The organism is bacterium (genome assembly GCA_037143175.1).
Classification (GTDB): Bacteria; Verrucomicrobiota; Kiritimatiellia; order CAIKKV01; family CAITUY01; genus JAABPW01.
This window is the reverse complement of the sequence record JBAWZF010000005.1, coordinates 1-115343: the sequence shown is the minus strand read 5'-3', so window position 1 is coordinate 115343 and position 115343 is coordinate 1. Positions and strand designations below refer to the sequence as shown.

Here is a 115343-nt window from a genome sequence, read left to right as displayed (position 1 = left end):
CTTCCGCGGAGACCGTCGAGAGTCGCAAGCATTACATGCGGATGGAAGGCAAGGAAATCTTCAAACATGCAGTGCGCGCCATGGGGGAATCAGCCCGGCGTGCCCTGGAGAAAAGCGGGTTAACCATGGCGGATATCGCCTGCGTGGTGCCGCATCAGGCCAATATGCGTATCGTGGAGGCCATCCGTTCGCGTTTGGAGGTTGGCCCGGAGAAGTTTTTCATCAACCTCGATAAATATGGAAATATGTCCTCGGCCTCGATCCCGGTGGCGCTGGATGAAGCGCTGCAGTGCGGGCGGATTAAGAAGGGTGACAATGTGGTTCTGGTCGCCTTTGGTGGTGGGCTCACCTGGGGCGCCATGGTTGTGAAGATGTAAGACGTGAGACGTGAGACGTGAGATGTGAGATGTGAAGGCGTGAGACGCGAACAAGGGAGATGAAGATGAAAACAAGAGCGGTAGTATTTGCAGGACAGGGTGCTCAGTTTGTCGGCATGGGTAAGGATCTGGCAGCGGCCTATCCCGAGTGCAAAGACCTTTTCGATCGCGCGAGCGCCGTGCTCGGCTATGATCTCGCCAAGCTTTGCGCAGAAGGCCCGATTGAAGAAATCACCAAGTCGGATAAATGTCAGCCGGCAATCTTTGTGACCAGTGCCGCCTGTTTCACCGCCCTCAAGAAGCTTTATCCTGAACTCCAGGTGGCCGGTACAGCCGGGCTCAGTCTGGGCGAGTGGACCGCGCTTTGGGCTGCGGGTGTGGTTACTTTTGAAGAGGCTGTCAAAATTCTTCAGGTTCGCGGAAAAGCCATGCAGGAAGCCTGCACCGAACGTCCCGGCGGCATGGTGAGCGTGATGGGCCTCCCCATGGCGGAACTGGCCAAGGTTTGTGAGGCGGTCGGCGTGCAGATGGCGAACATCAATTCGACTGAGCAAATTGTGTTGTCTGGCGATAAGGATAAAATCGCTGAAGCCGAGAAGCTGGCTCAGGCAGCTGGAGCGAAAAAGACGGTCGTTCTGCCGGTGGCGGGGGCCTTCCATTCGCCCTTGATGGCCTCGGCGGTCGGTAAATTGGAGCAGGTATTGGGCGGGATGGCACTCCAGGTCCCCACGATTCCGGTCCTTTCCAATGTCACGGGCAAGCCCCACGGCGGCCCGGCAGAAATCAAAGCCCGGATGCTTCAGCAGGTGACCTCTTCGGTTCAGTGGGTCGCCAGTATTGAGACCTTCAAGGCGATGGGCGTGACCGAATATATCGAATGTGGCCCCGGTAAGGTTCTGGCCGGGCTGATCAAACGGATTGATAAGGATGCGTCCTCTGTGAGCATTCAGGATGTGCCGACATTGGAAAAGGCCGTGGCGGTGTTGAAAGCGTAAGATTATAAGCCCTCTTCCTTAGAGGGTGTTCAGGAGCATGACTATGGCGACTATGACAGGTAAAGTGGCGTTAGTGACCGGCGCGGCACGTGGGATCGGGCAGGCGATTGCGAAGAAATTGGCCGGGGAGGGGTGCGATGTTGCCCTTTGTGACCTCAAGGCTGAATGGTTGACCGAAACCGTCGGTTTGATCGAGGCGATGGGCCGTAAAGTGAAATGTTTTGAGGTTGATGTGGGTAATGCGGCCGCCGTGGATGCCGCTGTGAACGGGGCTGTGAAGGAATTCGGCAAGATCGACATTCTCGTCAACAACGCCGGGATTACCAAGGATACCCTGATGATCCGCATGTCGGAGCAGGACTGGGATGCCGTTCTCACCGTCAATTTGAAGGGGACATTTTTGTTTACCAAGGCGGTTGCCCGTCCCATGATGAAGCAGCGCACGGGGGCGATTGTCAACGTGGCCTCAATTATTGGCTTGATTGGCAATGCGGGGCAGTGTAATTACGCAGCCTCAAAAGCTGGAGTGATTGCCCTGACCAAGTCGGCGGCAAAAGAACTGGCGGCTAGGAATGTGCGGGTTAATGCGGTTGCGCCCGGGTTCATCGAGACAAAGATGACCGAAGCGTTGCCAGAAGAAGTCCGGACGAAAATGTTGGGGGCCATCCCGATGGGACGGTTTGGTCAGCCGGAGGATGTGGCGAACGTGGTTCTGTTCCTGGCGAGCGATATGTCCTCGTACATGACAGGGCAGGTTCTTCCGATCTGCGGTGGAATGGTGATGCAGTAAGTAAATAAAGTAAGGAGAATGAACATGGCACTTGAAGATAAAGTCAAAGATATCATCGTTGAACAGTTGGGCGTGAATGCCGAGCAAGTCACACCCGAAGCATCATTTATTGAAGATTTGGGTGCGGATTCCCTTGATACAGTCGAACTCGTGATGGCGTTCGAAGAGGAATTCGGCGCTGAAATCCCGGATGAGGATGCCGAGAAGTTGACCACCGTTGGCGGTGTCATTGAGTACTTGAAGAGCAAGGGCATCACGGCCTAAGTTCTGACGTTACGAAGAATCGGGGAGATGGCAACATCTCCCCGTTTTTGTCTTGAATTTTGAGGCGGAAGGAATTTTTAAAGGAGTAGGCTATGGAAAAAAGAAGAGTGGTTATTACGGGTTTGGGTATGGTGTCGCCGTTGGGGTCAGACCTCAATGTCTTTTGGCAGAGGCTGATTGAAGGGGCTTCTGGCATTCGCCGCATCACGAAATTCGACGCTTCTGCCATGGCTACTCAGATCGCTGGTGAAGTTGTTGACTTCGAAATTGACAAGTTCATTCCTAAAAAAGAACAGCGCCGCATGGACCCCTTCTGTCATTATGCCGTGGCGGCCGCCAAGATGGCCGTTGATGATTCCGGCATTCAGTTTGCTTCCGAAGATCTCTATCGGGCCGGTTGTATGGTGGGTTCGGGGGTAGGGGGCTTGATCACCATGGAAGACCAGCACAACGTGTTGCTGACCCGAGGTCCGGATCGCAGTTCTCCCTTTATGATCCCGATGATGATTGTGAATATGGCCTCAGGGTTGGTTGCGATTGAACATGGCCTGAAAGGTCCGAATTTCTGTGTAGTATCCGCTTGCGCCAGCGGCACCCACTCGATTGGTGAAGCCGCGCGTCAAATCCAGTACGGTGATGCGGATATCATGCTGGCCGGTGGTACCGAAGCCGTTGTTTGTCCGCTGGGTATTGCCGGTTTCTCGGCGATGCGCGCCATGAGCACGCGGAACGATGACCCGACGCATGCGAGCCGGCCGTTTGACAAGGATCGCGATGGGTTCGTCATGGGCGAAGGCGCCGGTATTGTTGTTTTGGAAGAATATGAGCACGCCAAGAAGCGTGGGGCCAAGATTTACGCCGAAGTCGGCGGTTATGGTGCCACCTGCGATGCCAATCATATCACCGCCCCCTCTCCGGGTGGCGAAGGTGGAGCCAGGGCGATGGTGAAGGCCATGAATGAAGCCGGTCTGACTCCCGATATGATCGATTATATCAATGCGCACGGTACCAGTACTCCTGTGGGTGATAAGAGTGAGACGGATGCGGTGAAGGTGGCGTTCGGTGAGGCGTCCAAGAAGGTCATGGTCAGTTCCACAAAATCTGTGACCGGTCATTTACTCGGTGCGGCAGGCGGGCTGGAAACCATTATCTGCGCTTTGGCCATTCAAAAGGGTGTGGTGCCGCCGACCATGAATTACACAACACCGGATCCCGAGCTGGATCTGGACTACGTCCCGAACCAGGCACGTGACTTCAAGATTCGCGCCTGCTTGAACAACTCCCTCGGCTTTGGCGGACATAACGCCTCATTGCTGCTGAAGCGGGTCTAATCACGGGCCAATAGATAAGACATGTAAAAGGCGTGGTACGTAAGCGTGCCACGCCTTTTTTTGTTACGCCGCCTTGACTTCGATCTGCCCTGCTTCACTCTTGCCTCTTTTGAGCAAATCGGCGAAACTATGAGACTTATGACAAACACGCGAAATAAGCTATATGTGGGGCTGGGCCCGTTGTTGGGGATTCTGGCGTTGGTGTTATATGTCATCACGTTGAGCCGGGGGGCATATCCAGGAGAATCCGCCAGTCTGATGGTAATAGAATTGGGGCTTAATCCTCTGGGAAATTCCTCGCATCTGATCTGGAGTTGGGTGGTCAATCTGGTTGCGGGTCTGCCATTTGGTTCTCTTATCTTCCGTCTGAACCTTTTGAGTGCCGTTTGTGCGGCGGGTGTCATTGCTCTCTTTTTCCGGGTTGTGGCGGATGCCGTGTGGGCTGTCATTCCGGTCACCGATCAGAATGTGGGGGTTGCCAACCGCGCCTCCCTTTGGGCGGGAGTGGTGGCAAGTGTGGCGCTGATGGGCGCGATGCCCTTCTGGTATGTTGCCAATCGCTTCCATCCGGGTGCGTTTGACTTGCTTTTGCTCATGGTGCTGGCAAAGCTCCTGATGACCTTTTCACGTCGTTCCGCTCAGTGGGCGGGCGTGTTGTTTGTCTTTTTATACGGGGCCTTTGCCGTGGAGTTTGCGACGCTGATCGTGTTCGCGCCTCTGGTTCTGGCCGCCATTCTCTTTATCCTTTGGATGAACGGTGAGCTCCGGTGGAGCCGAGTGCTCGTGCTTGCCGGTTGTGTGCTGTTGGGGCTGCTGATGTATATTCCGGCGGCATGGACTATGCGGAATAGCGATGTCTTTCAGTTGAGCCAGGGCCATGGCTTCTGGCAGGCGCTCTACTATGTTCTGAAAAGCCAATATCAATTGATCTCCTCCAGCTTGCCCCAAATCGGTTGGCTCCTGGTCATTATTGTGGGCATTGTGCCGTGGCTGGCGGTATTGCTGGTCGCGCGGCGCGGGTTGAACGAGGAGCGGGACTGGGGCTTGTATTGGCTGCACCTGATTCTCACCGCCGTGGTGATTGCGGTCATGTTTAATGTCCCCTTTTCGCCCTGGCGTATTTTGGGATCCTGGCGGGTGTTAGTGACGCCCTATGTTCTGTTGGCCTTCTGCTATGGGTATCTTGCCGCCTATTGGATTCAGTTTCCGCGTTTGTTCTTTCAGAATGCAGAGGAGGACGAGCGGGGCAAACTGTGGTTCCGGGAATATGGCGGAATTGTTCCGGGCGCCCTGCTTCTGTCCGTGGCGATTGGTGCGGGAGTCCTGAATTTTCCCAACGCAGACGCCCGCCCGGCCGGAGTCCTGAATCAGTACGCCCATGCGGTGGTCAAGGCGATGACGACGCGGACCTGGCTGGTGACCGATGGAATTCTCGATAGTAATATTCAATTGGCGGCCAAGGAGCAGGGGCTTCCCCTGCAGCTGCTGAATCTCCAGCAGGGGAGCAGCGCGTTGTATATGCGGCATGTGGCCCGATCCTTTGATAACGTGCGGCTGAAAAGTCTGGCCGAAGTGGATGGGCTGGCCTTCATCCGGGAATGGATGGACTCTGAAACTAATTTTGCCCGGCAGGTCTCGTTCATGAGTTTCCCGGACCTGTGGCTTGCGGCGTCCCTGCAGCCGGTTCCCGACTGTGTTCTTTTCAACGGCGTGCACGCGATGACGGAAGTCGATGCGGAAGCGCTGTGGAAGCGGCATCAGGAATTCTGGAGTCAGCCCTTCATCAAAGAACTGGCGGGGCTAACTCAAAAAGATCCCCTGCTGGCCTATCCTGCGGCGAATGTGCTGCGGCATCTCAGTATGGTGGCCAATAACCTGGGCGTGGTGCTGGAAGATCTCGGGCAGCGCAAGCAGGCCTATGAATCCTATGTCAAAGCCCGGGAGCTTGATGAGGGGAATATCAGTGCCCTGTTGAATCAAATGACTATGCTGGATCGGGGTTATGCGGCAGCGGATGCGGACAAGGTCAGGGCGGAGTTCAAGGTGTTCCTTAAAAACCTTAAGCAGAAATTCCAGATCTGGTCCCTCTCCCGGATTTACGGATATGTGCGGATGCCAGAGGCCTATGCAAATCTGGGGATGAGCTGGGCCTTTTCCGGACAGCCCGGCATGGCGGTCGCCGGATATAAACGGGCGATTGAATTGGCCCCGGACCGCAAGGATCAATTGAGCCAGGGGTTGGCCATGGCGTATCTGGCGCAGGATCAGTCGGCGGAGGGTGAGGAAATTCTGCGGCAACTGATCGATAAGGATCCTAACAATAAAGGGGTTCTGCTTTCGTTGGCGCGCATGGCGGCGCAGAAGAGCAGGTTTGATGAGGCGGGGATGCTGTTGGATCGGGCGCAAAAGGCGGGAGTCCCCAAGGATCGGATCGCGATGGAATATGCCGTGATGCATCTGGCGGCGGGCGAACCCGGTAAAGCCCGGATTATTCTGCAGGAGTTGGTGGACTTGAATCCCAATCTGACTTCGGCCTGGGCCTTGCTGGCCGGGGTATTTATGATGGAGAACGATGAGAAGGGGCTGGATGAATGTGAGCGCAAGCTCACCCGGGCAAAGGGGCAGGATTTCATCACCACGGTTGTGCTGGCCCAGATCGCCCTGCGTCGTTCACGCATTGTCGAGGCCCGGACCTATTTGGATCAGGCACTGGCCATCCGGCCCAGCACGCCTCTCTTGCTGGATCTGCTGTTGCGGCTGGATGTTCAGGAGGGACGTCGTGATTGGGCGGGCGGCCATATCCGATCCCTGTTGCTGTTGGATCCCGGCCATCCTTTCGCCAATCAGGTTCTGGCCTCCATGCAGCTTGAACGCAAGGAATACACACAAGCGGAGAACTCATTGCGGAAAAGTCTGGCCCGCAAGAGTGATCCCGGGACGATGAATGATCTGGCCTGGGTTCTGCAGGAAAAGGGACAGTTGGATGAGGCGGAAGCCCTGGTTCGCGCGGCCCTGAAGGCGAATGAGAAAATGGGGACGGCCTGGGATACGCTGGGGGTGGTTCTGATGAAGCGCGGAAAGTTAGCGGAAGCGGAAGAGATGTTCAGGAAAGCTCTGGCCTTGACACCTGAAGCCCTGTCGGCGCAATACCATATGGCTGTCACGTATGAGAAAAAGGGCGAGTCCCGCAAGGCTGCGGAATTGGCGGATAATCTGTTGGTGCGGCCGGAGGGGTTGACGCCCGAGGAGCAGGCGGAGTTACGACAAATCAGCCGCCGTTACAGTCAAAAATGAGTCGAGTGTAAAATTTGATTAAGCATCAGGAGGATAAATGATCTATCAGGAAGCAGGGCAGGTTTTGGACCAATACGGGCAGGGGCATGTACTGAAGTTCTGGGAGCGGTTGAATGAGGCTCAGCAGAAGTCATTATTGAGCCAGATTGAGGCGTTGGATTTCAAGACCATTGTCCGTATTCAGGGGCTTTTGAAAGCGGGCGGGGAAGCGGCGGCTACGACGGGCGATACCCTGCCTGCGCCGGTGGTTTCGCTCAAACCGGACCAGGTGGCTGCGCCCCGTACTGTGGGTGAGAAAGCCCTCCAGGCTGGACAGGTCGGGGTCATTCTGGTGGCGGGCGGGCAAGGAACCCGTTTGGGCTATGATGGTCCGAAGGGGACCTATCGCCTGGCACCGTTGACGCAGGCTTCGCTGTTCGAGATTCACTCCCGTAAAATTCTTGCCTTGGAGCAGCATTATCAGGCCGCGATTCCCTTTTACATCATGACGAGCGAAGGGAATGATGAGGATACCCGGGTCTTTTTTGAGGCCAATCGATATTTCGGACTGAACCCCGAGCGGGTGAAGTTTTTTATCCAGGGCACCCTTCCTGCATTTCTCCCGAACGGTCAAATCGTGCTGGAGGCGCCGGATAAGCTGTTTGCGGCGCCGGATGGGCATGGCGGAATACTGTCGGCCCTGGAACGGCGGGGCATGCTGGCCGACATGAAGGCGCGCAAGCTGACAACACTCTATTATTTCCAGGTGGATAATCCGCTGGTGGATATTGCGGATCCGGTTTTTGTGGGTCTACACATTCAACGCAAGGCGGACATGTCCCTGAAGGTATGTGCCAAGCGTGATGCGGGCGAAGGGTTGGGGGTTACGGTCATCCGTAACGGGGTTTGTTCAGTGGTGGAATATATCGAGTTGACCGAGGGCCAGAAAAACGCCCGGCAGCCCGACGGGGAGCTGGTGTTGAAATTCGGCAGTGTGGCCATCCATATTTTCTCCCTGGACTTCCTTGTGCGCGAGACCTCTGCGGGGCTTCCGCTACATCAGGCCCATAAGAAGGTGGCCTTCTGCGACGAGGCGGGCAGCACGGTTAAGCCGGAGAAGCCCAATGCGTACAAGTTTGAAAAGTTCATCTTCGATGCGCTCCCCGACGCGAAAGAGTCGTTGATATTGGAGTTTCTGCGGCAAGACGAGTTTGCTCCCGTGAAAAACGCCGAAGGGAATGACTCCCCGGAATCGTCCCGGGCGGCCATGATTGAAAAATTTGCCGGCTGGCTGACCCGTTGCGGGGTGAAGGTTCCGCGTGATGCTGCAGGGCGCGTGACTGTAAAAATTGAGATTGATCCGGTATATGCCTATAATGCCGAAACCCTGGCGGCACGGCTGCCTAAGGGATTTGATATCAAGGGCGATGTGCTGTTGAAATAAGATTCAGGGCAAACGATATGCGTCCGGTTCTGCTGATAATCTTGACGATGGTGATCCTGGGCGGTGCTCTGTGGGCGGCTCAGGGGTACCGTCTTTTGCAGGTGGCAAGAGGGCAGATGCGGGACGCCTGGCTGGAGTTCAGGGAGGCGCTGTTGGCAAGACGGGAAATGATTCCCTATATTGTCGCGGCCATTCCAACGAGTGTCGCTCCGGTGTTGGATGTGCTGGGAAACGCCTGTGATTTGGCGGCCAATGTGGAGGGGGTTCCGGAGTGTTCGCAGGCGGAGGCCAGGCTATCCGCCGCCATTGGGCGGGTCTTTGCGCAACTTGATACGGAGGCCTCGGCCGAGACGCTCGGTATGCTGGCGGCATTGCGTGATCAGATTAAGGTCCAGGACATGCGGATTGAGTTGCTGAAAGGGATTTATAACCGGCAGGTGGAATTATTTAATGCGCTCCAGCGCCGTGGCGCCGGCCGGATGCTGGCGTCATTGGGTGTGGTCAAGTTTGCGGAGTTGTTTTGAGGCATGAGTAATTGGGAGTATACAGAAGGAACCCTGCCCTGGACGAAGACCTGTTTTGTTTGCGGGGAGGATAATCCGCATGGGTTGCGCGGGCATTCCTGTGTTGAGGGCGATCGTGTCGTGCTGACCCATGTGACCCGCGCGGCGGATCTGGGGTATCGGCACCTGGTCCATGGCGGCATCTCGATGACGCTGCTGGATGAGGTGATGACGTGGGCCGCTATATTGACTTTTAAGCGGGCTTGTGTGGCAGCGGAACTGACTGTGCGTTTACAACAACCGATTCTGGTGGGGCAATCCATTCGTGTGGAAGGCTGGATTACCAGGGCCAAGGCGCGACTGGTCGAGGCGGGCGGACGGATTGTGGATTCCCGCCAGGTCGTGCTGGCGACGGCTGTAGGGAAATATGTCCCCATGTCGGGTGAAGGACTCCGCCTGTGTTTAAAAGATTTTGTCGAAAGTCCCGGGGCAATCTATCTGCCTTTTTTGCAGGACAAAGAATGACGAGGGAATATGAAGAATAGCATCATGATCATGTTGTCCATGGCCGCCTTGACGGCTGCTGTTGCGATGGTTTCCGGCGAGACCAATGCGGTGCCAACCAATGCGGTGGTCGTCGCTACGGCATCCACCAACAACCTGACGGTAACCACCAATACCTTGGTGGCGACCAATATGGCAGCCTCTGAGGCGCTCGTCCCTGATCCGCAGGTGGGGAAAGTGTTGATGGGGATGGCGGCCTATCTGCAGGGCGCAAAATCATTCAAATGTTCGGTTTCGCTCCAGGTCAATACGGAGATGGAGGGGATGAAGCAGGAGATTTCCGCCGTGTATGAGCTTGCCGCTGAAAAGCCCAACCGGCTTGCGTTACGTTATGTCAAGGGGATGACCGGCAATACGGTGGTGTGTAACGGGAAAAAGCTGTATATTTATGCGTTGAGTTTGAACCGGTTTGAGGAACGGGAGGCGCCCAAACTTGTCGAGCAGTTAGCTGAAGGGGTTGGCCCGATGGCGGGCAATATGCTGTTTGTGGATAATCTGCTGGTGAACGACATCTACGCCGCCATCATGGATGGAGTGTCCTCGGCCACCTATGTCGGCAAAGAACGCGTTGACGGGGTGGATTGTGAGCATGTGCGGTTCGTGCAGGAGCAATTTGACTGGGATTTATGGGTGAGTTCCGGGCCCAAGCCCGTCGTGATTCAGGTGCTGAGTGATATGGCAAAGAGTTTTTCCGGAATGAGTGGTGAGGTATCTCCCCCCAAGGGAATGAAAATGGTGGTGTTGAACAGGTTTACCGGCTGGGTGGTGGATGGGGTGTTGCCGGCTGACACCTTTGAATTTGTGCCACCCCCGGGGGCGCACAAGATCGATTCGCTTTTTGAAGGGGAAGACGAAAAGGGCGTAGAGATGCCGGCACCGTCTGTTATGAAAGAAAAAAATGACCCCAAGGTCGTTGAGAAGATTGAAAGCAGGGAGTGATAGTCATGTCGGAACATGTTGATAATGAGTTTGTCGAGCAGAGAAAATTAAATATGGGGGCTTTGGTTGGCAAGGGGATTGCACCCTTTGGCCGGGCCTTTAAGCGTACAGGCCGGCTTGCGGAAATCCGCGCCGGATTCGAGGAGAATAAGCAGGTTGCCATCGCCGGACGCATCACTACCTTTCGTGATATGGGAAAAAGCATTTTCGCGGATCTTCGGGATGGGTCTGATCGCTTTCAGATTTATGCGCAAAAAAACACGATCGGGGATGACGCCTTTGACGCGTTTAAATTGCTGGATCTCGGGGATCATGTAGGGGTGGAGGGTTCCTTGTTCACCACCCGTACAGGTGAGCCGACCCTTAAAATTGCGAACTGGACCATGTTATCCAAGGCCTTGTTGCCACTCCCTGAAAAATGGCATGGCTTGAAAGATACTGACCAGCGTTATCGCCAACGGTATCTCGACTTGATCGCGAACCCCGGCGTGCGCGAAGTTTTCAACAAACGTATTCAGATTGTCCGTGAAATCCGGAACCAGCTGTGTGCGCGCCAATTTCAGGAGGTGGAAACACCCATGATGCAGCCGCAGCCCGGGGGGGCGACGGCCAAGCCCTTCGCCACGCACTATGATGCCTTGGATTGCAAAATGTATCTGCGTATCGCGCCCGAGCTCTATCTCAAGCGGCTGCTGGTGGGCGGCTTCGACAAGGTGTTTGAGCTCAATCGCAATTTCCGGAATGAGGGACTGTCCCGGACCCACAATCCCGAATTTACGATGATGGAGGTTTATGAGGCCTATTCCGACATGCGGGGCATGAAGGACCTGGTTGAGGAGCTGATTACGCAAGTCGCCCAGACGGTGATGGGTACCCTGATCGTGGGGAGTGCCGAAGCGCCCATCGATCTTGTACGCCCCTGGCGCGAGGTGCCGTATCGTGATCTCGTGATGGAGCGTATGGGGGCTGATTGGTTCTCGCTGGATAAACAGGCCATGCGGCTCAAGGCCGAGGAACATGCCTTGTATGTGGATCCGGCCTGGGGCGTCGATGAGATTACCCAGGAAGTCTATTCCAAGCTGATCGAGAAAACCCTGCAGAATCCCACCTTTGTGACCCGCCTCCCCGCGGAGTTGGTGCCCCTTGCCAAGCGCTGTGAGGATGACCCCTCGGTTGTGGATGTGTTTGAATTGGTGATTGGCGGCAAGGAGATTGCGCCGGGGTACTCGGAGTTGAACGATCCCCTCGAGCAGCGACGCCGCTTCGAGGCGCAGGCCGGGGAAGACGCCCAGAAAGTGGATGAAGATTTCCTTGCAGCGCTGGAGCATGGAATGCCGCCCGCCGGCGGGATGGGCATCGGGATAGATCGCCTGGTCATGACGTTGACGGGAAGTGAAGCGATTCGTGATGTGATTCTATTCCCCCAGTTGAAGCCCAAAGAAGATTTGAAATCTGAAATATGAGATTTGAGATTTCAGTATGATGCCCTTTTCCCTATTTCTAGCACTCAAGTACCTGAAGCCGAAGCGGACCTATTTCTCGGTGGTCACGATCATTTCGGTCTTGGGGGTATTGCTCGGGGTGGCTGTCCTGATTATTGTGTTATCCGTGATGACCGGGTTTGATGACATGTGGCGCGAGAAAATCCTCGGGTTCAATGCCCATCTGACCGTGACGGCCCAGGGTGGCGTGACCGAGGAAGAGGATGTGATGAAGCAGCTGGCCCGTCTGGAAGGCGTCGCCGGGGTGGCTCCCTCCACGGAGGGGCAGGTGGTGGTTCAGCATGGGCGCAGCATCTACACGCCCGTATTGCGCGGTATTGATCCCGCCCGTGAAGGTGCCGTCAGTCAGATTCCCGCCAGTGTCACCCAGGGACTGTTCAGTGTGAAGGGGCAGGATGTGGTGATCGGAATTGATCTCGCCCGGCGCATCGGGGTGGGGGTGGGCGATAAACTGCTGATTAATTCCCCCGCCAGTTTCGTCAACAAGGATGAAATCACCCTGCCTGAAGAGTTCCGGGTGGCCGGAATCTTTAGTGTGGGGATGTGGGAGTATGATTCCGGGTTTGTGTTCTGCTCAACCGAGAAGGCGCGGACCCTGTTCGGGTATGAAAGCGGGGTCGGGGCCGTACGGCTGATGGCGAAGGATCCCTATCGCGCCCAGGAAGTGGCCCGGCAGATTCGCAGCCAGTTGGGGCCGGACTATTATGTGACCACCTGGATGGAGCAAAACCGGCAGATCTTCAGTGCGCTCCGGGTTGAGAAAAACATGATGTTCTTCCTGTTGATTTTCATCACCATTGTGGCGGCATTCGGGATTACCAATACGCTGATCACCGTGACGGTTCAGAAGACCCGCGAGATCGGCTTGCTCAAGGCGATAGGTTTTCCCTCGGGCAGCATTATGCGGATATTCTTCTGGCAGGGCTGGATCGAAGGCATGGTGGGAACCTTATCCGGAGTGGGGGCGGCCCTGTTGATCCTGCATTACCGGAATGATTTGCTCCGGTGGTTGTCCGATACTTTCAATCTGGAGTTGTTTCCCAAAGAACTCTACCGCCTGAGTGAAATTCCTGCGCGGACCGCGCCGTTGGACGTCATTGTGGTGGCGGGTTCAGTGGTATTGATTTGTACCCTGGCGGGCCTGATTCCAGCGTGGCGGGCGGCGCGGCTTGATCCTGTTGAGGCATTGCGGCATGAATGAGCAACCCATAGTCAAAACGGATGCGATCACCAAGACCTACCTCATGGGCGGACGACCCCTGACGGTGTTGAAGAAGGTCTCGGTGTCGGTACAGCCCGGCGAAACGGTCGCCATCATCGGTCCGAGCGGCGCTGGAAAAAGTACGCTGCTGCACGCCCTGGGCGGATTGGATCAACCCACGGAGGGGACGGTTTGGTTTAAAGAGCAGACGTTGTACGGGATGACTCCACGTGAAAGAACGTTGATCCGGGCCCGGCATATCGGGTTTGTATTTCAATCCTACCACCTGCTGCCGGAATTGGATGTGCTTGAAAATGTGCTGCTACCCACCATGGCGTTCTGGAAGATGCGACGACAGCGTGCCGCACACCGGCAACGTGCCGAGGCCTTGTTGGAGACGGTGGGACTCTCCGACCGGATGGGGCATACGCCGTTGGAGCTTTCCGGGGGCGAGCAGCAGCGTGTGGCGCTGGCCCGGGCGTTGATGAATGAGCCGGAATTGGTGCTGGCCGATGAGCCTACCGGGAATTTGGACAGCGTGACGGGTGAATCGATTTTGAAATGCCTGTTCGCCATGACGCAGGAGCGGCGGCATACTTTGATTTTGGTGACGCATAATGATGAGGTTGCAAAGCGATGCGATCGTATCATTCATATGAAAGATGGTTGTGTGGTGGATGTTAAGGAGACAGGTGTTTCATGACGATAAAACGTGGAGTAGCAGTTGTTGGGGGAGTGATCATGCTCAGTTTGGCGGGCCTGGTGGGCTGGGTGTGGTGGTATGCCATACCGGCTTGTGCGGCTTCGAAACTCATGGAACCGGGCGTGCAGGCGGCGGAGGTGGCGAAATCCTTTGAAAAGGTGATGCCCCAGTTGCATTTATCCCATCAGCCGCTGGATATCGGCATTGCGACCAATGCCATGACGCTGTATCTCGCCATGCTGGATTATGATCGCACCTTTTTTCTGGCATCTGATATTGAGGAATTTACAAAGGAAGCGGCGTCACAAGTCGAACGCCTGCACCAGGGCGATGTCTCGTTGGCGTTCAGGATTTTTGAGCGGTTCAAGGAGCGTGTGCGCAACCGGGTGGAATACGCCGATTCGCTTATCGGGAAAGGCTTTGATTGCACCACCCGGGAAACCTATACCTGGAAACGGAAGGATGTTCCCTGGCCGGCGGATGAAGCAGCGTGGAATGAACTCTGGCGCAAAAAAGTAAAAAATGAGTATGTGGCGCGTCTGGTCGCCAAGGAGTTGGCGGACAGCGAGAAGACGAATGCGGTGGCCAAGGCGGATTCCGGCACGGCCAAGGGCGAGGTGCTGGCAACCAATGGGGCGGCTGTGGCCCGGGCCTCGGATGCGGATGCGCAGTTGAGCCCCGAAGTCTTCTTCAGGAAACGTTACAAGCAGTTCCTGATGGTGCTCGAGGACAGCGATGCGGAGTTTGTGCTCCAGCGCTACTTTACATCCTTTACGCAAGCCTACGATCCGCATTCGGAATACATGACGCCGAGTTCCAGTGATGATTTTGAAATTGGGATGAAGTTGTCGTTGGGTGGCATCGGGGCTTTGCTGCAGAGTGAGGATGGTGCGGCGAAAATCGAGAAGGTGATCCCCGGTGGCCCGGCAGCCCGTGATGGCCGCCTCAAACCTGGTGATAAGATCATTGGGGTGGCCCAGGATAAGGGGGAGACCCAGGATATCCTGCACTGGCCCCTGTACAAGGCGGTGGGAATTATTCGCGGTAAGAAGGGGAGTAAGGTGACGCTGACGGTCATTCCCGCATCGGATATCACCGGGGCCAGAACCACAAAGATTACCCTGGTGCGCGATGAGGTGAAGTTGGAAGACCAGGAAGCCAAGGGAGAGATGGTCACGGTCATTGGCGATGAGGGTTCGACGAATCTGGTCGGGGTGATCCGGTTACCGGCGTTTTATGCCGACATGAAGAACCGGGTCAGCGGGGGGGCTGAATTTAAAAGTTCCACCCGTGATATCGCGCGCATCATTACCGATATGAAGGCCAAAAATATCGATGGGCTCGTGTTGGATTTGCGTAATAATGGTGGCGGCTCATTGGCCGAGGCTGTTGAGATGACGGGATTATTCTTTACTTCCGGTCCCGTTGTCCAGGTTCGGGAAAGTCGGGGAGTACAGGTGCTTCAGGACCCTGATCCGGATGTGTTGTACCGCGGGCCCCTGGTGGTGTTGGTGAACCGCCGGAGTGCCTCGGCGTCCGAGATTCTGGCGGCGGCCCTGCAGGATTACGGACGTGCCGTTATTGTCGGTGACTCGAAGACGCATGGGAAGGGGACGGTTCAATCGTGGCAGCCCCTGGAAGAACGTAAAGCGGCACTTGGCTCGATTAAGGTGACGACTCATTCCTTCTACCGGGTGGCGGGTGGTTCAACCCAGTTAAAAGGGGTTGTGCCTGATATTCATATTCCTTCCGTGCTGGATGTTCTGGAGGTGGGTGAAGAATATCTACCCCATGCGATGCCCTGGACGGTGATCAGTATGGCGCGCTACAATCCGGTGACTGATCTTTCGGAGATTATTCCGAAACTGCGGCTGGCCTCTGAGACACGGCGCAGCAAGGACCACCGGTTTGCGGCCCAGCATGATGTGATCGAGCGAATTAAGAATCATCAGTTGATTTCGGGGATCTCGTTAAACCTCAAGGATCGTGTGGCTTTGGCCCAGGAAGAGAAAAATTTGGACAAGGCTCAGGACGAGGCGCTGGGGGAGAATGAATCGGATGGCGAAGGGGTGGTCGCCAAGGGGGCGGACAAAGATCTGGTGCTGAGGGAGTCCTCAAAAATACTGACAGACCTGATGGGCGTATGGAAAGAGAGGAAGTTTAAAAATGAAGATTCCGTTCTGGAAAATGCATGGAGCTGGAAATGATTTTGTTCTGATTGATGATCGCAAGCTGACGGCTCCGACAACAAATGGAACTTGGCTTGCATCCATTGGAACGCGACGTACGGGAGTGGGTTGTGAAGGGATCATTCTGATTCAGCCTTCGAAGAAAGCTGACTTCACCATGCGGTTTTTCAATCCCGATGGGAGTGAAGTGGATATGTGTGGCAACGGGGCGCGCTGTGTGGCCCGGTTGGCTTATGATCTTAAGGTGGCGTCGTCGTCCATGTCATTTGAAACCGGTGCAGGGGTCATTTTTGCCAAGATGGTAGGGGATCAAGTCCGGTTGGGGATGACCATACCCAGAGATTGGCGCTTGAACCAGGTGCTGGATATTGACGGGGTAAAGCGGCCCTATGGTTTTGTGAATAGCGGCGTGCCCCATGTGGTGATGCCGTTGGAGGATCTGGATAAGGAAGATGTTGCCAGGACTGGGGCCGCCATCCGCTATCATCAGGATTTTGCGCCCAAGGGGACCAATGCGAATTTTATTCATGTGACGGGTCCCGATGCGTTGCGCATCCGAACCTATGAGCGTGGCGTGGAGGCAGAGACTTTGGCGTGTGGGACCGGCATCGTGGCTTCCGGCCTGATTGCCGGGCGTATGGGGTGGGTGAAGCCGCCGGTGAAGATCACGTGTGCCGGGGGTGATGTGCTGGAAGTGAATTATACACTGACCGCTGATGGCGCTCAGGAGGTCACACTTCTGGGGCCTGCTGTCTATGTGTTTGCGGGCGAACTCGAAACTCCGTCGGTATGAACATTCCCTTCGAATGGACTCTCGGGCTCCGGTTTATCGTGGCGCTGGCCATGGGCTTTCTGGTCGGGTTGGAGCGTGAGACCGGTCGCAAAGAGCATACCCCGTTTTTCTTTGGTGGGGTTCGGACGTTCCCGATAGTCAGTCTGTTCGGGTTTGCCTGTGCCTGGTTTTTTTCCAATGGACTTCCGTTCATGCTGCCAGCGGGCCTCATCGCCGTCACGACGTTGGCGGTGGTGGCGTATATCCAGAAGATTAAAGCGGGTCGGTTTGGGGCGACCAGTGAAGTCTCTGTATTGGTGACTTACATGATCGGGGCGCTTTCCCTGTTGGCCGATGTCAGGTTCCCGATTGCGTTAGGGGTCGTGAACACCATCCTGCTTTCTGAGAAGTCCGCCCTGGAAAGCTATGTGGCCCGCTTGAATCGGAACGAGTTCCTGGCCACCTTGAAATTTCTGCTTCTGGCATTGGTGATTTACCCGGCCCTGCCGAATGAAGACTACACGCGATATCACCTTAATCCGGCCCGTATCTGGCAGATTGTCGTCATGGTATCGGCAATCGGATTTGCGGGGTACATTCTTTCGAAAAAATGGGGAGCGCGGCTGGGGTTACCCCTCTCCGGGTTACTGGGCGGGATTGCCTCCAGTACGGCGGTAAGCGTGGCGACGGGGCGCTTGGCACGCGAGGTGCCGGCATTTGCGGGGGCGGCACTCCAGGCGAGTTTGCTGGCGAGTAGTGTCATGTATTTGCGCTTGCTGGTGCTGATCGCCGTTTTTGGCAGTGGATTTTCATTGCGGCTGGATTGGCGGATGGAGGTCTTGTGTGTTGTGGGGTTGCTATTGGCCCTGACGGTGCGTAAGGGAACCACGGGGGGAGAGGCGCCGGGTGAGTTCCCGTCCATTCAGAATCCCGTTGAGATCCGGGTGGCTGTCGGTTTCGCGTTGATGTTTGTGGTGATCAAGGTGGGCGTGGCCCTCGCAAAAGAGTATTTTGGACAGGCGGGGGTACTGGGGTTGGGCGTCTTTTCCGGGGTTGTGGATGTGGATCCCTTCGTTTTGTCTCTGGTCCAGGGAACCTTGTCCGGGCGCCTGATGATACAGGCGTTGTTATTGGCGGTCATGGTGAATACCCTGGCCAAGGGGATCTATTTCACCGTGTTGAGCCGGGGGAACCGGTTCCAGTCCATGTGGCGGTATATGGTTTGGGCCGCCTGTCATGTGCCCTTGATGTGGTTATGGTAGCGAGTCAGCATAGAAAGGCAGGACGTGATTATATGAAACTCAGGATCAGTATCTTGTCAGCGATGGGCCTTATGGTGTTGGTGTCGGGATGTGTCAGCACGCCCGCGAGCCGGATTAAAAAAGAGCCCCAAACGTTTGCGGCCTTTGCGCCGGAAATTCAGGTGAAGATTCAGAAGGGTGAAATTGGAATCGGGTTCAGCAGGGATATGGTCCGCTTGGCGCTCGGTCTCCCCCGACAGGTAACGATACGAACCGTGGAATCCGGTGAAGCCGAAATCTGGACTTACACGGGCTCCCGATATATCAGCAGCTATGAACCCTTGAATACCGGTTACTGGTACCGCGATCGCGCAGGACGGTTGAACCGTTCCTATGACACCATGTGGGTCAATCGGGGTTGGTATGAGGATTATCCTGTGCTAAAACTGGAGTTTGTGGGGGACAAACTCAAAGCCGTTGAACGCATAAAGCGTTGATTTATCGCGCCGTGATTTTGAGGATTACGGTGCGGTTTTTCTGCTTGTTCGCCGCCGTTGTGTTGGGGTAGGGGGGATTGGATTCACCCGCCGATGACGTGGTGACCATGGACGCGAGGAGCCCGCATGAGCCGGTCAGATATCCGGCGACCGCTTTTGCCCTTGCCAGGCCGACTGCATGGTTGTCATGGCCATACGCTTTCGCCTTGCTGACCTTGGTGGAATCTGTGTGGCCTTCGACTTCAATCCGGAACGATTTCCCCTTGAGATTTGAGGCGATGGCTTTCAGATCCTGCTGAGCCGTGTTTGAGAGATCGACGCCATGGGAAAAAGTCCCATAATGAAAAACCACCTTCAGTTCGTTCGGCGAGGTAGTGGTGCTCCATCGACTTCCTGAAAGGGATGGCCAGATGGTTTTCTTCTCAGGGGCGCGAACGATTGGTTTCGGTGGGCGGGGCGTAACGGGCACCTCCGGTTCTATGGGTGCAATGATAAGGGGCGGGGCAGGCGGCGGGGGGGGAATTGGTTCTGAGTTGTTGGGTTGTTGGTTGTCGATGGCGGGTTCCGGATGGGGTTCAAAGACTTTAGGTGTGGGCACATTTTCGGCGATTGCCGGAGGGGGTGCGGACTGTCTGGATCCAATCAGATACGCAAAAATGACGGCGACAATTGCGGTAATCACGGTCCCGGTGAACAGAGATTTTGATACCCGTTTCCGGAATACTTCATCACGCGTATCTTCGACTTCGTCAAGCATATGGCGGAGCTGGTTCAATTTTTCCGTCCACTGTTTTTCGGCTTCTGCAAAACGGACTTCTGTTTGGCTGCGAAGCTGATTGGCCCGGGAATTTTGTTCCTGAGCGGCTGCAAGCTCAACTGCAAGCGCAGAGAGGCGGGTTTTTAGAGTCTGGAGTTCCAGGGGGGCTTTGGTTTCGGGGGGCTCGCCCACGATGGTTTCAAGCAGCCGTTCCTCAGCTGTGGAAGGGGCGGCGACTGGCTCAGCGCTCTCCCTATCTGAGTCATCCGGGGCAGGAGGAAGTGGATTAAAAAACGGATCAGATTCAAAGACATCGGCGGCAGGGACGGTCAACAGAGGTAACGGGAGTGTCCCATCAGGGCTGGATTCAATAGGTTTCATGGGAGGAGTAGGGGGCTGGACAGCAGTCAGGAAATCCAATTGGAGTGGATCCTGAATATCTTTACGAGTTTTGGCAGAAAATGGTTTCACTTGGCACCAGATCTAAGAACACTAACAAATAGCCGGAAGATAGCAAACAGCCTTTTCCCTTGCAGGGTAAAGGTTTGTCGGGTAATGATTAATAGGTATTGAGGTCGTTATGAGGAAGGTTAATAAGCTGTTCATTAATTGCAATCACTTATGAATCAACGAATCACCAAGTTCCTTGCTGTCGGGGCCATTCTTTGGATTTTTCAGTTAACGGATGGGGGGGCTGCGACGCGAGGTCCGGCACCGACGTTCGAGCGCATCAAAGAGATGGCAAGAGATCTCGCTTTGGCACCCTATAAAGATACGCGCGTGCCGCTCTCCAAAACCCTTGAGACGCTTTCCTATGACCAGACGCGTGACATCCGCTTTAATGTAAAAGAATCTGTATGGCGGCGGGAACATCTTCCTTTCCAGCTTCAGTTCTTCCATCCTGGTGGAGGACAGAAAGATCAGATTGACATGCATCTGGTGGACGGGGAAAACGTTAAGGATTTCCCGTTTGATCGCGACCTGTTTGATTATGGGAAGAACGACCTGAGTTGGTTTGATCTGAGGGGTATCAAGTATTCGGGGTTCCGCATTCATTATCCACTCAATACAACTGAATATCTGGATGAGTTGATTGTTTTTCAAGGAGCCACGTATTTTCGGGCCTTGCCCAAGGGGTTGATCTACGGGCTCTCGGCGCGGACGGTGGTGATTAACTGCGCCTCGGACCGGCCGGAAGAGTTTCCGCGTTTCCAGGATTTCTGGGTTGTCCGCCCTGATAAGGAAGGGCGTTCCATTCAGCTCTTTGGTCTGCTAGATGGTCCCAGCGTGGCCGGTGCCGTATCATTCCTGATTGAACCCGGAGTTGAGACGATCATTCACATGCGTGTCGCCCTGTTTGCCCGCACCAATCTGGTTAACTATGGGATTGCTCCCCTGACGAGTATGTACTGGTTTGGCAAAAACAATGCCCGGCGGTTTGATGAGTTCCGTCCGGAAGTGCATGATTCGGATGGACTGTCGATCCTGACGGGAAAAAACGAGTGGTTATGGCGGACGCTTGAGAATACGGGGCCACTGCGGTTGAGTGCGTTTACAGACACTAATCCAAAAGGGTTCGGGCTCATTCAGCGGGAACGGAATTTTGCCTGCTACGAGGATTTGGAGACGATGTACCATCGCCGTCCGTCCGCCTGGGTCAAGCCGGTGGGCGCATGGGGTGAAGGTGCTGTACGCCTGGTGGAAATCGGAACCTGGTCGGAGTTCCATGATAACATTGTTGCATATTGGCAGCCCGCCAAGGCGTTAAAGCCGGGGGAATCGGCCGAATTCGCCTATGATTTGACCTGGTATGAGGAGAATCAGAATATCCCCGCGCTGGGTCGCCTTGTGTCAATGCGCTCCGGTCTCACCTTAAACCAGTCCAATGCGCGCAAGTTTGTCCTAGATTTTGTGTGGCCGTCATTGGCCCGGGATGGCGCGTCGGTAAAGCCCGAAGTCGTAGTGAATGCAGGAGGGGGGCAGCTCTCGGGGGTCTCGGATGAGTTTAACCCCTATGACCGGACGTGGCGTGTGGCGTTTGATGTTACGCCTGAAAAGGCATCTGCGCCGGTGGAACTCCGTGCAGTGATTCGAAAGGATGGAGCCCCTTGCACCGAAACATGGACTTATCTCTGGATGCCATAACCTTACCGGCGTGGAATCCCGATGATGCGCTGGCATGGGATGAAGCATTCGGAAAAGTTGAGAACTATCTGCGTGCCTGTCGCGTGGCCAGCCGGTTGCATCGGGCCCGTCTGACGGCACTCATATTGCAACGGGCGTTAAATCGGCGATCAAGCAATCTCGATATTCCGTTGGCCACATTGGCGATTGATGAGGCGCGTGATTTGATTAATCGCTGGATGACCGGGTTGCTTCCTCCTCGTGAAAATGAAAGGCCCTATTCGATGGCTGAGGGGTTTTTGTCCCTTTATCTGTGTGATGCTCCGATGCGATGGCCCAATGCCTTTTTGAACCCGCAGCAGGAACCCCCGGGTTTTGCCGACACCCTGCACGCCCGATTAGTGAAGACCGGGCCTGAGTTGGAGGTCAGCAGTATGGTGCCGCGAGCGATGGATCGTGGGTTGATTCAAGGATGGGCGGGTTCGGCGATGGATACCTTTGATCGGCTTCCCATGTTGCGGACCTTGTTTCTGTGGACTGTATTTGCCATTTTTTTGGTGGTGCTTTTCTGGTATACCCGGAGTTAATTGATAAAACTAATGAGTGAATCCACTTCCATGCCAATCCCTGGGTTACGTCGTTCCGGTTTGCGTCAGGCGTTTTTCTTTACCACCGTGGTGGTGTTGACGGGTATTGCGACCTGGGTGCTGGCTGATATTCTCTGGCGGGGCGGCTTGAGCGGCATCGAGATGGCGGTGCTGTTTTTCTTTGTGCCGCTGTTTGGAATGGTGACGCTGGGATTCGTGCAGGCCGTTTATGGGTTTTTCATTCTGCTGGGAAAAAAAGATCCCTTTAGTATTTCGCGAACCATTCCTGATGCCATGCCCCGGCCTGATGAAATGCCAGCGACTGCGATTGCGATCCCCATCTACAACGAAGATGTCAGTCGGGTCTATGAGGGGTTGCGAACCATTTATCTGGATCTGGTCCGGTCCGGGTATATCAGCCGCTTTGACATCTTTATTTTGAGCGATTCCAATAATCCCAACAAGTGGATTGAGGAAGAAGTCGCCTGGATAGATCTATGTAAGCAGGTGAAGGGTTTTGGTCGCATTTTCTATCGCAAGCGGCGGCTTGGATTGAATCGAAAAAGTGGAAATATCAGTGACTTTTTGCGGCGCTGGGGGCGGAAGTACCGGTATATGGTGGTGCTGGATGCCGATAGCCTGATGGAAGCCAATACCCTGGCCCGGCTGGTTCAATTGATGGAGGTGAATCCGCAGGCTGGCATTATTCAGACGGTGCCCGCGCCCATTCAGGGGCGAACCTTTTTTGCGCGGCTCATGCAGTTTGCCGGGACGCTTTATGGTCCGATTTTTCAGGCGGGTTTGAATTACTGGCAGGCGGGCTGCGGCAATTTCTGGGGGCATAACGCCATTATCCGGGTGGCGCCTTTTATGGAGCATTGCGCCCTTCCCATGTTGACGGCGGGTGCTAATACCCGCTTTATGAGTCACGATTACGTAGAGGCCGCCCTGATGCGGCGGGCCAACTATGAAGTCTGGATGGATTATGAGGTTGGGGGCAGTTTTGAAAATCTGCCGCCGACGCCATTGGATCATGCCAGCCGCGACCGGAGGTGGTGTCGAGGTAACTTGCAGCACGCATGGTTGATCACCGCCAAGGGGTTGCATCCCATCAACCGCCTGCATTTATTCCTCGGCATCCTCTCGTATGTGGCCTCTCCGTTGTGGTTGATTTTTCTTATTTTGGGCTCTTTCTCGGCGTGGGTGTTTTGGGCAGGGGGGACCATTATCACTTTTGATTCCGATGTCGGCTTCTCATCGTTTTTGGATATTGGTGGCGGGCGCTTGGCCTTATTGCTGTTCTTTGTGACGCTGGGGATGCTGACAGTTCCGAAAATGCTGGCCGTCTTGTTGGTCTTTAAGAACAAGGAGAGTCGCGAGAAGTTCGGGGGCGGTTGGCGGATTGTGCTGGGGTTCCTGACGGAACACACGCTTTCGGCGCTGATGGCACCCGTTCAGATGATGTTCAATTCCCGGTTTGTGGTTGAGATTCTCAGCGGGCGCGATGTTCCTTGGAATCCTCAGTCCCGGGATGCCTCAGCCGGCATTGACTGGGAGGCTATTATCACGGCGCATATGGGACATACAGTGATCGGGGTGACGTGGGCTTTGATAGCCTTTTTAATCAATCCGATTTTCTTCTGGTGGCTAAGTCCGGTGACCTTTGGCCTGATGGGTTCGATTCCGATTTCCGCGATGTTGAGTGCACCCGGATTGGGGAAACGGTTACGCCAGATGAAGTTATTTACGATTCCGATCGAAACAAAACCATCGGCAGTGGTGCGCCATCTGGATAAAAATTTAAGAGCCATCCGACACAGGATGGATCCGCCAGACTGGCTGGCCCCGCATTATGGAATTATGCAGGTGGTGCTCGACCCCTATTTGAATGCCGCGCACAGTTCCCTGCTGCGTCATAAGCCCAAGGTGGGGCAGTATGTCACGCGTGATCTTCATGAACTTCAAGTCCGTCTGCTGGCTAAAGGGCCGGCGGCCTTGAATCGCCGTGAGCAGATGGCGGTGTTAATGAATGTGCAGGCTGTGGCCGATTTGCATGATCACGTGTGGCGGATGCCTGAGTCGAGTCTTTCGCCTTGGTGGCGTTTGGCCATGCGGCATTATAATACCCTGACTGATCGCCCGCAAACGGCCCTATACCGGTAATGCATTCCTCCGTGAAGTGGCGAAATAGAATGAATATCATTTTGCCTTTTGCTTTACTCTTTGTTCATAAGTTGTATAGTCGCAATGTAAACGCGCAGTTTGTTTCGCTGTGAATAAGCGGCAGATTTTTGAAGGGAAGCTTATGCCGGATAACATTAAAAAGTGTGACCAAGATCCTGCTTCCTTGTTGAGGTTGCTTATCGTCGAGGATTCGGCGGAAGATGCCGAGATGATTGTGCGGGAATTACGTCGCGCGGGATATGCCCTGGTTTATGAACGGGTGGACACTTTGGAGTCCATGCGTGCGTTGCTGCACTGGGAATGGGATCTTATCCTGGTCGACTATAAAATGCCCCGGTTTAGCGGGCTTGATGCCTTGGCGGAATTCAAAACCTGGAAGCAGGATGTCCCCTTTATTATTGTGTCAGGGGCCATTGGTGAGGAATGCGCGGTTGAGACGTTGAAGGCTGGCGCGCAGGATTATGTTTTAAAGGATCGGCTGGCGCGCCTGGTGCCGGTAGTCCAGCGCGCCCTGAAGGATGCGGTGAATCGGCGTGAGTACCGGCGAGTCCAGCGCGACCGCGACCGTGCCGACGAAGCACTCCGGGTAAGTGAGGCCCGGTTGCGGGTCATTCTGGAGTCTGTCCAAACCGGAGTCATGATTGTTGATCCGGAAAGTCACATCATCCTGGAGGTCAATAGCGAACTGGCCCGGATGGTGGGGTTGCCGGCCCATCAGATTGTGGGTAGTCTGTGCCATAATTTTGTCTGCCCAGCGGTCAAGGGGCAGTGCCCCATTACGGATTTTGGACAATTGATTGATCATTCGGAACACCATTTGCTCAGGGCGGACGGTACGCAGATTCCGGTTCTCAAGACTGTGCGGCAGGTGGCAATTAATGGGCGCCAGCAGTTAATCGAGAGCGTGGTGGATATCAGTGAGCATAAGCGCCTTCAGGAACAGGTGATTCTGTCGCAGAAAATGGAGGCAATTGGCCAGTTGGCTGGTGGGGTGGCTCATGACTTTAATAATATTCTGCAGGTGATTATCGGGTATGCCGAAGTGATCATGCGTAATAGCTCTAATCCTGAATTCGTTACCGAGGGGGTTGAGAATGTCTATCAGGCCGCCCAACGGGCCGCCATGTTAACACGTCAATTGCTGGTGTTCAGCCGGAGGCAGATGGCGTTGCCCGCTATTTTGGGGATGAATAGTGTGATTGAAAATGTGCACGCCCTGATCAAGCATCTGTTGGGCGAAGATGTCAGTCTGAGCATTCAGTGTCCTGCGCAACTCCCTTCAGTCTATGCCGACGCCAGTCAGTTGGAGCAGCTAATTTTGAACCTGGTTGTTAATGCGAGAGATGCCATGCCGTCGGGCGGGCGCCTCGCCATCATAGCGGATGAGGTGACGTTGATGGCGGCACAGGCGGCTGCAATGCCCGGGGCGCGACCGGGGAATTTTGTTTGCGTTTCAGTGGCGGATACCGGGATGGGAATGGATAGTGAAATTCTGCAGCATGTTTTTGAGCCGTTTTTCAGCACGAAAGGTGTCGGCCATGGGAGTGGCCTTGGCCTTTCGGTAGCCTACGGGATTGCCAAGCAGCATGATGGCTGGATGACTGTTAAAAGCCAAGTGGGGAAGGGATCAACCTTTACCTTTTATCTACCGGTTCGGGAAGGAGACAAGTTGATATCGAGTGTGGACGCGCCTGTCAGTGTGACGGGAAAAGGTGAACGTATTTTGTTGATCGAGGATGAGCCTGAAGTGCGTGTGCTTACGTCACGCGTCCTTTTGTCGGCGGGATATCAGGTGGTCGCGGTGGGCACCTTCGCGGATGGGGACGCTGCGCTTCGTCAGGATGGGTCTTCTTTTGACCTGGTGTTCAGTGATGTTGTGCTGCCGGATGGGAACGGTGTTGAATTGATTGAGAGTGCGCTGGAACGTAATCCAAAGTTGGGCGTGCTGATCACCAGCGGCTATACCGATGAGCGTTCGCGCTGGCAGACGATTCAAGATCGGGGATTTCCCTTCCTTCCAAAACCGCACTCGCCTTCGCGGTTATTGAGTGTGATTCGTGAGGTATTGGCCTCGGCAAAGGTGGCGTAGCGGGGAAGATGTAAATGTCTCTTGATAAAATTCGAATCCGAGATCTTCGTGTACGGAGCAGGGTGGGGGTGACGTCGCTGGAACGTCGCCTGCCTCAGGAGCTTCTGATTACGGTGACCCTTCATGTCGACTTGCGGCGGGCTGGCCGGACGGATGATTTGCGGCACACCGTGGATTACAGTATTTTGAAAAAGGCCATTCTGGCGGAAAGTGAATCAAAATCCTTTAAGCTCATCGAGCGGCTGGCGCAACGGATAGCCGAACTGTCCCAGCAATCGCCCCTGGTGCAGCAAGTGGACGTCCTGATTCAAAAGCTGGGGGCGCTCCGGTTTGCGCACTGTAGTGAAGTGGAGATTACGCGGGTAAGGAATGAAAATGAAGGACTGTCATGAATAAGAAACGTGTGGCGAGTTTGATCAAGGAGTTGTTGAAGGAGATTGGTGAAGATCCCACTCGGGAAGGCTTGATCAAGACCCCGGAACGTGTGGCGTCATCCTATGAATTTCTGACGTCCGGGTACAGGATGTCTGTTAAACATATTGTTAATGGTGCCGTTTTCACGGTTGAGGCCAACAATATGGTGTTGCTCAAAAACATCGAGGTTTACAGTCTCTGTGAGCATCATATGCTGCCTTTTTTCGGGCGGTGCCACATTGGCTATATCCCCCGTAAGAAGGTGTTGGGGGTCAGTAAGTTGGCGCGTATCGTAGATTGCCATGCACGCCGCTTGCAGATCCAGGAACGGCTGACCGCGCAAATTGCCGAGGATATTATGGATTATATTAAGCCGGAGGGGGTCGGGGTGGTCATGGAATGCCGCCATCTCTGCATGATTATGAGGGGAGTCGAGAAACAGGATTCTGTTATGACGACTTCTTCCGTGCTGGGTAGTTTCCACAACGATTCATCGACCCGTTCTGAATTCCTTAGCCTGCTGCGGTAATTATGAGTAAAGGGAAGACGATTATTTTTCTAGGTGACGGCATGGCTGATGAACCGATGGCGGAGTTGGGTGGAAAAACTCCTTTGCAGGTCGCCCACACGCCGGGTATGGATCGCATTGCGAGGGAGGGGCGCTCGGGCACTCTCTTGACCTTACCGGAAGGGTTTCCCACCAGTAGTGAAGTCGCCAACATGTCGGTCATGGGGTGTGATCTGCCCACGGAATATTGCGGTCGTGGTGCTTTGGAGGCGGCGGGGCGGGGGATTCCCCTGGTGCCCAGTGATGTCGCATTCCGTGTTAATCTGACCACTGTGGAGGAGGGGGTGCTTCGCGACTTTTCAGGGGGGCGCATAGGTTCTCCCGACGCTGCCCTGCTCATCCAGGCCCTGAATGAGCAATTGGGTAGCAGTAAGATCCGATTTTATACGGGGCTGAGCTATCGCAACATTTTGATTTGCTCTGGCTCTGAGTTCAGCGCACAGGTTAAAACGGATAAGCCGGATGATAATCACGGGCAGCGGATTGCTGAACATTTGCCGCGCGCTTTGAGCGCGGAAGGTGAGGTCACGGCAGAGGTGTTAAGACGACTGATGCAGGAGGCCACGGCGGTGTTGACCAATCATCCCATCAATCAGCGACAGCTGACTGCAGGTCTGGCGATGGCCAATGGCATATGGCCTTGGAGCGGTGGGCGTGCGGGGGCTCTGAAATCGCTTAAGGACAAATACGGGATCACGGGAGCTGTGATTTCGGCGGTGGATGTGATCACCGGCCTAGGGCGCTGCTTGGGGTTGGACGTGGTGCCGGTTCCGGGCGCGACGGGGTATATTGATACCAATTATGAGGGAAAAGCGGCGGCGGCGGTGGAAGCCATCAAGACCCATGATTTTGTATACCTGCATCTTGAGGCGATTGATGAAGTGTCTCATGAACAGAACCTGGCGCTTAAGATTAAGGCCATAGAGGATTTTGACGCTCGAATCATTTGCCCGGTGATGGCGGCTGTGGGGCCGGAGGCCAATTACGCCGTCTTGCCGGATCATCCGGTGCCAATCTGTCTGGGAAAGCATACCCGTACTCCAGTTCCTGTCTCGGTGCTCAGTCCTGGCGTGCCCCCTGATGGTGTCACGGAGTTCAATGAGGTGGATTGCCTGCGCGGCAAACTTGGAGCGATGCAGGGGGACGCGTTGATGAGAGTTCTGTTTGGCTAAATCAAAAGAGTCTGATCGCGTCGTGGTATGGCTGCTCATAATCAATTATCGAAGACGATGCGGATTGATATTCCGTCTGCAGGTCATGCCGGCCGGCAGACGCGTGGCGTCCCCAGGACTCAGGTCGCGGATAGCCCCCGACAGCGAATGACGTTCGGGGAGATTGCTGTTCGGAATTCGGATCTCAGTGAGCTGTTTCAGAATGTCTATGATTCGGCCTTCATCACGGAGCTTAACGGGAAAATTGTGGATGCGAATGTCCGGGCGACGCAATCGTTCTATTATTCGCAAGATCAGTTCAAGCAGGGGATGATCACGGATATTGTGCAGGGGATGACCGAAGAGGTTCTTGCAACCATTGGCGAGAATCTGCAGAACGACCGGTTCACCCTCATTCAGGCTGAATGTGTACGACAGGACGGAACGGTGATCCCGTCTGAAATCTCCACGTGTAAGATCAATCTTTCCGGAAAGGCATATTTATGCTTTTTCATCAGGGATATAAGTGCTCGTAAGGAGGCGGAAGATGCCTTGCAAGCGGCGCATGACTCCCTGGCGGAGGAGGTGCGTAAACGTACCCGGATCAATGAAGAACTGAGCCTTGAGATTGCCGAAAGAACGCGTATTGCAGCAGAGTTGAATCTCGCCATCGAACAACTGCAAAAACATGACCGGGCGAAATCGCAGTTTGTTTCAAATGTGTCGCATGAGCTGAAAACCCCGCTTTCTTCCATTAACTATATGGCGGGCAATATGTTCAAAGGTATTGCCGGGCCGATGTCAGAGCAGGGCAAGGGCTATCTGAACATGATTCGGGAGGATTGCCAGCGGTTACAGAGAACCGTTGATGATATTCTGGACATGAGCCGTATCGAATCGAATACACTTCGCTTGAATCTGGTAAAGGTGAATTTCAGCCGTTTCCTGACCCGAACTGTCGAAGCGCTGCGAATGCAGATCGAGGAGCAGGGGTTGAGTCTGGAAGTGAGGGCGGAGGGAACCGGGTTTGCCGCATGTGATCCCCAGAAAATGGAGCGGGTCATTTTTAATGTCGTAAAAAATGCCATAAAATACAATACGACCAACGGCTTTATCAAAGTGCAACTTTGCTCCGATGGAAAAGAAGGGGGGCAGCACGTTGTTGAGGTGATTGACAGCGGCATCGGCATTGAGGCGAAGTATCTTCCCCGTATCACCGAGCGTTTTTTCCGAGTGGGGGAGTATGTGAGTGGCGCGGGATTAGGCTTGGCCATCTGTCAGGATCTGCTTGTGCGGCATGGGGGGATGATTGATGTGACCAGTCCGCCTGTGGGGTATGGTAAAGGGACCCAAGTGTCCCTGTTCCTCCCCGTGGTACCTGCCCCTTCGGCCATACTGGCCTATGAAGATGATGCCATGATGGGCTCGGTCACGGCGTGGTTGGAGGAGTATGGTTATTGTGTGACGGCTGGCAAACTTTCTGATGGTTCGCTGGCTTCAGCGTTGAAGGGAGAGCGGCCGGATCTTATTATCCTGGAATGGATGCATGGGGGTATGGACGGGGGCGTAGTGATATCGATGGTGAAGGGCAACGAGGCATTGGCACGTGTTCCCGTTTTTTCAATAACGGATGAGGAACCTCCGGTTGTGAAAAGGGAAATATTGGACGGATTTGAAATTCCACGACTCACCCCCACCGTCAGCAAAGAGGAATTGTGGATGTGTGTGGAAGAGTTGGTGGTGGGACGGAAACGGTTGGATTTTTGAAATACAAGGAGCAGATCGAAATGACTAAAACAGCGCAGCGAATTCTATTGGTTGATGATGAGCCTCATTTATTGATCTCCCTTGCGGACTATCTTGTCAGTGAGCGCTTTGATGTTGTCACGGCAAGTAGCGGTGAAGACGCCCTCAGGAAACTGGAGGAGACCCGGCCGGATCTGATTGTGCTGGATATCAGTATGCCCGGGATGGGGGGGCTCGGTTTTCTCCGGCAGATTACCTCGGGCGAAGGTAAGCCCCTCTATCCGGTACTGGTGCTGACGGCCCGTTCGATGCTTGAAAACTTTTTTGACTCTGTAGCCGTGGCGGGTTTTCTCACGAAGCCTTGTGATGAAAACAAGTTGTTGCGCACCATCCGTAAAATATTGGCGACTCACCAAAAGCAGCCCGCCCGCAGCTCCGGGCAGAAGCTTACGGTGCTTTTGGCAGAGGATGAGCCCTTGTTGGCGCAGGGCATGACGGATGTATTTGTTGCGGCGGGTTATAATGTAGTGAATGTGGAAAACGGACCGGATGTTTTGGATAAGGCGGTGACGCTTACACCGGATGTCGTGGTGATGAAGGATGTGCTTCCCCGGCTTAACGGTTCTGCCGTTGCGCGACTCATTGACGTGATGCCCAGTCTGAGTGGCCTTTCAGTTGTTCTTTATGGCGCCAAGGTGGAGGGCGTGAATCCGGTCGTTGCCAAATGTGTGAAGCTGCATTTGTCCACCAATCATCCCAAGGATCTTTTAAAGGCCCTGCAATCCGTGCTTTATTGATTGCGTAAGGCGCTTAGCAGGGGGGCGCGAAGTGCTAGTCGGGTTGCCAGCAAGATCCATAAGATCTGGAAGAGAAGCATTCCGCAGATAAGAAGTGTCAGGGTTCCCCAGGGAGGGTGAACCCCCGGCGCCCGGAGTGCCGGCCACATTGCCATCAATGAGGCCGCAATACCTGCTGTAAGGCCTATTCCTAGAATGAACGCCTGTTCCACCAGCACAACCATGAGGATCTGCCCATAGGAATATCCTGTGGCGGATAACAAGGCTAGTTCATTACGGCGTTCTTGAATATTGCGTAGAATAACAATCGTTATTCCCGCACTCCCCAAAAGCATGCCCAGTCCCCCAAGTACCAGAAACACGGCCATATAGGCCGATTCCACGGCGTAAAAAGATTTCAGTCGGTCGGTGGTCGAGGTAATATTCATCCCCCATTTCCCCAATGTGCTTGAGAGCGCGTTTCTGGCTTGAGATTCATGGCCACGGGGAGTGTCAATCAAGAACAGGCGGGTTCCACTTTCGGAGGGGAAGTGTGTGGCAAAAGCCTGGGCGGAAATCAGGATGGAGCCTTGAAAGACCGATAGGCGCATGGGCAGAGTGCCGATAAGTTTGACGCGGAATGTTTCTCCGCGTTCATCACGAAAAGTCAGGATATCGCCGTTTGTCCCCGTTTTCTTTTTTAAACCCCACTCAGCAGTATTGGTATCGCCCACCAATCCGGGAATGGTGCCGTTGGTGTCGGGCATATCCAGGAGAGTCCAAAAACTGCTTTCCGTATCCAGGGATTGAAACGCTTTCCGTTTTGTAAATTCGCCCGGCTCAACGCCGATCAGCGTTGGGATTTGGGCGCGGTTGAGATTCAGGCAACTGGCATCATCGCCTTCCCGGACTTTCATGGAGACAATCTGGGTGGTTTTTAAATCAGGATGCTGGTCGAGTTTAAACTTTTTTCGCCCTTCCGGGGTGTTCAGGTCGGCTTGAATCGGAAATGTCGAATCGCCGAATAGTGCAAAGCCCCCCGTTCCGGAGTCACGGTGTATGGCGTCGTGTCCGATGTCCTCCTGCATGGCGGTTATGGCAATGACCAAAAAGGAGCCACAGGCCAGCAGGCTGGCGACCGTCAGGCTGCGTGCGGGCTGACGTCCCGCATTGCGTATACCCAGCATCAGGGGAGTGAGGCGGCCTCCGGCCTTCGCCAGCCGGACCAGGAGGAGGCGGGCAAGTCCAAGGATTGAAAACAGGAGCATACATCCTGAAGCGAAAAAATATGCGGCCAGGTTCTGGGTATCACCCAAGGCTCCATGCCCGACGAGTCCCAAGGCAATGGCGAGGCTGACACAAGGGATCCATTTCCGACTGGGGGCCTGTTGGTCGTCTGAGGGGGCCTCCCCTGAAAGCAGTTCTGCCGCTGATTTATGGGTTTGTCGTCGAATAGCAAAGATGAGTGACCCCATGGCAAAGATGAAACTCATTAAGGCTCCAATGGCTGTGGTCGCAGGAGTGGCATGGTACTGGATTTCTGCCTGCGCCACGGCTCCCTGCCAGAAGTGGCTCAGGCCCCAGATCATCACCCGGGTATAATAGGTCCCAAGTAAAGCCCCTGCCATCGTTCCTGTGGCGGCAATCAGGGTGCATTCCTGGATCCATAATTTACGAATTTGTCTTGGCTGAAAACCAACGGCCAGCATGAGCCCGGTTTCCTCAGCGCGCTGCTGGATCCCAAATGCAAATAACAGCCCTGTCAGCATCAGGCTGGCGACAATCAGGAAAAAACTCATTCCCAGGAATAGTTGCCCGAAATCCATGGACTCGTCCGCCGCCTTAAGTGCGGTTTGGCGGACGGGTAGAAAAGCGAGGCCCAGATCCGAAGGGTTTAGGTGCTTTAAAACAGTCTCTGCAATGGCCTTGCCTCCATCACGATGGGCATGGAAGCGAGCCGCTGTAAGGTTGCCAAAGTGGTTAGCCCACATTTCCTGGCCTGCTTTTAAGGTAATCAATGCTTTCGGGGTGGCACGAAATTCGTTCCAATAAGTTTCGTTTGCGGGGTCCTCCATCTTATCCTTTTGAAGCGGCATCCCGATATCCCAGTCAGTACATTTTCCGGCATCGGTCAGTCCCGGAAAATCAGGACTTAGCTCTTTTTCTTCTTGTAAGTCACGCATCTCAACTACGCGGCAAATCTTGAACGGCCGGTTTGTTTCGATGAATTTGTTTCCGGCATCCAGTTCGTAATAAGATAACTTTACAAAATCACCGGGTTGAACGGTCAATTGATCGGCGAGCCAGCGGTTGATGATGATCTCATCATCTTTCATTTCAGGCGGCACCAGCCCAAGTGATGGATCTGCGGAAGGAGAAAGGGCAATCACGAAAGAGTAAGGGGTTGCCCGGAGGGGGACATCCGTACGGGCGATGGAGTTGACGAGATACGTCAAGGCGCCGACCGTATTACTAAGACTCGCCAATGCAAGGCCGATGGGCGGATCCATAAGCACCCGGTTACATTCGAGCTGAATCACACCTTCGCCAGCGGTGGTTTTTAGTGTTAAGCCGGCATCTGTAAGCTGCCAGACTTTACGTATGGCCCGGTTCAGAGTCTTTCCATTCGGGGGCATGCCAGATGTGGCGTGGCTATCCGGACTCCCTGCCAGCAAGAGATTGGCCTGATGATTCAAGCCTGCGGTTTGTTGAAGCCATGGCAGGCTGACGAAAGCAGTGCAGGGAACTTGCTGATTTGCGGCAAGATTAAAACGGCCCATTTGACTGTTGCTGACAATGACTTCAACGGTAAAGGTTGCCCGGAGGGTGTCATTCTTTTCCTGGGATGAGAGCGGGGCGTCTTTGGACATCAGGGACGGTTTGCTGAAGCGGATGGAAATTTGGTCTCCGCACTGGACTTGAAGGGCGGCAGCCAGCGTTTCATTGATCGCAATCACATCCTTCGTAAGGGTGGGTTTTGGGCCTATGGCGAAGGTCCAGAATGACTCCTGCACCCCCAGTAATTGAATGTTATTAATTTGCAGCGGCTCAGTTCCGGTACCTTTTGAGCTCAGGGCGATTCCACGGAAGAGTAATGCGGGAGCGACTCTGGCACCGGTTTCGTGTTGTATGCGGGGCGCGAGGGCGTCCGAGAAGAAGCGGCCTCGACTTTCCAGTGCCCACTGAATATTGCCAAGGCGGAGCAGGGCCGACTGTGTGAGACTGAATTTAATCGAGTCGCCAATGAGCAGGGATCCGACAAAGATGGCGGACGCAAGAAGGGTGCCCGCCAGTACCAGGGCATGCGCTCGATGGTAGAAGATCGTACTGCGCAAAGTGAGTTTGAAAAGCGTCATGTTATTTTGCTACCAGTTGGCCGTCGAGAAGTTCATAAACCTTATCCATCCGGTTGGCCAGAGACAGGGAGTGGGTGACGACGATAAGGGCCGTGCCCTCCTGCTGGTTCAAGGTGAGCATCAGATCTGCGAGATGTTCGGCGCCGGAATGGTTGAGTGAGCCTGTGGGTTCATCCGCCAGAAGCAGGTGCGGCCGATTGATCATGGCTCTTGCCACTGCGACCCTGAGTTGCTCGCCGACGGACAATTGGCCGGGCCGGTGAGTGAGACGATGGGACAAGCCGACCTTGTCCAGAAGACTTCGAGCCCGTTGCTCCGCTCCCGCCGGATGGGGGTTCACCAGCGCCGGGATCAGGACATTTTCCAACACATGGCACTGCTTCAGCAGATGGTGCATCTGGAAGATCATTCCGATTTTTTCATTTCGGATCCTTGCCTGCCCCCGGATGGGGAGGGAATTGAGTTCGATACCTTCTAACCGTACATGGCCTGAAGTGGGGGTGTCCAGTGTGCCGATGATGTTCAGTAGGGTGCTTTTCCCGGAGCCGGAGGGACCAATAATAGCGATGGTTTCTCCCGCTATTACAGTCAGGTTAATGTCTCTGAGCACCTGCAGTCCCCCCTCGGCTGGCGAAGGATAGGTTTTATTGATTTTCTCGAGGGTCAAGAGCGGGTGTGGCGTATTCATTTTGGTTGATAGAGGATAATGTACCCATCATCGGTCCCGACAATAATTTTATTGGCTGATATTGCCGGAGAGGTCAGGACGTCGCAGGGTTTGTCTGACCATAAAGTTTTGCCATCTTCCAGATTCAACAATGACAGCAGGCCGTCTGAGGTTACGATGACGGTATTGCCAGCGACTACAGGAGAAGTGGGATTTCCGGGAGTGAGCGTGCTCCAGACTTTTGCGCCATCTTCCCGGTTGAGGCAATACATGAAGCCATCACTGGAGCCGGCCAGGATCCGATTGGGTGTGACGGCGGGGGTTGTGAATATTTCGTTACTTGCCACCTGTCTGGTCCAAAGAGGCGTGAAGGTGGTGGTATTGACGCAAAAGACAGAGCCGTCACGCGCCCCGGTATAGGCCCGAATCCCCTCCAAGGCCGTTCCGCCTGCCATGGGGCCGTGTTCCGTGAATTCCGTTTTGGCCAGTGTTGTGCCTGTTGAGACAGAGATGAAGTGCAGGGCGGAATCACAGGCGCCAAACACAATAATGCCATGACCAACAGCGGGTGAGCAATCGGAGCGGCCGGCAGGCTTGGAGGACCATATCATCCGCCCTGTTGCCAAATCCAGACGGAGCAGGCTGCCAGTATTGCGTGAGAGCGCCAATACGGAGACGCTATTGGATCCTTCTGGTTCCAGCCAGTTGAGCGCTCCATAAAGGTCCTCGCCGATTTTTGTTTTCCATTTTTGAGAACCGGTTGCGGCCTCAAACGCATAAAGGGCTCCTTTGTCTGTCCCTGCGAGAACGATGTTTTCGACACAGAGCGGGGGCGTTGAAAAAGACTCCTGCTGAGATGTTTGGGGCAGGCTGGCTGTCCAGCGCTTCACGCCATCCAGGCCCAGGGCGATCAGTTCGCCGCGGGAGGAGACTGCGTAGATGGCTCCATTGTAGATGGTGGGGGGCTGGGTCACAGGTGCGCCGATCTTAAATCGCCAGCCGATGGTTAGCGGGGGCAGAATGGAGGTTGAGGAGATCCCTTGCAGGCTAGCCTCACCGTGGTAGGTCGGCCAGTTGGAGGTCACCGGCAAGTCTGCTGCCCGGCAGGCTAGGTTGGCTAGCAACAGGACTATTGGTGTTATTGAATACATTTATGATACACGGCCAGGATCCGGGTGGCCATTCCTTTGATATTAAATTCCTTGCGAACATTATCGCATCCATTACGCCCCAGTCGTTGTGCTGCCTTGGGATCCTGGAGCAGGCTTTTTAGTGCCATGGTCAATCCGGTCGGATCAGCGGGGTCGTAACAGAGGCCGCCCCCTGTTGCCGTAATAATTTCCGGGAAGGCTCCGATTCGAGGTTGAACCACGGGAACGGCGCAAGCCAGTGCTTCCAGTATAAACATGCCGAACGCCTCGGGGTGCGGCATGGGGACTGACAGCACAGAAAGCGATTGGAGAAATTCAAGACGGCGCTCTCTGGTTAGTCCCTCACAAAACTCCACATCGCCCAGCATTCCCTGGGCGTTGAGTTTATGGCGCAAGCGTTGAAGGAACGGAGTGTCATCAGGTGTCTGGCCGCCCATAATTTTAAACTTGAGAGTCCTCAGGGCGGGCTCCCTTTTGAGTTCGATATAGGCGTCTACCAGGACATCCAGGCCCAGTGACTCTGTCATTTTGGAAAGGAAGCCGATGGTCGGATTTTGCGGGGGAGTGAGTGCCGGCCCGTATTCGTCCGGGGAGATTCCAATAGGAATCTGGTGGAAGCGGTCGGACGGTACTCCCTTCAGGCGTGTTTGCATGAGGTGGTTGTAGTAACTGCTGACGGGAATGAAGGCGGCAATATCACGGGCTTTTTCTGACATGATTTGCCAGGCTTCGGCAGCGGCGCCTGGTTCCATGGAATCGATCCAGGAATCCTCGTCCTGAAGGGTGCAAATCACGGGAATACCCAGTTCCCGTTTAATACGGCCCGCCAAGCCCAGCAGGAGGGCATTGGATAGGTGCACGATGTCCGGCTTGGCGTGATGGAGCAGCCAGGACATCAGGTGATCCAGTTCCGCCTTCTGACCGCCTTTTTCCCCGCGTAAGACAGATAGGGTCATGGTTTCGAGTCCGCTGGCGCGGGTGGTGGCGGATTTTTTAGCCACCCATCTGAGCAATTGGCGTGAATCCAGCAGGTCTTTCAGCCAGCGCGGGGCGTTGTTCAGGGTCGGAAAATGCTGGGCGAGATAGACGCCAACGGCGCCGTAAAAGATGGGTACTTCAGCGGAGCCCAATGCTTCGCCTTCGGAGAAAAGAGGCAGATACATTGGAACCAGAACAACCTCATGCCCCAGGGCTCTGAGCTCCAGGATCAGTTCCTTGTCACGCATGCAATTCTGGCAATAGAACACATCGGCTGTACCGGGGATTATATGCACCACCTTCATGGGTAAGAGTGTAGGGGAAAGCCTGCCGGCAGTCAAAGTCCTGAAAGAGCTTTTCATTTCGAAAAGACTCGCCATAATCCGGGCTGATTCTGAGAGATTGAGTAATTCATTAAAGGAGTCGTAAGAATGGAAAATATTCCGGTTCTCCATGTGTCTGGGAAATCCCTGGCTGAAGCCTATGAAAAGGCCTTGTGTGCGTTGAATGAGGGCGGAACACGGTTCCGCACCCAGTACGATAAACCGGGGGACCCTGCCAGCCTCGACTCCACCATGAACATCACGGTGCTTGATCCCTTAGCCGACCCCATGATCCACAAGGCTTTCCCCGGGGGGATTGAGGATTTGCGGGAATACGTCATGGAATTGCAGGGGGCCAAGGATCATTGGGTGAAAAACATGAATGATGCGGCCGATACGCGCTGGGAGTACACCTACCATGGACGCCTGGCAAATTACGGCGCCATCAAGGAATTACGGAGTTATGAATCGGTAGAGGCCGGTTTCTTTAAAATCAATCAGATTGATGCTGTTGTGAATAAGCTGGTGAAGCAGCCGTTCACCCGGCAGGCCCAGATGATTACCTGGATGCCGCATGTGGATTTGGACTGCTATGATCCGCCTTGTTTGCAGTCGCTCTGGTATCGAATACTTGAGGACAAGGACGGGGTCTGGTGGCTGAATTGCAACATCCGGTTCAGGAGTAATGACGCCTGGGGCGCCAACTTCATGAACATGTTCGGCTTGACCCTGTTTAACAGGGACGTCATTGCCGCCGAAATTTCGCGCCGGGCCGGGAAGACGGTGAAGTTGGGTCGGCTCAACTGGCAGGCGGATTCATTCCATATTTACGGCAAGGATATTGATGTCGCCCGCCAACGTCTGTTTGATCGCATCAAGACCACCGCTTTTGAAGATCGCGTCTATTGCTTTCATGATTCCATGATTCAGGAAATCTATAACGAGGCGGAAGCCACTGTGCGGGAGAAGATTCGCGAATTTGACGCGCGCTGAGGTTATGAGAATATTAGTCACAGCAGGGCCGACCCGTGAGTTCATGGATCCGGTGCGATATATCAGCAATCGATCCTCCGGGAAAATGGGCTACGCGATTGCCGCGGCGGCTTGTGCGCGCGGTCATGAGGTGGTCCTGATCAGTGGGCCGGTAGCGCTAACGGCCCCTGCGGGTGTTAAGGTGGTGCCTGTTGTGTCGGCGGCAGACATGTTACCTGCCGTTGAAAGTCATTTTGAGGCATGTGATGCGCTCATTATGGCGGCGGCTGTTTCAGATTGGCGGCCCGCTGTTGTGAGTCAGCAGAAGATGAAGAAGCAGAATGCCCGGATGGAGCTGATGCTTGAGCCGACGGCGGATATCCTGCTGACGATCAGGCCGCGAAAAGGGGGCCGGGTAGTGGTCGGGTTTGCTGCCGAAACCACAGAGGTTGAATCCGAGGCGCGTCGAAAGTTGGCGGCCAAGGGGCTTGATCTGATTGTGGCCAATGACGTGACCCAGTCGGATGCCGGATTTGATGTGGAAACGAATCGAGTCGTATTGATCACGACAACGGATCGCCTGCCGCTGCCACTGATGACGAAGCGGGAGGTGGGCGAGCGGATTGTCGAATGGGTGGAATCGCGGGCTGGCATGTCCCGGGAAATGCATAAGTAGAAAGCCTGAGTTATGACTGAGAAGGTGGATCAACTTTTGTTTGTGGGGGGATCTGATGCCAGTTGTGGCGCCATGGCGGCGGCCTTTGCCAATGCAATTTGTCGGAAAAATGTTGTTGCCCGTTATGCCGGTGTGCTTTCCGGTACGGTCGACCCGTTGGTGTGGCGGGTTTTGTCAGAGGTACATCTTTCGGGTGACGGTTCGGTTGGCATGCGGGTGGCTGATCTGGGTAATTGTGCTTTTGATGTGATGGTGGCTTTATCTGAAGAGGCCGCTGAAGCAGGTCGGATGTTGCCGGGAAATCCCCAGAAACTGCTTTGGAATATCCCGGAGCCAGCCTCCTTGAAGGGGGATGTGGAATGGCGCTTGCAGGCATTCCGTGAGACGCGTGATATGATCAAGCGCTTGGTAGACGATTTTTATGCGAGGGGATATCTGTCGGCCTTTCTTGCCTCAAAACATGAATATGATCTGATATTGGATAATATCTCCGAGGGTGTGATTGCTCATGATTTGAATCGGCGGATATTTTATTTCAATGCGGCAGCAGAGCGGATCACCGGGTATAAGCGTGAAGACTTGTTGAATCGTGACTGTCACGAAGCCTTGCCCAGTGGGTTATGCGGCGCGAAGTGTTCGTTTTGTGAGGGGAACGCTCTGCCGGAATATCCCGCCAGCAAAGATCTCGAGATCGTTACCCGTACAGGTGAACGACGGCGGATTCATATGAATCTTAATGTCATGAAGAATGATCAAGGCCATCCGTTGGGATTATTAGCTTGTTTTCGGGATTTAACACTTGAGGTGCAGTTGGCCCGTCGTTTGGGTGAGATTGAACAGTTTAGCGGCATTATCGGGCGTGACCCCAAGATGCAGGCGCTCTACGATATCATACCCGAGTTAGCGGAATCCTCGGCACCGATTCTTGTGCAGGGCGAAAGTGGGACGGGTAAGGAACTGATTGCGGTCGCGCTTCACAATGAAGGGCCTCGTGCGAATAAAATGTTTGTACCCGTGAATTGCGGGGCCTTGCCGGAAGGCTTGCTTGAAAGCGAGTTGTTCGGGCATGTAAAGGGCGCTTTCACAGGGGCTATTCGCGATAAGAAAGGGCGTTTTGAGCTGGCGGACGGGGGCACCATTTTCCTCGATGAAATTGGTGATATTTCGCCCGCCATGCAGGTTAAGTTGCTCCGGGTGCTGCAAGAAGGCCGCTTTGAACAGGTCGGGAGCGAGAAGACCATCAAGGTCAATGTCAGGGTTATTAGTGCCACTCATCGCGACCTGATTCAAGAAATGGCTGCAGGCAAGTTTCGTGAAGATTTATTCTACCGGCTCAGCGTCGTTCCGCTTACGTTGCCGCCGTTGAGAGAGCGGCGAACCGACATCCCCCTGCTGGCCAATCATTTTTTGAAGCTGTATGCAGGTGGCAAGCCAATCACGTTTTCGCCTGATGCCTTGGATTTCATGTTGGGCTACAACTGGCCCGGCAATGTACGTGAACTCCAGAATTGGATTCAGTTTGCCCTGATCAAATGTAAGGGCGGTACAATTTTGCAAGAGCATTTGCCGCCCATTGCACTTAAGGCGCAGCCGACGCATGGGGTGGCAGCCGCTCTGGCTCCCCCTTCCAAAGGGAAACAACGCCTGACTCAGCAGATCGTTCGTGAGACTCTTGAGCGGGTGGGGGGCAACAAAGTTGAAGCCGCCAAGGCTCTGGGAGTGTCTCGTGCGACACTGTATCGTTTCATGGAAGAATCTATCACGCCTGAGGCGTGAGACATTCTTTACATGTGATTTGAGACACATCCTTCAATTGTTGCGCTGTTGCCTCATGGCTGTAACGTATTCACTACGAATACGTTAATAACAATTCGATCAAAAGCTCCGCACTGGGCACGCATCCTGCATCAGTAATCATCAAGAAATTTATTGGAGAAGAATGCATGGATGACTACAATGAAAACATCAGGGCGTTAATTCAGGTCGCAACGGAATTGATAATTGTTGCTGATAAGGGGCAAGCTGAATGTACTGATGAAAATTGCATGTCTTTATATGGGTTAACAAAAGACTGTGGATATAGGATAAGGACTGCAGCGCGGCGTGAGTTTGAGGCGCACGAGGTAAAGCGTGGAGTGGGTTAAAACTGGTGAGTAACATGAAAGGTGACAGGATGAAAATTAAATTAAGTTTAGTGGTATTGATGTATTTGTCGGGGATCGTCGGATATTCGGCTGAGGTGCCGAAGAGTGAAGGAAGCGCGGTCGTGAAAGCTGTTGTTCTCGAAAAAGCGGTGTGGCTAACCTCACTTTCAGAGGCGAAAGCAGAAGCGGCCAGGCGGAATGTTCCGATTCTTGCGGATTTTTCCGGATCTGACTGGTGCGGCTGGTGCATAAAACTTGATAAAGAGGTTTTTTCTACAGATGTTTTCAAGAAATATGCCGCAGAAAATCTAGTGTTACTGCTGGTTGATTTCCCTCGAAGCAAGCCGCAGTCGGATGAGCTTAAAAAACAAAACAATGATTTGTCTGAAAAGTACGGGATTCAGGGATTCCCCACGATTCTGCTGCTTGATGCAGAGGGAAAATTACTGGAACGGACCAGTTATTTGGCCGGTGGGGGCGAGAATTATGTTACGCATTTGAGAAAACTGTTGAAGAATAAAAGAAACAAATAAGGAGCAGGGATGACGTATATATGTAATGTGTGTGGTTATGTTTATGACCCCGCTAAAGGTGATCCTGATCACGGAGTCGCGCCGGGTACAAGTTTCGCGGATATTCCCGCTGGTTGGCTGTGTCCGGATTGTGGAGTTGGTAAGGATGAATTTTCCCCACAGGGTTGATGGGTTTATTTATTAGGAGAATTATATGACGAAACGTTCAGAAGTTTACAAATGCGAGTTATGCGGAAATATTGTCGAGATGGTTCATGCTTCTGCCGGACAATTGGTTTGCTGCGGGCAGGAAATGAAATTACGGGCTGAGAATACGGTAGATGCTTCTAAAGAGAAGCATATTCCCGTGATTGAGCATGTAGCCGGCGGGATCAAGGTGACGGTAGGGAGCGTGGCTCATCCCATGGAAGAGAAGCATTACATTGAGTGGATTGAGCTTCTTGTGGGCGACACCCTACTTCGGCAGTATCTCAAGCCTGGCGTTCCGCCTATCGCCATATTCGAGGGTGTGACGGCGACCAATATCGTTGCGCGTGAGTTTTGTAATCTTCATGGATTGTGGAAGGGCTGATTATGATATCAAAACAGATGGCCAAGGCGATTAACGATCAGGTTAACAAGGAGATTTTTTCCTCGTACCTGTATCTTGCCATGTCGGCAAATGCGATCTCTCTTGGATTTAAAGGAGCCGGTACGTGGTTCAAGGTTCAGTTTCAGGAGGAGTTGGAGCATGCCCTGAAATTCTACAATTATCTCCTGAGCCAGGGTGAGGTTGTTGAGTTTGGAGCGATCGATAAGCCGACCGTTGGGTACAAGGCCCTGCTGGACATGTATGTCGACACGCTGAAACATGAAAAACTGGTCACGAAGTCGCTTAACGCCCTGATGGATCTCGCGGTCTCGGAGAAGGATTATGCGACTCAGGCTTTGTTGCAGTGGTACATTACGGAGCAGATCGAGGAAGAGGCTAATGATGCAGATATCATTGCCATGATCAAGATGGCCGGGACTTCCACGGGCACCTTGTTTATGGTGGACAAGCAGCTCGGAAAGCGTGGGGCTAAGGCAGGGTGAGCGAGCCTGCTGGCTGTTAGACTATTTTTCTCTCGGGAAAGATAGTCTAACAGTTTTGCCCTTTTTCATGCTTGATACAGAAAAAAGATGTGATGTTTAAAAAATGTACATGTTGTGGCCATCATTGGGGCAGCCGTGAGGAATTCTTGTCCGATCCTCAGGTTAAGCTGATTGGCTATCAGGTTAACTTCGACAAACTTGATACGGGTTATTTCCTGTTTAATCACCTGAACCAGCGTTGTTTGACAACGCTGGCGATGCAAACAGGCTTTTTCAGGGATTTGTATCAGGGAGAAGAGTATCATGAGCGATTGACAGGAACGTTGAAATGTCCTGGTCATTGTTTGCATAACGATAATTTAAAATCTTGCCCCGTAAAATGCGACTGTAGTTTCGTGCGGGAAGTTATGCAAATTGTCCTGAAGTGGCCCAAAGGAGAGGCTGCGTGAAGGAATCCATATTGAAAAGTATCCTCTCGATATGGGTTTTGATTCTGAGCGCATCCCCATGGGTTTATGCAGCCGATCCTTTTGGAGTTGATTTGTCGAGGGAAGGAAATGGCTCCAATCTGACTGTCACCCTGCGTATAACGATCCCTCCGAATCACCACATTTATGCTGATCAAGTGCGGGTGGAGTCTGGGTCAGGCGCTCTTTTTAGTCTTGTCGGAGGTGATCAACCGGTAACTTTGCGTGATAGTTTTTCAGACGGGGCACGTCTATCATATACTAATAATGTTTTGTTGCTGTTCCGTTCGGGGACTGCTGTGGCGTCAGATGAAGCTTTGAAGGTTTCATATCAGGGGTGCAGCGAAGAGCAATGCTTTTTTCCCAAAACAAGAATATTCGCAGTCAGTTCTTCCTCGAAGCAATCTGGAGACACCCTGGCGGATAAATCAGTGGCGAAGGCGGAAGGGATTGCAGGTTGGAATCAGGCCCTGGTGGGGAGGGTCACAGCATCAGGGTATTTGAACACAAAGGAATTTCTGTCTTTTCTGAATAAGGCTGAAGGGCATGCGGATATTGCCGCAAAGTCTGAAAGTATTACGGCTAGACTGAAAGCAGCTTCCCTGCTTTTCAGCGCCAATCCTTTAGAGTTTTTCAAGATTCACGGGGTGTGGTGGACGGTCATGATAATCCTTGCCGGTGGCCTCCTGTTGAATTTGACGCCCTGTGTTCTTCCCATGATCCCCATCAATTTGGCTATCATTGGGGTGGGGGCTCAAAATGGTACCAAGGCCAAAGGGTTTTTCCTGGGCGGAGCGTATGGAGTGGGAATTGCCTTGGTATATGGGGTGTTGGGGGTGGTTGTGGTGTTGACTGGGTCGCAATTCGGGGTTTTGAATTCCATGCCATGGTTCAACGTGGTCATAGCCTCGGTGTTTGTCCTTCTGGCACTCGCCATGTTTGATGTGTTTTCCATTGATATGACCCGATTCCAGAGGGCGGGAACCGGTAGCGATGGGAATCAGGGGAAAGTGGTGACAGCAATGTTCATGGGGGGGATTTCCGCTTTGCTTGCTGGTGCCTGCGTTGCGCCTGTCGTGATCGCCGTGTTGCTTTTGTCCAGTAATCTCTATGCGCAGGGGGCCAGTATCGGGTTGATGCTTCCCTTTATTCTGGGGGCTGGTATGGCATTGCCGTGGCCCTTTGCGGGCTCAGGGTTATCGTTTCTTCCCAAGCCGGGTGCCTGGATGACATGGGTGAAAACCGGGTTTGGCGTATTGATCCTTTTGTTTGCCGTGTATTACTTCTCCCTTGCCTATCAAGGGTGGTGGGGTAAGAAGGTGGTGGCGCAGGCTGAGTCAGGGGTCTATCAGATTACGGGCTCGGATCCGGCCGCATGGCAAGCGGTTGTCGCGGACTCCGCTAAAACCGGTAAGCCTGTTTTTATCGATTTTTGGGCAACCTGGTGCAAGAATTGCGAAGCGATGGAGCTAACTACATTCCGCGCGCAGGAAGTGAAGCAGCGTTTGGCGGGATATATTGTTGTGAAATTCCAGGCGGAAAATCTGGCCGACAAGGGAACCCGTGAGTTTGCCAATTTCTTCGGCGTGAAAGGGTTGCCTACCTATGTGGTGCTCAAGGCGGGGAGCACCTTGCAATGAGTTGCAAAAGAGGGTGCGGGCCTAAGAAGTCCTCCACCCGCGCAAAAAAGCACCCCTGTCCGGAATGCAAAATGTGTAACTGGTGTTCCGATTCCCGTTGTGCAATGTGTAAGGGTTGGCTTGTAAAAAAAACTGCCACCGTTAAATCAAAATGAGTGAACCCCAAAGACTTGGAATAGTGGTGGTGGGCGCCTCTGGCGATCTGGCCCAAACCAAAGTAATCCCGGCGCTGTTTGCGTTGTACTGCCAGCATTTTCTACCCGATGATTTTCATGTCTATGGTTTGGCTCGAACCGAAATGGATCATGCGGCGTTCCGGAAGAAAGTGGCGGAGAATCTGACCTGTCGTTATGTGCCGGGGGAGGCTTGCGCTGATCGCACCGAAGAGTTTCTGCAGCGGTGTTATTATTGTCAGGGACAATATTCTTCCACTGACTCTTTTTTGGATCTATTTCAGTTGATGCGTGAAGTCGAGGGAGTAGGGCCCATCAATCGGATTTTTTACATGGCCATTCCTCCCTCCGTATTTCAGGACGTGGCCAGAGCACTGGGGAATTCCGGGCTAGTGGCTTGCGATGATTCGGAGGGCTGGTCTCGAATTGTTGTAGAGAAGCCTTTTGGTCGCGACCGGGATTCCTCTGATCGGCTTGTTAAAGAAATGCAGACGGTTTTTACCGAGGAAATGACCTATCGGATTGATCACTATCTGGGAAAAGAAATTGTACAGAACCTGATGGTCCTCAGATTTGCCAATCTGATCTTTGAGCCACTCTGGAACAAGGCCTACATTGAAAGCGTGAGTATCAAGTGGGCGGAGCCGATAGGTGTTGGTCAGCGGGGGGGGTATTTTGATGGATTTGGGATCATCCGCGACGTGATGCAGAATCACCTGCTTCAGATCCTTGCCCTATTAGCGATGGAGTGCCCGCGTGAATACAGTGCTTCGGCTGTGCGAAATGCGAAGGTGGCGTTGCTCCGGGATATCTCCCCGATCACGCTGGATCGGCTTGTGGTGGGGCAATATGGCACCTCAACGACGGGCCAGCAAAGGGCCTATGTTGCGGCCCCCAATGTGCCGCCCGATTCATTAACGCCGACGTATGCAGCAGCGGTGCTCCAGATCCATAATCCGCGCTGGGAGGGCGTTCCTTTTCTGATTGAAGCCGGAAAGGCGCTGGATCAAAAAATTAATGAAGTACGGATCCGATTCCGCAAAATTCCGGCCGGCCTATTTGGGAAGACAGGGGCGGTGCTTCACTCGAATGAACTCATCATGCGAATCCAGCCGGATGAAAGCATCGTATTGAGGATTATGAATAAATTGCCGGGCCTGGGCCTCGATTTAGCTCCTACGGAGTTGAATCTCCGTTATCAAGCGGCCTTTTCGGCGTTGATTCCGGAAGCCTATGAATGCCTGCTTCTGGATGTGGTCAAGGGGGACCGTAGTTTATTTATCCGGGCTGATGAACTTGAAGCTGCCTGGGATGTTTTTACTCCGGTACTTCAACAGTTGGAGTCCCAGCACATGGCTCCTGACATTTATCCGTATGGAAGTTCTGGGCCAAAGGCTGGATGGGCTCTGGCCCAGCGCTGGGGTGTTTAGGGCACCCTGGAGCGCGGGCCTGCGAGGGGGAGTTCAAACCAGAATACATTGCTGGCATCAGGTGCATGCTCGATGCCCACCCTACCCCCATGCGCCTCGACCGCGAGTTTGCAGAACGGGAGGCCCAGCCCTGGAGCGTAACGTCCCTTTCCGCTGAGAGCGGAGTTGGCCTGGGCGTACTTTTCGAAAATATCAGAATGCTCCTCGACTGTGATCGGGCGACCGTTGTCTGTAATGTTAATGCGGATGAAGTCATTTATGGTGGTGGCACTCAGGGTGATTTGTCCGTCTTCGTTCCGGGTAGCCCGAATGGCATTGGCGATCAGGTTGGTGAGGACGCGACGTATTAGTCCAATGTCGATCATGGCATGGATTGGCGAGAACCCGGTGGCCATCCGTAGGGAGCGCGACTGCCTGATAGGCTCCATGCTTGTGATAACCTGCCCGCACAAATCAACCAGGTCGCAGGGCATCAGATTAAGTATCAACGTGCCATTTTCCATCCGGTTGATATCCAGAATGGAGTTGATCATGTCAACCATATTGCGTGTGTGGGCTTGAGTCTCGGAGAGGTAGTTGGCGACTTTGGGCGAGAACGAGACCACTTTCTCGGATTTAATGAGTTCAAGATAACCATCGATCACCCCGAGGGGATTCCGGAGATCATGAACAATCATGTGGATGAGGTTGTCTCGTAACGCCTCCAATGTCTGCATGCGCTTCATGGTGGCCCGCAACTGTTCCCGCTGTTTTCGCAGGTCAAGATGGATCGAAACTCTTGAAAGCACCTCATCAATCTGAAAGGGCCGGGTGACGAAATCAACGCCTCCCGATGAGAAGGCTTTAATCTTATGAAGGGCTTTGTGTTCCCCGCTTACAAAAATAACAGGGATATCGGAAAAGGCCGGGTTGGCTTTGATACGCCGGCAGACCTCGATTCCATCAATATCCGGCATGTGTACATCCAGCAGAATGAGGTCTGGCGGCTGGGTTTGAATAGCCAGAAGAGCAAGTTCACCGTTCAGGGCGGCTCGCGTTTTGTACCCTTTCATTTTGAGCAGGGCCGCTAGAAATTGAAGATTTGCGGGGGTGTCATCCACAATGAGGATGTCCGCTGCGCCATGACTTTCTTGATCCGTTTCCATCTGTGAAAGTAAGGTAACACAAAAATATGAACTTCCAATTCTTTTGGTGCATTTACTGTTTATCCCTGGCCGGTCGCTGTGCTAGCATCACCGTCTATGAATAAGGATCTTGAAGAAGTTTTGGTTGTGGATCGGGCTTTGGTCGAGCGGTTGGGTATGTTTCAAGGGCTGACGCTGGATACAGCCCGATATCTGCCGGAATTGTTGAGTCCGGAAAATTATCGTTTTGTCCCGCGCCATAAAGCCGAGCAAGATGACACCCTGAAGCAGTTGATTCCGTACTTTCTGATCTGCCATGAGGATCAGATCTGGTGTTATGTCCGGGGGAAAAAATCCGGTGAGGAACGGCTGGTGGCGAAGGCCTCCCTGGGTATCGGCGGACACATGAACAATCAGGATCTGGATTTGTTTGATAATATCTATGACCGGGCGGCCATGAGAGAGTTGGAGGAGGAAGTCGTGCTTCCTGCTGGCTACACACATAAAGTGGTGGCCCTGCTAAATGACGACCTGACGCCGGTTGGGCGCGTTCATCTTGGCGTCATTCATATTTTGCGCTCCCCCTCCTCAGAAGTGCGGAAGCGTGAGGGTGTGATTACGGAATCAGGTTTCCGGACGGTCGCTGAACTGAAAGCCATGTACGACCGCATGGAAACCTGGTCTCAAATCTGTCTGGACCAGATTGATGGTTTGCTGGCCCGCGGGTAAGGGCTCTACTTCAAGCAACCGGCCCGCCTCAGATTATTGGCGATACGGGCCGCCACAGGTTCATCTGTGACGTTGAATTTCAGGCCCGTGACCTGCTCGTAAGCTTGAATATACCGTTTGGCGGCTTCGACGCGGACTTCTTCGGTTAACTCCGGAGGAGTGCCATCGCCGCGGAATCCCTGCGATACCAGCCATTCCCGGATATATTCCTTATCAATCTTGCGCTGTTCCTTACCTGCCTTGAAAAGTGAGTCGTAGGTGTCGGCAAACCAGTAACGTGATGAATCGGGCGTATGTATCTCGTCCGATACCACCAATTTCCCGTTCAGTTTACCGATTTCGTATTTCGTATCGACGAGGATGAGTCCCTGCGCGGCGGCATGTTTTACGCCTGCGTCAAAAAGCTTGAAACACAGGGCGGCAGCGGCGTCATAGGTTTCGGCATCAATCAGGCCTTCCTGAATGGCTTCCTCGCGGGAGATGGGGCGGTCATGCTTCTCATGTTTCGTGGTAGGGGTAAGAATGGGACGCTCCAGCTTTTGATCTTTTTTCAACCCCTCGGGGAGCGTGTTGCCGCAGAAATAGCGCACGCCGCGCTCATAGTTGTACCAGGCAGAAGTCTTGGTGACCCCGGTGATGTAGCCGCGGACAATAAATTCAAGAGGGAGTTGCTCGCATTCGTGGACAACCATGACGTTGGGATCCGGGATCGAGATAATGTGATTGGGGATAATGGGTTTTGTTTTTTCAAACCAGAATGCCGCCAATTGATTTAATACCTGCCCCTTGAACGGGATTGTGCCGATGATGCAGTCAAAGGCTGATACCCGATCGGTGGTAACGATGATCCGCTGGTCTTTTTGGATGTAACTCTCCCGCACCTTGCCCTGATGGCGCTCGCCAAGGCCGGGGAAGTTGGTTTCATTCAACGTGTTCTTGAGTTCAGCTCGAATGCGTTCTTCTGCGATCATGGTTTGTTTTCTCCTTTATTCGGGTATCCTGGGGGCTAATAAATCAGGGGAGCAGCGTGAGAATTGCGGGAGCAACGTCCCATCCTCGTTGGGTGCAAAAATGTTCCAGATGCCGCGCGGCAAGGGAACGGAGTTCCAAGGTAAGTGCTCTGAGTGCTCGCCCTGATGTGCCGGGGCCTAAAATGATGGAGGCCGAGAGTTCCATGCCCTTGAGCCCCAGAAACCCCCGTCCTGACGTGGCATCCCAGACATCGGCGAAAGTGGCGAGGACAATGCGGATCCGGTCGAAAAAAATCATTTCCATGCCGGCGTCGCGGGAGGTCATGAGTTGCCGGGTATCCAGCACCCAAACGGTTTCCCGGCCGCAGGCGATCCACGTTGCCGGATAAATAACCCGGTTCCCGAATAGCCGGATACGTCTGGCTAAAGCCCCTTCTCCGGCAGCGTCCAAAGCATGTGCGAGCAATTCGCGGGACTGACGGGGGTCCAGTTCTTCAGGGATGACCTCGATTTGATCCAGATAAAGGGCGACGCCCTGGGCTGCTTCCGCCAGTGTGGGGTGCGAGGCCAATGCCGTGTTTCCGCAAAGAGTGGGGACGTCGGTCAGCAGGCGATCGGCAATTTTTTCACGCGAGGTGCCTGAGGTGTTAGTATCCTGCCAGATCATCAGCGGGTGACCATTCCCTGAATTGCGTTGATAAACTGGTTCACGTCCTTGAACCGACGATACACGGAAGCGAAGCGTACGTAAGCCACTTCATCAATTTTCTCAAGCCGCTCCATCACCTTTTCGCCGATGATGTCGCTTGTGACTTCCCGTTCGAAATCATTACCCAGTTCGGTAATGATGTTGTCGACGATCGTTTCGATATCCGCCATGCTGACGGGGCGTTTTTCGCAAGCGCGGGCGATACCATTGATCAATTTCTCCCGAGACAACTCCTCGTGACGGCCATCGCGCTTGATGATGTGAAGGGCCACTTTGACCACTTCCTCGCGGGTGGTAAAACGATGCGCGCAACTCACGCAGACACGACGACGCCGAATGACATCGCCATTACGGGAGGCCCGGCTATCGATTACCTTATCTTCACTATGACCGCATCGCGGACAACGCATGATTCCCCTTAACAAGTTGTTGGAGGCGCATAGTAAAAGAAAAATGCAGGGCGGTCAACAGGCGGCAGCGAATTGTAGTGAAAACTGAGGCGATGATTATTTGATCCGTGCTGACCGAACTAAGGAGTCCGTCGATGAGTGTGGTACGAGAGTAGTTCTTGCAGTACATGAGGTTGAAGGGGTTTGCGCAGAAGACGTCGGACAGTTATGAACGGGCTGTGGTGGATTTGACTGTTGGTATATGGGGCAGGATTGCGGGTGAGCGAAGTGGTGCATCTGAAACCATTTCACATTGAGAGCGCTCCTGACCGTATGGTGGTGCGAGTTGAGCAAGGCAAGGGTCGGAAGGATCGCTACACGCTTTTGTCTCGGCATTCTCTGGAGTTGTTACGAACGTACATGATCAAACATCATCAACAACGGGAAAGCACCCCTTCAAAATCCCATAGCGCCCTTTGCAGCGTCTCGCGGCTCCGTCCAACTGCATTTTATCCCCAGGGATAAAACGCTATTCGGTATGTTGAGCTCAATATAACAGGAAGTCTGAACTTACGACGATTCATCGCGTCTATCTTTCAAAAATTGATGGATTCCATTGGTTCGCGTAGCGATCCAATGGAGTCCGCAGTACGGTGTGGGCATGTAGCCAGTAAACAGGTTGATAGATCGTTCGCAGGGTATCTCGTGTATTGACCGACAGGGGGCCGCGATCGAGCATGAAATGAAATGTGGGCCCGATGCTGAGCACATAAAGAACGGTAGCACTCATGATCGTCAACAGCCATAAAACGGCAGCGCGTTGCCGCTGGAACCTTCGAATTTGGCTGAGGAGATCCCGGGCTGGAAGCGAATCAGCTTTGAACCGGGTGAGCACATCGTTGGCGGCGCGTTCCGCTGCGTTCAGACTTCTTTTTCGCAATGCATCGTCGGCTCGGGTTAACAACCGTGAAATTTGTTCAATTTGTTTCGACGCCTTGTCCTCCAGCACATCGGCGGGCGACGGTTCTGCAGTGAGGTTTTTGATGGTCATGCAAATCGCAAGACAGCCCTCGTAATCCTGTGCTTGAAGCGCCTGGGCGGCCGACTGGATATGGCGTTCGATCGACTGGCGCATGGAGTCCAGTTCTGATTTCAGTTGCTCGGTGTCTTTGGAGAGCGAGATAACCGCTTTTGCATAGGATCCTTGTTCGCTATCAGGCTGATTGCTGTCATGGATGAGCGCGCCTTTGAGTGTCGGAAATTGGGATTCCAACTGACCAAGAGACAGGAGGCGATTCTCTATTTCGGTAAGACAGTTCCGGGCCTGCCCGGGCAACTTGTCGGCCAGCAATTGCCGGGCATGATTCATCTCCGAGCGGAGGGCGATAATGTTATGTTCAGCAATACGCCAGGGGAGTTCGCCGCGTAGTTCCTTATATTCGGGGCCGTCGTCGAGCACGCCGTATTCGTTGAGGCGTTCCCGCACTTCCTCGTAGTTCTGCTGGCCAAGGCTCGTGGTGATGGCCTGGGTCAATTCATCCTTGCGATTGAGCGCCCATGTGGCTGTATTGCCCAGTTCCTGGATGTCCTGGATTAATTCTCGCCCCTTAGCCCCTTTGGGCTGGAACCGGTTGGCGGCATCAACGGCGTCCTTGATCCGTTCGAAATCCTTTTGGCGCCGGTATTCACGTAACCGGCTGAGCAGGGCTCTCATATCCTCAAAAGTTTTGATGTCTGTGGAGCACTGGCCGCAGAAACGAACACCTACCCGGGTTTCTCCGGCACATTCGGGACAACTCTCCATCCCGTCCCAGTTACAGTGGGTACAATACCGGCTGTCCACGGGGTTGAGTGCGTTGCACCACTTGCAGCGCCACATGCCTGGATCCGTGAGTGGAGAGAGAAAATCACCTGCGGTTTGGGCCAGAACATCGGCAAAGTCTTTAGCGGAGCTCCACCGTTGGGTGGGGTCTTGCTCCATGGCCTTGAGAATAATGGGCCGCAGGCAATCGGGGACGCGACTGTCCCGGAAAAAACGCGGGTTTTCGCCTGTCAGGCAGAAATAGAGGATCCCACCGAGACTGTAGACATCGGAACGTTCGTCTGCGATTGCGGGATTGGTTTCCTGCTCAGGTGCGGCGTACCCGAGGGAGAGCATGCGCGTCCCGGTCATCGTCAGTTTGGCGGCGTCGGAGGTGGTTTGGCGGGCGATGCCAAAATCCACGATACGGGGTTCGCCATGTTCGTCGAGCAGGACGTTGGAAGGTTTAAGGTCGCGGTGAATGACGCCGCGGCGGTGGGCGTATTCGATGGCGGTGCAGAGTTTCTTAACCAGAACGACGGAGACGCGCATGGAGAGGGGGGCCTCGTTTTGCTCCAGTTTCTGTTCCAGATTAAGCGAGAGAGGGGGCCAGTTGGGGGCGGGTGCTTTGCCGGGACCAGCCACATATTCCATGACAATCTGCGGTTCGGTGCGTTTGACGTCAAAGTCGTAGAGTTTGACGATGTAGATATGGTTGAGTGAAGCGATCAACTGTGCCTCACGGAGGAACCTGTCGCGCATGGGGCTGTCGGTCAGGAAGGCCTGGCTAAGACGCTTTATGGCGACGAAACGGCCCAGTTTCAGGTCTTTCGCCAGATAGACGGTGCTCATCCCGCCACGTCCAATTTCGTTCAGTATCTGGTAGGGAGAGGCTTCTGAGTTTGGAAGTTCGGGCGATGGCGATGGGTCACCACTCATATCAAGGAGGGTCGGCGTGTCCCGCCCCGCTGTGGCGTTTCGCGGAGGGATCGTATCGAGTTGTGTGGCGTTGGCTCCGGTTTGCATGGTGTTATCTATCTCTTCAAGAGGATGGCCTGTCAAGTTGATCTCTTACCCATTCATATTCGCGGACGGTGCTGGAGACCACTCCACCAGCTTGCAGGGCTGCGGGGAGGACATGGAAGGTGTAGGTTTCAATTTCCAGATGCTGGACTGGCAGGTGGCTTAATTGATCCCGGAATTTGGCATCCATGGACTTGGCGGTGGAACGGAGCAGGGCATCGCCCTCAAAGTACAACGGGACGTGGAAATGGATCCGCCAGAGGGAGGAAGGATCATCAGGTGTAACTGGGGATTCCAATGCTTTATCCAAGTCGGCATATCGCTCAAGATACAGGGTTTTGACCTGGTGGAGATAGACTGGATCGAGAAAGGCTAAGAGTCTGGTTCTGGCGGCGGTGGTGGGAATGACCTCCAGTGCGGCACTGAGTTGGACCTTGGAAATTCGGATACCATGACGGGCAAGACGGACCAGACTCGCGGACAGGTTTTCAAACTGAATGGCCAAATGGCAGGTATCAAAACAAACGCCGAGGTGTCGTCGCAAAAGGGCCTCAGCTTCAGCCCGAGTGCAGGACAGGCGTGAAACCAGGTGTGGAGTGGCTTGCGGGAAAAGTTGAGTTTCAAAGAACCGGATGACTTCTGGTGTTGTTTCCAGCAAACAGTCGGGCTCAGGCTCAAGTCCGATATGAACCACTTTGCCGGTTTTCTGAGATATATTATGAAGCGAGAGGGCGCATTCAGCCAGTTGGATTACCATCTCGTTGGAGGGGGTGCTGGCGACGGTGCTACCTGATGAAAATTTATATCCGAGCGGGAGGGTGCTGATACTCCCCTCGGTCCCTTCCGGAAGCAGTTCGGCCAGAATGTGCGCCAAGGTGGTGGTATAGTCGAGTCGCTCGCGGGTGGACCAGTCTGGTTGATAAACTGACGTTTTGACAGGTTTGGTGTGAAAGGATCCGTAGGGGAAGCCATTAATGGTGAAGGCGTAGAGGTTATGTTCATGCAAGAAACGCTTGAAAGTGGTTCGCGTTTCCGGGTGGCTTAAAGTCGAGGCAGCCTGGTGACTCAAGCGTAATCCCAGCCCGAACGGTTTGCCCGGGGAGACGAGGTCGCGGATCGCCAGAGTATGCGTTTGAATAGCAGCCAGATTATCTGCCCAGGACTCGCCGGGATGAACATTCAGGCAATAGGTTAAATGGGTGTTAGGGTGCATGTTTTCAGATACTTGATCCCTTCGGAAATGATGGCAGGATCCATGGTGTGAACTTCGGTCCGTGAGCCAATGGGGGCGGGGAGGGTGATGGTAAGGGAACCGCCAAGGTGTTCCTGAAAGCGGGTCAAGCCATCCAGAATGGCCAGCGAACCGTTCGGCTTAAGCGTCGCCAGGTGTTTATCCCAAATGGGGAGTCCGGCGGCATGAAGACTCGTGAGCAGGTTGGCGAGTCCTTTTTTAGGAATCAAGCCCAGCCGCATGGCGTAATAGGAATCCAGCGCGATGCCAATGGATACCGCTTCGCCATGCCGCAGGCGATAGCCGGACATAACCTCAAGTTGATGAGCCGACCAGTGCCCGAAATCAAGCGGGCGCGCGCTGCCGGTCTCGAACGGATCGCCACCAGATCGGATATGATCGAGATGGAGTGTGGCACAGTCGATGACCAGCCGCTCCATGACACGGGGCCTGCGCTGCCTCAGGGCCTCAGTATTCCTGCAAAGAAAAGTAAAAAAATGGCGATCTTTAATCATGGCGACTTTGAAGGCCTCGGCAATTCCGGCAATCCAGTCTCGGTCAGTCAGGTGATCCAGAAAATCAAAGTCATTGATTACCGCAAAAGGTGGGGCAAAGGTGCCGAGAAAGTTTTTGCTGCCAAAAAGATCTATCCCGGTTTTGACGCCGACCCCGACGTCATTCTGTCCCACTACGGTGGTGGGCATCCGGATGACGCGCAGTCCCCGGTGGACGAGCGAGGCGGCCAATCCTACCATATCAAGGATGCTTCCGCCCCCGATGATTAAAACCACGCTTTGTCTGGCCAAATTACGTTTGGCCATGAGTGCAATCATTCGGGTGAGGCCGGATAGATTCTGCTTCGCCTGTTCACCGCCAGTAATGGTCTCGATGGGGCCAGCCAGTTCAAGGGAGTCCTTATGGGCTTTGAAATAGGCTTTGATCTTGGCGTTGCATTGTGGCCAGGTCCGTGCGGCCCCCTTATCCACGCACACCATTACCCGGTGCCGGCATTTTTCATGGAGGCGATCAACAGTGCCGGCAAGTAACGGATTGTCGGGGGAAAAGGTGTTCCGATGGAAATAGACCGGGAATTCAAAGGGGATTGAGAGCCGTTGATAAACACTGGTAATGGAGTGGCTCACGGTACAGCCTCCAGATGTTGCTTCACAAGCTGGGCGAGCTCCTGCAGGGTGGTGGGGGTGCCGGCAAGCTGACAGGTGGCCGCCCAAGCGGCGTCGCGGTCCTTGCCAATGGTGCCATGTGAACCCTTGATGCGGGTGGTGTCCTGGCTGACGGAGATCGGGGGCCAACCGAAGAACAACTCGCAGGGATCATAGCCGGGCTTGTTATGGATATCCACATGGCTGGCATAATCGGGCGCTTTCTTCTTGGCGGTCCACCATGGGTAGGCGAACCAGAAGCCGGGTTTAGCCACAAGCAATAGTTCCCCCCCATGCGGGTGGGCGATGCCTGCGGTCTGCTGGGCTGTGGTATCCAGAATGGTCTCGATTCCCTCAAGTGTTTCCAGTGCGGTTCGTGTTGAGGCCAGGTCAGTCGGGTCGCGTAGGTAGACGTGAGCGATCTCGTGATCGACCATCGCAAAAGCCTGGCTGGCGTGGAAGTCCGGATAGAGCATTCCTGCCACAGTCCGTGTTTTGAACAGATTGGATTGGAGCAGGGCACGATTTGGAAAGACGGTTTGGGTTGCGGAGCCTATGGCGTAATCCCCGAAGATCAGGATGTCATAGTCATTTTTTACAGCGGCATCGCGAATAAGCGCGAGCTGGCTGAGTAAGGCGGCCAGGGCACGCTTGGCAGAAGGATGCGCGGGCCCGTGCCGCTGGAGATCGTAGTCGAGTGCGGGGAGATACGTCAGGCAAAGGTCGGGCGCAGTGTTAGGATCGTTTAACAGCAGCGCCGTGGCTTGGGCGATCCAGTCAGAGGAGGCGGGCGAGGCGATGGGGCCCCAATAGCGGTGCAGGGGAAAAGTACGCTTGATAGATTTGCAGAGCGAGTCATAGAGGCCGGGGGGTTGACTATATACGCTTTGGATCATTCCCCCGCCGTGTTTGTGAATGGGGGCAGGGGAAAGGATGATATCCGCGGCTTCACCTAGCGACTGCTGCCAGAATAGCATGGCAACCCGCTTTCCCCGCTTCCGGAATGAGTCCCAGATCCGTGGGCCGGAGACCAATCCTGAGGATTGTTCCCAGAGGAGAGGACGGTGAAGTTCGCGATGGAATTGGCCATTGGCGATCATGCCATGGCTGGAAAGGGGGGCGGCAGTGCGGAATGTGGCCTGTGCTGTGCAGGTGAGGGCCGGGAATACACTTTTGAGTGGTTCAAAGGTGCACCCTTTCCAGGTTATGCCGAATGATTCGGTCAGGAAATCATATCCCAATCCGGCCACTTGAATGATGACTAAGCGCTTATTCATGCCGGTAATTAACTACCATAAAACCATCTGCTGATCCAGCCGCTTACCGGAAAAAGAAATAGTAGGAGGAGCGCGAACCCTTCGCCCACGCCGCCGCATGAAGCGCAGAGTGCCGCCTGCGTGAAAAGCAGGCCACGGATCAAGCCGCCAACGGAAGCCTGAACGACGCGGGGTGAAGCATGACGTCTCATTTGGGCCGTCCAGACCAGGGCCCAGAGGATGGACATGACCCCCAATAAAATTGACATGCTTTTCCATTGAAACACCAGTGGGGATCCAGGATTGAGCAGGAAGATTGCCAGCCAGGCCGTTAGGATTGTGGGGATGCCCCAGCGGCACCAAGTGGGGATCGGGGGCGCATCCGTGTCGGCTTCATTTCGCGCAATGATGGTGATCAGGGCGATGTACAGGGTCAGGAAAAGTGCAGCCATCAGGACGGCGGGGGAAGTGACTCCAGGAAGGCCGAGAATGGCGGCGCCCAGCATCAGGCTTAGTCCCCGGCAGATTCCCATCGAGAAGGGGGCCAGCCAGGGAATCCTTTTAGCGAAGACATTGTAAAGCCATGAGGCCAGCGCGACGAGAATTCCGATGGCGCTGGCGGTGTTGCCTGCCGGGAGCGTGAAGAGCACGCCGGCCAGCGTCAGAAAGATGGCGGCCCACTTCGCGGCGAGGGGGCTGACGGCCCCGGACGGAATGGGCCGATCGGGGCGTTCGCGAGCATCACAATCGCGGTCAAAGAAGTCGTTGGCCAGCAGTCCGCTGGCGTAGAAGGCGAGGGCCGCCCCCATGACGGCGTATACCGCATTCCAACTGGGAATGATATGAAGCGCCAGGGCGGCGAGCAAGGCACCGACCAGGGGATCGCCGGGGACAGTAAACAAATTTGGAGGGCGGAAAAGAGTGAGCCAGCCCTTCCATGCATTTGGAGCTGGAGGGTTAGAGGAGGTCAATGGGGATGTCTCCTGAGGCGACTTTTTTATTAGGTGTTGATTCTGGTCGATGGGCATAGGAAGGAAGATAGCGGTAATAGACCTCCAGCATCAATACACAAAGTGTGGTGGTGTAAACGTGGGAATGCAATCCCTGAGCAGGTCTCTTACACGGAACAAGGCGACAGCAACCCAGGTTTCTGTCCGATGATTCTGTGACGCCAGCTCCCGGATGGAGAGTCGGTTAAAATAACGCTGCTGGATGAGTTGGCGGGACTCTTCGGGCAGCTTCGTGAGGCAATTCCGGAGGTGTTCCACATACGCCTCCTCGCGATCCAGAGCTTGAACGGACTGCATGGATGCGTCGAGAACGATCCGGTCCAGTTCATCTTCCCCGGGGGCGACATAACGGGAACGTGCCTTAAGCTCCTTCAGCATGAGGTTGCGGGCGATGCCTTTTGTCCAGGAGAGAAACGTGCCGCGCCGTTCATATTTGGCAATATTTTCGTACGACACCACTAGGGTATGCTGAAGGACTTCTTCAACCATGTCGATGGAGCAGGCGTGGGCGGAGAGAAAAATCCTTAATTCTTTCCGAATGGCAAAAACCACCTCGCCAAAGGCATCGCGATCCCCGTTTTGGACGCGTTCTACAAGTTGGTCAAGTTCGGTTTCGTTCATGTGGATGATGCCCTTTAATCCGTATTACGCAAAAGGGACAAAATATTACAAATTATCCTTCAGTCGGATGTGTGGGGGTGGGGAGTATCAACTGATAAAAGACCATGTCCAGCCAGCGACCGAATTTAAAGCCTGCCTGTTTGATGGTGCCGCAATATTCAAACCCGAGGCTGCGATGGAGCGCCATGCTGGCTTCATTGGCAGTGTCGATGGCCCCGATGATCGTATGAACATTTTGAGCCTGGGCGCGGCGAATCAGTTCCTTCATCAGGTGGGAGCCAATGCCTTTGCCGCGGTACCGGGCATCGACATAGACGGAATGCTCAACAGTATATTTATAGCCGGGCCAATTGCGAAAAACTCCATACGTGGCAAATCCCATGAGTTCGCCGTTCTCATTTTCAATTCCAATCAGAGGAAAACCACCTTTGATTTTAGTCGCGAACCAGGCTGTGACCGTCTCAAGGGTTCTAGGCTGGTATTCATATAGTGCCGTGGAATGAATAATGGCGTCATTGAAAATAGCCTGGATTGCCGGTAAGTGGCGGGTGTCACATGAAATGATTTTCATTAGTGGTGATTATATAGACGATATTAGAAATCACTTCAATATCTCCTTACACCCCATTCAGGGCAGACGCATCTAAACCCCGGACTTCTGGCAATTTTTGGCTTTATTTGGCAACGCCAATTTGGAGTGCGGCGGCTTGACGCCGCTTTTTCAAGGCCTGGCTTGACAGGCCGCCCGTACGGCGCGTCAAGCCGCGCCTAAGAATAGCGGCGTCAAGCCGCCGCACTCCAAAACCATGCCGTTTCTCAAGTATTTGAGCCGAAATCGTCAAAATTAGAGAGCATTTAGATAAGTATACCCTGACAACGTAGTCTTCCTGCTTTTCATGATGCGAGGAAAGGTGATAAGGTAGTTTCAGAAGAGGTGATTTATGATTCATGTGAAAGTCGCGGGGTTGTCGTTGTCCAATCTGGGATTCGTCGTTCTCCTTAAAGGAGATCCGGATCCCCGGTCATTGCCTATCTTTATTGGTGGGGCGGAAGCCCAATCCATTGCATTGTGGCTCGAAAAAGTTCAGATCCCCCGTCCGCTGACTCATGATTTATTCAAGAACGTCCTGGATTGCATGGAGTGTCGCCTGATGCGGGTGGTCATTAAGGATGTGGTTGAAAGTACATATTATGCCGTTCTGGTGTTGGAACGCGATGGGATTGAGATCGAGATTGATGCTCGCCCCAGTGATGCGATTGCCCTTGGCTTGCGCTGTTCCGCCCCGCTTTATGTGACCGCCCAGGTGATGAATAAGGCGGGAGTGGTGCTTGAGGAGGGGAAGGATGGAGTCCACGAGGAGAAAGAAGACGGGAAAGAGCCCGAAGTTGGGGTCCCGAAAAAAAACGTAGGTTCCCCATTGGCCTTATTGAAGGCCAAGCTTGAAAAGGCCATCTCGGTGGAAAACTACGAGGACGCTGCCAAGTTCCGCGATGAGATTAAGCGCTATGAGCAGGCGCACGGAAAGAACTAATAAGAATATGAAGTTTCAAGGCGCCGGGGTCGAACAATGAGGCAGGTACTGGTTCTTGCATTACCTGGAGTTGGCGATGCTTTACTGACCATTCCCGCGATCCGGCGCATCAAGACCGCCTGGCCCGAAGCGGCTGTGGATGTGTTGGTCATGTTCAAGGCGGCGGAGCAGGCGCTCAACACTCATCCCCTGATTCGGACGGTATTTTTTCACGATTTCCTGAAGGCGAGGGTTTGGGACAGCCTCCGGCTTGTCGGGCAGTTGCGCGCCATGAAGTACGACGCTTCCATGCTGGCCTATCCCTCCAACCGGTCTGAGTATAATGTGATTCAATGGATGATCGGGGCGCGGCGCCGGGGTGGTCACCGCTATGACCATTTCGATCTGCGTAACCTGAATTTCATAAGTACCCACGCGGTGCGGGAAGACAATGCGCTTCACAATGTTGAGGAGGACCTGCGTCTGGCGGATTTGATTACAGGTGTTCCGGTTCCCCCGTCAGCGGAGGATCGCCTGGAAATGGTGCTGACACCGGAGGACGAGGCGTTTGCTGATCAATGGCTGCAGTCACAGGGGTTAGGGACAAAACGATTGGTGGGGATGCACGCCGGGACCGCCATGTTTAAGAACCAGGTTCGGCGGCGCTGGGCGCCGGAGAAGTTTGCCGCGCTGGGAAAAGGGCTCCATGCAGATTGGGGAACCCCCGTTTTGATTTTTGGAGGTAATGAAGAGGCGGAACTGAAGCGGACGATTGCGGAGGGCATGGGGGCGGGGTGCCACCTGGTTTCCGGAACGACTTTACGTCAGACCGCAGCCTTGATCCGCCGATGCTCCCTTTTTGTCAGTAACGATTCAGGCCTGATGCATATGGCGGCCGCGTTGCAGGTTCCTTGCGTAACCATTTTTGGCCCCACGAGCCCGGCACGAGTACAACCCTATCGAGCCCCGCACGTGGTGGTTCGAGCCGGGCTTCCCTGTAGCCCGTGCTTCTTTTATTCTCCCCGACCGCTGACCTGCTTTGCCAACCTGGACTTTCAATGTATTCGCGACATTTCAGTCGAAATGGTCCGCCGGGCGGCTGACGAGTTGGCCCGGGAGTCCGGGATTGGCGTTTAACTGCCTTTGATGCTCTTGATCAAGCCGGTTGTCGAGGTCGCTATCTCGAAAGGGATGAATTCAATTTTCCCCCCGTAGGCTGCAACCAAGGCCGCTTCCGGAATCGGTTTACCGTGAGGCGGCTTATAGTCTTCCCCTTTGCAGTGGATGTCGGGGCGCAATTCAGCCAGTGGCCGCTCGGGTGTGTCATCGCTGAAAATATAGACGGCATTCACGCATTCCAGGGCGGCCAGGATCTCAGCACGTTCCGATTCGGGAACCACTGGACGTTCAGGTCCTTTCAGTTTTCGCACCGAGGAGTCGCTATTCAATCCTACCACCAGCACGTCGCCAAAACGACGTGCAGCCTGAAGACTGCGAACGTGGCCGACGTGGATCAGATCGAAGCAGCCGTTGGTCCAGACTACTGATTTTCCTTCCCTCTTCCAGACTTCACGTTTTTCGAGCAGGGATTTCCAGGATAGGACTTTCTCAACGCTCATGGGGTATCTCCGGGTTTAGCGATGCAGCGGTAGTAATTCGCGTAGTCGTTGTACAACAGATGCAGGGGCGCCACATCTTCTTCAATCTCCGGGAAGCGACCTACGGGATCGTAGAAGGTGTTGTCCGCATGGTCATCATTAACGCGGCTCACCTCGCCCACCAGAACCATGCCTTTGCCAGCCTGCCCCCAGAATCGGTGAAAAAGGCGTTGTGGCAGACACACTGATTCGCCGGGTTTTAGGGTGATGGTTCCGCCTGCCTTAACCCTGACAAGCACGCCGTCCATAGCAACGGTAACGAGGGTTTGAGCCAGTTTTGCCCCGGGGGTAGAGTTCCACATCCGGATGACCAGATTGCCGCCACCCCGATTAATGATGTCTTCCATCTTCTGGGAATGGAAATGGGTTGGGGTAAGCTGGTTCTCCCGAACAATCATAATCTTCTCAGCGTAGATTTTGCCGTTGGGTCTTGTGAGATCTGAAAACTTTCCGTTTCGAATCGTGAAGAGCAGTAGGCCAACCTTCGCAAAATCACCAGATCCGAAATCCGTGATGTCCCAGCCGAGTTGCTGGTCGATGATGTCACGGCATTCCGGCCCCTTGCGTTTCCAATCTGCCGGTGACCAGTGGGTAAACGGCGGCATCAAAAAGTTCATTCGCTTTAAGAAAGCCAGTCCATCCTTCATAATGGCATTAATCTCGGATCGTTTCATGTGTTGCAGCCTCTCGGTTGACATTTATGATCTTGTAATCGAATGATCGACTTCATTAAGAATCGGCATCGTATAGCACGCAGGGGATGGGGTGGTCAACTGACAACCTTTTCCCCTCATCTGGATCTCTTGCCGCTTCAAACAGTGATTCTTGTTCAACGTGAGACTGGCGGGGATCCGGTATTCTGGCGCCCCTCGGAAAGCAAGGACGTGCAAAATTGGGCATCGGTCTCTGACGCCTGTTGATGAACGTGTGCTTTCCGCCAGTGATCTCGAGGCTATTCAATTTGTTTCAAAAACATTTCAGACAGGGTTTGGAATTGTTGAAAAAACTCATCTTTATCCTGAGTGAAAAAAGCATGAGGCCTGCATCTCTGAATATTGACCCTCACGGAGATAGTTTCCTTGTTTTAGCGGCAGCCTCATCAGGGGTTGAAAAGGTGCGGCGTCGAAATATGTATTTGCCGCCTGAAACGCTTGTTGAAATCTTGCCCGACTCGCCAAACTTCGCCAAGGCGTGCAGGCCAGTCCCTTATATAGAAGATGAAATTAAAGATCTGCTTAGGCGATAATTTTAACGGCCATGAATCGGTTACGATAACTTCGCTGGCATGTGTCCTGCGCAGGAATCAGGTGGGGCCGCTGTGTGTCAATGCCATTTGATAGGCCTGGGCGTAGTAGCGGCCGAGGTTGTGCCAATCGAAATGTTCCGAGGCTATCTGGACGCGATTGCGTTGATTGATGCGCTCACGCCGATCCATCTGCATGAAGTTGAATAGCTGATTTGTCAGCGTGGTGGCGGAGATGTCAAAGGAGTTGAACCGCCTGTTCAATACATGCAGCCCATCCTTGTCGTGATTATCAATATTTTGCGCCAGATAGGTGCCGAAGCCCGAAAGGTCGCTAGTAATGGAGGGAAGTCCAAGGGCCGCGCATTCCAGCGGGGCATAGCCCCAGGGTTCATAACTGCTGGGGAAGATGCCCAGATGGCAGCCGCGCACAAATTGATCGTAATCCATACCGAAGAGCGGATCGTTGGTGGTTACGAAATCGGGGTGATACACAACTTTCACGGGATCGCCCGGCTGGTTGAACAACTGGCAGGAGCGCAACTGATTGAGTATCTCATCATTACCGTCATCCATCAGGTCGTGGGTGACGATTGAGGGCATGCTCTTGCTCTTCCACACATGCATCAGGCGGCGAAGACGGAGTCTCCAATAATCGTCCACCAGTTCATCCATGTCCGGGAATTTTCCCATGGAGGCCGCGACGAACAAACGCTCGCCAATCTGATTGGAGATGGCACGGCAATCATCCTGCATTTCCTGCATCATGGCGCGCCGGCGCAACGCCTCGGCGTTGATCGAACGGATGGGCTTGCGGGTGATAATGAAGAATACGACGGTCTTGTTGGTGCCCGCCTGCTTCATGCGGAAATTGAGCCGGGCCAGAGACTCAATGGTGAGGTCAAAGCCCTTGTTCCGGTACTCAAAACGACCCGAGGTGAAAAAGTATAAGGTGCGATCCAGATCAAAGGAATAGCTCGGGAAAAAGTGAGCGACTACAAATTCGTTGATCTTCTCCTTGTAAACCCGGTGCAAGTTCTGAAATTCATGCAATGCCACAAAGCGTTCAATGTTCAGGCCGTTGGGAAGCAGCGTATCGGGTTTACGGCCGAGCAGATGCTCGCACTCGTAACCGGTGATATCACTGACCGTTGTGAAAACATGGCAGCCATGGGCCGCTGCGCGCTCCAGGCGGACTTGGGCTTCGATGTTAAATTTACGGGCATCTGCTTCCCAGTCAACGAAGGGGGCATGATCGTAAAACCAGGGGTCGTTCATGGCGAGATAGCGGCCCAGCAACGTGGCGTGCGTGGTGAAGACGATGGAGACGGGAATATTGGAGCGGCGGATTTCAGGAATGGCGGAGGCACCCATCCATTCATGGAAATGGGCAATGACCGGACGTTTGACGGATTGTGCTTTTATGATGGCTCTGAAGCAGTGCTCAACCGCGTAACCGAATGAAACGACCTGGTTGACCAGATCATCATCATTCATCGCGATGTTGTGATGCTCCCACATCAGATATTTAATAACACCGAGTTGCGATTTTACTGAGCTGGGGTTAAGCAGTAGAACGCGCGGGCGGCCCGTAATAAGCCAGTGCCCGTAATGCGCCTCGATTCCTTGCTCATTCAGCATGCGCAGTACATCTGCAAAAAAACCAGTTGGCTGGATTTCTTCGAACTCGGTTTGTGAGGTTTGAGGATTGTAAGGGCCAATCAGACAGTAGCGGTTTCCCCACTGCTCAACAATGCTGGGGACTTTCGAGCGGATAACGGTGTAAATGCCTCCGAGTTGTTGGCACACTTCCCACGCCACCTCGAAAAGAAGCGGTTGGGTCGATGCGGCCAGCTCTTGTGAAACATTAGAATCGATATACTTAGACATCAGAATACCTCACTGGTTAATAGCCTCGTAACTTCTACACTTCGCATAGATTAGTGGCAAGCGACAAGTTTGCGCGACTAAAATTGTCCATAATGCCTTAAAAAAAGGTGAAAATTGTTGACGCTGGGTGGGGCGAAGTGGTGTATTGTGTGGCAAGAGTACATAGGTGTGGGGCATAAGTGCAGGCAGAAGAAAAAAAAGAACCAATATTTGGGATCACGCAAGGTCTTTTCATGGGGACTTACACCCATTCCTTGGATCCCAAAAAGCGACTGACCATTCCGTCGGAATGGCGGGAGTGTGCCGGCTTGTCGGCTGGAGGTTTGTATGTTTTGCCTGACCTTGAGGGACGCATGTTTCTGAATGTGTATCCGGCCCGTGAAATGATTCAACGCTTACAGAGTATCCGGAGCCTTTCCGTTGCGGATGTGAAGGGCCGGCAATTTGCGCGAATCCTGGGGTCACAATCCCAATTGGCTCCCTGGGACTCTGCCGGGCGTATTCGGATTAATGACAGTTTGCTGGAGCATGGAAAATTGGCGGATCAGGTAACCCTTGTCGGGTCGATTGATCACTTTGAGTTGTGGAATCCGGAATTGTGGAAGCAGGTTGGTTCAACCGGACCCGCCGATCTGGGTGAAGCGGCTCGTTATGTCGGATTTTAACCTGAAATATTTACATGCATCAGTCTGTATTGCTTTCTGAGGTTCTGGTCGGACTGGATTTGCGTCCGGGCGCGATTGTGGTTGATGGGACATTGGGTGGAGGCGGGCATTCGGCGGCGCTCGCGAGTGCAGTGGGGCCTCACGGCAGAGTGGTGGCATTGGATCAGGATGCGGGCGCACTGGAGCGGGCACTTCAGAAGTTGGGCGATATGGCTCCGCGCTGCACGCTGGTTCAGTCAAGTTTTGCACGCATGGATGAGGTGGTGGTTGGGCTGGGCTTGAAAGAGGTGGATGCGGTGTTGTTGGACATCGGGATCTCCTCTGATCAGTTGGATGATCCGGATCGAGGGTTCAGCTTTATGCGGGATGGGCCTTTGGACATGCGCATGAATCGGGAGTGCCCGATGACGGCGGCGGATTTATTGAACACACTATCCGAAGAAGAGTTGGCGCGACTACTCAGGAAGTATGGTGAAGAGCCCCGAGCGAGAGCGATTGCGCAAAAGGTGGTGGGGCAGCGAGGAGCAGTTCCGTTCCGGAGAACCGCTCAGTTGGCTGACTTGGTGATGGAGGTATATGGCGGGCGACGTGGGCGGATTCATCCGGCAACGTTGACCTTTCAGGCCCTCAGAATCGCTGTGAATGGTGAGTTGGAGGCACTGGAGGCGGGATTGGAAGCCGGGCTTCGGATTTTGAAAGTGGGCGGCAGGATGGCCGTGATTACCTTCCATAGTTTGGAAGATCGGATCGTAAAACAATTTTTTGTAGGACATCAGGGGCGAATGGAATCGCTCCCTGAAGGTGGGGCGAAGTGGGTTGGCGCTCTTCCGAAAATGGCGATTTTAACCCGGAAGCCTGTGGTGGCAACGGATGAAGAATCCCGGGATAATCCCCGGGCTCGATCAGCCAAGTTGAGAGTCGCAGAGCGAAAGGATCAAAACTAGTATGATAGCTAAAAAAAACAAAAAAAAGGGACAGGCAAAATTCCCCGTCCCGATTCCTCTCGTGGCGATTCTGTTGGTATCGGTTGGGTTTGCGCTGGTGTATGTCTGTCTCCACTCGCGAACCGAGACTCTCGGTCGTGAAATCCGGGGGCTTGAGGCGGCTCGTGACCGATTACGTGATCAATTGGTGCGGGAGCAGTGTGAATGGGCGAAAATGCAGTCGCCGTCCAGTCTTGAGCAGGCGTTGAAAGCGCATGGCCTGGTCATGACCTGGCCCGGGCGGGATCAAATTGTCCGTGTCCGTTATGGTGGTGCTTTGGATACCCTTCATGGGTACGAAACCCGTCCTACGGCTCGCGTGGCCCGGAATACCAGGATTGTGATGAATGACTGAGCCGCAGGGATCAACCAGATTCGTCTCCATTGTGGTTCTGTTGAGCCTGGCAATGGCGGTTCTGGTCGGTCGGTTGGCGTATTTGCACCTGGGCGGAGGCAACCACATTCAGGCTACCGCAGCCAAAACCAGGACTTTCAAGCAGACACTCACTGTGCCCCGGGGGCGGATTTTGGATGGAAGCCCTGCGGAGGGTATTCTGGCGCTTAACGTGGGGGTAAAGGATATCTGGGTGGATCCCTCCCTGCTCATCGCGAGCAACCGGGTGGGAACGACTCTGACCTGTCTTGCGCCGCTGATTCCCATGGATATGGTGGATGTCCTGCCCCGGATGAACAAAACGAACAGTCAGTTCGCGGTGATTGCCCGTTATGTCTCGGCTGAAAAAGCGGACGCTGTGGAAAAGCTTAAGTTGCCGGGCGTGCACATGAGCGATGCGTCAATCCGGTCTTATCCCCAAAACATGATGTTGTGTCACGTCCTCGGGTTTGCCAACAATGAGGGCGTCGGATCCAGTGGACTTGAGCTGGCCCTTGAGAAATATTTAAAGGGAAGTCCCGGCCTGATAGAGAGCCGTCTGGATGGGCACCGCCGCGAGATGGTGGAACGAAGAACCCAGGAGATTCCTTCAAAAAGCGGGGCTGATGTTGTGCTCACAATCGATCAGCAACTCCAGTATATGCTGGAGAAAAGCATTGATTCCGCCATGGAACGTAACCGATCCAAGGCGGCGTTTGCCATTATGGAGCGAGTGCGGACGGGTGAAATTCTGGCCCTGGTCAGCCGGCCCGGGTTTGATCCCAATAAGTTCCGCGCGGCAACCGATCCACAGAAACTTAATCGTGCGATCGGCTATGTTTATGAGCCCGGGTCGACGTTCAAGGTAACGGTGATTGCGGCGGCCTTGAATGAGGGGATTGTCAAACCTGATCAGATATTTAACACCGAGAATGGACGCTGGCTCTATCAGGGGAAAGTGCTGCGTGATTATCACTCTTATGGACAATTGAGTGTGGCGGATATCCTTAAAAAATCCAGTAACATCGGGGCCGCCAAAATTGCGATCATGCTGGGTGATGTGCGTATGGATCGCTATCTGCGCAGTTTCGGGCTCGGAAGCAAGTTGGGGTTGGATCTGCCGGGTGAGGAGGGGGGGATCCTGGCGCAGGTCCAGAAGTGGTCGCCCATCAGTTCGAGTCGTATTGCCATCGGACAGGGTGTGGCGGTTACCGGGCTTCAGATGCTGGGCGTGTTATGTGCCATTGCCAATGACGGTATGTTGATGAAGCCGTATGTGGTCAAGGAAGTGATTGCGGATGATGGGACCGTATTATTGCGTCGTCAGCCACAGATGATATCACGGCCGATTCGTTCCGATACTGCGGCCCTGATGCGGCGGTTGTTGGCCCGCGTGTGTGAGGAGGGCGGGACGGGGACCAAGGCCAGGGTAGATGGATTTTCAGTGGGGGGGAAAACGGGCACTGCGCAGAAGCCTATTGCCGGGCATTATTCAGAAACCGACTACATGGCTTCATTTGCCGGATTCTTGCCGGCCGACAAGCCCGAGATTGCAATGATCGTGGTATTTGATGAGCCGCAACCCCTTCACACCGGGGGGGCTGTCTCTGCCCCGGTATTTGGAGAGGTGGCTGAGCAGGCGGTACGATATTTAGGAATTACACCGACGGAGAGTGTGACTCCGTTATCCAGCGCCGTTTCTGCAGATGGCCCGGGTGAGACATTCTGATGAAATTATCGGAACTATTGACAAAAGTGAAACATCTGGCGGTGCGGGGAAATCCTGACCGTGAGGTGAAGGGAATTGCGTATGACTCACGGCAGGTGAAGCCGGATGTGCTCTTTGTTGCCATACCGGGAACACATTGTGATGGGTATGAATATGCCGAGGAGGCTGTTAAGAGAGGATCAACGGTGGTTGTTACCTCTCATGCGCAGCTCTCCTCACGTGAGGTAACCCAGGTCCAGGTTGAAGATACCAGGTTGGCGCTGGCTGAGCTTAGCGACGTTTTCTATGGGCATCCCAGTGGGGCGCTGAAGGTCGTCGGGATAACCGGCACGAATGGAAAGACGACGACCGCGTTTATGGTCAGGGATGTTTTGGAATCGGTTGGGTGCATACCGGGTTTGATTGGAACCGTCCATTATGAAATCGGGGCGCGGATTATTCCCGCGCAACGAACCACGCCGGAAGCGCTGGAAGTCCAGGATTATTTAGGACAGATGGTTCGAGCCGGCTGTCGAAGTGTCGTCATGGAGGTCTCTTCACACGCGTTGGATCAACAGCGGATCCATGGGGTTGATTTTGACGTGGCACTTTTCACCAACCTGACTCGTGATCATCTGGACTATCATCACACCATGGAGTGCTATTTTGAAGCCAAGCGTCGCTTATTTATAGAACTCGGGCGGGGCAATAAACGTGCCGTTGCGGTGATTAACCATGACGATCCCTGGGGGCGCAAACTGGCTGCAGATCCGGATATCCGTGCGGAAATTATTACGTTCGGCATTGAACCGGGTGCCAGTGTGCAGGTCATGGAGATGCAGATGGGCTCCAATGGCAGTGAATGTCGGGTCAAGACTCCCTGGGGCGAAAGCAGGGTGAGTACGCCGCTTCTTGGGCGCTTCAATCTTCAGAATGTGTTGGGTGCCTATACGGCTGGCCGGGCCCTGCAGTTTGAGGATGCCGTGATACTTCCGGCTTTGGCGGCACGCGCCCGGGTTCCCGGACGGCTGGAGGAAATTCCCGTCGCGCGAGGCTGGCGTGTATTTGTGGATTATGCTCATACGGATGATGCATTGACCAATGTGCTTGAAACCTTAAGGGGGTTCACCGAAGGGCGCCTGATTGTGGTGTTTGGGTGCGGAGGAAACCGGGATCAAAGCAAACGAGCGTTGATGGGGGCGGCCGCTTCGCGCCTTGCGGATATTGCCATTGTCACATCGGATAACCCCAGGGATGAGGATCCCAAAACGATCATCAGTCAAATTTGTGCCGGGTTTAGCGGGGGGGCAAGTTACGAGGTCGTTGAGGATCGCGCCAAGGCGATTGCCATGGCACTGGCCGTGGCGCGGGATAAGGATCTTGTGATTATTGCCGGGAAAGGGCATGAGACCACCCAGGAAATTGCGGGGGTGAAAGCCTTGTTTGATGACCGTCTGGTTGTGAAAAACGCTTTGATAAGGATGGATGGATGAGTGCTGCGGTTACATTTGATCCCCAGGATTTAGCTTGCTGGTGCGGCGGCCAATGGGTGCCGCACCAACCTCAACAAATCCATGCGGTCATTCACGATACAAAAAAGATCACGCCGGGTTCTTTATTTGTCGCGCTTCGCGGCGCGCGTTTTGACGGGCATGATTTTGTGGCCCAGGCGTTCGAGGCCGGCGCGGGTGCGGCATTGATCTCCCGCTCCCGCCTGGACGCACTTCGGGACGTGGGAATTCCATTGCTGGTCGTGGAGGATTCAGCCCGGGCGTTAAAGGAGTTGGCGACCGGGTATCGCGTCAAACTCGGAGGACTGTCTGTGGTGGGCGTAACGGGCAGTACAGGCAAAACAACGGTCAAGGAAATGATTGCCTGCCTCCTGGGAGAAACGCATACAACGGCTCGCACCAAGGGGAACTGGAACAATGATATCGGGCTTCCCCTCAGTATCCTGGCGATTCCCCAGGCAAGTCAGGTGGCTGTGTTGGAACTGGGCATCAATCATCCGGGAGAAATGGCACCGCTTTGCGATATTGCCAAGCCGGACTGGGGGGTCATCACGAATGTCGGGCCTGTCCATTTGGAATTCTTTTCTTCTGTTGAGGCGATTGCGCGCGAAAAAGGGGAATTACTGCGGAGCTTGCCGGCACACGGAATCGCTGTAATCAGTCGGGATGAACCACATGAATCCATTTTGCGTGCCTGTGCCCCCGGGCAGGTTATCACCACGTCCGTCAGAGGCGATGTGGAGGCTGACTACAGGCTTGTTTTTGATGATGGGAAGACGGGGAACTGTAAGGTCGAAGATCGGGTGGAGGGCGGAATCCATGCCTTTCGCCTGCCCTTACCCGGCCTGCATAACCGGAGCAATGCTTTGCTGGCCATTGCGGTAGCTCGCGGGTTTGGGGTGACCTGGGCACAGATGGCTGCCGCGTTTGAACGGTTTGTGGGGCCTCCCATGCGTTGGGAGCGGACGGTGGCGGGTGGAGTGACCTTTATCAATGACGCCTACAATGCCAATCCCGTCAGCATGGTGGCGGCGATTCGTACATTCAGGGAGATGACCGTGTCCGGGCGGAAGTGGCTGGTGTTGGGTGATATGCTTGAACTTGGGGCCTCCGAAGTGGCTGAACATCATGCGATCGGGCAGAGTTTACAGGAAGGGGATTGGGCTGGGCTTGTCACAATTGGATCGTTGGGTGCGCATATTGCAGCGGGCGCAATGACTGCAGGAATCCCTGCTGAGCGTGTTCATTCCTGTGAGGGGCTGGAATCCAGCCTTGAAATATTGAGAAATTGTATCGCTCCGGGCGATGCCGTGCTGGTAAAAGCCTCGCGCGGAAAACATTTAGATGAGGTTGTTGTCCGGCTTTCCGGCATGCTGGGTAAGGATTAAAGACATGTTTTACTATTTGCATTTTTTGAGTAACTGGATCTCTGAGTTTCGGGTGTTCAAGTACATCACGGTCCGTGCGTTTTCTGGAGCCGCTACGGCGTTTTTATTGTGTGTGATCCTGGGCCCCTGGGTGATTCGAAAGCTACGCTCGTATAAAGTGCAGCAATATATCCGCAAAGAAGAAGCCCCGCCGCTTCATGTCTTACATGAGAAGAAAGAGGGGACGCCCACGATGGGGGGGATTCTGATCATCGGCTCGGTTACTTTATCCACGTTGCTTTGGGCGATGCCGACCAATGTGTATATCCTGTTGACGCTGCTAACTTTTGTTTTTATGGGGTTTGTGGGTTTTTTGGATGACTCGGTGAAGCTGAAGGGGAAAAATGCCAAAGGGCTAAGCGCCAGAGCCAAATTTCGGCTTCAGGTTTTGTGGGCGGTCATTGTTGGCGGGGTGCTGTTGATTCTGCCTGAAACCCGCGAGCATACCCTGCAGTTGATGGTTCCGTTTTTCAAGGGGCCTGTGATTCAGGATATGGGCTGGTTTGCCGCGATTGCACTGATCGTGTTAATTGTGGTGGGGGCGAGCAATGCTGTAAACCTGACGGATGGCCTGGATGGCCTGGCCATTGGCTGCAGTAGCACCGTGGCGTTAGCGTATCTGGTCATGGCCTATATTGCCGGTCACCGCGCGTTCGCGGAATATTTATTTTTGCCCTATATTCCTGGCACGGGAGAATTGGCTGTCTTTTGCGGCTGCCTTTTAGGCGGTTGCCTTGGGTTTTTGTGGTACAACTGTCATCCTGCGCAAGTGTTCATGGGGGATACCGGCAGTCTGGCCCTTGGGGGTGCGGTGGCCATGGTGGCGATTTTGATCAAGCAGGAACTTCTGCTGGTGATGGTCGGGGGAGTCTTTGTCATGGAAGCCATGAGCGTGATCTTGCAGGTGGCCTCATTTAAATTGCGTGGAAAAAGAATTTTCGCAATGGCTCCGATTCATCATCACTTTGAGATGAAAAAATGGAGTGAGACGCAAGTAACGATCCGGTTTTGGATTCTCTCGATTCTCTTTGCACTGCTTGGAATAGCCACGCTCAAATTCCGGTGATGACCATGCCTGATCGATCATCCATAGCTGATTCCGTTGTGTTGGTGCTGGGGTTGGGCGCCAGCGGGGAAGCCGCTGCGCAGCTGTTACTGCAGCAGGGCCGTCGGGTCATGGTGGCGGATGCCGGAACAAGTGCGGAGTTAGAAATCAAGGCTCAGCACTTGCGGGATAGAGGATGCCAGGTTTTTATTGGATCACGGATTTTGCCTGAGGCCCAATTCGTTTTGGGAGTAGTGAGCCCCGGGATTCCCGAGACCGATCCCTGGGTGCTCGAGTTGCGGCGGCGTGGGGTAGCTGTCATCTCTGAACTCGAACTCGGGTGGCGCGCCTGCAAAAGCCGTGTTCTTGCGGTGACGGGCTCAAACGGGAAAAGCACGCTGGTGAAACTGTGTTGTGAATCACTCCAGAAGGCAGGCATTTCGGCGGTGGCAGGTGGAAATTATGGGGCCCCTTTATCTGCGCTCGCTTGTTTGGAACCTGCGCCTGCGTGGGTCGTGGTGGAGGTCAGTTCTTTCCAGTTTGAGGGGGTCGAGCAATTTGCCCCCGATGCGGGAATCTTGCTGAATATCAATCCCAATCATCTTGATCGTCATGGAACGATGGAGCGTTATACGGAGATGAAAGCCCGCATGTTCAGGCGCATGGATCAGCGGCATGTGGCGGTGATTCCTGAAGCCCTGTCCGGGCAGATTGGGTTCGCTTTGTCGTCGGGGTGCCGTGTCGCCACCTTTGGGTTATCCAATAAATCCTCCTTTTATTACGAGAAAGGCTCGATTCGCGGCGCCAGTTTGTCACAACCGGTGTTGGTAGAGGGCTCCATTTTTGATAATGAGGTGATGGGTGTGACGGCGGCTGCTTGTGTGGCGGCCCTGGCAGGGGTCGGTGTATCTTTGCAGGGGGTTACGGCTGCCGCAAGCGCATTTCAAAGTCTGCCACACCGTATGCAGAAAGTGGCGGAAATAGACGGGGTTTCCTTTATTAATGACTCCAAAGCCACAAATCTGGCGGCCATGTCGGCAGGGGTTCGGATGGCGCATGGCCCTGTACGGCTGATTGCGGGTGGGTTATTGAAAGAAAAGGATTTGGAATCAGTAAAAAAAGTACTGGTAAACAAGGTCCTCGGTGTTTACATTATCGGGAAATATTCACAGGTCATGGCTGCCGCTTGGCAGGATCAACTTTCTTGTGTGGTTTGTTCTGACTTGAAAGCGGCTGTGAATAAGGCCTGGAAAGATGCGGAAAATGGTGACGTGATATTATTGTCACCCGGTTGCGCAAGCTTTGACCAGTTTAAGAGTTTTGAAGACAGAGGTGAACAGTTTTTGGAAATTGTGCGGGATATAAAAAAGGAGAACAGGTAGTGAAAAAGGCGCGAATCATTGGGTCAGTCGTAATCGTTGGTGGATTAATGTTGAGTGCGGGATGCGGGACAACCCGTGTTCAGGAAGAGCCGGTTGGCCCGGTCGTGATGCCGCCGACAACGGAAGTTGTGGCGTCTGTTGAAGCCAAGACCAATGAGGTCAAAGCTGAAGTGGTCGTTGAATCCAAAACTTATATAGTCAAGGCGGGTGACAGTCTTGGTTCAATCGCCAAGAAGCTGAAAGTTTCCACAAAAGATATCATCAAGCTGAACGGTATCACGAACCCGAATAAGATTCGTGTCGGTCAGAAACTGAAACTTCCCGGTTCTGTTGAACTGAGTGCTGCGGATGCGGCCGCCCCTGCGCATGTTGCGGGTAAGGCCGTGCATAAGAAGCCCGCAAAATCGGCAGTGAAGTCTGCGCCCGTTGCCGCGAGTGGCGACGTCTATGTGGTTAAGTCCGGGGACATGCTCGGGAGCGTCGCCGTGGCCCACAAGACGACAATCCGGGCTCTTAAGCAGCTCAATGGCCTGAGCAGTGACAAGTTGCAGGTGGGGCAGAAGCTGAAACTTCCCAAAGGTTCTGCAGCTTCCGCGGTGAAAGGGCCTACGGCCCCGGCTCCGGCTGATGCCGTGGTTCCCGAAGCGACTGTGGCTCCGGTTGAGCCGGCGGCGGTTGATCCTGCGGCCCCGAAGTCGAATGACGTTCTGCATGTCGTTGAACTGAATCAGGACCTGAACTCCATTGCTATGATGTATGGTGTTCGCGCCGAGGAAGTCATGAAGCTGAACAATTTATCATCGCCTGACGTTAAGGCGGGGCAGACCTTGAAAATTCCTCCGCCTGTTGAGTGATGCGGAAAACGCCCACCATATTAGTGGGCATCGTTCTTTTGTTACTGGCGCTGGGCATCGTAATGTTGGCCAGCGCCAGTTCTGTTAAAGGGAACGCTGTCTACAAAGATGCAAACTATTTCCTGTTTCGGCAATTGATCTGGTTGGTTGCCGCCGCGGTGGCAGGTGTGGTGACCGCCTCTATTGATTACCATCAGTGGCAACGCTGGTGGATTCCTATATCGGTATTTTCCGGTCTATTACTGGTGCTTGTGCTGGTGCCGGGGATTGGCGCCAAGATCAATGGCAGCCACCGGTGGATTCGGATTGGGCCCATCAGTACTCAGCCATCTGAACTGGCGAAATTTGCGTTGGTCATCATGATGAGTGCCTGGATGACTAAATCCGGCATCAAGGGACAAACCTTCAAAGAGGGGATTCTGAAGCCCCTTTCATTGATGGGGATTTTTTTAATCCTGGTGATTGTTGAGCCTGATTTTGGCACCACGGTCCTGTTGGGGGTCGTGGGGGCGGCCATTATGTTTACAGGGGGAAGCCCTGGCCGCTACCTGGTCATCCTGGGTTTGATGGGGGCTCTCGTGTTTGGTGCAGCGGTGATGCACGATCCCATCCGAGCCGGGCGGGTGTTGGCTTTCATGGATCCTGATAAATATCCCAAGGAGGCCTATCATCTTCAGCAGTCCGAACAGGCTTTTACTCTGGGCGGGGTCTGGGGCGTGGGGCTGGGCGAGAGTCTTCAAAAGCATTTCTACCTTCCGGAGGCTCATACTGATTTTATTCTCGCGATTATAGGTGAAGAGTTGGGGCTGGCGGCCTCTATTCTCGTGGTGCTTTTATTCTCGGGGTTTCTCGCCTGTGGCGCCGTTATCAGTTTTCAGGCACCTGATCTTTTTGGACGATTAATGGGCACTGGGTTCACGTTAATGACGGCTGTTCAGGCGGCCATTAATATCGGGGTGGTTTCAGGCTGCTTGCCAACCAAAGGTCTTGCTCTCCCCTTTATCAGTTATGGCGGTTCCAGCCTGATCGTTTCCATGATGTGTGTCGGGGTACTGGTAAATATAGCCCGACAAGGAGTGGTGCCGGAAGATTGTGCGGTCACTAGGGCCGTCAAAGATAATGCCAGATGGATGTAGTATCTGATGTATTTGCTGGCATCAAAGGGTGAAATTCAATAGGTTTTGACCGCACTTCTAAGAGGAGATTACTTATGATTCCACGGTATACACGTCCTGAAATTGGGAATATTTGGGAAGATGAAAATAAATTCAGCATCTGGCTGAAAATCGAAATCCTTGCCTGTGAGGCGATGCATGAATTGGGGATTGTCCCGGCGGCGGATCTGAAACGCATCAAATCCCGTGCGGCCTTTAGTGTCAAACGCATCAATGAGATTGAAGCGAAGGTCAATCATGATGTGATCGCCTTTCTCTCCAATGTCGCCGAGCATGTAGGTCCTTCTTCCCGGTTCATTCACCGGGGCCTGACAAGTTCTGACGTTTTGGACACCGCCTTGGCCGTTCAGATGGTTCAGGCGATGGATATTCTGATAGTCGATGTCAAGGCGGTGCGTAAGGCGGCGGCAGTCAAAGCCAAAAAATATAAATTAACACCCATGATTGGCCGCAGTCATGGCGTTCATGCCGAGCCGATCACTTTCGGGCTCAAAATGGCGCTGATGTACGATGAATTTGGGCGTGCCTTGAAACGGTTGGAGGCGGCTCGTGAAGTGATTCGGGTGGGGCAGCTTTCCGGTGCCGTGGGAACCCACGCGCACATTGATCCTTTCGTTGAGCAATATGTTTGCAAAAAACTCGGACTTAAGCCTGCCGCCATATCGACGCAGATTTTGCAACGCGATCGGCATGCGGAATATATGTCTGCTGTGGCTTTGGTCGGCGCCTCAGTTGACCGGTGGGCAACGGAGTTCCGGCATCTGCAACGGACTGAAGTTCTTGAGGTGGAAGAATATTTTGGCGAGGAACAAAAGGGATCCTCGGCGATGCCGCACAAAAAGAACCCGATTACCGGTGAAAAACTATGCGGACTAGCCCGGTTATTGCGTGGAAACCTTGTGGCTGCCCTTGAGAATGTGGCGCTCTGGCATGAGCGGGATATCTCTCATTCGTCCGTTGAACGTGTCATTTTGCCCGATAGTACGATTGCACTCGATCATATGTTAGTCGGACTGGAGAAGTTGACCCACAACATGCTGGTGTCACCTGAGCGGATGAAGGAAAATCTCAATCTGACGCATGGCTTGATCCATTCCCAGCAAGTTCTCTTAATGTTGACTCAAAAGGGCTTTACGCGGGAGCAGGCTTATCGGATGGTTCAGCGACATGCCATGGCGGCCTGGGACTCGAGACGCAACCTCCGTGACCTCATTGAGGCGGATCCCGAAATCATGGCCAAGGTATCGGCAGGGGATCTCGACCAGGTGTTTAATCTTGCGACGCATTTCAGGGATGTGGCTCGAACGTTCAAGGCAGTTGGGCTGTGAAAAAGGAGAGAGAAATCATGAGCACGAAAAAGTTGAAGACGAAAAAAGCCATGTCTGCCTATGCGGCGGCGGGTGTGGATATCGATCAGAAAATGGCGGGGATCGCCTCTATCAAAAAGATGGTGAAATCCACCCGGACTTCCGGAGTGTTGAATGAGATCGGATCTTTCGGTGGTTTTTTTGCTTCTCCTGGAAAAGACAAGATTTTGGTGGCCAGTACGGATGGGGTGGGAACCAAGCTCAAGGTGGCCGCCCTGGCTGGCAAGCATGACACCATCGGGCAGGATATCGTGAATCATTGCGTGAATGATATTCTGGTACAGGGAGCCGTGCCGTTATTTTTCATGGACTATGTGGGGATCTCGAAATTCGAGGGCTGGATATTTGAGCAGGTCGTGAGCGGGCTTTGCAAGGCTTGCCGGGAGAATGGATGTGCGTTGCTGGGTGGCGAAACCGCGGAAATGCCCGGATTGTATCCACCTAAAGAATATGATCTTGTGGGGACCATCGTGGGTGTTGTAGATCGACGGAAGGTGGTGACGGGTAAAGCCATCCGTCCCGGCGATGTCATGATAGGGCTGCCTTCGTCGGGTTTGCATACCAACGGGTATTCTTTGGCACGGCGGGTAATACTTGAACAGGCAAAGTTGAAACTCACGGATATTTTGCCGGGCACCCATAGAACCGTTGCTGATGTGTTGCTGGCCGTTCATCGGAGCTATTTGAAGCCGGTGACCACGTTGATGAAATCCATTAAAGTTCGCGGAATGGCCCATATTACCGGGGGCGGATTCCCGGATAATGTTCCCCGCGTTTTGCCCGCCGACGTGAATGCTGTGTTTGATCGTACTTCCTGGGAAGTTCCTGAAGTCTATAAATTTATCCAGCGGGTAGGTAAAGTTGATCGTGAGGAAATGTACCGTGTCTTTAACATGGGTATTGGCATGGTGGTTGTGGTGAAAAAGCAGGATGTTGAGAAATCCATCGCCATTCTCCGGAAAACCGGTTCCAAACCGGTGATAATCGGGTGGATCGAAAAAGGTAACCGAACGGTTCGCCTGATCAATTAAGTATCCCCGGACGGGAGCGGCAGAATCTATGGTCAAAGCTTGGCAGATGTTACTGGCCGGCTGGATCATAATGCTGCCGCTTATCGTTTCGGCGGGAGCCGTCAGGCTTCATCCTGAAGCTTACCTGGAATACACCAACGGGGTACCTGTTGCGGTTGTTCAAATCACGAATCTTGGTGATGAACCGTTTCGAGTGGTCTCGTTGGATGCCCGGATGCAGGGAATAGAAGCAAGGAGTTATCCCGGCACGTTTCTCCGCCCGGGCGAAATATTCGACGAAAAGCTTGAATTTCCGGGGCTGCCACTACAGCCGGACGAGCGGCCTGCTGTTATTCGGATCCGTTATGCCCACGCTAACGGAAATGCTTTTTCTTCATTGGCCCTCGCCCCTTTACCAGTAAGTCGCACGAATCAGGATGTATGGGTATCGGCCAACCTGTCCCCTGCATCGATAGAGCGAACCGGAAAACTTTTCATTCAGTTGCTTTTACTTCAAGATGATCCCTGTGAGGTGACGGTAAGACTCATTTTGCCTGATGAGTTTTCCGCTGATGGTGAGGCCCGAAAGGTGATCATGGAGCCCGACATAAGTCGGATCGAATCCTTTGACCTGACGAATCACTCTGCGGTACCGGGGGCGACTTATTCCATTTTTGCGATTGTGGAGCGCACCGTGAATGGCTCGGTACAATGTGCCACGGTATCTGGTGAGGTGACGCTGGGGGAGGTGAAGTGGATAGGGCAGTCGTATAAGTTTTGGGGAGGACTTTCGATCCTTGTGTTTGCTGGGCTCGTTATCCTCCAGTACAGGCGGCGTGAGGGGCGGGGGAGTCTCATTACAAAGTCTATTCCTTTGCTTGAAACGGTGATTCTCGTTGTTATCAGCCTGTTTATCATTGGGAATCTTTCCCCTGCTGATTTGATCCGGAATACAACTCCGGTGGGGGGGGACACACCTGCCCATCTTTATCTGGTCAGTCACCTGAAGGAGCAACTGCTCCATCAGGGGCGGATCATTTCCTGGGCTGGGGGGTGGTGGTGTGGGTTTCCGATGTTTCAGTATTATTTTGCCCTTCCCTACGCGGTGGCCGCTCTAATGAGTTTGCTTGTTCCGCTGAATATCGCCTTTAAGGTCGTGAGTGTGGCGGGGATGGTGCTTACGCCCCTTTGCGCCTATTGGGCGGCCAGAGTGTGGCGATTGCCTGGTCTCTGTCCGGTCCTGATGGCTTTGGCCATGGTGCCGTTTCTATTTGTGCAGTCGCACACAATGTGGGGGGTCAACACTTCCAGTACTCTGGCGGGGATGATTGCCAATAGCTGGAGTTTTGCCTTGATGTTGCCGGCATTGGCTCTGGGTACGCGCGATATTCAGGATGGCGTTGTGCGCGGTCGGACGATTCTGTTATTTGTATTGGTACTGGCCTCTCACTTCTTCACCTCAGTCATCATGTTCATGACTTTGGCGATTGTGCCCTTCTTCGCCTGTTTCCCGTTGGGGAAACCTGGAAACCTGTTGAATCATGCGCGTCTCTTCCGAGCCTTTTGGGTGCTGGGCGTAGAGGCGGGATTAGCGTTGATGCTGATGGGGTGGTGGCTGGTCCCGCTCATTGCAAAATCGGCTGATAGTATGGATTTCGGGGGCAACTGGACGTTGTCGTTGATCAGATCTTTCCCGGAGTACATCGCGGGAGTGGCGGTCTTTGCCGGAGTTGCGATTGTGGCAGGGTTCAAGCGTTCGCTGACTGGAGTGTGGATGCTGGTTTGGATGTGCGTGGTGAGCGTGACTTTGTTTGAAGGGGGATACGGGGTTTCTCCGGTGTTTGTTAATGTACGCCTGTGGCCCTTTATATTCTTTGCCATGATGGCACTTGGTGCTGTGGGGGTCGGTGTCTTACTTGAGCGGGCAAGAGGCGGGTGGGTGTTTGCAGGCCTTCTCGTGCCTGCCGTTCTGTGTGGTGTCATGATGAGCGAGTCGGTGGGGGGCCTGTGGGGGCCGGGCCTGACCCAATCCTGGGCCCGGTGGAATTATGCAGGCTTGGAGTCCAAACCATCTGCGGCGGTGTTTGATAAGCTGATGTCCTATCTCAAGGGTTCGCCGGGACGATTGGCAAATGATCTTTGCGAGGAAAATAATCAGTTGGGTTCGAGCCGGATTTTTGAACTCGTTCCGCATCTCATCGGGAAACCCATCCTGGAGGGCGGATTGGTTAATTCGGCGTTAGGTTCCATGTATTCGTATTATGTACAGGGAGAAACGTCGCCGTCATGTGCGGGATTCCCGCCCATCGTGATCCCCACCACATTTGATTTTGCCCGGGCCACGCGACATTTGGAATTGTTCAATGTAAAACATTTCATTGCCCGCAGTGCTGTTGCAAGGGATGCGTTACAGGGTATGAAGGAGTGGCGTTTTATTGCGCGCGAGGAGGAGTGGTCGCTTTTCGAGTTGATGACCCATGAGGGGCGTTATGTATTTATCCCTCCCCGCCTTCCCTATGTAGTTGAAACCGACCGGTGGAAGGAGTGTTCACTGGAATGGCTTTACACGCCTCAGGCGCTGGATCAATTTTTGCTTTGGAAGACGCCCGGGGTAAGCGTGGACAGGCATGAACTTGTGGTGCTGAGTGCGCCCCAGGTGTTAAAGGCTCTTGCGGACATGCGACAAACCAATGTGCCCGGAATGATGGCGGAGGGACTGCCGTTAACCATGGCGGGAACAAAGTGTATCAGCGAAGAATCGGTCACGGACGACCGTATTCATTTCCGGACGACCGCCTTGGGGCTCCCTCACATTATTAAAGTGACCTGGTTTCCAAATTGGAAGGTTCGTGGGGCGAAGCAGGTGTATTGTATCTCACCGGGCTTTATGTGTGTGTTTCCTGATCAGCCGGATGTGGAACTCTATTATGGCTCCACGGGGAGCGATGTCGTAGGATATGGGATTACTTCGGTTGCCTGCTTCATTCTTGCAGGTTGGTTTTGGGTGAATAGGAAAAAGTTGAGTTGCCTGCATTGATATGAGTGTACGTCTGTTGAAAATCATGGATGCCACGATAGGCTTGTTCCTGTGTTGGGCAGGGGGCCGCCTATTATTTCTGCTGCATCGGGAAGCTGCTTTCAGCGCATTCCGAACGGAAGACATCAAACGCATTCTTGTTATTCGGCCGGGAGGCTTGGGCGATATGGTGCTGTTACAGCCCATGTTGAAAAAAATCCATGAGAAATATCCGGGAGCTTTGATTGACCTTATTTGCGAAAGGCGAAATGAGGACATCCTCAAGCTGTCGACCTTCCCCATGAATGTTTTCACCTATGATGCCCATCCCTTGCGCCTTCTCCGGCGCTTGTGGGCCGGGGGGTATGATGTCGTCATAGATTCCGAGCAGTTTCACTATTTCTCGGCGGTGATGGCCCTGTTAAGTCGGGCCTCCATCCGGATAGGCTACAAAATCAATCCCGGGCGTAACCCGATTTACACGCATCTCATCACCTATAATCTTGAAGGGTATGAGGCGGATGAGTTTATGAAATTATTGGGGCCGTTTGGCGTTTGCGGTCCCGCTGAAGTATCCGGTTGCCTTGCTATTCCTGATGTCACTCTGCCGGAGGATGTGGCTTCATGGCTGGGTAAGGTGCAGAAAGAGCATAAACGATTGATGCTTGTTCATGTCGGTGCATCGATCCGTTATAAGACCTGGGCCTTCGCCAATTTTATTGAATTGTTGCAAGGGCTCTGCCGCAATGAGGAGAATAGCATCGGTTTGGCGGGAGGGTGCGGTGATTGTGCTATGGCGTCCGAATTGGCTGAGCGATGTGGCTTAGGAGACCGGGTCAAGGTGCTGGCAGGCCGATTATCGATTGTTCAAACTGCAAAGCTCTTGTCCGGGGCGGATTTATTTGTGGGGGGTGATTCAGGAATTGCTCACTTGGCGGCTGCCTATGATGTGCCGGAGGTCGTGATGTTTGGTCCCAGTGATGCCAAAAAGTGGTGTCGGGAGTCCGATACCGTTGCGGTAGTCAGAAAAGAGATGGCCTGTTCTCCCTGTTTTATATTTGGCTATCATAAGTATTGCCGGACCATTGCCTGTATGCAGGCGGTTGGCGTGAAGCAGGTACTTGAGGCTTGTCATCAGGTAGGGCGAATCGTCCCGATGAGCCGTGGATAGTAAAGGGGCCCATGAGCATGAGTGAAAATAACACGGATGCACGATGGGCGATGGCCCGTCATATTATTCCGTTTATTCTTTGGATCGGAATCATGAGCCTGCCGCTGAGTAATATTGCTTTCCGGTATACACTCCAAACTGTGGTAAGCCTTGTGGCGCTGCTGGTGTTGAAGCCTTGGCAATATTACCCGGCCATGAATATCCGGTTGTTGCCTCTCAGTGTCCTTGTGGGTGCCGGGGTGGCGATCGTCTGGATTTTGCCTGAATCGGGCTGGATACAGCAATTTCCCCGCATACATGAATCTTATGTCCGATATTTCATCCGGGGGAGTGATTCGGGGAACGGGCAGTTGTTCGCGCCAGAGCAATGCGGTTGGGCCTATGCGTTGATGCGTTTGGGGGGATCGGCTTTAGTGATTGCTGTGATTGAGGAGTACTTTTGGCGCGGCTTCTTTATGCGGTGGTTGGTCAACCTGAATTTCCTCTCTGTGAAACCCGGGACTGTCGGGCGGGGTCTGTTTTTGATCGCGTCCCTCGCCTTTGGATTTGAGCATAGCCGCTGGTTGGTCGGTTTGGTTGCCGGGCTGGCGTATGGACTTTTATATTGCCGTAAAGGGGACATTATGGCCGCTGCTGCGGCCCATGTGACAACTAATCTGCTGCTGGGTTTATACGTCCTGGCCACAGCCTCATATCAATTCTGGTGAATCAGCTCGGGTGTAGATTAAGCGCGGCTGGCAGCTGGCATCCTGCGCATCCGTTTTTACTGCTCAGGCAGAAGTCATGGAAGATCTGCAGTAAGCCTTGTTGACGAAGGCCGGAATTGTAAAGGGCGGGCGTGTGGTCATGGCCAAAGAGGGCATGAGCGGTATGTTTTGCGAACCGGTTAAGATCCTCCTGCGGGAGCATTGTGAGCAGTGACGATCCGACTGGGATTGTATTGGTTGCCGCCCACCACGGGATTAAAACGTTATTAAGAATTGTCGCGGCCCGACCCGGGCCGATCAAGGTCTCGGGTCGCGCATAGCGTGGTCGGGCGAAACTCCCTCGCCAGGCCCAGTAGCTGTTCGCGCCTTCTGCTTGAAGGCAGGTTCGCCAGGAACGGAATAAGGCATCACTATTCCCGTTATTGATGGAAAGCGAGCTCACCTTGCAGGGAACATGGGTAAAGAGGGACGCGGCGGCCATGAGGCGGCGTAAAGGGTTATTGGCCGGCCTTAAATTCGCGAGCGTCCAGTCCGTATGGGTCATCACCTGATCATTCCACTCGGCCTGGTGTTTCCACCAGATATCCCACAGACTTCTGATGAATGCGCGAGTCTCATGATCCCACAGGGGATTCGATTTGCGGGGGAGAAGGCCTCCCACGCCAAGCAACAGGGCATAGGCATGCAGAACTGAGGTGGACGCATCCTGTCGCAACCGCTCAAGGGGAATCAGCTGGGCGAGTTTCAGAAACCCCAGACGGTTATGCTTATATCCCAGCGCCCCCATAAACTCTTCGTAGAGGGCCTGGTTCTTGCCTTTTTCCGAGATGCTTTTTGCCATCCGCTCAGTTTTAAGACGCAAGCGCTCTTCGCCGGCAGAGTCGAGCAGTGCCCCTCGTTGTTCGGGAGACCATGTTTTAATGATTTCCGCGCAGGGAGGAAGCGGGGCAATCGCGGCGAAGGGATAGGCTAATAAATCAAGACCATCAAACGAGAATGCCGGGAGTAAATGAAGGGCGGCCCTCATGGGAATCTGCAGCACAGAGATGGGCATGTCAGAAGGAGCAAGCAGGCCCTCGAAATAGGTGATATGCGCAATGACATTGCGATAACGCGGGTCTGAAGCATGTTTGTGCTGGCGCCAATCCATGGGGCGGATATGCAGTTCGATGTCGCCCCGAAGGATACATTCATCGGGTCCGGCTTTCAGGATGGCATCCAGGAAATCAGGTCCCGCCTCGAGATTCCAGCGTCCGGGATTTATGACCGTAACGATACGTCCGTCCATGCTGGTCAATACAGGCGGGCGGATGGCATCATCAGTCCAGACGCAGCGCAGATGCCGCTCTGACCAGGGAAATGAGGAGGTGCGGACGTTGTCCCGGACATGGGATGAGAAAGGGAGAAGCAACGCCTGGTACCGGCAGCTTCCCGGGAAGTAAGACATGCTGTGTGTTGACATGCAGCCTGTTTTGCCGGATGCCGGGTTTTAAATCAACAATAAACTAGTTAATACTTAAAACTACTGCGCCCGATGTATTCTCTTAGCATGGAGGTCTGGGGGACTTCCCGGTCCGAAATGCCGATAAAATTGATGAGGAAAGCGGTTAAGCGGCGAGCTTCTGCATATTCGGGATCAAAGGGTTTGACCTCCATCAGCAGGGGTTCTGCAATGGGTTTAAGGACGGCCAGTTCATAATCGAGCGCTGAATTGAACGTGGCATCGGCGTTTTCCTGAAAGGGAAATATCCATTTCTTTTCCCCGCTTCGGACCGAATTCCACATTCGGAGCGTTTTGAGCGCGGAATGCGAGCGGTATTTATGATCCCTCACCATGCGTCGGATTAAGCGATTATCGGTGGTTGAGATTCTGTTATTGGCGTCCAGGCTGAGTTGCGTGAGCGCGCTGACGTATATTCTAAATTTGGCAGGTTCAGGAACCATTTCTGTCAGAAGGGGATTAAGACCATGGATTCCTTCAATAATGAGGAGGTCATCCTTCTCCAGCTTGATTTTCTTGCCGTTAAATTCCCGCAATTTTGTGACGAAGTTGAATTCCGGCAGCTCAATTTCCTCGCCCTTGGCGATTTGGCCCATGTGACGATTGAAGAGTTCAAGGTCGAGTGCGTTGACATGTTCAAAATCAGGGTTGCCAAATTCATCGAGTGGAGTTTTGGCGTGCTCGTGGAAATAGTTGTCCAATGAGATGGTGAAAACCCGGAAACTGTTAACCCGCAATTGGACCGCCAACCGTTTTGCAAAAGTCGTTTTACCTGAAGATGAGGGGCCCGCCACCACAATCAGGCGTACCGTGTCCCGGCGTCGAAAGATTTCATCGGCGATGCGTGCCACATTTTTCTCATGAAGGGCTTCACATACTTTGATGAAATCACTGATGTCGCCATTGACAATAATTTCATTCAGTCGCCCGACCGTGCCAACCCCCATGGTCCGAACCCAGTTTTTACGTTCTCGAAAAATACTTGAGAGATGGGGTAATTCCCGGAAGGGGGCGATTTGGGTGCCATTCCCCGGTTCAGGGAGTTGGAGGATAAAGCCGGGTGGATAGTGGAGCAGTTCGAATAGGTGCAAAGCCCCCGTGTCAGGCGCCAGTACCCCTTGTGCCAGGTCATAGAATCCATCGCATTCATGAATGACGACCCGGGGCGGATTCCTGAAACGGAGCAGGTTAAGCTTATCCGTTTGGTGCGCTTCGGTCAGGCGGCGCGATACATCTTCAAACGAAATCTTTTTCCGCTCAATCGGGATCTTCTGGCTGATCAGCATTTTGACGTGTTCCCGGATGGCGTCAACCTGGTCGCGCGTTATGAACCCTCCCCGTTCACCTGCTTTGGGCTCGAAGTCGCAGAAAAGGCCATCTCCGACAGCATAATCAACCGAAAATCCCGCGGCGGGATAAAGTGTCTTTACGGCCTTGGCGAGAAGAAAGGCTAATGAGCGGTGATACACATGCCACCCCTGAGAATCAGTCATCGTCAGGAGCTTAATGTCGCTGTCCATCTCGACGGGATAGCTGAGCGAGGTGGTATCATTATTTAACAAAGCGGCAATATAGGGGAGCCCATTGGGGGCGGTAGGGGATAACAAGATATCTTTCAGGGCTGTTCGCGGGGGGCATTCCAGTATTTTGCCATCGCTGAATTTGAGTTTGATGGTGTTGCATTCGCTCATGGTGTGCCTTTCATGCTAAGATTCAATGCCGGGGCGACCTTTTACACCTGCGTTGTAATAGTGCTTGATACATTTCATTTCAGTAACTAGATCGGCCCGTGCTTGCAGGACCTGTCCGGCGTTTCGCCCGGTTAAAATCAATTCAACAGACTTTGGCTTACTGTCGCATAGGGTGAGCAGCTCGTGTTCCGAAAAGAGTCCAGCCGCCATGGCTGTACAGGCTTCATCTCCGATGACGATGTCGTAGAGGCCGCTGTGCATGGCCTGTGTCAGATTTTCTAATCCGTGCGCCGCCGCACTCATCTCGCCTTGGGTTGGCTTCCCTCGGATGAAATGGCCATGACCAAATTGAATCACCGTTACGTCCGGGAAGCGGGCTTTCAGGATTTTGATTTCACTGTAGTCACGGCCTTTGATGAATTGGCCGAAGTAGACCCGGAGTCCCGCGCCTGTCGCACGCATGATGAGGCCCAGTGCTGCAGTCGTTTTGCATTTGCCATCACCGGTGTATATTTGAATGTAGCCCTTCATGACAATCCTTCTATATGACCCGGATGGTTGACGCAAGATCAAAGGGCCTTAAGATAAAGATCATTCTGCTGGAGGGCGAACCTTGTGTGAGCCGCGTGGGCAGGGCATCCAATCCGAAGATTTGGGTCTAATCTCGTTTCTTGATTTGGATCAATGTTATTCTTTCCAATAAGAGTAACCTGTTATTAGAAATAAGGAGAGGGTGAAGCCAATGAAACGAAACATCATAAAGATCGACGCGGATAAGTGTACGGGCTGTGGGTTATGTATTCCTAATTGTCCGGAGGGCGCCATTCAAATCCTTGATGGGAAGGCTCGCCTGGTCAGTGATTTAAGTTGTGATGGATTGGGGGCCTGTTTGGGGCACTGCCCTGAAGGTGCGATTACCATCGAGGAGCGGGAGGTTTCGTAATATAAGGAGGCAATATGAGTGATTTGAACGAGTATAAAGGTAAGGCGATTGAGTTAGCGACCGGGGTAGACTATGCGGCTGGGGCGGTGGTCAGCAAAACAATATTGGATAAGAAAACAGGAACTCTGACCCTTTTCGCCTTTGATAAAGGGCAGGGCTTAAGTGAGCATACGGCGCCGTTTGATGCGACAGTTCAGATTTTAGACGGTATGGCAGAATTGACTGTGGGAGGGGTGCCGCATCTCGTTAAAGCGGGTCAGCTTTTCATCATGCCCGCGAATGTGCCGCATTCAGTACGTGCTGTCGAGCGGTTTAAGATGCTTTTGATCATGATCCGGTAAAGGCCAAGCTTGTATTGGTGTATATAAAGGCGTAGTATTCATTTCCATGGTACGTCGTATAATTCAGAAAATAAAGCATCACATCACGCGTTTGGGTCGAAAACCTGATAATTCAGGGGTAATTAAGAAGGCGGCTGGTGTCACAGCTCCGGCCGTCCCTTCGCATACAGTTCCAAAATCAGCGCCTGTACAGACGAAGCCGGCTCCGGTTCGTCATGCGGCTCCCGTTGTTGCTCCGGCCCGAAAATGGGCAGTTGCAGATTATGATATCCCGTCCGTCGAGGGGAAGACCCGGTTTCATGATTTGGATTTGCCCGCTGAAATCATGCACGCTGTGGATGATCTGGGCTTTAAGTATTGTACAGCGGTTCAAGCGATGTCTATCCCGTCTTCGTTGGCGGGACGCGATGTTACGGGCAAAGCCCAGACGGGCACAGGCAAGACGGCCGCCTTCTTGATCGCCATTTTTACCCATTTCCTGCGGGCCCCCCGGAAGCACCCCACCAAACGGGGCGCTCCTCGAGCGTTGATTCTGGCGCCCACCCGTGAGCTTGTCATTCAGATTGAAAAGGATGCCCGGGACATCGGCAAGTATTGCGGGCTCAAAATCCTCGGTATCTATGGCGGAATGGATTACGACAAGCAGCAGCGACAACTTATGGAGATCAGTCCCGATATCATGGTGGCGACGCCGGGCCGCCTGTTGGATTTTCGACGCGGCGGCCTGCTCGATTTGCGGTATGTAGAGGTGCTGGTGATTGATGAGGCCGATCGGATGCTGGACATGGGATTCATTCCCGATGTCCGCACGATTGTTTACTCAACGCCACCCAAGGAGAACCGGCAAACCCTGCTGTTTAGTGCCACGCTTACAGAGGATATTCTGCGTTTGGCAGCCCGGTGGACGAATGAGTCTGTCAAGGTCGAAATCGAGCCCGAAAAGGTGACGGTGGATAACATCCAGCAGATCGTGTTTACCGTGCCCTCGGACAAGAAATTTGCACTTTTTTATAACCTGCTCCAGCGTGATAAGCCTGAACGAGTCTTGATGTTTTGTAATCGGCGCGATGAGACGGAACGAGTTCTGGGCTATATGGCAAGATGTGGTATCAAGGCTGATATGCTTTCCGGCGCTGTTCCCCAGAAGAAGCGGATCAAGGTTCTGGAAGATTTCCGGGCAGGCATCATCCGGGTACTGGTAGCCACGGATGTGGCTGGGCGCGGCCTCCATGTGGATGATATTTCGCATGTGATAAATTATGATATTCCGTTTGATGCGGAAGATTATGTTCATCGAATCGGCCGTACCGGGCGTGCCGGCAAGGCGGGCAAAGCCTATACGTTTGCGTGTGAGAATGAAGCGTTTTCAATGCCTGAAATTGAAAAATATATTGGTAAGGCGCTGGATTATGAAAATCCTGAACCTGCCCTGCTCGTGCTGCCCCCGGGCATAGGCGGGCACTCCGGTGCATCATATTCCCGGCCACCCTCCCGCCCACAAGGCCGCCAGCAGGGCCGTTTTGGCCGTCGCCCACCGCCTCGCCGGTGAGGCGTACCACACCCTGCGAAATCTCTGTATGTCGGTCAGGGCAGACGCATCTAAATTCCGCGCCAATACGTGGAATTTTCGACAGAATGAACAAAATATACAAAATTGTTCAGGGATAAAGGCAGATTCTTCTCTTACCATTCTGAGCATTCAGTTAATTCTGTCAAAACTCATGATTTTGAAATTGACTTATATTTTAAGTTAGTCATAACTATTTAGCTAATTAAAGCTAAATGGTGATTAATTGAAATTTATCCTTCTTTTTTTAAGTTTGGTTATGGAAATAAGCCAGCCCGCTTTGGCGCAGTTGCGGGCTGGTGATGTGGCGGTTATTGCCTACAATACCGATACGCCGGATTCCTTCGCCTGGGTGTCATTGTGTGACATACCGCCAAACACCCCAATACATTTTACGAACTCATCGGTCAGTAATGGTTGGTTTCGGTGGGGGGATCATCTTGGACGTCGGGTGGGGCCCGGTCCCCTGAGTTGGATAAGCACGAATTCACTTTCAGCCGGGTCTGTTGTTTCCTGGATTGCAGGAACTCAGAAGTGTTGGAGCGTGGGGAGCTTATCCGGTGGTGCGATGGTCTTCAGCGCGGAGGGCGACCAGATTTTCGCCTATACAGGAACGATTGTGTCGAATGCGGCAGGAGTGTCACCCTGGATAGGGGATGCCACGAATGCCGTCGTATTGTTCGGGTTGAATTTTGCCAACAAAGGTTGGGATAATGTCAGTGGTGGGGGGAATACGAGTTATATTCCGCCGGGGTTGTCCGTGAGCGCGCATACGGCAGTGCATGCCGGTAATTGGGATAATGGCTATTACTCCGGAATCAGAACGGGAAAAGTTTCGGAATTACTCACTTCCATCGCGTCATTAAGCAACTGGAACTCAAGTGCAGACTTCATCAACCCCAGCCAGTGGCCCTCATTTTGGTTCATAAAAAAGTCTTGGACGCTGATTTATGTGGAATGACTTCCCCGCTTAATAACCCCCACTCGCGCACAGTCATCGCAAATCGGGCATGCACTACATCTTGGGCATATAAGGTGTGCATAGAGCGAGTGGTCACTCATTCAAGGCTTGTGAGTCCTTCGCGAACGGCATATTTCGTCAAAGCGGCTACATTATGGACGCCCACTTTTTGCATAATATGCTGACGATGTGTCTCGACCGTCTTAACGCTGACGTTGATTTTCGTCGCTATTTCCTTGGTACTGTGGCCCTCGGAGATCAATTGAAGGATTTCCTTTTCGCGGTGACTTAACTGGGAGATACGTCGTTGTGACTGGCGTCCGGGATTGGCGCGGCGGGCGAATTCTTCAAGCACATTTCCGGCGATATTCGGGCTGATGAACAATCCGCCTGATATAATGGTGCGAATGGCGATGGTGAGCTCACCAAATGCGCTGTCTTTCAGCATATAGCCCGAGGCGCCAGCCTCCAGCATTTCCGTCACGAAATGGTGGTCAGAGTGCATGGAAAGAGCGAGGATTTTCACTTTGGGGTGATCTGTAAAGATCCGTCGTGCCGCCGCGATGCCGTTCATTTCGGGCATGGCAATATCCAGAACGACGATATCCGGTTTTTTGTCGGCAACCAACTTAATGGCGCCAAGACCGTTGAGTGCCTCGCCAACTACGGCCATATCCGGTTGTTTTTCAAGGAGTGAACGGAGGCCTTCGCGAATAATTTGGTGGTCATCACATAGAACGATTCGAATAGGCATGAATAAACCTCCAATTAGGATAAAGTAACAATGACCCTGCGTGTTTAAGATGTCAATAATTATATAAAGAAACGGGGCGTTTTTACTTGATTCAATGGGACGGGACAACGATACTGCGGCCCAATTGAATGAATGTTGAGAGTGAAAGAGGAGAATTTTATGGCTCAGGAACTGGCGTTTGCATTAATCAACCCTTACACGATATCAAAATCCAGGACTGGCGGCGTCATCGGACGCCTGATGAGTCGCACAGGACTTGACCTCGTGGCTGCCCGCATGTTTGGCCCCAGTCAGGAGTTAGTTACCCGCTATGCTGACTCCCTGTTAAACAGTAATCAGGCGGAACCTGAATTTGCCCGTTTATTGAGTGAATATGTCCGCAAATCCTATACGCCTGATCCGGTCACCGGCCTTCGGCGGCGTGTGATTCTGTTGGTATTTGAAGGCGAAAATGCGATCCAGAAAGTGCGCGAGGCCACGGGCCATCTCCGTGCCGGGTGGGTGGGTGGCGAAACCATACGGGATACCTACGGGGATTACATTGAGGACGAGACCGGGACAGTCCGCTATTTTGAGCCAGCCGTATTGGTCGCGCCTTCGGTGGAGCGTGCCGCTTCGGTCCTGCGCCTATGGGCCGAGTACTCCAACTCGGATGGCGGTGTGATCGACAACAGCGCGGATTCGTCCAATGCCGAAGGGGTTCAAACGACGCTGGTTCTCATTAAACCTGATAATTTCCGTTTTCCGAGCGTTCGGCCCGGCCATATCATCGACCTGTTGTCCCGTTCAGGACTTCGGATTGTGGGCGTTCGAAAGTTTTCCATGACGGTTGCACAGGCGGAGGATTTTTATGGTCCTGTGCGTGCCATTCTTCAAAACAAATTTAAGGGGATTATGGCCCAGCGGGCAGGGGAGATTCTTGAGAAATCGCTGGGTATTTCCATCCCGGAGGATGCCAAAGCGGCAATTGGGGAGCATATCGGCCCCATCGCCGGAAATGGGCAATTCGAGGATATCGTGAAATTTATGACCGGTTACCGCCCCTCCGAAGTTGCGGAAGCCGATAAAGCCCACATAAGTTCCGAGAATTGTTTGGCCCTTATCTACCGAGGCATTAGCGCCGTTGAGAAGATTCGTTATCTGCTTGGGCCCACGGATCCCGCCAAGGCGCAACCGGGCTCTGTACGTCGTGAGTACGGTAGCGATATTATGGTCAATGCGGCGCATGCGTCCGACTCAGCGGAAAGCTCCGCCAGAGAAATGAAGATTGTGGATGTTCAAAAAGATACAATAAAAGAATGGGTGGAGAAGTATTATGGAACTTAATGAGCGGGTGAGTGCAATTGCGCTCTCCTCCATTAATTTTGCCCGGAAACTTCTTGAACAAGAAAAAATGGCGGTCGTACCCGGGTTACCGTTCGGGGCCGATGGCAATTTCCGTCTGTCGTATGCCTGCAGTATGGCCAACATCGAAGAAGGGATGATTCGGCTGGAACGTTTTGTGAAAACGTTATAACTACCTGACGATAATGGCCTCGCGCCATTTTCGCAGGGAGTTAATAAGAAAAACCTTTCGGACGCGGGGGAGATCTGCGAGGTGGATGACCGCCTCTTTGATCTCTCCCCGAAGGAGCAGTTCTGCCCGGAAGGTTCCTGCCAAAAGCCCGCACGAGACCGGCGGCGTGAGGAGTTCGCCATCACATTCCACGACGAGGTTGGCGATGGTGGATTCCGTCAGTTCACCTGCGGGATTCCAGAGCAGAACATCATCGCAATCGTCGAGGCTCGTTTGGGCGTCTTCATAAGCCCGCCGGCAGGTTGTTTTGTGGTACAGAAAACGGTTGGAAATATCGATCGGTTTTTGCGCCAGCCGGACACGAACCGGGGTCTTGGCGGCAGTCGGGTCGAATGGGTAGGATTCAAGCGTGAGGACTCCGGAACGGGAAACAAGAATCCGGATCCGGTGGGCTCCATCCAGTTTTAAGGCGAGCAACTCGTTTTGAATCTTTCCCCGGCAAATAGCAAAGCCAAAATACTCCGCGGATTCTTCAATTCGTTTTAAATGTCGCTCCAATAGAAAAATGCCTTTGTCGGGAGTCCACAGCAGCGTTTCAAGGAGCTGAAATTCCTCCGTTGATTCAGTGAGCACTTTTGCCTTGGTCCAACATTCTTCGTACTCATTGGCGCTGACGGAGTCCCAGACAATTCCGCCGCCCACCCCGTATTCGGCAACATGGCGGGTCTTATCGATGAGCACTGTTCTGATGGCGACATTAAATTGCGCCTGACGGTCCGGTGCCAGATAGCCGATGGTTCCGGTATAGATTCTACGGGGGGCGGTTTCTTCGCGGGCGATGAGCGCCATCGTCCGCGGTTTGGGCGCCCCGGTAATGGAGGCACACGGGAAAAGGGCTGTAAATATTTCACACAGTGATGCCTGGGTGCTGGCAGATACAGTGGAAGTCATTTGCCAGACAGTAGGGTACCGCTCCACCTTGAAAAGCTGCTCGACCGTAACCTGCCCTTTTTCTGACACCCGTCCCATGTCGTTTCTGATCATATCCACGATCATCACATTCTCAGACTGGTCTTTGGGTGAATTTTTCAGTATCTGGGCATTGAGTAGATCTTCCTGGGGCGTCACTCCCCGTTTCATGGTCCCCTTCATGGGGCGTGATTCCAGATGGGATCCATCCAAGCGGAAAAACAGCTCCGGCGAGGCGGAGCAAATGGTGAAATTCCCGATATCGATAAATGCGGAGTAATGTGCTCCTTGAGCGTGGACCAGATTTTCAAAAAGGGTTAGCGGGTTCTGGTTGAAGGGACTGGTAAGTCGGAAGGTGTAGTTGACTTGATAGGTTTCGCCATTAAACAGGTATTGCCGGATCCGCCCCATGATCTTGGTGTAATCATCGCGGCTGATGGAGGGCGTCCATTGTGGCGGCGTTTCGGTTGAGCGCGGGGCAGGTGCGCTAGGATGCCATGGGGTGGGCTCCTGATAAAGTCCGAACCAAAGCAGGGGAAAGCCTGAAGGGTCATGCCGGACTGTTAAGGCCGAGTCAAATGCCGGGGCAGCCTCATAACTGATAAAACCGGCGGCATGCAGTTTGTGCTCGTTAACAGCCGCCTCAATCTCACGAAGAAGCGGAAGCACCTCTGCGGGATTTGAGGTGGAGTAGATCCGGCAGGGATTGTTAAAAGCCAGCCAGCACCCACGGGAAGGATCATGAATGAGGACGGCTGTGTTCACAAGTGGCGGATGATGTTTTCCTCAGACTCCAAAATGGCGTCCATCATTCCCTGCTCGGTTTCAGCAAGGCGTAATAATTCCAACAACTTTGTTTCCATGCAGAGGGTGCATAACCGCGCGAGTGTGTGGAGGTGGAGGCGGTCATCTTGACAGCAAAGCAGAAAAAAGATGTCGCTGGGATGGCCATCCTGAGCCCCGAAATGAATTGGCTGAATGGAGCGGCCGACCACCATGAATGACTCGGTAAACATATAGGGGTCATGATGACGCGGATGAAGAACTGCCCAGCCGCCGGGGAGCGCCGTTGAGCAGAGTTTTTCGCGTTCTTCAATGAGCGTGAGAAGTTCAGTGCCATCAGAGACTAGATCGGTGGCCACGGCCATCGCAACCATGTTACGGATGACGGACGAACGGGTTTTGGTTGCCAGGGCGGCCTGAATGCGATCGCGCGTCAGGAGTTGGGGCATCATCGCCACATCCGGAGAGAATTCTTTAACCTTGGCCGAAGACTGGGAATGGTAATCCGCTAGATTGGGCGCGGAGAAGTTAAGAATGCGCTGTGAGGCCCATGCATCTATCTCCGAGCGACGAAAGGCAAAGCGCTCACCCTGTTTTTGAAAAGGGATTTCCCTTTGCTTAACCAGTAACTCAATTCTTGCTGGCGCAACGTGAAGGTACGCGGCAATTTCTTTAACATTCATGACCCGATGTGGCATGCCCGGAAATATGCCAAAAGAGAAGACCTGAGGCAATCTTTGACTCTATCGCTTCATCAGGCGCAAAATATCTGCGCCATAGGCCTCAAGTTTTGCAGGGCCGACGCCGGGAATGCGTTCAAGTTCAGCGTGGGATTTCGGGCGTAGAATCGCAATGGCTTTCAGGGTTTTGTTGCTGAATACAAGATAGGGAAGCGTCCCCTGGTGGAAGGATTCATCTTTGCGCCAGATCTTCAATTTATCGAACAAATTTTCTTCCACAGCTGAAAGGACGCGATCAAACGTTTCCAGGGGGTTGGCTTTACGATTGGGTTTGGCGCCAGCCTTCATGGGTTTGCGACGAAGATCGGGCTCATTACTGGAAAGGTGTACGGCTTGGACTGGCCACTTGATGCTGACTGAGACCCGCCGCCATGCAATTTCGCGGCCTTCCAGGGTTAACGAGGCTGTGGCATATTGATCCGCGCTGAGTGTAATGGCTTTGGCTCGCACCAATTCATCGAAAATGGCCTTCAAATGTTCTGGGGGTGTTCCTGCCAGGGCACCATATGTGGAAACCTCGTTTAGTTTGCGATCAATAATATCTTTTGCCGATGAACCAGTCATAACGGCAATGATCGTGTTGCGGCCGAACCGTCCGTCCATACGGCCCACTCCGCTCAGTAGTTTCTGAATGACTGGCCACTCGGTTTCGGTGGGGGGGCGTGCTGAAACAGCCGTGTCGAAACCGCAATAATCGCAGTGGCCACAGGCGGTGCTCAGCGTTTCTTTGTCACCAAAATAATCGAGAATGAAATGGTGCCGGCAGCCTTGGGAACTGACGTAACGGAGCATCAGGTCGAGTTTACGCAGATCCCGGCGCCGTTTTTCCTCCAAAGAAGGCATGGCCTCCTTCAGACGTGTGAGATCGGTGGGTTCAACCAGAGACGTGGTGTAACAACGGGTTCCCGCCATGATTTCACGTGAAATCAGGCCATAACGTTCGTACAGACCCATGCAAGTGTGGACCGTAATCTTGTTGTCGGTTGAGCGAATTTGTTCAGCCCACTCGTCCAGTGAGCAGGTCTGGGCACCACCAGTCTTGAGTAGGGTGTAAATTTCTGACCAAGTTTGCAGGATAGTGGCAGGGTCCGGATTCGAGCCATCCAGGAAAAACTCCTGCGTACGTACATCGGCGTAGTTGTAGAGCAGCTCACAATGCGATAACTGGCCGTCTCGCCCGGCTCGGCCAACTTCCTGATAGTAGGCTTCGATGCTTCCAGGGACGTCCCAGTGGATGACAAACCGGAGATCGGAGCGATCTACACCCATGCCAAAGGCATTGGTGGCCACGACAACCGGGACTTTGCCCCCCATGAATTGTTCCTGGGCCGCTGCCCGCTTCTCAGGGGTAAGGCCGGCGTGATAAACCAGATGTTTGATTTTGTTCTCCCCCAACATGATGCCGACCCGATCGACCTGTTTGCGGGTACTGCAATAAATGATGCCTGTGGGGTAGCGGGAAAGAATACCCTCAATGCGTCGCATTTTGTCGGTATGGGATGAAACATGGCTGACGACGAGTCGCAGGGTATCACGGCGAAAGCCCCGGACAAATATCTGCGGGGCCGTACGACCATCCATCCCAAGCCCGAGTTGTTTGGCAATATCCGTTCGAACCTCAGGGGTCGCAGTGGCGGTGAGCGCCATGACACGGGCCTTGGTGAACTGTTTTACCACGGTGCCGAGGCGAATGTAGTCGGGCCTGAAATCATGGCCCCATTGGCTGATACAATGGGCTTCGTCAATGGCGATCAATGCCACCTTGAGATCGGCGAGCAAAGTTTGAAAGCCTCTGTTACGGAAGCGTTCCGGCGCGACATAGACCAGTCGGGTTTTTCCTTGGCGAAGATCGGCAATCCGTTCGGTCACCTCTTCCATGGAAAGCGATGAGTTAAGGCAGGTGGCTGGCAGGCCTCGCTCGGTGAGGCCGTCCACTTGATCCTTCATCAGGGATATCAACGGTGAGACCACCAGCGTGATTCCATCAAGAATCATGGCCGGCAATTGAAAGCAGATTGATTTTCCCGCGCCGGTCGGCATGACGACCACCGCATCATTCCCGTTCAGAATAGCCTCAATGGGTTCCCGCTGGCCTGCATGGAATGTGGAGAAACCGAAGTGCTTGGAGAGCAAATCCTCAAGGCGTGCAGGGGCGTTTAGGGGGCGTGGTGATGCATTTAAAGTTAAGTTAATCATAAAACGCGCAAATTATAACATTCTCGGTTAAATTGTAAAACCTTGATATACATCAAGGAGATGGAAAGCAGGGCATGCATAATAAGCGCTGTTTTGAGGGACAAGTTAAAACAACAACAACAAGGAGACAGGTGTTATGAGTAGCATGTTTTGTTATCAATGCGAGCAGGCCGGCAAGGGGACGGGTTGCACGTCGTTCGGTGTTTGTGGAAAAGATCCGGAAACCTCGGCGCTTCAGGATCTCTTGGTCTATGTGGCGGAAGGAATCAGCCAATATGCCTATCGTGCCAGCAAACTGGGAGTCGTGGACCAGGCGGCTGATGTGTATGTGATTGAGGCCTTGTTCACCACCGTAACGAATGTCAATTTCGATCCGAAACGCCTGGAAGGAATCCTGCGCAAGGGAGCGGCGGTCAAGGAAAGTATCCGGAACCAATACGAGGCGGCGTGCAAAGCCAAGGGTGTTGCCATCGAGGCTGTGAAGGGGCCGGCGCAATGGACGCCCGCAACTGACCTTCAGGGGTTGATCAAGCAGGGTGAAGACATTTCGACTGAGAAGCGCACTGCCGCACTTGGCGCGGATATCGCGGGGACTCAGGATCTGATTCTGCTTGGGCTCAAGGGTACTGCCGCTTATGCGGAGCATGCCCGGGTTCTTGGCAAGGTGGACAGCACCGTCAATGCCTATATGCACGAGGCCTTGGATTTTCTGGTCAAGCCGGATCCGACCATGGATCAACTGCTGGGATATGCGCTTAAGACTGGTGAAGTAAACCTTAAAGTCATGGAACTGCTCGATGCGGCCAACACCGGTGCTTATGGGAATCCGGTTCCCACGCCTGTTCCCATTACTCCCTTGAAGGGGAAGGCCATTTTGATATCGGGCCATGATCTCAAGGATCTGGAATTGCTTCTGAAACAGACCGAGGGCAAGGGGATTAACGTCTATACCCATGGCGAGATGCTGCCTGCGCATGGCTATCCCGAACTGAAGAAGTACAAGCATCTGGTGGGCAACTATGGTGGGGCATGGCAGGATCAGCGCAAGGAATTTGATGAGTTCCCGGGCGCTATCCTGATGACCACGAATTGCATCCAGAAGCCGAAAGACACCTACAAGGCCCGTATTTTCACGAGCGGACTTGTGGCTTGGCCGGGTGTGGATCATATTGCCGATGGCAATTTCAAGCCTGTGATCGATGCGGCCCTGGCCGCGGCGGGGTTTGCTGCGGATGAGCCGGGAAAGAGCATTCTGGTTGGTTTTGGGCACAGCGCTGTGCTGGGTGTGGCGGGTACGGTCATTGATGCGGTAAAATCGGGTGCAATCAAGCGCTTTTACCTGATTGGCGGCTGCGATGGCGCCAAGTCGGGCCGAAACTACTACACGGAATTTGCTCAGGCGGTTCCTCAGGACTGCATGGTCCTCACGCTGGCTTGCGGCAAGTTCCGCTTCAATAAGCTCGATTTCGGGAACATCGGCGGTTTGCCGCGGTTGTTGGACATCGGGCAGTGCAACGATGCCTACTCGGCCATCAAGATTGCCAGTGCATTGGCGGGGGCCTTCAACTGCTCAGTCAATGAGTTGCCGCTGTCTATGGTTCTGTCCTGGTATGAGCAGAAAGCCGTATGTATCTTGCTCACGCTGTTGCATTTAGGCATCAAGAATATCCGGCTTGGACCGAGTCTTCCTGCCTTTGTGACGCCGGCAGTGCTGAATGTTCTGGTGGAGAAATTTGCCATCAAGCCCATCACGACCGTGGAGGCTGACCTTAAGGCCACATTGGCCGGGAATTAAGGGTAGAAGTTAAGTCAAACTGAAGAAGTCGAAAGTCCAAAGTTGAGAGTTCAATGTCGAAAGACAGAGCTCTTAACTTTGGGCTTTTTTTATACTTTGATTAGTCTTCTCAGGTTCGATACAAACGCTGGAACTTTTTGGAGACGAATAATGAAATCACCGTTGATTGACACCCTTGAGAAACAGTTTGACGTCAAGCTCCCCTGTATGCGGAGCATTAAGAAGGCCATGATCGCCGAGATGGATGCGGGACTCGCAGGCCGCAAAAGCTCCCTCGCGATGCTGCAGGCCTATTGTGATGCTGCCAGCGGCCATGAGAAAGGCCTGTATCTGGCCCTGGATCTCGGTGGCACTAATTTCAGGGTTATGCTCGTTAAACTGGCCGGCGCGGGGAAGCTTCCCCAAGTGGTCGCCGAGACGAAGTACAAACTGACGCGCGAACACATTGCCGGGTCCGGTGACGAACTTTTTGGCGCTATTGCCGGGTATCTTCGTAAATTTCTGAAAGATCACGCTTTCACCGGTGAATACGGACTGGGCTACACGTTCAGTTTCCCTGTCAAACTGCTGGGCATTGACGAGGGTATTCTTATGAAGTGGACCAAGGATTTTTCGGCCTCAGGGGTTGTCGGCCAGAAGGTCGTCACGCTCCAACGCCAGGCTCTCGTCCGGAAAGGCGTGAATAATGTGAATATTGTTGCCTTGGCCAATGACACTGTAGGTACGCTCCAGGCTCAGGCCGCGCGGGATCCTAATTGCGGGATGGGGGTCATTTTAGGGACCGGGTTCAATATCGCCGTACGTGTGGCTTCCCGGCGGATTAAGAAAGGTATAGAGGGTTATTCCGGCAAAAGTATGATCATCAACATGGAGTCGGGCAACTTCTCGAAGGCGCTTCCACTCACCACATATGATCGCCAATTGGATCGGGATTCGGGTAACGCCAAACACCAGCTTGCTGAAAAAATGATTTCCGGAAAGTACCTGCCTCAACTGGTCCGGCTGGTGGTTTTAGACCTGATCCGGAAGGAGCATCTATTTGAGGGTCAGGTACCGGCGGTATTCGCCGATAAGGAGTCTTTTAAGGGCTTTCACATGGATGTTCTCGAGGCGGGCTCCAAGGAAGAGTTAACGCAACTCTCCAAAGAACTGTTCGGACGGGAATTGACTCCGGTTGAGCACCGGACACTGGTCAGAGTAGTACACATCGTTTCACGGCGATCTGCCCGAATCGCGGCGGCGCTGATTGTCGGGTCGTTGACCCGGGTGGCGCGCCGTTCGGCCAAGCGGGTAACGGTGGCGGTGGACGGCTCTCTCTTTGAGAAATACCCTGGGTACAGCAGGAGTCTGGCGGAGGCCGTCCGTGAGTTGGAAGGCAAGGCCGGTAAAGGCATCCAGTTGAAGTTGACCAAGGATGGTTCAGGCATCGGCGCCGCCGTCATCGCCGCCGTCGTCAACTCCAGTCGGTAGGGGAAGATTGCTTGCGCAAGCAATACAGTACTGCTTGCGCATGAAGTCATGATTTAACCCACTGACCACGCGGCTCACGCAAGGTTCGCCCTCCAGCAGAATGATCTATACCTTCTAGTTCTTTCTTTTGGAAGGCGAACCTTGCGTGAGCCGCGGGCGTTGTAGGCGTCCTGAAATCATGATCCGGCCCTTAGCGAGGATTTGGAACTCTTTTTTCGATTCCATTCCACGCTTGCATACGCTGGTTTGTCGTACTACATTTGAACAGTTAAATACGGAGTAATCTTATGCCGAAATTCCGATACGTTGCCATGGATGCAAAGGGGCGAGAAGTTGAGGGCGTGCTTGATGCCGATAACGAGAATCGCGCCCTGTCTACCCTTAAAGATAAAGGCCTGTTCCCTACCAGTGTGACCGATATGGGCGGGGGGCGTAATCGCGGGCCTTCCCGGGGTGGAACTCCGGGCAAGGGCGTGGTGACTGCCAAAGTCCAGGGTGGCGGATCCCACGAAATCAGAATGCCGTCCTTTTTGCAATCGCGGATCAAAGACAAGCAGATCATGATTTTCACGCGCCAATTGGCGACTTTGGTGGATGCCGGCTTACCGTTGTTGCGCTGTTTGCATGTGCTTCAGAAACAGGAAAAAGATCAGCAGTTCAGGGCCGCTTTGGCGGGAATGGCAGAATCCGTCGAAGGGGGCAGTACGTTTGCCGAATCCATGTCGCAATATCCCAAGGTTTTCACGCCCTTTTTTGTGAATATGGTCAAGGCGGGTGAAACGTCGGGCGCGCTTCAGACGATTCTGGTGCGGTTGGCCGAATTCATGGAAAAGAGCAACAAAATCCGCAACAAAGTGAAAGGCGCCATGGTCTACCCGCTTGTTGTCATGATTATGGCTGCGATCATTTTGATTGTGTTGATGGTGTTTGTGATCCCTAAATTCAAAGAAATCTTTGATGACCTTCTTGGCGGAAAGTCGCTGCCTTTGCTCACGGAGCTGGTTATTGGGGCCAGCAATTTCATGGCCCAGCAATGGTATATTCTCCTTGGCATCATTATAGCGTGTGTTGTGGGTTTCAAGTCGTTCAAGGCGACAAAATCAGGGCAGGTCAGCCTGGATAGGATCGCACTCAAATTGCCAATATTTGGGACGTTGATTCGGAAAACGGCCATTGGAAATTTCACCCGTACGCTGGGGACGTTGATGACAGGTGGTGTGCCGATTCTTCAGGCGTTGAACATTGTTAAAGAAGTATCCAACAATGCGGTTTTGGCGAAGGCGGTCGAGCAGGTACATGACAGCGTCAAAGAGGGGGAAACGATAGTGGTGCCGCTTGAGGCCTCCGGCGTATTCCCGTCAATGGTGGTCAGCATGGTGCAAGTCGGTGAGGAAACCGGCGCCCTACCTGAAATGCTAATGAAAATCGCAGAAAACTATGATGATGAGGTAGATACGGCGGTAGATGCGCTGACCTCCGTCATTGAGCCCATCATGATCATTCTGTTGGCTTTGATTGTAGGAACCATCGTCATCGCCATGTTCATGCCCATGATTTCGATCATTGGGAATTTGTAAGAGGGTTATTCGTTATCAGTTATTGGTTATTGAATAGGATGTAAACTATTGAGGCGTAGAATGACTGCATTAGCTGAAAAAATTTATAACGAGGTTTTAGATCTCCCGAACGATGAAAGATTGTCGTTACTGGATAGATTGATGCATGTCATTAGTATCCCGACCGCAACGGATATCGAAAAGGCTTGGCTTGAGGAATCTCACAAACGGCTTGCCGATATCCGTTCAGGCAAGACGCAGACTGTTCCGGGCGAAGTCGTATTTCAGGAAGTCAAAGCGAGATACCGAAAATGAGATATGAGTTTGCCCAGTCGGCTCGCGAAGAATTGTTCGGCAGTATTGACTATTACGAACTCCAACAGCCTGGACTCGGGCTGGCTTTTTCAGAGCAGGTGTATGCAACGATTGAACGAATTTGTGAATTTCCCGATGGCTGGACTCCCTTGGACAATACATTCCATCGGTGTCTTGTTAAGCAATTTCCTTACGCATTGATTTACACGGTTTCCAATCAAGTAGTGATCATTGCCGCCGTAATGAATCTTCACAGGAAACCGGATTATTGGCGCAGCAGAAGCCCGTAAGCAGCTGCCAGGAAAGAGTGTATGGATTAAGGTCTGAAGTCTATGGTCTGATGTCTATGGTCTGTCTTGCTCAGGCATGGCTAATGTTGTATAATGCGAACATGAGGTAAGTCATGAAAATGCATGATGAAGAGATATTCAATAGTAGCTTATCATTCAGGTTACGGCGGTGTGCTTTTACGTTGATAGAAATGCTGGTGGTGGTGGCAATCATTCTTATTCTGGCCGGTATGACTTTGAAAATTATTCCGTTGGTCACAAGAAAGACGGGGCAGGTAGCCACCCTGCGAATTCTGGAGCAGGTCAAAAATGCTCTGGGCGGCTTCTATGCGACGTATGGTGTTTTCCCGCCTGTGAATTCAGTATATTACGAGTATGAGGGCACGCCAATGTCGAGTTTGCCAATCACTCCCACGAACACTGGATACAGCACCGGGCTTGTTTATTACATTTACAACGGGGCTCACCACAACCAGGATGCGGAAGTCGCCCGATGGCAACATTATTTAAAGGATGTTGGCAGTTCTGGCTGGAGGTCTAATGGGTTTGCAAACACTACTTGGACGAATAATACTCACACGATCAATGATTCATGGGGGAGCCAGTTAAGATATTCCAATTCTCCTGATCACCAGTGGTACAAGTTGTGGTCTATAGGGGCGAACGGCATTGATGAGGGCGGCAATGGTGATGATGTGGGAGTAACCGCTCAAGACTAAAGGCGGAAGAGCATGGGAAAGAGCATTATGAAACCAGAAGTGCGTGAAAAGCCACGAAGTGGGTTTACTTTGATTGAGTTGTTGGTTGTGATTGCAATTATCATGATTTTAGGAGGACTCCTGTTTCCTGCATTTTCTGCAGCTCGTGAAAGTGCCAAAAAGGCCCGGGCAAAGAGTGACGTTAATCAGCTTAATACAGCTTTCAAAGCGATCCTTCTCGACTATCGTGATTGGGCGACCGCAGCGGTCCCCAGTCTTAACTCCAGCGGAGGCGATGTGGCGTTGTCGGTCGTGCAGTATCTTGCCGGGGGTGTGGCCAATCCTAGAAGGTGTGTTTATATGGAGTTTGAACGTGCATCTACCAATGCGGCAGGTGCCTTCATCGACCCTTGGAAGAATGTTTACAAAGTGGCTATTGGGCCCGGTTCCGTCACGCCTACTGGGTTCAGTACTCTTGCGAGGGATGTGGCGGCATGGTCTATTGGAAAAGACGGAGTGTGCCCATCGCCGGATGATGTTACGAGTTGGTAGTAAGGAGAAAGATGAGGGAAATGCAAGGTACACAGAAGTGTTACAGTAAGAAGGAGAATGGCTTCACTCTGATCGAACTCCTTGTCGTCATCTCCGTGATTGCGATTCTTGTAGCTATAATGTTCCCGGTGCTCTCGGGGGTGAAAAATAATGCCCTGAATAAGCGGGCGCAAACTGAGGTGGAGGGGCTCGCTTCAGCGATTCGCGCTTATCACACTGTCAGTAATGCCTGGCCAGGCGTGAGTTCTGATAGCGATCAGGCTTGGGTGAATAATGATAATCAGGCGGTTGTTTCGTTGTTGATTAACTCGGCCGGTCAGAACTTTTATGAGGGCATTAAAGCGGGTGAATCTGTTCGTGACCCTTTCCGTTCGAACTTGGCCTACCGGATTGTCATCAGCCCGACAAATGACTCTGTCACCGTCTCGTCATATGGTCTGAATTGTGTCGCGGGCGGTGATGATATTAGTGCAACTCATTGAGGATTTAATGGCAAGAGTACAAACAACGCAAATGACCGGAAGTTGCGAAATGAATGGGTGCAGACCAGAGAAGCGGGCTCGGCATGCCTTTACGCTGATCGAATTGCTGGTCGTGATTGGCCTCATGATGATGATTATGGGGCTGTCCATTGCCGGGTGGGCTGGCATGCGAAAGGGTGCTGAAATGCGTCGCTCTGTTTCTTCGGTTCAAACGACACTGATGTTGGCGCGCCAACAGGCGGTAACGAAACGTCAGCCGGTCACGGTTCAGTTTATCAGTGGGACGATTACTAATTCCATGCGGATAACAGTGGGAACCAATCAGTTTTATAGTCAAGTGTATCTGTCGCCTGGCGTTAAATTCATGTCGACAAATGACGTTCCGTTTAAGCCGAATGGCGGAGCCGGGGTTGGGATGCAGACTATTGATCTGGCTGGTATGGATTCGACTAATTATATTGATGTATGGCTTTTGACAGGAATAACGAGGGTTCGCTGATAATGAGCATGAAATCATCTAATCAAGCCAAGAGAGGCTTTAGTTTGATCGAAGTTTGTTTGGCCGTACTTGTGATTGGCTTGGGGCTTATTCCGATATTTGGGCTGTTTCCCGATGGGTTGCGGTCAATGGAGGAGTCAACGGCTGACACGCGGTGTGCTCTTTTTACTGAAGTCGTCATGAATGGCATGCGGGCAAATGCGGCATCGATGACGGATTTGGGTGATTGGACGACTGGCAGCTTCTCGAATATTGAGCAGGGAGTGGTGGCTAATTCGCCATCAACGACAGCCACTCCTGGCGTTTTTAAAGTACGATTTCCAGCGATTGATAGCGATTGGTTGCGGTATAGGGTATCTATAAATGAAACTAATTTTTCAGCACTGGTTGAAGTTTGCGATGGAGAATACGGGTCCTTTTACCCTCCGCATAGTTCGGCCTATACTGAATTCTATTTTCAAGGGATGTAGAAAGCCGTGAGAATTCTAAAAGCAATACTCAAAGACCGGGTTAACGACTGCTGCAGGAAGAAGAAAGATTCTGCGGCTTTTACCCTGCTGGAACTCCTGGTGGCCATGGGGATTCTGGTAATTATCGTACTGATTGTTGCGAGAATATTTGCTCAAGCCTCGGCCACATGGTCAACAGGGGTCCGGCTTTCCGAGGTGAATATGACGGGGCGGGCCGTTGTTGATTTTGTTGCTCAGGATTTGTCGCAGGCGGTGATGAGTACGAATTTGGGTTATACGTTTAGTCCAATATCTGGTTCTGCTGGTTCTGCGAGTTTTTATATTATTGGTGACGCAACCAACTCGACTCGTGCTGGGACGAATGTGACTTACACCTATGCGGGGACATTGTCGCGGCTGGGGCAACAGTTGTGCGATACAAATCTGGTTGCTTTCGAGATTGAAGCGGGACCTGGGGGTGATAATAGCACTCAGACGTTTCCGCAATACGTTGATGTGAAAGTGTCGGTTTCGGGCGCAAGTACGGGAGTTAAGAAATTCTCATCGCGCGTGACGTTCCCTAATAGGAATCGGTACAAGTATTAATCCCGCCTGCCGATGAATGAGGGAAGTCCCTTGCGCATTAAATCAATCGAGTTTTAGGATTTGGAGGGGAAATAAAATTGAACAGAAGCATGTTAAGATCACAAAGAGTTGAGATAGACTCTCGGAAGGTTTCAAAATCAGGTGTGGCCTTGATCATGGTGATCGGGTTACTCGCCCTGATGATGGTCATGGCTGTGGCGTTTGCCGTTTATATGCGCACAGAGCGCGTGGCTTCGGGTGCTTTCCGGAATGATGTTCGGGCCAGACAATTCCTGCATGTGGCGATGGCGAGGGCGTTGGCGGATCTGGATGCGAACCTTGGTAATAATCCTTATCCCGATTGGGATGTTTTTGTTTCAACCAATGGAAGTGTGAATATCGATGGCGTGACTAATTCGCCAGTATTGGACTGGATCCCGCGCGCCCCCCTGCTGGCTGGAATCAGCCCCTGGCCGAAATGGGTGGATGTTACGTCTGTGAGGCTGGAGCGTGGACGAATTGGGTATATGATTGTGAATTGTTCCGGTTTATTGGATGCGAATGTGGCTGGTGATGGAGTTACTGCGCGTAGTATCGGGACAAATGTTTGTGAAATACAATTAGGGAATTGTCCGGAAGTTATACTTCCTGGTCAACTTGTTGCGGATAGATCGCCGAAGTATGAAACGATTCAAGAACTTGGAGAGATCGGTAGGGCCTCAGGGGCGTTAGCGTTGCCTATAACAGATTTCGTCACATATTCCGCATCTCCGACCAATTCAGTCGAGTTTATTGGTGGTGGTTCGGCGAGTCTAAGGAACAACACTAATATAATTGGCGGGTTTATAAATGCTGGATACAACAGCACTCAAGCAGGCGTTTTGTTTACGAATTTATTGGACTACGTTGATGGAGATGTCGAGCCGGGGAATCTTGGGGTGGCAGGTGCGGGGAATGCGGAAGGGCCTTATGTTGAACCGGTGTGGATGGTCAACGAGGTGTATTTGAGTAACACCGTTTGTGCGACTCCCATTGCTGCAAACACATATGATTTGCAAGGAACAAACTTTTTGAAATTTGAAGTTGTCTTCCCGTTCAAAGGTGGGGCGAGCATGGTTGGGTTTAGGTTGAATTATACACTCACAATTGTGGGTTCTTCGGTTCCTGCGCTTTCACTCCCTGCGCCAGTAAGTGGTTCTTTCATGATAAGTGGGGCTGGGGAGTACTATGTAGCGCCGTATGGGCCAGGTTACAGGCCGATCCCGTTTCCAGGTGGGGTGCAAACTGCTGGATCCATAACATGGACCGCAACGGCGGAAGTGCGGGTTTGGATTACAAAAGGAAGCATTGTGGTTGATTCTGTAACCAATTCGCCTGTTGTTTTGCCTATTTCAATGGGTTTGAATCTTCCACTAGTTCCAGTAGTTCCAGTCCCTCCGGTTTCTGTCTCCTTTTCGGCAGATGTGGATCGTGAGTGCTGCGATGCCCGGCTAAATTACGACCCGACGAAATGGGCAGCACCAAGACCTAACTCCTTACGTCACACACTTGGTACGACAAATAATTTAACTTTGAGATATTGGGGGGGGGCCTTCGTCGGGGTGGTGGATCGTGTTCCAGGGTGGGAGAGTCGAGAATATGACACAGCCATTTATGTGAAGGGATTCAGTGGCATTGATAAGCCGTTGGATGTGACGGGTGAGCTAGGCTATTTATTTATAGGTGATGCATGGCGGACGGTGCGGTTGTTCACACGAGCCAATCCCCTAGCACCACTCTATCCAGTTCTAGATTATTTTACGGCAAAATCCATTGTAACCCCTCTCGAGAGGGGCTTGGTTAATCCTAATGCCGCTAGTTCCAATGTGGTGAACGCTGTTTATAGCCAGATGTTTCTTGATTTTCCTCATGGATCAGGGGCGACTAGATTAATCGGATCTACTTTGAACTCGATGAATCAGGCATTGAGAGCAATGACTGCGACAAATAAGATTGCGAGACTGTCTGATCTGGGGCGGTTAGATGCGAATCAGATATTAACAGGGAGCACATATTCTGAGTTAGATAAGGAGTCGTTAGTGCGAAACGTTGCTGATCTCCTGACGGTGCGACAGAACTATTTTATGATTCTGATTTTTGGAGAGTCAACACGTTCGGTGGCTGGTCTTGGTACGACCGGACTGGCTGGTGCGCGAGCTTTAGCTGAAGTATGGCGAGACTCACACACGAATAGTGTTGGCGTACACCCTCGAATTATTCGATTCTTCAAAATCCTGGAAAACGAGTAATTTACCGATGAAAAACATCCCCCTATCTCTGATAACTGAATGTCAACTTACGGTGTATTCGTCGCGACAACCCTGAAATATACTGGGTTGTTGGTGGGTGGGGCGAAGTGAAGGGTCACCGTGTTGCTTGCCGTAAACGCCGGGTAACTGCTCCAGAACGGTGTTGTTATGTAAACCCAACCATTCGAATTCAGTAGGTTTGTAGAATACCAAGGGGTCGGTGCCCATAAATTCGTACTAATGCATTCGATCCAGACGTTGGTTGTATCTCTATAAAAACTGACAATTCTTACTACCGGAGGTGGTGCATTTTGTTCTGATTGCCCTAAGAGTGTTTGCCCGTAGTTGATGTATCCCGGTGAACCTTGAGGTAATTCGTCCCAGGCGAACTGATTATAGTTGCTTCCTGAATTCTTTAAGCCGAGGGAGCCAGCATCATAAGTGACAGCGTCAGACCCTACGCTAGGGGGGAAGCCGACCGCTCCGCCGCCATAGGAGATTTTTTGTTCTAGGACGCCACTGCCTCGGGTGAGGGTGAGGCCGCCCCCAAACGGGAGATTTTGATTAGTTGCATCTGCATAATCATACACAGTAAATTGTTGGACTTTTCCTGTAAAAACCATATCCACATTGGCAACACCAGAATCACCTAGCACCCAGAATCCAAAACCGTTCGTCTTGTTTTGCAATACTGGGTGGTTCGTGACGGTGATTCCGTTGCACCTTATCCCGTTTGCATCATAGATTCCAATGGTCCAGTTTTTCAAATTAGCGTCAGCCCTGCCGCAAAGTTCTATATATTCGTTAGTCCAGGAATAATCGGTATAATAATCAAAATAATTAATTTCATTAATCCACACGCTTCCCGTCGGACAGGAGAACACGACGTAGTACGCCATTCCGGTTGATGGGAGAGGGGCATACCATGTGGGTGCGACGGAAAGGGTCTTATTAATCGTCGGGCTGAAAATCTCCGGGTGATAGCCGCTAAATGATGCTCTGGCCTCGTACTTCACAAAGGTGTCCGCAGGCATGGCGGGTATGCCCGAGGTTGTCTCATATCGGTAGGTCCTGGGGTTAGTCGCCAGATTAGTGGACACGCAGGTCATGGGTGCTGAAGCGTAACCAGCGGAAGACATGGCGGCATAGGTCGAGCCTGTTCCGTACATGGTATTCAGGGTAAGGTTCGAAGGGGCAATGAGGAAAAGGCGTGATGCCTCTACAGCCACTTTCACTGCGTTTGAATAGAGCGGAATGCCCGGTGCGATGACGAGGTTGCTCAGGGTGAGGGAACTGGCCAGCGGGGTGGTCACCAGGATGTTATCAATGCAGACGCGTCCTACTGGCAGAACATCCGTATCATTGTTGCTGATTCGGACATAGTGGCTGTTCGTGTCATATATCGAGCCGCTGAAATAACGATAGTCGGCCGTGTTGGTGGCGCTTTCCACGGGTAATTCAAAAACCGTGCTCCAGGTTGCTGAGTCGCTGGATTTCTGAATGTAAAGACGGGTTGGGGCCGGACTGCCCGAGACGGCCCAGTTCCGGTACCAGAAGCTGATCTCGCCAATGCCAGCCACCAGGGGCGGGGACTGGATATAGGGGCATACATTCGTATCCACGAGCGCATCGACCTCGGACGTTCGATTGCTGTTCAAGAAGCCTGCGCCTCCGACAAATTGGCGGAAGGGGTTGGTTGGGGTTTTATTGATATTAACATTATTTGCTATCCAGTTCTCCCCTCTCGAAAATTGAGTGATGCTGATATCATCGACTAGAAGAATATTTGGAGCAGGGGTTTTGCTGTAAATGCGAACATACATACTCAAGTTCGTCGGTGAATAGAGGGTGTAGGGTTGGTAATCTGTGGCCGAGCCGCCCGCGAATGAGCGTGACACGGTTGAAAGCGTTGTCCAAGTGATCAGGTTCGTGCTCATTTGCACATCAAAACTGACGTAGGGGAAGTCCCCTAGAGAGATGTCATCAATACAGACGGCTGCGTTGGTTCCATCGGGATTATTGACAATCCGTACATAATGGTTAGTAAGGCTGATGGAGGTGTTGGCGTATTTGGTGTAGTTAGTTGAATCGATGGGGAAAATCGTATCGATCGTAACCCAGCTCGCGGGGGTGTCGGAGGGGGCTACTTGAACCAGGAACTTGCCTGCAGGTGAGGCATTTGTCTCCCAGTTGCGGTACCAGAATTCCACGCCTTGGAATCCGAAATTGAGATAGGGTGAGCGGAGGGAGGTGTTCGTGCCACCCGTTGTACCATTCAGCCAGACCGCTCTGCCGCTTCCTCCGCGAGTACGAGTAGCGTCAGCGGATGACTGACCGTTTGTCAGAACCCAGTTGTTGGAAGAGTAATTGCCATATGACGCAGTGATCCAGGCATCGAATGAATTGGTGATATAACGGCCTGCAATGGTGGCAGGGGCTTCATCTATGATTACGTTGTCAATACATGCTGGGGCATTGGAGCCGTAAGGATTGTTCAGGATCCTGATGTAATTATAATTTGGAATAACGAAGTTATTGGTGAAGGAGACATAGTTGGTTGAGTTTATGGTGGTAGAGAGGTTAGTGATGGTGGTCCAGATCCACGGTGTGGCTGAGGATGCCCCTTGCACTTGAAGTGCGCAGGTAGGGGTGCCGCTGGTGTTCCAGTTGCGGTAGTCAAACATTAATTTTCTGACACCATTAATTAGTTGCGGGGAACAAAGGGAGGTGTTGGTGGAACTGGGTGCCCCGTTTAGCCAAGCCGAATTAGTACTACCGTTAGCGGCGTACGATTTGTCAGACGCTGTGCGTCCGTTTATAAATATCCAGTTCATGTATGTGTAGTTGCCGTAACTGTTTGTGGACCACCCTTCAAACGTGTTCGTAATCGATTGTCCGGCAGTGTTGTTGCCGCTACAATAATCGAAGGTTATGGTGTCAATCCCCTTGGTGAGTAACGGGGTCCGTAAATATTGCTCCGTTTTAGTCGAGCGGGTCGGGTCGAATCTACATGTGTTTCCGCCGTCGGGCCTTGTTTCAATCCAACTTTCGTATGCGATCCAGTTGGCATTGGTTTTGGTGTCGGCATACCATTCATCGACAGATAAGTCATCGAAATAGACGTTCTGATCGCCTGCGTCGTGAGAAAAAATAACCATCGAAGTGATGTTGGTATTAAGAGAGATCGAACCTACGGTGAAGGCTGTATTGGTTAATGCATTGACCACAGAAGTGTGGTTAGTGAGGGCCACCCATTCTCCTGGATTCGAATAATATGAACTCTCATCCACGTATTGGTTTGTTGGGAACAGGTAGACACCAAGTGTGCAGGGGGGATTGGTGGTGGCGGCCCTGTACTTGTAGGAAATGGTGCCAATGCCTCGTAGCGGGTAATTCTGGATTGCGGATGTACTTAATTGCGCGATCCAGCCTCGTTTGCTGAGAAAACCTAAATCATTTGACTGAATCTGAACGACGGATCCTTGTGCGCCTCCTACTTTCGCTACGCGAGCGCCATATATCTGATAAAACGGATAATTTTCGGGATTGGGGCTGGTGCCAGTCGTGTAGGTGTTTGTGTAATTATTCCAATTTTGGCTGGAGAAATCTTCAGTCCGGGTGCGGGTGTCATTGGTCGTCCAGTCATTAAAATTACATTCGATTGCCGGCAAGCCACTGTTTCCGGTTAATGTGTAGGCATTCGTTGCCGTCCATCCGTCAAAATCCTGCCAAACGCACGGCAGGACAAAATATTCAAGGGTTAATTCGTTGAAGCGTACCAGATATTGGCCGAAGAACGTCCCGCCGGTAAGGGTGATATTGGTTTGACCGCTGCCGGCATAGTCTGCGAGGGGGAGTGTGGTTTGCCAATTGTTTGAGTTTCCCCAAGTGACGATGCTGGCGGATATGCCGAGGCCGGTGGAATAGCCGTAGCCCTGCAGTGCTAAACTGAGCGTACTGTTGGTACTGTCGACATTGAAAATGGTTTGCCAGATGCCATTGGTAAGGAGTCGTGCCGTCGAGTTGCTGCCATTCACCGTGGCGGTGATATTTTGATAGTCGGAGGCATAGGCTCGGACGCCAAAAGTGTTTGTTATTGAATTCTTTGGACTTTGTCTTTCAGCGTCACTAGCGGAGTAACCTTCAAAGGTAGTGCTGATGTAATAGTTGTAGGTTTTATCGCGGGCATCAGTTCCCAACGAGATGGACGGGGTGTAATAGTGGTGTGTTAAGCCTATGATCCCATCCGGGATCATGGTCACAGGAGTGGGTGCGCTGGCACCAGTCCAATAATAAAAAACTGGGGTGGTGATGTTGTAAGCCGGGAAGTTCGGATTGATCGAAGCGATGTCGCAGGAGGCAATGAATGTTTGTCCAGCTACTGGATAATTGGGATTAATATAGGTGTTGGTGATGGATACGTTCGCGGGGGGATAGGTGATACGGACAGTGTCGATCGCGAAGGTGGTCGTGTTATTGTCAATACGGCGAAAACGGAAATACTGGTTGCTCGAGGAGTTCACGATATTGGTGTAGGGCTGCATCGAGTTGACGTTGTTGGAGACAATTGAGTTGGTAAACCAGATCGAGCCATCGTAAGAACTTTCGAGGGAAAATATTCCGTAGGTGGTAGTACTGCCGTATCTCGCGTCATAAATGACCGCGCCAATTCCGTTGGTTAGTAAAGGTGAGGTAAGGGCTGACAGGCCGCCTCGCACAAAGTAGCAGGAATTTGTGAGGGTTGTGCAATAGTTAGTCCCCCCTTGATCGGAAATACTGTTACTGCTGATGGACCAGCCGCTAACGGTATTTACGACGTTGGAGTATTTGTTCGCTGCCCATGGAGCTCCGGGCCAGTTGGTGTCAAAATCTTCTTGTCTATTGTTGACTGGTTCGCTCACATTCAAGATGGCAGGATTGTTCGTGCCGTTGACAGGGGAAAAGCTAGAGCCGATTGGTGCTTGAAAACCGCTGAAATTATATTGCACGGTGTACTGCAGTTCACCCACCGGTGCGCCTGTAATGGCCGAGCTAAGGACGTAATGGACGCTGTCTGTGGCAGTCATGGCCCCGAGTATCCACGTTCCGTTGCTACCAAACCGATACCAAGCGGTGACATCACTTATTGTGGCCCCGTTGTTAGGGGTGAGCTCAACTCGTATCGCGATCGGGTCGACAATGGTTGCCCCGGTAGATGGGGTGGTTTCAAGCCTAGCGGCGCTCACTACCGCTCCAGGCGATACGATGGCTACTTCATCCAGACAGAGGCGCGCGGTGGTGTTCGTGTTCAGAATGCGAACGTATTTACTGGCAATTTCGTTTACTGCTCCTGAGAAAAAAAGGTAATTGGTGGAGACGATGTTGCTGATGATGCCGCCACCAAGGGTGTCCCAATCGATGTTATTAGAGGATGTCTGGATTTGGAACCTTCCGGTAGGTGCTCCGGTAGTCTGCCAGTTGCGGTGCCAGAAAGAAATCTGCCCGATGCCATTGGTGAGTTGAGGCGACCTTAGCCAGCCGTTGGTCTCCACGATGGCTGACCGGCCTGTGTCGAAGAAACTGCGAGAGGTGTCATTGGAGGTATTCCCGGAAAAGAGAATCCAGTCAGTACTGTTGGTGTGTGGCGGGGTGGATGAATCTGCATTGGTCCAGATGTTGAAGTTCTCGTAGGTACAGGAGCGGACGGTGTAATCGAGGTTGGTCTCCGTCAGGGAGAAGAGGTAGTAGCCCGTATTGGTGGTGTAGAGGGTGATATTGTTGGTGGTCACCTCGGCCTGACCGTAGAGTGGAGTGTTGGTGACTGTCTGGTTTAGCTCACCCCAGGTATTCGTTACGGAATTGCTGATGCCTTGGAATGTGAAGGTTGGGTTGGCATTAGTCACTTGAATGACCCCTTGCCATTGGTAGTTGGCTCCATTGCGGAGGGATGCGGCGAGCTGTCCAATGACGGTCAGGTTAGTGTAGGAGGACTTTGGGATGACGACGTAGGCATTGGTGCTGGAACTGGTGACGTAGATTGCGCCATCTGCGGTGTAGGTGGCCCGAGCGAAAGATTCGACCCGCGTACCGATGGGTTTTGCCGGAATATTGGAATTCGCTTCATAGAGGGTAGGGCTATTGGAGGTCATCGCATAAAGCGTCCAGTTGGTGGCTGGCCACTCTCGCCAGTAGTTGGTCATGGCGAAGGTGTCGGGAACGCTTTGGATGGTGACATTGGCGGAGAGGGTGACAGGATCCTGATCTGTGGGGCGCAAGGGCGTAATGATGGGGGCGCTAACGGTCACCACTGGGGTGGGGTAGGTGATACGGACAGTGTCGACAGCGAAGGTGGTGGTGTTATCGTCAATACGACGAAAACGGAAAAACTGGTTGCTCAAGGAGTTCACGATATTGGTGTAGGGCTGCATCGAGTTGACGTTGTTCGAGACAATCGAGTTGGTAAACCAGATCGCACCATCGTAAGAACTTTCGAGGGAAAATATTCCGTAGGTGGCAGTGCTACCGTATCTTGCGTCATAAATGACCGCGCCAATTCCGTTGGTTAGTAAAGGTGAGGTAAGGGCTGACAGGCCGCCTCGCACAAAGTAGCAGGAATTTGTGAGGGTTGTGCAATAGTTAGTCCCCCCTAGAGCGGAAATACTATTGCTGCTGATGGACCAGCCGCTAACGGCATTTACGACGTTGGAGTATTTGTTCGCTGCCCAAGGTGCTCCCGGCCAGTTTGTGTCAAAATCTTCAGAGTATTGATCCTGAATCAAGGCCATAGTAGGAAGAGACCATAAAACAGCCAGAGTAATAGTCAAACCTTGTAGAATGTGTTGCTTTTTCATCTCTTCGCGACCTCGATTATCAATATTTAAAATTCAGGCCATCACCAGCCTTTTTGGGAAAGAAACCGTAATGTCTTTTTCTTAGTAAATAGTAGCCGTAAAGCCTCTTGCGAGCAAGCCGGATCAGGGCGGTAAAATGTTAAATTATGGTGAAGAATCCAGTAGGCAGAAGGCAGAAGGCAGAAGGCAGATGACAGAGAGCAATTAGAACCAATCGCGTGGGATCTGATGACGTAATACATGAGGGACAGCGTAAATGGCATGCGAGTGTAGATTCTCGTGAACGG

At 53.1% G+C, this 115343-nt stretch carries 101 protein-coding genes and 2 pseudogenes (1 of these 103 running past the window's edge); 75 read left to right on the top strand and 28 right to left on the bottom strand.

All coding sequences use genetic code 11. The features are described from left to right. From WCI03_03525 to WCI03_03445, 17 genes are all read left to right on the top strand, one after another. Positions 1-377, top strand: partial view of a beta-ketoacyl-ACP synthase III gene (locus WCI03_03525; GenBank protein ID MEI8138919.1) — the 3' end only. The gene continues 619 nt to the left of window position 1, outside the view; only the last 377 of its 996 coding nucleotides appear in the window; its start codon lies off the left edge, out of view; the stop codon is at positions 375-377. A gap of 65 nt (positions 378-442) precedes the next feature. Continuing rightward, positions 443-1372 (top strand): ACP S-malonyltransferase, encoded by a 930-nt coding sequence (gene fabD, locus WCI03_03520; GenBank protein MEI8138918.1) that lies wholly within the window; start codon positions 443-445, stop codon positions 1370-1372. 43 nt (positions 1373-1415) lie between these two features. Beyond that, positions 1416-2162: a 3-oxoacyl-[acyl-carrier-protein] reductase gene (gene fabG, locus WCI03_03515; protein MEI8138917.1), complete on the top strand. Its 747-nt coding sequence runs from the start codon at positions 1416-1418 to the stop codon at positions 2160-2162. A 24-nt stretch (positions 2163-2186) separates the two neighbouring features. Beyond that, a complete protein-coding gene (gene acpP / locus WCI03_03510; GenBank protein MEI8138916.1) occupies positions 2187-2426 on the top strand; it encodes an acyl carrier protein in 240 nt (79 codons plus the stop codon). Between the two features lie 92 nt (positions 2427-2518). Next, positions 2519-3757, top strand: a complete 1239-nt coding sequence (gene fabF / locus WCI03_03505; protein MEI8138915.1) for a beta-ketoacyl-ACP synthase II — start codon at positions 2519-2521, stop codon at positions 3755-3757. 138 nt (positions 3758-3895) lie between these two features. After that, complete coding sequence (locus WCI03_03500) at positions 3896-7051, top strand: tetratricopeptide repeat protein (protein ID MEI8138914.1); 3156 nt, start codon at positions 3896-3898, stop codon at positions 7049-7051. 37 nt (positions 7052-7088) lie between these two features. Then, positions 7089-8474 carry a UDPGP type 1 family protein gene (locus tag WCI03_03495; GenBank protein ID MEI8138913.1) on the top strand — a complete coding sequence of 462 codons (1386 nt, stop codon included), beginning with the start codon at positions 7089-7091 and terminating at the stop codon, positions 8472-8474. Between the two features lie 47 nt (positions 8475-8521). Beyond that, positions 8522-8998: a LemA family protein gene (locus WCI03_03490; protein MEI8138912.1), complete on the top strand. Its 477-nt coding sequence runs from the start codon at positions 8522-8524 to the stop codon at positions 8996-8998. 3 nt (positions 8999-9001) lie between these two features. Further along, positions 9002-9502, top strand: coding sequence for a PaaI family thioesterase (locus tag WCI03_03485; GenBank protein ID MEI8138911.1), 501 nt, complete (start codon positions 9002-9004; stop codon positions 9500-9502). 9 nt (positions 9503-9511) lie between these two features. Beyond that, entirely contained in the window at positions 9512-10480 is a 969-nt protein-coding gene (locus WCI03_03480; protein ID MEI8138910.1) for a DUF2092 domain-containing protein, read from the top strand. Positions 10481-10485: 5 nt separating this feature from the next. Further along, entirely contained in the window at positions 10486-11943 is a 1458-nt protein-coding gene (gene lysS / locus WCI03_03475) for a lysine--tRNA ligase (protein ID MEI8138909.1), read from the top strand. A gap of 16 nt (positions 11944-11959) precedes the next feature. Beyond that, a complete protein-coding gene (locus WCI03_03470; protein MEI8138908.1) occupies positions 11960-13183 on the top strand; it encodes an ABC transporter permease in 1224 nt (407 codons plus the stop codon). Beyond that, complete coding sequence (locus WCI03_03465) at positions 13176-13886, top strand: ABC transporter ATP-binding protein (protein ID MEI8138907.1); 711 nt, start codon at positions 13176-13178, stop codon at positions 13884-13886. The genes WCI03_03470 and WCI03_03465 overlap by 8 nt, the downstream gene beginning before the upstream one ends. After that, positions 13883-16093, top strand: a complete 2211-nt coding sequence (locus WCI03_03460; GenBank protein MEI8138906.1) for a carboxy terminal-processing peptidase — start codon at positions 13883-13885, stop codon at positions 16091-16093. Before WCI03_03465 ends, WCI03_03460 begins: the two co-directional genes overlap by 4 nt. Next, positions 16053-16868: a diaminopimelate epimerase gene (dapF, locus tag WCI03_03455; protein ID MEI8138905.1), complete on the top strand. Its 816-nt coding sequence runs from the start codon at positions 16053-16055 to the stop codon at positions 16866-16868. The genes WCI03_03460 and dapF overlap by 41 nt, the downstream gene beginning before the upstream one ends. After that, positions 16865-18109, top strand: coding sequence for a DUF4010 domain-containing protein (locus tag WCI03_03450; GenBank protein MEI8138904.1), 1245 nt, complete (start codon positions 16865-16867; stop codon positions 18107-18109). Before dapF ends, WCI03_03450 begins: the two co-directional genes overlap by 4 nt. Before the next feature lie 32 nt (positions 18110-18141). After that, the gene (locus tag WCI03_03445) at positions 18142-18585 is read left to right on the top strand and encodes a hypothetical protein (GenBank protein ID MEI8138903.1); all 444 of its coding nucleotides are present in this window, start codon (positions 18142-18144) and stop codon (positions 18583-18585) included. Position 18586: 1 nt separating this feature from the next. Here WCI03_03445 and WCI03_03440 read toward each other — a convergent pair whose 3' ends face one another. Further along, positions 18587-19723, bottom strand: coding sequence for an OmpA family protein (locus WCI03_03440; GenBank protein MEI8138902.1), 1137 nt, complete (start codon positions 19721-19723; stop codon positions 18587-18589). Positions 19724-19963: 240 nt separating this feature from the next. Here WCI03_03440 and WCI03_03435 point away from each other — a divergent pair, with 240 nt between their 5' ends. The 9 genes from WCI03_03435 to WCI03_03395 all read left to right on the top strand — a co-directional run bounded on the left by WCI03_03435 (position 19964) and on the right by WCI03_03395 (position 31002). Beyond that, a complete protein-coding gene (locus tag WCI03_03435) occupies positions 19964-21487 on the top strand; it encodes a glucan biosynthesis protein (protein MEI8138901.1) in 1524 nt (507 codons plus the stop codon). After that, the gene (locus tag WCI03_03430; protein ID MEI8138900.1) at positions 21463-22053 is read left to right on the top strand and encodes a hypothetical protein; all 591 of its coding nucleotides are present in this window, start codon (positions 21463-21465) and stop codon (positions 22051-22053) included. Before WCI03_03435 ends, WCI03_03430 begins: the two co-directional genes overlap by 25 nt. 30 nt (positions 22054-22083) lie before the next feature. Then, positions 22084-24216, top strand: coding sequence for a glucans biosynthesis glucosyltransferase MdoH (mdoH, locus tag WCI03_03425; GenBank protein MEI8138899.1), 2133 nt, complete (start codon positions 22084-22086; stop codon positions 24214-24216). Positions 24217-24358: 142 nt separating this feature from the next. Beyond that, entirely contained in the window at positions 24359-26326 is a 1968-nt protein-coding gene (locus WCI03_03420; GenBank protein MEI8138898.1) for a response regulator, read from the top strand. A 14-nt stretch (positions 26327-26340) separates the two neighbouring features. Continuing rightward, positions 26341-26718, top strand: coding sequence for a dihydroneopterin aldolase (gene folB / locus WCI03_03415; protein ID MEI8138897.1), 378 nt, complete (start codon positions 26341-26343; stop codon positions 26716-26718). After that, the gene (gene folE / locus WCI03_03410) at positions 26715-27269 is read left to right on the top strand and encodes a GTP cyclohydrolase I FolE (protein ID MEI8138896.1); all 555 of its coding nucleotides are present in this window, start codon (positions 26715-26717) and stop codon (positions 27267-27269) included. Before folB ends, folE begins: the two co-directional genes overlap by 4 nt. 2 nt (positions 27270-27271) lie before the next feature. Beyond that, positions 27272-28480 carry a cofactor-independent phosphoglycerate mutase gene (locus WCI03_03405; protein ID MEI8138895.1) on the top strand — a complete coding sequence of 403 codons (1209 nt, stop codon included), beginning with the start codon at positions 27272-27274 and terminating at the stop codon, positions 28478-28480. A gap of 27 nt (positions 28481-28507) precedes the next feature. Continuing rightward, positions 28508-30226, top strand: coding sequence for an ATP-binding protein (locus tag WCI03_03400; protein ID MEI8138894.1), 1719 nt, complete (start codon positions 28508-28510; stop codon positions 30224-30226). A gap of 20 nt (positions 30227-30246) precedes the next feature. Beyond that, entirely contained in the window at positions 30247-31002 is a 756-nt protein-coding gene (locus WCI03_03395) for a response regulator (GenBank protein MEI8138893.1), read from the top strand. Here the strand turns inward: WCI03_03395 and WCI03_03390 are convergent. From WCI03_03390 to WCI03_03375, 4 genes are read right to left on the bottom strand one after another with little or no spacing between them, the layout of a single operon-like run. Then, a complete protein-coding gene (locus WCI03_03390) occupies positions 30996-34337 on the bottom strand; it encodes an ABC transporter permease (protein MEI8138892.1) in 3342 nt (1113 codons plus the stop codon). The two genes, WCI03_03395 and WCI03_03390, sit on opposite strands and share 7 nt — an antisense overlap. A gap of 1 nt (position 34338) precedes the next feature. Beyond that, positions 34339-35025: an ABC transporter ATP-binding protein gene (locus WCI03_03385; GenBank protein MEI8138891.1), complete on the bottom strand. Its 687-nt coding sequence runs from the start codon at positions 35023-35025 to the stop codon at positions 34339-34341. Beyond that, positions 35022-36155, bottom strand: coding sequence for a PQQ-binding-like beta-propeller repeat protein (locus WCI03_03380; GenBank protein ID MEI8138890.1), 1134 nt, complete (start codon positions 36153-36155; stop codon positions 35022-35024). Before WCI03_03380 ends, WCI03_03385 begins: the two co-directional genes overlap by 4 nt. Further along, positions 36143-37438: a glycosyltransferase family 4 protein gene (locus WCI03_03375; GenBank protein MEI8138889.1), complete on the bottom strand. Its 1296-nt coding sequence runs from the start codon at positions 37436-37438 to the stop codon at positions 36143-36145. The genes WCI03_03380 and WCI03_03375 overlap by 13 nt, the downstream gene beginning before the upstream one ends. 126 nt (positions 37439-37564) lie before the next feature. On the opposite strand from WCI03_03375, the gene WCI03_03370 reads away from it, so the two are divergent. From WCI03_03370 to zwf, 10 genes are all read left to right on the top strand, one after another. Continuing rightward, positions 37565-38449: a thymidylate synthase gene (locus WCI03_03370; GenBank protein ID MEI8138888.1), complete on the top strand. Its 885-nt coding sequence runs from the start codon at positions 37565-37567 to the stop codon at positions 38447-38449. A gap of 4 nt (positions 38450-38453) precedes the next feature. Continuing rightward, on the top strand, positions 38454-39104 hold the full coding sequence (locus WCI03_03365; GenBank protein MEI8138887.1) for a phosphopantothenoylcysteine decarboxylase: 651 nt from the start codon (positions 38454-38456) through the stop codon (positions 39102-39104). Positions 39105-39116: 12 nt separating this feature from the next. Continuing rightward, complete coding sequence (locus WCI03_03360) at positions 39117-40880, top strand: sigma 54-interacting transcriptional regulator (protein MEI8138886.1); 1764 nt, start codon at positions 39117-39119, stop codon at positions 40878-40880. A gap of 397 nt (positions 40881-41277) precedes the next feature. Next, positions 41278-41781 carry a thioredoxin family protein gene (locus WCI03_03355; GenBank protein MEI8138885.1) on the top strand — a complete coding sequence of 168 codons (504 nt, stop codon included), beginning with the start codon at positions 41278-41280 and terminating at the stop codon, positions 41779-41781. A gap of 9 nt (positions 41782-41790) precedes the next feature. Then, positions 41791-41949: a rubredoxin gene (locus WCI03_03350; protein ID MEI8138884.1), complete on the top strand. Its 159-nt coding sequence runs from the start codon at positions 41791-41793 to the stop codon at positions 41947-41949. 25 nt (positions 41950-41974) lie between these two features. Continuing rightward, on the top strand, positions 41975-42352 hold the full coding sequence (locus tag WCI03_03345; protein MEI8138883.1) for a desulfoferrodoxin: 378 nt from the start codon (positions 41975-41977) through the stop codon (positions 42350-42352). 2 nt (positions 42353-42354) lie between these two features. Beyond that, entirely contained in the window at positions 42355-42855 is a 501-nt protein-coding gene (locus WCI03_03340; protein MEI8138882.1) for a ferritin, read from the top strand. Between the two features lie 89 nt (positions 42856-42944). Further along, complete coding sequence (locus WCI03_03335) at positions 42945-43304, top strand: hypothetical protein (protein ID MEI8138881.1); 360 nt, start codon at positions 42945-42947, stop codon at positions 43302-43304. Further along, positions 43301-44962 (top strand): cytochrome c biogenesis protein CcdA, encoded by a 1662-nt coding sequence (locus tag WCI03_03330; GenBank protein MEI8138880.1) that lies wholly within the window; start codon positions 43301-43303, stop codon positions 44960-44962. Before WCI03_03335 ends, WCI03_03330 begins: the two co-directional genes overlap by 4 nt. Positions 44963-45113: 151 nt before the next feature. Beyond that, entirely contained in the window at positions 45114-46565 is a 1452-nt protein-coding gene (gene zwf, locus WCI03_03325; GenBank protein MEI8138879.1) for a glucose-6-phosphate dehydrogenase, read from the top strand. On the opposite strand, the gene WCI03_03320 is transcribed toward zwf, so the two are convergent. Further along, positions 46562-47710: a hybrid sensor histidine kinase/response regulator gene (locus tag WCI03_03320; GenBank protein ID MEI8138878.1), complete on the bottom strand. Its 1149-nt coding sequence runs from the start codon at positions 47708-47710 to the stop codon at positions 46562-46564. The two genes, zwf and WCI03_03320, sit on opposite strands and share 4 nt — an antisense overlap. 96 nt (positions 47711-47806) lie before the next feature. On the opposite strand from WCI03_03320, the gene WCI03_03315 reads away from it, so the two are divergent. Beyond that, positions 47807-48418 carry a hypothetical protein gene (locus WCI03_03315; GenBank protein ID MEI8138877.1) on the top strand — a complete coding sequence of 204 codons (612 nt, stop codon included), beginning with the start codon at positions 47807-47809 and terminating at the stop codon, positions 48416-48418. A gap of 5 nt (positions 48419-48423) precedes the next feature. Here WCI03_03315 and WCI03_03310 read toward each other — a convergent pair whose 3' ends face one another. The 3 genes from WCI03_03310 to nrdR are packed head-to-tail and all read right to left on the bottom strand — an operon-like array spanning position 48424 to position 50508. Then, on the bottom strand, positions 48424-49389 hold the full coding sequence (locus WCI03_03310; protein ID MEI8138876.1) for a phosphoribosylaminoimidazolesuccinocarboxamide synthase: 966 nt from the start codon (positions 49387-49389) through the stop codon (positions 48424-48426). A 43-nt stretch (positions 49390-49432) separates the two neighbouring features. Further along, the gene (locus WCI03_03305; protein MEI8138875.1) at positions 49433-50056 is read right to left on the bottom strand and encodes a hypothetical protein; all 624 of its coding nucleotides are present in this window, start codon (positions 50054-50056) and stop codon (positions 49433-49435) included. Further along, positions 50056-50508 (bottom strand): transcriptional regulator NrdR, encoded by a 453-nt coding sequence (gene nrdR, locus WCI03_03300; GenBank protein MEI8138874.1) that lies wholly within the window; start codon positions 50506-50508, stop codon positions 50056-50058. The genes WCI03_03305 and nrdR overlap by 1 nt, the downstream gene beginning before the upstream one ends. Positions 50509-50748: 240 nt before the next feature. Here nrdR and WCI03_03295 point away from each other — a divergent pair. Then, positions 50749-50907: pseudogene (locus WCI03_03295) on the top strand (tyrosine-type recombinase/integrase). Between the two features lie 169 nt (positions 50908-51076). Here WCI03_03295 and WCI03_03290 read toward each other — a convergent pair. The 8 genes from WCI03_03290 to WCI03_03255 all read right to left on the bottom strand — a co-directional run bounded on the left by WCI03_03290 (position 51077) and on the right by WCI03_03255 (position 59431). Continuing rightward, the gene (locus tag WCI03_03290; GenBank protein ID MEI8138873.1) at positions 51077-53314 is read right to left on the bottom strand and encodes a protein kinase; all 2238 of its coding nucleotides are present in this window, start codon (positions 53312-53314) and stop codon (positions 51077-51079) included. Between the two features lie 16 nt (positions 53315-53330). Continuing rightward, positions 53331-54524: a metabolite traffic protein EboE gene (eboE, locus tag WCI03_03285; GenBank protein MEI8138872.1), complete on the bottom strand. Its 1194-nt coding sequence runs from the start codon at positions 54522-54524 to the stop codon at positions 53331-53333. After that, positions 54503-55684: a 3-dehydroquinate synthase gene (locus WCI03_03280; protein MEI8138871.1), complete on the bottom strand. Its 1182-nt coding sequence runs from the start codon at positions 55682-55684 to the stop codon at positions 54503-54505. The genes eboE and WCI03_03280 overlap by 22 nt, the downstream gene beginning before the upstream one ends. Next, positions 55681-56979 (bottom strand): nucleotide pyrophosphatase/phosphodiesterase family protein, encoded by a 1299-nt coding sequence (locus WCI03_03275; protein MEI8138870.1) that lies wholly within the window; start codon positions 56977-56979, stop codon positions 55681-55683. Before WCI03_03275 ends, WCI03_03280 begins: the two co-directional genes overlap by 4 nt. 8 nt (positions 56980-56987) lie before the next feature. Continuing rightward, complete coding sequence (locus WCI03_03270; protein MEI8138869.1) at positions 56988-57860, bottom strand: UbiA family prenyltransferase; 873 nt, start codon at positions 57858-57860, stop codon at positions 56988-56990. Positions 57861-58019: 159 nt separating this feature from the next. Then, positions 58020-58589 carry a sigma-70 family RNA polymerase sigma factor gene (locus WCI03_03265; GenBank protein MEI8138868.1) on the bottom strand — a complete coding sequence of 190 codons (570 nt, stop codon included), beginning with the start codon at positions 58587-58589 and terminating at the stop codon, positions 58020-58022. A 52-nt stretch (positions 58590-58641) separates the two neighbouring features. After that, on the bottom strand, positions 58642-59160 hold the full coding sequence (locus tag WCI03_03260; protein ID MEI8138867.1) for an N-acetyltransferase family protein: 519 nt from the start codon (positions 59158-59160) through the stop codon (positions 58642-58644). 103 nt (positions 59161-59263) lie between these two features. Continuing rightward, positions 59264-59431 carry a hypothetical protein gene (locus WCI03_03255; protein ID MEI8138866.1) on the bottom strand — a complete coding sequence of 56 codons (168 nt, stop codon included), beginning with the start codon at positions 59429-59431 and terminating at the stop codon, positions 59264-59266. A 99-nt stretch (positions 59432-59530) separates the two neighbouring features. Here WCI03_03255 and WCI03_03250 point away from each other — a divergent pair, with 99 nt between their 5' ends. Beyond that, on the top strand, positions 59531-60121 hold the full coding sequence (locus WCI03_03250; protein ID MEI8138865.1) for a bifunctional nuclease family protein: 591 nt from the start codon (positions 59531-59533) through the stop codon (positions 60119-60121). Positions 60122-60157: 36 nt separating this feature from the next. After that, positions 60158-61237: a glycosyltransferase family 9 protein gene (locus WCI03_03245; GenBank protein ID MEI8138864.1), complete on the top strand. Its 1080-nt coding sequence runs from the start codon at positions 60158-60160 to the stop codon at positions 61235-61237. Here the strand turns inward: WCI03_03245 and WCI03_03240 are convergent. Both WCI03_03240 and WCI03_03235 read right to left on the bottom strand, forming a co-directional pair. After that, entirely contained in the window at positions 61234-61719 is a 486-nt protein-coding gene (locus WCI03_03240; GenBank protein MEI8138863.1) for an adenylyltransferase/cytidyltransferase family protein, read from the bottom strand. The two genes, WCI03_03245 and WCI03_03240, sit on opposite strands and share 4 nt — an antisense overlap. Continuing rightward, entirely contained in the window at positions 61716-62432 is a 717-nt protein-coding gene (locus WCI03_03235; GenBank protein ID MEI8138862.1) for a D-lyxose/D-mannose family sugar isomerase, read from the bottom strand. Before WCI03_03235 ends, WCI03_03240 begins: the two co-directional genes overlap by 4 nt. A 42-nt stretch (positions 62433-62474) precedes the next feature. Here WCI03_03235 and WCI03_03230 point away from each other — a divergent pair, with 42 nt between their 5' ends. Beyond that, positions 62475-62678, top strand: coding sequence for a hypothetical protein (locus WCI03_03230; GenBank protein ID MEI8138861.1), 204 nt, complete (start codon positions 62475-62477; stop codon positions 62676-62678). A 77-nt stretch (positions 62679-62755) separates the two neighbouring features. Continuing rightward, the gene (locus tag WCI03_03225; GenBank protein ID MEI8138860.1) at positions 62756-63004 is read left to right on the top strand and encodes a hypothetical protein; all 249 of its coding nucleotides are present in this window, start codon (positions 62756-62758) and stop codon (positions 63002-63004) included. 57 nt (positions 63005-63061) lie between these two features. Here the strand turns inward: WCI03_03225 and WCI03_03220 are convergent, their stop codons facing one another. After that, positions 63062-64891 carry a glycogen synthase gene (locus tag WCI03_03220; GenBank protein ID MEI8138859.1) on the bottom strand — a complete coding sequence of 610 codons (1830 nt, stop codon included), beginning with the start codon at positions 64889-64891 and terminating at the stop codon, positions 63062-63064. Positions 64892-65070: 179 nt separating this feature from the next. Between WCI03_03220 and WCI03_03215 the strand changes: the two genes are divergently transcribed. The 15 genes from WCI03_03215 to WCI03_03145 all read left to right on the top strand — a co-directional run bounded on the left by WCI03_03215 (position 65071) and on the right by WCI03_03145 (position 83285). Continuing rightward, positions 65071-65556, top strand: a complete 486-nt coding sequence (locus WCI03_03215; GenBank protein ID MEI8138858.1) for a hypothetical protein — start codon at positions 65071-65073, stop codon at positions 65554-65556. A gap of 14 nt (positions 65557-65570) precedes the next feature. Next, the gene (rsmH, locus tag WCI03_03210; GenBank protein ID MEI8138857.1) at positions 65571-66500 is read left to right on the top strand and encodes a 16S rRNA (cytosine(1402)-N(4))-methyltransferase RsmH; all 930 of its coding nucleotides are present in this window, start codon (positions 65571-65573) and stop codon (positions 66498-66500) included. A gap of 1 nt (position 66501) precedes the next feature. Continuing rightward, positions 66502-66894 carry a hypothetical protein gene (locus WCI03_03205; protein ID MEI8138856.1) on the top strand — a complete coding sequence of 131 codons (393 nt, stop codon included), beginning with the start codon at positions 66502-66504 and terminating at the stop codon, positions 66892-66894. After that, on the top strand, positions 66887-68641 hold the full coding sequence (locus WCI03_03200; GenBank protein MEI8138855.1) for a penicillin-binding protein 2: 1755 nt from the start codon (positions 66887-66889) through the stop codon (positions 68639-68641). The genes WCI03_03205 and WCI03_03200 overlap by 8 nt, the downstream gene beginning before the upstream one ends. Further along, a complete protein-coding gene (locus WCI03_03195) occupies positions 68641-70113 on the top strand; it encodes a UDP-N-acetylmuramoyl-L-alanyl-D-glutamate--2,6-diaminopimelate ligase (protein MEI8138854.1) in 1473 nt (490 codons plus the stop codon). Before WCI03_03200 ends, WCI03_03195 begins: the two co-directional genes overlap by 1 nt. Further along, the gene (gene murF, locus WCI03_03190; protein MEI8138853.1) at positions 70110-71519 is read left to right on the top strand and encodes a UDP-N-acetylmuramoyl-tripeptide--D-alanyl-D-alanine ligase; all 1410 of its coding nucleotides are present in this window, start codon (positions 70110-70112) and stop codon (positions 71517-71519) included. Before WCI03_03195 ends, murF begins: the two co-directional genes overlap by 4 nt. 4 nt (positions 71520-71523) lie before the next feature. Then, positions 71524-72624: a phospho-N-acetylmuramoyl-pentapeptide-transferase gene (gene mraY, locus WCI03_03185; GenBank protein ID MEI8138852.1), complete on the top strand. Its 1101-nt coding sequence runs from the start codon at positions 71524-71526 to the stop codon at positions 72622-72624. A gap of 5 nt (positions 72625-72629) precedes the next feature. After that, on the top strand, positions 72630-73985 hold the full coding sequence (murD, locus tag WCI03_03180) for a UDP-N-acetylmuramoyl-L-alanine--D-glutamate ligase (GenBank protein MEI8138851.1): 1356 nt from the start codon (positions 72630-72632) through the stop codon (positions 73983-73985). After that, complete coding sequence (locus WCI03_03175) at positions 73985-74839, top strand: LysM peptidoglycan-binding domain-containing protein (GenBank protein ID MEI8138850.1); 855 nt, start codon at positions 73985-73987, stop codon at positions 74837-74839. Before murD ends, WCI03_03175 begins: the two co-directional genes overlap by 1 nt. Then, positions 74839-75975, top strand: a complete 1137-nt coding sequence (gene ftsW / locus WCI03_03170; protein ID MEI8138849.1) for a putative lipid II flippase FtsW — start codon at positions 74839-74841, stop codon at positions 75973-75975. Before WCI03_03175 ends, ftsW begins: the two co-directional genes overlap by 1 nt. Before the next feature lie 74 nt (positions 75976-76049). Next, complete coding sequence (purB, locus tag WCI03_03165) at positions 76050-77342, top strand: adenylosuccinate lyase (protein ID MEI8138848.1); 1293 nt, start codon at positions 76050-76052, stop codon at positions 77340-77342. A 17-nt stretch (positions 77343-77359) separates the two neighbouring features. Beyond that, entirely contained in the window at positions 77360-78412 is a 1053-nt protein-coding gene (gene purM / locus WCI03_03160; protein MEI8138847.1) for a phosphoribosylformylglycinamidine cyclo-ligase, read from the top strand. A gap of 28 nt (positions 78413-78440) precedes the next feature. Continuing rightward, positions 78441-81428 (top strand): hypothetical protein, encoded by a 2988-nt coding sequence (locus tag WCI03_03155; protein ID MEI8138846.1) that lies wholly within the window; start codon positions 78441-78443, stop codon positions 81426-81428. A 1-nt stretch (position 81429) separates the two neighbouring features. Beyond that, positions 81430-82578, top strand: coding sequence for a glycosyltransferase family 9 protein (locus tag WCI03_03150; protein ID MEI8138845.1), 1149 nt, complete (start codon positions 81430-81432; stop codon positions 82576-82578). Positions 82579-82595: 17 nt separating this feature from the next. After that, a complete protein-coding gene (locus tag WCI03_03145) occupies positions 82596-83285 on the top strand; it encodes a CAAX prenyl protease-related protein (protein ID MEI8138844.1) in 690 nt (229 codons plus the stop codon). A gap of 1 nt (position 83286) precedes the next feature. On the opposite strand, the gene WCI03_03140 is transcribed toward WCI03_03145, so the two are convergent. From WCI03_03140 to WCI03_03130, 3 genes are read right to left on the bottom strand one after another with little or no spacing between them, the layout of a single operon-like run. Further along, the gene (locus WCI03_03140) at positions 83287-84747 is read right to left on the bottom strand and encodes a DUF2851 family protein (protein MEI8138843.1); all 1461 of its coding nucleotides are present in this window, start codon (positions 84745-84747) and stop codon (positions 83287-83289) included. A gap of 47 nt (positions 84748-84794) precedes the next feature. Beyond that, complete coding sequence (locus WCI03_03135) at positions 84795-86477, bottom strand: nucleoside kinase (protein ID MEI8138842.1); 1683 nt, start codon at positions 86475-86477, stop codon at positions 84795-84797. Between the two features lie 15 nt (positions 86478-86492). Continuing rightward, complete coding sequence (locus WCI03_03130) at positions 86493-87008, bottom strand: cob(I)yrinic acid a,c-diamide adenosyltransferase (GenBank protein MEI8138841.1); 516 nt, start codon at positions 87006-87008, stop codon at positions 86493-86495. 184 nt (positions 87009-87192) lie between these two features. Between WCI03_03130 and WCI03_03125 the strand changes: the two are divergent. The 4 genes and pseudogenes from WCI03_03125 (at position 87193) to WCI03_03110 (ending at position 90289) form a co-directional block, all read left to right on the top strand. After that, positions 87193-87411 (top strand): annotated as a pseudogene (locus WCI03_03125) (4Fe-4S binding protein). A 23-nt stretch (positions 87412-87434) separates the two neighbouring features. Then, positions 87435-87761, top strand: coding sequence for a cupin domain-containing protein (locus WCI03_03120; GenBank protein ID MEI8138840.1), 327 nt, complete (start codon positions 87435-87437; stop codon positions 87759-87761). Positions 87762-87807: 46 nt separating this feature from the next. Next, positions 87808-89310 (top strand): DEAD/DEAH box helicase, encoded by a 1503-nt coding sequence (locus WCI03_03115; protein ID MEI8138839.1) that lies wholly within the window; start codon positions 87808-87810, stop codon positions 89308-89310. A 277-nt stretch (positions 89311-89587) separates the two neighbouring features. Beyond that, on the top strand, positions 89588-90289 hold the full coding sequence (locus WCI03_03110; protein MEI8138838.1) for a hypothetical protein: 702 nt from the start codon (positions 89588-89590) through the stop codon (positions 90287-90289). A 97-nt stretch (positions 90290-90386) separates the two neighbouring features. Here WCI03_03110 and WCI03_03105 read toward each other — a convergent pair whose 3' ends face one another. Continuing rightward, positions 90387-91043 (bottom strand): response regulator transcription factor, encoded by a 657-nt coding sequence (locus WCI03_03105; protein ID MEI8138837.1) that lies wholly within the window; start codon positions 91041-91043, stop codon positions 90387-90389. Between the two features lie 159 nt (positions 91044-91202). Here WCI03_03105 and WCI03_03100 point away from each other — a divergent pair, with 159 nt between their 5' ends. Both WCI03_03100 and WCI03_03095 read left to right on the top strand, forming a co-directional pair. Beyond that, a complete protein-coding gene (locus WCI03_03100; protein MEI8138836.1) occupies positions 91203-92369 on the top strand; it encodes a nucleoside-diphosphate kinase in 1167 nt (388 codons plus the stop codon). Further along, entirely contained in the window at positions 92359-92559 is a 201-nt protein-coding gene (locus tag WCI03_03095; protein MEI8138835.1) for an aminotransferase class I/II-fold pyridoxal phosphate-dependent enzyme, read from the top strand. The genes WCI03_03100 and WCI03_03095 overlap by 11 nt, the downstream gene beginning before the upstream one ends. Here WCI03_03095 and pabB read toward each other — a convergent pair whose 3' ends face one another. From pabB to WCI03_03080, 3 genes are read right to left on the bottom strand one after another with little or no spacing between them, the layout of a single operon-like run. Then, a complete protein-coding gene (pabB, locus tag WCI03_03090) occupies positions 92560-94293 on the bottom strand; it encodes an aminodeoxychorismate synthase component I (protein ID MEI8138834.1) in 1734 nt (577 codons plus the stop codon). Beyond that, on the bottom strand, positions 94290-94994 hold the full coding sequence (locus WCI03_03085; GenBank protein ID MEI8138833.1) for a PTS sugar transporter subunit IIA: 705 nt from the start codon (positions 94992-94994) through the stop codon (positions 94290-94292). The genes pabB and WCI03_03085 overlap by 4 nt, the downstream gene beginning before the upstream one ends. Positions 94995-95054: 60 nt before the next feature. Next, positions 95055-97247, bottom strand: coding sequence for a RecQ family ATP-dependent DNA helicase (locus WCI03_03080; protein ID MEI8138832.1), 2193 nt, complete (start codon positions 97245-97247; stop codon positions 95055-95057). A gap of 145 nt (positions 97248-97392) precedes the next feature. On the opposite strand from WCI03_03080, the gene hcp reads away from it, so the two are divergent. The 12 genes from hcp (at position 97393) to WCI03_03020 (ending at position 108226) form a co-directional block, all read left to right on the top strand. After that, positions 97393-99042 (top strand): hydroxylamine reductase, encoded by a 1650-nt coding sequence (hcp, locus tag WCI03_03075; protein ID MEI8138831.1) that lies wholly within the window; start codon positions 97393-97395, stop codon positions 99040-99042. Positions 99043-99192: 150 nt separating this feature from the next. Continuing rightward, a complete protein-coding gene (locus WCI03_03070) occupies positions 99193-100512 on the top strand; it encodes a hypothetical protein (protein ID MEI8138830.1) in 1320 nt (439 codons plus the stop codon). A gap of 287 nt (positions 100513-100799) precedes the next feature. Continuing rightward, positions 100800-102089 carry a type II secretion system F family protein gene (locus WCI03_03065; protein MEI8138829.1) on the top strand — a complete coding sequence of 430 codons (1290 nt, stop codon included), beginning with the start codon at positions 100800-100802 and terminating at the stop codon, positions 102087-102089. A 60-nt stretch (positions 102090-102149) separates the two neighbouring features. Then, the gene (locus WCI03_03060; GenBank protein ID MEI8138828.1) at positions 102150-102383 is read left to right on the top strand and encodes an addiction module protein; all 234 of its coding nucleotides are present in this window, start codon (positions 102150-102152) and stop codon (positions 102381-102383) included. Next, positions 102380-102673, top strand: a complete 294-nt coding sequence (locus WCI03_03055; GenBank protein ID MEI8138827.1) for a type II toxin-antitoxin system RelE/ParE family toxin — start codon at positions 102380-102382, stop codon at positions 102671-102673. Before WCI03_03060 ends, WCI03_03055 begins: the two co-directional genes overlap by 4 nt. 113 nt (positions 102674-102786) lie before the next feature. Then, positions 102787-103392, top strand: coding sequence for a prepilin-type N-terminal cleavage/methylation domain-containing protein (locus tag WCI03_03050; GenBank protein ID MEI8138826.1), 606 nt, complete (start codon positions 102787-102789; stop codon positions 103390-103392). A 27-nt stretch (positions 103393-103419) separates the two neighbouring features. Beyond that, complete coding sequence (locus WCI03_03045; protein ID MEI8138825.1) at positions 103420-103923, top strand: type II secretion system protein; 504 nt, start codon at positions 103420-103422, stop codon at positions 103921-103923. Between the two features lie 11 nt (positions 103924-103934). Next, a complete protein-coding gene (locus WCI03_03040) occupies positions 103935-104405 on the top strand; it encodes a type II secretion system protein (protein MEI8138824.1) in 471 nt (156 codons plus the stop codon). A gap of 31 nt (positions 104406-104436) precedes the next feature. Then, positions 104437-104904 (top strand): GspH/FimT family pseudopilin, encoded by a 468-nt coding sequence (locus WCI03_03035; protein ID MEI8138823.1) that lies wholly within the window; start codon positions 104437-104439, stop codon positions 104902-104904. An 8-nt stretch (positions 104905-104912) separates the two neighbouring features. After that, entirely contained in the window at positions 104913-105374 is a 462-nt protein-coding gene (locus WCI03_03030) for a prepilin-type N-terminal cleavage/methylation domain-containing protein (GenBank protein MEI8138822.1), read from the top strand. Positions 105375-105380: 6 nt separating this feature from the next. Next, positions 105381-105959 (top strand): prepilin-type N-terminal cleavage/methylation domain-containing protein, encoded by a 579-nt coding sequence (locus WCI03_03025; protein ID MEI8138821.1) that lies wholly within the window; start codon positions 105381-105383, stop codon positions 105957-105959. A gap of 143 nt (positions 105960-106102) precedes the next feature. After that, positions 106103-108226 (top strand): hypothetical protein, encoded by a 2124-nt coding sequence (locus WCI03_03020; GenBank protein ID MEI8138820.1) that lies wholly within the window; start codon positions 106103-106105, stop codon positions 108224-108226. A 47-nt stretch (positions 108227-108273) separates the two neighbouring features. Here WCI03_03020 and WCI03_03015 read toward each other — a convergent pair whose 3' ends face one another. Beyond that, the gene (locus tag WCI03_03015) at positions 108274-114990 is read right to left on the bottom strand and encodes a hypothetical protein (GenBank protein ID MEI8138819.1); all 6717 of its coding nucleotides are present in this window, start codon (positions 114988-114990) and stop codon (positions 108274-108276) included. Positions 114991-115343 lie beyond the last annotated feature (353 nt).

Bases quoted from the DNA above. Each gene is read 5' to 3' on its own strand.
- fabD (MEI8138918.1), top strand. From the start codon at position 443: ATGAAAACAAGAGCGGTAGTATTTGCAGGACAGGGTGCTCAGTTTGTC.
- fabG (MEI8138917.1), top strand. From the start codon at position 1,416: ATGGCGACTATGACAGGTAAAGTGGCGTTAGTGACCGGCGCGGCACGT.
- acpP (MEI8138916.1), top strand. From the start codon at position 2,187: ATGGCACTTGAAGATAAAGTCAAAGATATCATCGTTGAACAGTTGGGC.
- fabF (MEI8138915.1), top strand. From the start codon at position 2,519: ATGGAAAAAAGAAGAGTGGTTATTACGGGTTTGGGTATGGTGTCGCCG.
- WCI03_03500 (MEI8138914.1), top strand. From the start codon at position 3,896: ATGACAAACACGCGAAATAAGCTATATGTGGGGCTGGGCCCGTTGTTG.
- WCI03_03495 (MEI8138913.1), top strand. From the start codon at position 7,089: ATGATCTATCAGGAAGCAGGGCAGGTTTTGGACCAATACGGGCAGGGG.
- WCI03_03490 (MEI8138912.1), top strand. From the start codon at position 8,522: ATGGTGATCCTGGGCGGTGCTCTGTGGGCGGCTCAGGGGTACCGTCTT.
- WCI03_03485 (MEI8138911.1), top strand. From the start codon at position 9,002: ATGAGTAATTGGGAGTATACAGAAGGAACCCTGCCCTGGACGAAGACC.
- WCI03_03480 (MEI8138910.1), top strand. From the start codon at position 9,512: ATGAAGAATAGCATCATGATCATGTTGTCCATGGCCGCCTTGACGGCT.
- lysS (MEI8138909.1), top strand. From the start codon at position 10,486: ATGTCGGAACATGTTGATAATGAGTTTGTCGAGCAGAGAAAATTAAAT.
- WCI03_03470 (MEI8138908.1), top strand. From the start codon at position 11,960: ATGATGCCCTTTTCCCTATTTCTAGCACTCAAGTACCTGAAGCCGAAG.
- WCI03_03465 (MEI8138907.1), top strand. From the start codon at position 13,176: ATGAATGAGCAACCCATAGTCAAAACGGATGCGATCACCAAGACCTAC.
- WCI03_03460 (MEI8138906.1), top strand. From the start codon at position 13,883: ATGACGATAAAACGTGGAGTAGCAGTTGTTGGGGGAGTGATCATGCTC.
- dapF (MEI8138905.1), top strand. From the start codon at position 16,053: ATGAAGATTCCGTTCTGGAAAATGCATGGAGCTGGAAATGATTTTGTT.
- WCI03_03450 (MEI8138904.1), top strand. From the start codon at position 16,865: ATGAACATTCCCTTCGAATGGACTCTCGGGCTCCGGTTTATCGTGGCG.
- WCI03_03445 (MEI8138903.1), top strand. From the start codon at position 18,142: ATGAAACTCAGGATCAGTATCTTGTCAGCGATGGGCCTTATGGTGTTG.
- WCI03_03440 (MEI8138902.1), bottom strand. From the start codon at position 19,723: ATGAAACCTATTGAATCCAGCCCTGATGGGACACTCCCGTTACCTCTG.
- WCI03_03435 (MEI8138901.1), top strand. From the start codon at position 19,964: ATGAATCAACGAATCACCAAGTTCCTTGCTGTCGGGGCCATTCTTTGG.
- WCI03_03430 (MEI8138900.1), top strand. From the start codon at position 21,463: ATGGACTTATCTCTGGATGCCATAACCTTACCGGCGTGGAATCCCGAT.
- mdoH (MEI8138899.1), top strand. From the start codon at position 22,084: ATGCCAATCCCTGGGTTACGTCGTTCCGGTTTGCGTCAGGCGTTTTTC.
- WCI03_03420 (MEI8138898.1), top strand. From the start codon at position 24,359: ATGCCGGATAACATTAAAAAGTGTGACCAAGATCCTGCTTCCTTGTTG.
- folB (MEI8138897.1), top strand. From the start codon at position 26,341: ATGTCTCTTGATAAAATTCGAATCCGAGATCTTCGTGTACGGAGCAGG.
- folE (MEI8138896.1), top strand. From the start codon at position 26,715: ATGAATAAGAAACGTGTGGCGAGTTTGATCAAGGAGTTGTTGAAGGAG.
- WCI03_03405 (MEI8138895.1), top strand. From the start codon at position 27,272: ATGAGTAAAGGGAAGACGATTATTTTTCTAGGTGACGGCATGGCTGAT.
- WCI03_03400 (MEI8138894.1), top strand. From the start codon at position 28,508: ATGGCTGCTCATAATCAATTATCGAAGACGATGCGGATTGATATTCCG.
- WCI03_03395 (MEI8138893.1), top strand. From the start codon at position 30,247: ATGACTAAAACAGCGCAGCGAATTCTATTGGTTGATGATGAGCCTCAT.
- WCI03_03390 (MEI8138892.1), bottom strand. From the start codon at position 34,337: ATGACGCTTTTCAAACTCACTTTGCGCAGTACGATCTTCTACCATCGA.
- WCI03_03385 (MEI8138891.1), bottom strand. From the start codon at position 35,025: ATGAATACGCCACACCCGCTCTTGACCCTCGAGAAAATCAATAAAACC.
- WCI03_03380 (MEI8138890.1), bottom strand. From the start codon at position 36,155: ATGTATTCAATAACACCAATAGTCCTGTTGCTAGCCAACCTAGCCTGC.
- WCI03_03375 (MEI8138889.1), bottom strand. From the start codon at position 37,438: ATGAAGGTGGTGCATATAATCCCCGGTACAGCCGATGTGTTCTATTGC.
- WCI03_03370 (MEI8138888.1), top strand. From the start codon at position 37,565: ATGGAAAATATTCCGGTTCTCCATGTGTCTGGGAAATCCCTGGCTGAA.
- WCI03_03365 (MEI8138887.1), top strand. From the start codon at position 38,454: ATGAGAATATTAGTCACAGCAGGGCCGACCCGTGAGTTCATGGATCCG.
- WCI03_03360 (MEI8138886.1), top strand. From the start codon at position 39,117: ATGACTGAGAAGGTGGATCAACTTTTGTTTGTGGGGGGATCTGATGCC.
- WCI03_03355 (MEI8138885.1), top strand. From the start codon at position 41,278: ATGAAAATTAAATTAAGTTTAGTGGTATTGATGTATTTGTCGGGGATC.
- WCI03_03350 (MEI8138884.1), top strand. From the start codon at position 41,791: ATGACGTATATATGTAATGTGTGTGGTTATGTTTATGACCCCGCTAAA.
- WCI03_03345 (MEI8138883.1), top strand. From the start codon at position 41,975: ATGACGAAACGTTCAGAAGTTTACAAATGCGAGTTATGCGGAAATATT.
- WCI03_03340 (MEI8138882.1), top strand. From the start codon at position 42,355: ATGATATCAAAACAGATGGCCAAGGCGATTAACGATCAGGTTAACAAG.
- zwf (MEI8138879.1), top strand. From the start codon at position 45,114: ATGAGTGAACCCCAAAGACTTGGAATAGTGGTGGTGGGCGCCTCTGGC.
- WCI03_03320 (MEI8138878.1), bottom strand. From the start codon at position 47,710: ATGGAAACGGATCAAGAAAGTCATGGCGCAGCGGACATCCTCATTGTG.
- WCI03_03315 (MEI8138877.1), top strand. From the start codon at position 47,807: ATGAATAAGGATCTTGAAGAAGTTTTGGTTGTGGATCGGGCTTTGGTC.
- WCI03_03310 (MEI8138876.1), bottom strand. From the start codon at position 49,389: ATGATCGCAGAAGAACGCATTCGAGCTGAACTCAAGAACACGTTGAAT.
- WCI03_03305 (MEI8138875.1), bottom strand. From the start codon at position 50,056: ATGATCTGGCAGGATACTAACACCTCAGGCACCTCGCGTGAAAAAATT.
- nrdR (MEI8138874.1), bottom strand. From the start codon at position 50,508: ATGCGTTGTCCGCGATGCGGTCATAGTGAAGATAAGGTAATCGATAGC.
- WCI03_03290 (MEI8138873.1), bottom strand. From the start codon at position 53,314: ATGCAAACCGGAGCCAACGCCACACAACTCGATACGATCCCTCCGCGA.
- eboE (MEI8138872.1), bottom strand. From the start codon at position 54,524: ATGCACCCTAACACCCATTTAACCTATTGCCTGAATGTTCATCCCGGC.
- WCI03_03275 (MEI8138870.1), bottom strand. From the start codon at position 56,979: ATGAATAAGCGCTTAGTCATCATTCAAGTGGCCGGATTGGGATATGAT.
- WCI03_03265 (MEI8138868.1), bottom strand. From the start codon at position 58,589: ATGAACGAAACCGAACTTGACCAACTTGTAGAACGCGTCCAAAACGGG.
- WCI03_03260 (MEI8138867.1), bottom strand. From the start codon at position 59,160: ATGAAAATCATTTCATGTGACACCCGCCACTTACCGGCAATCCAGGCT.
- WCI03_03250 (MEI8138865.1), top strand. From the start codon at position 59,531: ATGATTCATGTGAAAGTCGCGGGGTTGTCGTTGTCCAATCTGGGATTC.
- WCI03_03245 (MEI8138864.1), top strand. From the start codon at position 60,158: ATGAGGCAGGTACTGGTTCTTGCATTACCTGGAGTTGGCGATGCTTTA.
- WCI03_03240 (MEI8138863.1), bottom strand. From the start codon at position 61,719: ATGAGCGTTGAGAAAGTCCTATCCTGGAAATCCCTGCTCGAAAAACGT.
- WCI03_03235 (MEI8138862.1), bottom strand. From the start codon at position 62,432: ATGAAACGATCCGAGATTAATGCCATTATGAAGGATGGACTGGCTTTC.
- WCI03_03230 (MEI8138861.1), top strand. From the start codon at position 62,475: ATGATCGACTTCATTAAGAATCGGCATCGTATAGCACGCAGGGGATGG.
- WCI03_03220 (MEI8138859.1), bottom strand. From the start codon at position 64,891: ATGTCTAAGTATATCGATTCTAATGTTTCACAAGAGCTGGCCGCATCG.
- rsmH (MEI8138857.1), top strand. From the start codon at position 65,571: ATGCATCAGTCTGTATTGCTTTCTGAGGTTCTGGTCGGACTGGATTTG.
- WCI03_03205 (MEI8138856.1), top strand. From the start codon at position 66,502: ATGATAGCTAAAAAAAACAAAAAAAAGGGACAGGCAAAATTCCCCGTC.
- WCI03_03200 (MEI8138855.1), top strand. From the start codon at position 66,887: ATGACTGAGCCGCAGGGATCAACCAGATTCGTCTCCATTGTGGTTCTG.
- WCI03_03195 (MEI8138854.1), top strand. From the start codon at position 68,641: ATGAAATTATCGGAACTATTGACAAAAGTGAAACATCTGGCGGTGCGG.
- murF (MEI8138853.1), top strand. From the start codon at position 70,110: ATGAGTGCTGCGGTTACATTTGATCCCCAGGATTTAGCTTGCTGGTGC.
- mraY (MEI8138852.1), top strand. From the start codon at position 71,524: ATGTTTTACTATTTGCATTTTTTGAGTAACTGGATCTCTGAGTTTCGG.
- murD (MEI8138851.1), top strand. From the start codon at position 72,630: ATGCCTGATCGATCATCCATAGCTGATTCCGTTGTGTTGGTGCTGGGG.
- ftsW (MEI8138849.1), top strand. From the start codon at position 74,839: ATGCGGAAAACGCCCACCATATTAGTGGGCATCGTTCTTTTGTTACTG.
- purB (MEI8138848.1), top strand. From the start codon at position 76,050: ATGATTCCACGGTATACACGTCCTGAAATTGGGAATATTTGGGAAGAT.
- purM (MEI8138847.1), top strand. From the start codon at position 77,360: ATGAGCACGAAAAAGTTGAAGACGAAAAAAGCCATGTCTGCCTATGCG.
- WCI03_03155 (MEI8138846.1), top strand. From the start codon at position 78,441: ATGGTCAAAGCTTGGCAGATGTTACTGGCCGGCTGGATCATAATGCTG.
- WCI03_03150 (MEI8138845.1), top strand. From the start codon at position 81,430: ATGAGTGTACGTCTGTTGAAAATCATGGATGCCACGATAGGCTTGTTC.
- WCI03_03145 (MEI8138844.1), top strand. From the start codon at position 82,596: ATGAGTGAAAATAACACGGATGCACGATGGGCGATGGCCCGTCATATT.
- WCI03_03140 (MEI8138843.1), bottom strand. From the start codon at position 84,747: ATGTCAACACACAGCATGTCTTACTTCCCGGGAAGCTGCCGGTACCAG.
- WCI03_03135 (MEI8138842.1), bottom strand. From the start codon at position 86,477: ATGAGCGAATGCAACACCATCAAACTCAAATTCAGCGATGGCAAAATA.
- WCI03_03130 (MEI8138841.1), bottom strand. From the start codon at position 87,008: ATGAAGGGCTACATTCAAATATACACCGGTGATGGCAAATGCAAAACG.
- WCI03_03120 (MEI8138840.1), top strand. From the start codon at position 87,435: ATGAGTGATTTGAACGAGTATAAAGGTAAGGCGATTGAGTTAGCGACC.
- WCI03_03115 (MEI8138839.1), top strand. From the start codon at position 87,808: ATGGTACGTCGTATAATTCAGAAAATAAAGCATCACATCACGCGTTTG.
- WCI03_03110 (MEI8138838.1), top strand. From the start codon at position 89,588: ATGGAAATAAGCCAGCCCGCTTTGGCGCAGTTGCGGGCTGGTGATGTG.
- WCI03_03105 (MEI8138837.1), bottom strand. From the start codon at position 91,043: ATGCCTATTCGAATCGTTCTATGTGATGACCACCAAATTATTCGCGAA.
- WCI03_03100 (MEI8138836.1), top strand. From the start codon at position 91,203: ATGGCTCAGGAACTGGCGTTTGCATTAATCAACCCTTACACGATATCA.
- WCI03_03095 (MEI8138835.1), top strand. From the start codon at position 92,359: ATGGAACTTAATGAGCGGGTGAGTGCAATTGCGCTCTCCTCCATTAAT.
- WCI03_03085 (MEI8138833.1), bottom strand. From the start codon at position 94,994: ATGAATGTTAAAGAAATTGCCGCGTACCTTCACGTTGCGCCAGCAAGA.
- WCI03_03080 (MEI8138832.1), bottom strand. From the start codon at position 97,247: ATGATTAACTTAACTTTAAATGCATCACCACGCCCCCTAAACGCCCCT.
- hcp (MEI8138831.1), top strand. From the start codon at position 97,393: ATGTTTTGTTATCAATGCGAGCAGGCCGGCAAGGGGACGGGTTGCACG.
- WCI03_03070 (MEI8138830.1), top strand. From the start codon at position 99,193: ATGAAATCACCGTTGATTGACACCCTTGAGAAACAGTTTGACGTCAAG.
- WCI03_03065 (MEI8138829.1), top strand. From the start codon at position 100,800: ATGCCGAAATTCCGATACGTTGCCATGGATGCAAAGGGGCGAGAAGTT.
- WCI03_03060 (MEI8138828.1), top strand. From the start codon at position 102,150: ATGACTGCATTAGCTGAAAAAATTTATAACGAGGTTTTAGATCTCCCG.
- WCI03_03055 (MEI8138827.1), top strand. From the start codon at position 102,380: ATGAGATATGAGTTTGCCCAGTCGGCTCGCGAAGAATTGTTCGGCAGT.
- WCI03_03050 (MEI8138826.1), top strand. From the start codon at position 102,787: ATGAAAATGCATGATGAAGAGATATTCAATAGTAGCTTATCATTCAGG.
- WCI03_03045 (MEI8138825.1), top strand. From the start codon at position 103,420: ATGAAACCAGAAGTGCGTGAAAAGCCACGAAGTGGGTTTACTTTGATT.
- WCI03_03040 (MEI8138824.1), top strand. From the start codon at position 103,935: ATGAGGGAAATGCAAGGTACACAGAAGTGTTACAGTAAGAAGGAGAAT.
- WCI03_03035 (MEI8138823.1), top strand. From the start codon at position 104,437: ATGACCGGAAGTTGCGAAATGAATGGGTGCAGACCAGAGAAGCGGGCT.
- WCI03_03030 (MEI8138822.1), top strand. From the start codon at position 104,913: ATGAAATCATCTAATCAAGCCAAGAGAGGCTTTAGTTTGATCGAAGTT.
- WCI03_03015 (MEI8138819.1), bottom strand. From the start codon at position 114,990: ATGGCCTTGATTCAGGATCAATACTCTGAAGATTTTGACACAAACTGG.